Raw genomic sequence first — 112,605 nt, forward strand, 5'->3', positions numbered from 1 at the left:
CCGCATCCATCCTGCCGCTTCCCCATGACGGTCGCGCCATCGCCGACATCAGCCGCAAATCGAAATCCCCATAGATATCGACTGTCGCCCGCGGGTTCCTGCATGAGAGGCTTTCGTACGCCTGACGGCACCCGAAACCCTTCGCCATCTCCGTCGTTCGAAGCTGTCATGCCGCTTACCAAAAGCAGCCTTGGGCAGTCATGGAGATTACGCTCGCGGAATTACCGTGGCGCACCCGCCGGCATCCTGTCGCGCTTGAGCTTTACATATCAAAGCCATTCGAACAGATCACCATATGGTTTGACCACGGGCTTCCGCTGAAGCACCACCACCGGCGTGGGTGTTTTGAAGCAAGTTGACACTACCTCCGTCGCGGGCATTTTGTCGGCCTTCCTCAGGTTGCAGGGTTTGCACATCCAGCGAAGGTTTGCCGGCCTGTTGGAGCCGTTGCGGGAACGAGGTACATGGTGGTCAATCGTTCCCTGGTCGATGTCACAGGGTGCGTTACATTCGCTACACGCCCAGCCGGCACGATGACCGGTCCGAAGCCGCCTGTTGGTCGTCGAGCTCAGGCGACCAAAATTGGGCAAGGCCAGGTCCGCTGCCACCCCAGTGGAAACGAGGTGGCGGTACACATCCATCGCATTGTATTGGGCCGGTAGAGCGTCCTTCATGAGCCCATCATTGCGCTCTGCCCTTGTCGCGTCACGACGCTTTCATCGGAAACGTTAATTCGCTCCTTCGGCCATAGCAGCGGAGACGACACGACCCAGTTCCAGGGCAAACGCTGTCGCTATCGGTGTGAGTGATGACGCCACGCCATACCTCCAGCTGACCCAAGGCAGAATATCAGGCCGCGACCTTGTAGCGGAGCCGTCTTCTCATTCGTTCTCTGTATGCACGCAGCCATTACGCTTTCGTCCACCCACACTGGAGCCAAGCCATGACCACCATCACCGCCTTCGAAACGTCCCCCGATCGTGGCCGCGGGCTGGCGCGCGACATGCAGGTCCGCTGGGCGCTGGAGGAGGTCGGCCAGCCCTATGCGGTGCGGCTGGTGTCGTTCAAGGCGATGAAGGAGCCGGCGCATCGGGCAGTGCATCCATTCGCGCAGATTCCGACATACGAGGAAGGGGAACTCGCCCTCTTCGAATCTGGCGCGATCCTGCTCCATATAGCCGAACGCCACGGCGTGATCTTGCCGAAGGAGATCCATGCCCGGGCCCGTGCCATCATGTGGATGTTTGCGGCGGTCGATACGGTCAAGGCACCGATCATAGAGCGGGAAGCCGCCATCCTCATCGAGCGAGAGCAGAGCTGGTTCGCCGAGCGCCAGGTTATGCTCGACAGCAATGTGCGGCGGCGGCTGGGTGAGCTGTCGGCACGCCTGGGTGATAGGGAGTGGCTAGACGGCGAATTCAGCATCGGCGACATCATGATGATCGGCCTGTTGCGCCGGCTTGAAGGCACGGCGCTGCTGGAAGAGTATCCCAATCTTATCGCCTATGTCGCCCGCGGTGCGGAAAGGCCCGCCTTCAAGCGTGCCTTCGACGCGCAATTTGCAGTCTTCGCCGATCGGCAGGCGAGCGGCTGATTGTCCGCGGCATTGACCACATCGTTCATGAATCTACACCGATGTGAATGAGGTCCGTAGCCGGTTCCTTGTTACCCAGTCGCTTCGGGATCCTGAACCCGCCCTTTGTCTGAACTCAAGGGCAGGAGCCACGTCCGCTTACCGCATTATCCAACCAAAAGCTGACAGCCTGCATTCCACCCCCGTTCGAGCCGTTCGAGAGCGCGATCCCGGCTGTGGTCGGAGACCGGCAGGAGTCGACCTCCTTACCGACTCTACCGCAGGCAAAAAACCTACCTGAAAGCGGACCTCGATTGCTTAAGCTGGCGCATCACTCTATGCCCGCTGCATGGTTATCTGGCGCCCAGCACCATACATCCGTTTGAAGGCCGTAGGGCTTCACTGGCGCGACGGGAAGCTCCTCGCTGCCGAGGTCTTGGACGATGCCGGGCGCGTGAAGGGCGTCCGCCCGCTCGGCGGCACAGTTGAGTTCGGCGAGACGGCGGAGGCGGCCGTCATCCGCGAGTTCGAGGAAGAACTCGGGATCACGGTGAAGATCAGCGGTGCCCCTGTTTTCATGGAAAATATCTACACCCACGAAGGTCAGGTCGGACACGAGATACTGGCGGTCTTCAACGTGATCTTTCCCGCTGGTAGCTTCGTGAGGGAGGAGCGCATCGCGTTCACCGAAGACGACGGCAATACGTGGTTTGCGGAGTGGTTTTCGCTCGAAGCCCTGGATCTACCGGGCGGGCCTCAACTGTATCCCGAAGGGCTGAAGGCATTCCTCCTCAGATAGCTGGCCAACGTTATCGACGCCAATGTCGCCGTTCTGGGTGCTTCTGTCGCCGCCCGAAACCTGCCATTCGTTTGGCTCACCCTTGATCTGGAATCCTTTGGCTGTGCCCTCACGATACAGCCAAAGCGATCTCCGTTGTGACGGACCCAACCGGCATTATGCGGTCAGGAGCAGTTGCGTCAGACCTTCATCCCAAACAGTCTTTCTGCATTTCGGAACGCGATCTTTTCCTTGGCTTCGCGGGGCAGATCCACTGCCCGGAACCAATCGGTCTGTTGCTTCATGTCTGCAAACGGGTAGTCGGTTCCGAACATCACTCGATCGACACTGATGTACTTCAACAGAAGATGAAGAAGTTCATCCTGGGGGAACGCGCTGGTCGTGTACCAGAAATTGTCACTGAAATATTGCCCGATGGGCTTGTTCAGCGAGTCCTCAGTCGATTCGCTCATGTCTTCCACGATACGCTCGTAGAAGAACGGAAGGCCCTCTCCCATATGGCCGATAATCATCTGCAGATTGGGGAAGCGGTCGAACGCCCCGGTGATGATCAGTCGAAGACATTGAGTAATGACTTCCTGGTGCCACCCATACCCTGAACCGCTGAAAATGTAGTTCTGGAACTCCTGGTCATACCCGGGCCGCGTGGTGTTGTAGTAGATATTGAACACGTCTTCGGGTGGGAAACCCGGATGCAGGTAGATCGGCACGTCAAGCGCCTCGGCACGCGCCAGAAGCGGCTCGAAATCGGGATGATCGAGAAATCTATTGCCGATGAATCCATTGGTCATGGCCCCCACAAAGCCGTCTTCCCGAACGGCGCGTTCCAGTTCGTCCGCTGATGCTTCCGGGTCCTGCAGGGGCAAGGTAGCATAGGCCTGGTACCGCCCCGGATAGGTGGCCATCGGGCCATCGGCAATCATCCTGTTGAGCCGATACGCAAAATCGATGCCTTCCTGACCGGGGACATTCTGCACGCCCGGCGTATGTGCGGAGAGGATTTGAACATTGATCCCCGCCTCATCCATTGCACCGATGCGGCCAGGGCCGAGTTCGGCAAGACCGGTTCCCCTTAGATACTCTACGTGTTGATCGTTGATCGCGTTCAGCGCGATCAGTTCCTCGGTGGTGTAGGTCTCTTCCGTGGCGATAAATGGCAGGTCCTGGTCTCGCAACGCGATGGCCGAAGGCTCTGCCGCGGCTGCGCGGGTGACAATGGCAGGCGCGGCTAATCCGGCGCCAACACCAAGTGCAGCCGCGCCACTCAGAAAGCTGCGGCGTCCCATCGCCAGGCTGTTTTGAGGTTTTTCGATTTTTTTCATGTCGGTCTATACTCCGATGTTTGCCCTGCGCAGTGCCACGACATCACTGTACTGACGTCGATGCGGGCTCGAACGTTGTCTGCAGCACCTACCTTGAGGCCCAAGATTGCAGGAACGTTGTGCGTCTTTGCTGATCGATGACGGATCAGAGGGGCAACCGATCACCGTTGCGTTGTTTTCCCTGAGAAGTGCCCGTGGTTTCCGATCGGGATTTGGCACTGACGCATTTTTGCTGAGGCTATGGTGGAAAGCGCGGCTTGAGCTTTCGACAAGGTGCCAAAGGTCGGCGACTTAAGCCGCGTTGGGCAAGGCCCTCGCGATCGCATCGTCATGGCCGCCGACGCGTTCGTTAGTGACTTTCCATACCGAGGGATGGTCGACCAGCGAGGCTCTAAAGGTCTCCAACGCACGGTCCGGCAGCAGAGGACCGGCCTGCGTCACTCCAGATCGCAAATGGCACCCTATTTGGCGAGCAGAGGCAACGAGACCTCAAAAAGGGCCCCTCCACCAGACGCGTCGCCCACTGTGACGCGCCCATTGTGCCGCTCCACAATATCGCGGACGAGGGCAAGCCCCAGCCCCGCGCCCTGGTCGAGCGGCGTCACCCTTCCGAAGGGTTCAAAGATGACGTCGCGATACTCCTCGGGAATGCCCGGACCTGTATCGGCAACCCTCAACGTGGCGTCCGAGCTGACTGTGACGCTGATCATCGAGCTTTCTCCCCCATGAACTACAGCGTTCTGGATGAGGTTCAGCAGAGCCCGAGATAGCGAGGGCGGATCGCAGAGGACCGGAACGTTCTCGGTCTCGGCGTCGAAAACAATCGTGCAGCCCGCCGCAATGATCACGGGCGCCATGTCAGAAGCAACCTCTGTCGCCAGTTCGACGAGGTTTGTGCGTTGAAACTGCGGAACTTCGGCCTCGAGTCGTTCGAGATCGAGCAACTGATTGGCGAGATTGGCGAGCCGCGCAACATCGAGCATAAGTTTGCCCTGTTGCTCGCCACCATGCATCAGCTCCAACCGTGCTTGCAGGATGGCAATAGGCGTACGCAATTCATGGGCGGCGCCGGCAATAAACCGATGGCGGCGCTCGATCCCGTCGTCGAGGCGCTGCAGGCCCGCATTCACCGCGCGAACAAGAGAGTGCAGTTCGTCGGGCACCCGCTCCAGCGATAGCCTTGTGCCGCGCCGCTGAAAATCGATCTTGTTGGCATCGAGCGCGACCTGATCGATGCCCCGCAATTCCCCACGCACGATCTTCGGAATGATAAGAAACGAGGCAAGAGTCAGGAGACAGAGAAGGCCGACGAATACCGGGTTGCCGAATGCAGAACGTATGCCGATTTCGGGACCATTGCCAACGACGATCCAGATTCGCCCCATCGCCCCTTCGTGGCGCCTTAGCAGTGCGACCAAATCCTCATTCGGACCTAAGCCGGAAATATTGGCCGAGCGCACGGTCTTGAGTGCGTCAACCATGGTCAGTAATCGATCAGGGATTTCGCCCCACTGCAACGAATGGCCATTTGCATCGAGCGCGTAGAACCACAGATCGGGATAGTCGGTTGCGTCCTCTGCGAGGTCATCACCCATCACGAGTTGCCATCTGCCATCCTCGCCGACCACGATGGCGCTGGCAATGTCATCGATGATATCGGTCTCGTAACGCAGTTCCTCACTAAGGAAACGATAGATTGGCACTGCGGCAATGGCAGTGAAAGCGATCAGTACCAAGGCCTGCATCACCACGATCCGCCAGGTGAGGCGAATGCGTAGGGAGTTGGACCCCCAAAGGTTCATGGCGCTGCTTTCAAGAGATATCCGAGTCCACGTATGCCATGAATCTCAACCCCCGCCGGGGCTAGCTTCTGCCTTAGCCTCGAGATGTGAGAATCGAGTGTGTTGGAGGCGATCTCATCGTCGTAGCCATACACTGCCTCCTCAAGAGCTGAGCGAGCAACAGCCCGTCCTGCTCGCCGTACCAGGATTTCGAGTGCCAGCAATTCCCGCCGCGTAAGTTCGAGCGGCAAATTGTCGATGTAGGCCTGCCGCTCGGTCAGGTCGAAAGTCAGCCTTGCGACATTGGCCGAACTGGCTTCCAGCTGAGCGGGCCGTCGCATAACGGCGCGAAGCCTCGCCAGCAGTTCAGCTACGGAAAATGGCTTGGCGAGATAATCATCCGCCCCGCTATCAAGGCCAGCGACCCTCTGATCTGGGGTTCCGAGAGCGGACAGGACAATTACGGGCATCCCGGTGCGTTCTTTGCGCAGGAAGGGAATGAGAGCGATCCCATCGCCATCGGGCAGTCTACGATCCAGCAACACTGCGTCATGAATGCCGCTTCGACAGGCTTCCTTCGCAAGCTCGAGGGTTCGCACGTGGTCGACCAATATGTCCTGTCTGCCGAGCGCAACGGTCATCAGGTCTGCCATCTCCCGTTCGTCTTCGACCAACAAAATGCGCACGCAAGGCCCCTTCAGCTTCACGACATTTCTAGCAGGGAACATTGCCCCAGGATTGTAGGAAATGTAGGCCGCGCATGTCACGGAACTGAGTAAGGGCGTTTCCTGGTGCAGAAGCTGCAAACGATCACATTACCGTCGCTGGATCTCGACCTCCGATGGCGACTTTTGGGAGATCGTTCTGTGGAGTTGAAAGTCTGAAATAGTGACTGTTACCATCGAAGTACGGCGGCTAACTGAATGTCTCTCTCAGTTCGCGCTGACCAAAAGCGGTAAGGCCGGTTTCCACCCCGCAGCAGAGGTTCAATCTCCCACACCCATCTTGCCCCGCCACCTTCGCCCGTGCTTTCCTCACCCCGTTTTCGGGAGGTGACGCTTGTTCATGAATCGTCTGCGGGGGCTGGTTGCGCTCGGCGCGATGCTGGTGCTGCTGGCCGGGCCTTCCTTGGCGGAGCCTGCCGAGGGCCGCGCCGAAGCCGTGCTGCAGGGCTGGTATGGCCTGGTGCTGCAGCTCGTGCGCCACACGCCCACCTATTCGCCGCCCGTCGCCAGCCGTTCCTTCGCCTATCTGGGCATCGGCGCCTATGAGGCGCTGGCCTCCGGGCGCCCCGACATGGCCTCGCTTGCCGGGCAGGTGAACGGGCTGAGTCCGCTTCCCGACCGCATGGCCGGCGCTCATTATGACGACGCCGTCATCCTTCACGCCGTGCTGGCGCAGGGCGTGGGCGATTTTTTCGGCAATACCGGCCCGATGGGCCAGCGCGCCATGCAGGTGGCCCGCCAGCGCTTCGGCGACGCGGCGCTGTCGGGGGTGGAGGCGGCGGTGGCGGCGCGCAGCATTGCCTATGGCGAGGCCATCGCCGCCCACCTCCTCGACTGGTCGCAAACGGACGGCGCACTGCCCATCGTCAATATGGGCTTCCCCTTCGAGCATGCCTTCGGCAGGCAACCGGGCAGTTGGGTGCCCACCAGCCTCGTCCGGCAGCAGCAGTTTCCTCTCCTGCCGCACTGGGGTGAAACGCGCCCCTTCGCCATGGCCCATGGCCAGGCCTGCCCGCTGCCGCCGCCACCGGCCTATAGCGAGGTTCAGGGTTCCGATTTCCACCGCGAGGCGCTGGAAGTCTACGAGGTCACGAACGCGCTGACGGACGAGCAGCGCGCCGTCGCCCGTTTCTGGTCCGACGACCCCATGCTGTCGCCCACGCCGCCCGGACACTGGGTCGCCATCGCGCTGCAGCTGTTCGAGCGCGAGATGCCGGATGCCGCCTTCCAGGCCGAGACGCTGGCCCGCCTCGGCGTCGGCATGGCGGATTCCTTCATCGGCTGCTGGGCCAGCAAATACGAATATGATCTGCTGCGGCCGATCACCTATATCAACGCCCATATCGACGCGGACTGGCAACCGCTGCTCATCACGCCGCCTTTCCCCGAATATCCGAGCGGCCACAGCACCCTGTCGGGCACCGCCGCCACCGTACTGACGGCGGCCTTCGGCGAGGACGTGGCTTTCACCGACGCCACCCACGAGAGAGACGGCCTGCCGCCGCGCCGCTTCGCCAGCTTCCACGAAGCCGCGGCCGAGGCCGCCGTCTCGCGGCTTTATGGCGGCATTCATTTCCGCGCCGCCATCGAGCGGGGGCTGGAACAGGGCCGCTGCATCGGCGCCCATGCCGTCGCGCTCGCCATGTCGGCCGGGCGATGAGGAGCGCGCGTCTGCTTGCCGCCATGGCCGTTCTGGCGGCGTGGTATCCACATCAGGCCGTCGCGGGCGAGGGGCCGCTCGTGCCCGAATTCATAGACGAGACGCAAGCTTCCGGGATCGATTCCGTCTTCGAGGGCGAATGGGAATTCATGGTCGGCGGCGGCGTCGCCACCTTCGACTGTTCGGGAAACGGTTTTCCCGACATGGTCCTGGCCGGCGGCGAGGCGCCGGCAAAATTCTATCGCAATATCAGCGACCGGGGCGGCGAACTTCGCTTCGCGGCAGAGGAAAGCGGCCTGGAGATCGACCATGTCGCCGGCGCCTATCCGCTCGATGTCGATGGCGACGGCATCATGGATCTGGTGCTCCTGCGCGTCGGCGAGAATTTGGTGATGCGTGGTCTCGGCGACTGCCGTTTCGAGCCCGCCAACGAAGCCTGGGGGTTCGAGGGCGGCGATGCCTGGTCGTCGGCCTACGCCGCCACCTGGGAAGAGGGCCAGGACTGGCCCACCATCGCCATCGGCAACTACATCGATCGCAACGAGCCGATGGAGCCGTGGGGCTCGTGCACCGACAATTGGCTGCATCGCCCGGCCAGCGATGGCGCGGGTTTCGCGCCGCCGCTGCCGCTGACGCCCAGCTACTGCCCGCTCTCCATGCTGTTTACCGACTGGAACCGCTCGGGTCGTCCGGCCCTGCGCGTTTCCAACGACCGGGAATATTACCGCGGCGGGCAGGAGCAATTGTGGCACATGGAACCGGCGGAACCGCCGCGCCTCTACACGGAGGAGGAGGGCTGGGCACGCCTGCGCATCTGGGGCATGGGCATCGCCGCCTACGATCTGAACGGCGACGGCTTTCCGGCCTATTTCCTGACCAGCATGGCCGACAACAAGCTCCAGGTTCTGGCCGACGTTCCGGAGGAGGGCGCTCCCGCACCGCGCTATGACGATGTCGCCTTTGCGCGGGGCGTGACGGCCCACCGCCCCTATACGGGCGGCGAGATCATGCCCTCCACCGCCTGGCACGCCCAGTTCGAGGACGTCAACAATGACGGCTTCGTCGATCTCTTCGTGGCCAAGGGCAATGTCTGGGAAATGCCGGATTTCGCCATCCGCGACCCCAACAATCTGCTTCTCCAGAATCCCGACGGCACGTTCGAGGAGGCGGGCGACCGGGCTGGCGTGGCGAGCTTTTATACCGCGCGCGGGGCCGCGCTCGCCGATTTCAACCTCGACGGCCGCGTCGACCTCGTCGTCGTCAACCGGCATGCCCGCGCCGAGCTCTGGCGCAACGCCGGCGGGGAGCTGGGCAATTGGCTGCAACTGCGGCTGGAGCAACCGGCGCCCAATGTCGATGCCATCGGCGCCTGGATCGAGCTGCGCCTCGGCGATCGCACGATCCGCCGCGAGACCTTCTCTGGCGGTGGCCATGTGAGCGGGCAGGCCGGCTGGTGGCATTTCGGGCTGGGTGCGGCAGAGGGCGCCGCCATCCGCGTCATCTGGCCGGATGGCCAGGCATCCGATTGGAGCCCCGTCGAGGCCAACGCATTCTACCGCCTGCGCCGTGGCGAACCGCCCGCCGCCTGGCGGCCCGGCTAGCCCATGCCCGCCATCAGGGGTGGCTGGGAAGGCGCGCTTCCGCTCAGTTCGGCGGCAAAGGCCGGTATCGCATCGGCGGCCATCGGGCGCGAATAGAGGAACCCCTGCGCGATATGGCAGCCCCAGCTTCGCAGCAGCAGCGCCTGGGTCGGGGTCTCCACGCCCTCCGCCACGACATCCATGCCGAGATTGCGGCCCAGATTGATCATCGCCTTGACGATGGCGGCGTTGGAGCTGTCCATGGCCAGTGAGTGGATGAAGGAGCGGTCGATCTTGATCTCGTCGACCGGAAACCGCTGGAGATGGGTCAGCGAGGCATAGCCGGTGCCGAAATCGTCGAGCGAGATGCGGATGCCCTTGTCGCGCAGGCGCACCAGCGCCTGGGACGCGGCCTCGGCGAACTCGTCGAGCAGGACACGCTCGGTGATCTCGAGCTTCAATATTCCGGCGGGCAGGCCCGCTTTGTCCATCTGCCGAATCAGCCAGGCTGGAAAAGCCGCGTCGCGCAGGTTCTCGCCCGACAGGTTGATCGCGACATGGCCCAGTTCGATGCCGCATGCCCGCAGCCGGGCCAGATCGGCGATGACCTTGGATGTCAGTCTCTGCCCGATCTTGCCGCCAAGCCGTGGATGGTCGAGCGCGGCCATGATGCGCGAAGGCGGCAACAGTCCTTCTTCGGGATGGTCGACGCGGATCAGCGCCTCGAGCCCGATCATCCTGCCGTTCGTCAGCGCGATCTTCGGCTGGTAGTGAGGGAGGATCCAGCCCGCGTGATGGGCTTTCCGGGCGAGTTCGATCTCGTCGGCCCTGCGCTCGCTTTCCCGCCGGATTTCCGGGCTGAAGAGCCGGGCGCCGCCGCGCTGGCGCGATTTGGCCTGGTAGAGCGCGAGATCTGCCTTGCGCTGGAGTTCCTCGGCCGTGTCGCCCGCTTCGGAGAGCGCTGCGCCGGCGCTGGCGTTGCAATTGCGGGCCTTGACGCTCTTGCGCAGCTGCCGGTCGATGCCGCCGGTTATGGCGGAGGCGCGCTGCAGCAAGATCTCTTCGTCCTCGGCATCGGGCAGGATGACGGCGAACTCGTCGCCGCCAAGCCGTGCGGCGATCTCGCCGGGCCGCAGCAGCCCGCGCAGATGGTTGGCGAAGAGCCGGAGCACTGCGTCGCCCGACGCATGGCCGAAGCGGTCGTTGACCTGCTTGAAATCGTCGAGATCGAGCACGATCAGCCCGACCGTGCGGGTCTGGCGTCGCGCCAGCGCCTCGGCCAGATCCATCTCGAAGCGCCGGCGGTTGTTCAGTCTGGTCAGCTCGTCCTCGTAGGCGGCACGGCGCATCTTGTCCTGGGTCAGGCGATGCTGGTGAATGTCCTCCAGCGTGCCGTACCATCGCGACACCTGCCCCTCGTCGTCGAGCCGCGGATAGGCGCGCGCGCGCATCCAGCGATATTCGCCGTTCGCCATCCGCAGCCGGTATTCGATGTCGATATGGCCACCTTCCCGGATGCAGTTCCTCCAGGTGTCGAGGGTCGGCTTCACGTCGTCGGGATGAAGCGCGCTGAGCCAGCCATCATTCAGCGATTGGCCGGGGCTGAGACCCGTCGTGTTGCCCCATTTCGTGGAGACCGACAGGATGCGCCCCTTCCGATCGGCGATCCAGGGAATCTGCGGGTTCAGTTCCACCGTGTGGCGGTAATGTTCCTCGCTCTCGCGCAGGGCTTCCACCATCCGGGTCCGCTCGATCGACATCGTGGCGATGTGGGTGATGCCCTCCATGCGCGACATCTCTTCGTCGGTCGGCGCGCGCTCCTCGTCGAAATAGAAGCCGAAAGTCGCCAGCACGCGCCCATCGGCGCCGATGATCGGACGCGACCAGCAGGCCCTGACGCCGAACGGCATGACGAGCTCGCGAAGCCCGTCCCAGTAGGGATGCGTGGCGATGCTCGTGACGATGACGTCCTTCTTCAGCGCGGCAGCCGTCCCGCAGCTGCCCCTGCCGACGCCATAGACCCGTCCGCGCACCGTGTCGGTGAAGGCCGTCGGCAGGCTGTGCGAGACGCCGTGGAGGAAGGTGCCCGCCTTGTGGTCGACCAGAAGGATGGCGCAGCGCGCGCCCGGCAGGCGGAAATCGGCATAATCGCACAGCATGTCGAGCACGGTTTCGAGCCCGGCACCGTTGGCCACCGCCTCCAGCATGCGCAGCTGGAGATCGTCCTTGTGTTTGGCCTGGATCATGTCGTCGATGTCCACACCGCAGCCGATCCAGAAACTGTCGGCCGCCGGCGCGCGCCGCATAGCGATCTTCTGCCACCGGTAGACGCCCGTATGGTGCCGGCAACGCACCTTGACCTTGTAGGATCCGATGCCTTTTGCGTGGGCCTCTTTCCAGGCGGAGTCCAGCGTCGCGATGTCGTCGGGATGCACCGCCTTGATCCACCCAAAACCGCGCCATTCCTCTTCGGAAAGGCCGCAATACTCGGTCCAGGGCGGATTGGCGTAGATGATGCGGCCATCGTTGCTGCTGACCCATACGAAGCCTGGCACCGCGCTGGTCAGCACGTCGAAAAGGTCGCCGGCCGGCAGCCCCATCGAATTTGCCAGTTGAACATCTTCCATGTCGCGATCGCCCCAAGCCAGCCGAACCAAACAATTTGTCTGGTCACGGATAGCAGTCGCTGACTAATGCGTTGTTAAATCGGGCGCCGGGATTGCAGGCTTTGCTTCGCGTTCGGCTCAGCCGCTGGTGGAAACGACAAGTTCCATCGGGCGTTTCAGCACCCGCGACAGGTGGCCGAGCCGGCCAGCCGGACGCTCGCCCATCAGCGCACCCAGCCGCTTGGGGATCACCAGCTGCAGCTTGCCGTCTATGGTCTGGCGCCAGGACAGGGTGGGGATGACGCCCGGCATGGAGGCCGACAGGAGATAGACCACCCTCAGCAGCGCGCCCAGGATGCGCGCACGCTCCAGATAGCGCGGGCCCGCCAGCTTGCGCAGTTGCGGCGAGATTTCCTCTTCGAAGACGCCCTCGTGGCGAAACATGGTGGCCAGCGCCAGAAAGGCGCGGCCGGGATGGTCCACGCCGATGAAGGAGGCATGGGCGATGATGTTGAGCGACTGGGTGCCGCGATACTCCGGATGCGCGCGCCAGCCTATGTCGGCCAGCAGGCAGGCCGCATGACGGTAGCGCGCTTCGTCGGCCGTTTCCTCGAGCCCGAAGGCCCGGAACGCCTCGCCGCTCCACGCCGCCAGTTCGCGCGCATGGGTAACGGAGCGCGCCCTCAGCTTGGCCAGCTCCTCGGCCGCGCTGATGAGCGGGTCGCCGGCCCGTTCGGCCTCGTCCATGAGCGTGTAGAGATAGCCTTCGCGCACACCCGAGGCCGAAACGATGATCTTCGACGGCTGCATGGCACGGACGATCTCGCGCAGCACCATCGCGCCCTGCGGCAGCAGACCGCGGCGGCTCTTGGAGATGCGGTCGATCCCCGTCATCTTGGTGGATTTGCCGCCCGAGACCTGGTCCAGGAAGGCGATCGCCTCGTTCGGCTCCATCTCGTAATGGTGCATGACGTCGAGCGGATAGTCCGTCTCCATCATGTGCAGCCGGGCGAGGTTTCGCCAGGCGCCGCCGACGCAGTAGAAGGGCCGGCCGCGACCGGCTTTCAGGAGTTCGGCCCGTGCGATCTGCGCGCGCGTGATCTCGGTGGCGGCCTCCGTCGACCCCTTGGACATGTCGTGCAGCCTCAGGCTGCCGAGGGGCAGGGTGATGCCGTCGCCGATCTCCCGGCCTCGCACGTCGACCAGTTCGAGACTGCCGCCCCCGAGATCGCCGACAATGCCGTCGGCCGGCTCGAAGGAGGAGATGATGCCCTGGGCCGAAAAGGCGGCTTCCTCGCGCCCCGTCAGAACGCGGATCTTGGTGCCGAGGATCTCTTCGGCGCGGTGGATGAAGTTGGGACCATTGGTCGCCTCGCGCGCCGCCGCCGTCGCGATGACGTGGAGCGCGCGCGCGCCGGCCTGTTCCGACAGCGCGCGGAAGCGGCGGAATTCCTCGACCGCCCGGCGCACGCCATGCGGATCGAGCTTGCCGGTGGTGACGATGCCGCGGCCCAGCCCCGCCAGCATCTTCTCGTTGAAGAGCACGGTCGGCGAACGCGCGATACCCTCGTAGATCACGAGGCGGATGGAGTTCGATCCGATGTCGATGATGGAGACCGGATGCCGGTCCTGCAGGCGACCCTGCGAGTTGGCTTGCATGTGGAGGGGCGCCCCGCTCAGGCTTTCTTGCGCCGCTTGATCTGCGCGATGCGGCGAGGTGCATGGGACTTCAGCGCGTCGCCTCGGCCTGAAAGGCTGGGATTCGTCATGAAGTATTCCTGTGCGTTGAAGGGTTCTTCTCCCTCTTCCGGCTGCATGCGCCGTGAGGTCCCGTCAGGCATTACTTCGAAACTCTGCTGGTTGTCCATGATGTTGCCGACCATGATTTGGCCGAGCACCTGTTCGTGAACGGTCGGATTGGTGATCGGCACCAGCGTCTCCACGCGCCGGTCGAGGTTGCGCGGCATCAGGTCGGCCGAGGAAATGTAGACGATTGCCTCTTCGGAAGGCAGGCCGGAGCCGTTGCCGAAGCAGTATATGCGGCTGTGTTCCAGGAAGCGCCCGACGATCGACTTGACCCGGATATTGTCCGAAAGCCCGGCCACCTGCGGCCTCAGGCAGCAGATTCCGCGCACGACGAGGTCGATCTCGACGCCCGCTCCGCTGGCTTCGTAGAGCGCGTCGATGATCGCGGGGTCCACCAGCGCGTTCATCTTGAGCCAGATCTGCGCCGGCTTGCCCGCGCGCGCAAAGCCGATCTCTGCCTGGATGTGGTCGATGAGCCGGTTGCGCAGGCTGAAGGGCGAAATCGCCAGTCGCATGTCGCCGGTCGGATCGGCATAGCCGGTCAGGAAGTTGAACACATGTGCGACGTCGCGTGCGATGGCGGGATCGGAGGTGAAGTAGGACAGGTCGGTATAGATGCGCGCCGTCACCGGGTGGTAGTTGCCGGTCCCCATATGCACGTAGTTGCGCAGGCGGCCTTCCTCGCGGCGCACGACCAGCGACATCTTGGCATGGGTCTTGAGTTCGATGAAGCCGTAGACGACCTGCACCCCGGCGCGTTCCAGGTCGCGCGCCCAGCGTATGTTGGCTTCCTCGTCGAAACGCGCCTTGAGTTCGACCATCGCCGTCACGGACTTGCCGGCCTCGGAGGCTTCGATCAGCGCGCGCACGATGGGGCTGTCGTTGGATGTCCGGTAGAGCGTCTGCTTGATCGCCACCACCTCCGGGTCGAGCGAGGCCTGGCGCAGGAACTGCACCACCACGTCGAAGGACTCATAAGGGTGGTGGACAACGATATCCTTCTCGCGGATGGCCGCGAAACAGTCCCCGCCATGCTCGCGGATGCGCTCGGGGAAACGTGGATTGTAGGGCGCGAACTTCAGGTCGTCGCGCGGAACCGACACGATCTCGGCAATCTGGCTGATGGCCAGCGGCGCCCTGAGCACACTGACGCGATTGGACGATACGGCGAGCTCCGTCGACACGAACTCACGCAGTTCCGCCGGCATCTCGTCGTCGAACTCGATACGGATCACCTGGCCGCGCCGCCGCCGCTTCAGCGCGCTTTCGAACAGGCGCACCAGATCCTCGGCCTCTTCCTCCACCTCGATGTCGCTGTCCCGGATGATCCGGAAAGTTCCGGAACCCTTGATCTCGTAGCCCGGAAACAGCTGTCCGATGAACAGGCTGACCACGTCCTCCAGCGCGATGAAGCGATAGCGACGGCCTTTTTCCGGCAGTTCGATGAACCGCTTGAGCGTTACCGGCAGGCGCAGCAGCGCGTTCATGTCTTCCTTCTCGCGCAGGTGGCGAAGCTGGAAGGCCATGGAGAAGCCGAGATTGGGGATGAAGGGGAAGGGATGCGCCGGATCGATCGACAGCGGCGTCAGCACCGGAAAGATCGCGTCCATGAAGTGCTGCTCGAGCCACTTCCGGTCCTTCACATTCAGCCCTTCGGCGCGCAGGATCTCGATGCCTTCCGCGCGGATGCCTTCGACCAGCGCGGAGTAGTTCTTTTGCTGGTCCTCCTGCAGCCGTGCCACCTCGAGCAGGATCTGCTCGAGCTGTTCCTCCGGCGTGCGCCCGTCGGCGCTGCGCGTCGCGATTCCTTCGCGCACCTGACCGGCGAGGCCCGCCACGCGCACCATGAAGAACTCGTCGAGATTGGTGGCCGAGATCGACAGGAAGCGCACGCGTTCGAGCAGGGGATGGCTGGGATTGCGCGCCTGGGCCAGCACGCGCCTGTTGAACTGCAGCCATGAAAACTCGCGGTTGACGAAGCGGTCGGGGTCGTTCGCCCCGCTGTCCGTGGAGGGGGCTGGCCGGTTCGCGAATTCGCTGTCTGCGGGCTTCAATTCATTCATGGATGCGCGTCCGCGGCTCCCTGGTGTGTCGTGATCCGGCTCAGTCTAGCTTGTGTCATGGCTTTGCGACAGTTTCATAGCATCGGACTTGCAAAGGCATTCTTTATGCTCCAAACGCTTGGCCGAGCCCGGGACGGCGATAGCCGGACCTGCACCAGACCGCCGGGGAGCAAGAAATGGCCCACAGCACCATTCCGCATTTCCAGAACAGCGCCGGACATCGTTCCATCCGCATCGGTGCCAAGGAATTCATGTGTGTCGGTGCGGCACCTCCCCACGACCATCCGCATGTCTTCCTCGACATGGGCGATGATTCCGAGCGCGTCTGCCCCTATTGCTCCACCCTCTATGTCTACGATGCCTCGCTGGCCGCGGGCGAAACCGTTCCCGCGGGCTGCGTCTTCCGCGAGTTCGCGGCCTAGCGGCCACGCGCTCTTGTCCGGAGCCTCCTCCTCCGACATCCTGATCGCCGGTGCCGGCATTGCCGGCCTGACAGCCGCGCTGGCCTTTGCCGAGCGCGGTTTCTGCGTCCGCGTCTTCGAGCGCGCACCGCTGCTCGTCGAGGTTGGCGCGGGTCTGCAGCTGTCGCCCAACGCCACGCGGCTCCTCGACCGACTGGGACTGGGCGAGGCGCTGCGCGAAAGAGCCGTGCGGCCGCAAGCCGTGGTGCTGCGGCGGGCGGAGACAGGACGGCAGGTCGCGCGCGTTCCGCTGGGCGAGGCGGCGCTGAAGCGCTGGGGGGCGGACTACCTCGTCATGCACCGGGCCGATCTTCAGTCGGTGCTCGGCGCTGCCGCGCATGCCCACCCTGCCATCCGGCTGTATTTCGGCCATGACCTGTGCGGCGCACGCGAACGGCCCGGCGCCGTGATGGCGGATATGGAGGTCGATGGCCGGGCCGTCTCGGCCGAGGGCCGTCTCTTGGTCGGCGCGGACGGCGTCTGGTCGCGTCTTCGGGCCGGGATGGACGGCGCGCCCTGTCGGGCCGTGGGCCACACGGCCTGGCGCACCATCATCCCGGGCGACGCGCTGGCGGCCGGTGCCCTGGAGCCCGGCGTCGTCACCGCTTTCCTCGCCAAACGTTTTCACCTCGTCGCCTACCCGCTGCGCGGCGGGCGCGAATGGAACCTGGTCGCCATCACGCCGGACCGTGCCGTCGGCGCGGTGGAGGGGGAGTGGGCTTCGGCCGCCGACCCGACCAGGCTGCGCGAAACGCTCGCGGATGCGGGACCGCTGCTGCGCGGGCTGGCCGATGCGGCGAGGGAATGGACCGCCTGGCCGCTCGTCGAGGTCGTGGGCGACACGCCGTGGCACGTGGGCCGGCAGGTCCTGATCGGGGATGCCGCCCATGCCATGACGCCGCATGCGGCCCAGGGCGCGGGCATGGCCATCGAGGACGCCTGTGTCCTGGCCGCCCAGATGGCCGCGGGCGGCGAGGACGTCGAACGGGCACTCGCCCGCTACGAGACACGTCGGCGCCCCAGGGTGGAACGCGTGCGCCGCCGTGGTCGCTTCAACCGTTTCGTCTGGCATGCATGGGGACCGATCGCGCTCGGCCGCGATCTCGCCCTCGCGGCGCGCCCCCAGGGCGCGCTCGCCGCCGATTTCGACTGGCTGTACGGATGGCGCCCGGAGGAGACATGAACACCCCCGCCGCACCGCGCATCCTCGTTACCGGCTTCGGCCCCTTTCCGGGCGCGCCGGAGAACCCGACGGCCTGGCTCGTTGCGCAACTGTCAGCGGATCCGCCGCGCGGGGAGGGGATCGGCACCTTCCATGCCGAGGAGCTGGACGTGGAATATGCCAGCGTGGCGCCGCGGCTTTCGGCGCTGGGCACCCGGCACGCACCCGACATCGCGATCCATTTCGGGCTGGCGGCCGACGCGTCGGGATTCCGGCTCGAGCGCGTGGCGCGCAACAGCCATGCCGACGCCCGGCCCGACAATACCGGCCGTCTGCCGCCGTCGGCGCGCATCTGCGCCGGTCCGGGGACGCTGGCCGCCACCCTTCCGCTGGATGCCATCTCGGCGCGACTGGCAGCTGCCGGCCTGCCGGTCGGGTTTTCGGATGATGCGGGCGGCTATCTCTGCAACACCGTCTTCGTGCTGTCGCGCTTTCACGCCTGCGAAGGTTTGCGGCCGGCTATGTCGGGCTTCGTCCATGTGCCGCTTCTTGCCGGTCAGCCGGGCGCGCGGGCAGGGGCCATGACGCCGGACGATCTGCTGCGGGGCGCACGGCTCATCATCGCCGCCTCCGCCGCCGCCTGGTGCAGGCCCTAGGCCAAATCCGGCGCCAATCTGGCGGTCCGCGCGATTCTACTTGCCGAAATTTCTGCGCCGGAGAATAGATACGCTTCTTGTCCGTCGGGGCGAAATGGTGCCTGCATTCTTTATTCACACGGCCAAGTAGACAACACGAACGACAAGCAACCACAGATCATCTATAGGGGGAATACCGTGAAGAACTGCCTCGCCGCACTGGCCTGCGCCGCAAGCCTGACATTCGCACTGCCTGCTTTCGCTGATCCGTCCGGTCTCTATGACGTCTACGGTCAGAACCCGGACGGATCGGGCTATACGGCCACGGTTCTGCTCTCGCGCGTCGGCGAGACCTACGCGGTCACCTATACCATGCCCGATGGGAGCAGGATCCTGGGCACCGCGATCGGCGACGATGAATTCCTGTCGATCGGCTACGGCAGCGAGGGCGACGTGGGCGTGGTCCTCATGGGCCGCGCGGGTCGCAACTGGGAAGGCATCTGGACCTATCTCGGCGCCAGCGATCTCGGCCTTGAGGAGTGGAGCCCCCGCTAGCGCGGCGCGGCTGAAAAGGAGGAGCCCGACCGCCGGTCGGCCGGGCTCCGTCCGGTATCGCTAGTCGTTCGCCACCACTTCCAGGCCGATCTGGTCCGCCAGCGCCTGCGGGGAGGCCATGGCGCCGGCCATCAGCAGCGAAAAGGGCACCGGCTCGGCCGGACGCGCCGAAACCCGCAGCGACTGCGGATTGTCGAGATATTCCGACACCGCGCCCGAAATCATCGAGCCGAGCTGCGGCGCGCCGATCTGCGCCAGCAGGAAGGGCAGGATCGCCTTGGCCTGGTTGACCACGTCCTGCGGGCGCATCCCCTGGTCCTCCGCGAACAGTTCGAGCACGCGCCCGGTCAGCGCGTCGTCGCGGAAATAGATGTCGGCGCTCGCCAGGTTGAGCTGCTGCATCAGCCCCATCGCCGCCATGCCGCCGGCCGCGTCGCCCTCTCTGTCCTGCATCGTGCGCTGCACCTCCGAAAGCGCGCGCATGAATTCAGCCGTATAGCCGGTGATGTCCAGCGCGAAGCCGATCGTGCCGCCATCGTCGATCGTCAGGTCGTTGCGATCCAGCACCAGCCGTCCGTCTTCGGGCGTCCAGCTGCCCGTCGATTCCAGCCGGCCGGTGACCTGCTCGTAGCCGAGGCGTCTAAGCGTCTGGCGCGTCATCTCGTCCTCGATGCCGGTCAGATCGGCCTCGAAGTTCTCGGCCGTCGCCGAAAACGCCATCGGCTGATCGGCCACGAGCGGGCTGACGCTGACATTGAGGCCGTTCAGCACGAACACTTCCTCGCCCGCCATCGAGGCGCGCAATTCGGCGATATCGGCAGTCTCGTAATAGAAGAACCCGCCGAAACGGTCGTCCTCGGCAGCCTCCTCGCTGGGCAGGATGATGCCGGTCAGCACCGCGCCGTCGATCTCCAGCGAGAAATCCTCCTCGCCATGCACGTAGTTTTCCATCGACATCTCGTCGATACGGAAACCGTCCGCCGTCTCGCTCACGCCCGAGATGACGATGTCGCCGAGCGGGGTCTCGCCCTCCGGCCCGGCGGCCGTGACGCCGGTCAGCACCGCGCTGTCGCCGTCGATCGCGGCATCGTCCCAGTCGAGGTCGATCGCCTGCTCGGCCAGCAGTTCCTGCAGCCTGTCGAGCATCGCATCCATGTCCTGCGCCTGCGCGCTGGCCGACAGGGTGATCAGGCTCGCGCCGACAAGTGCGGAACCGAAAAGTCGCTTGAGCTGGGTCATGGGTCCTTGGGCCTCTTCCTGCTTTGTCTCTTCTTCATGTGTCCATGCCGACCGAATGGGAGGCGGTGACGTACCGGCAATTTGGACCGGATTGCCCCGCCGACGCAAATCTTTCCCCATGCCTTGCTTTCCAAGGCCTTGCTCAGAATCACCCCGTCGACTAACGGGAAAGCCATGAGCAAGGCCCTTGTTCCGCCGGGGGGCGGCGACGACGACAGAATCGAACCGGTCGACCTGAAGGCGGCGCTCGAGGAGCGCTACCTCGCTTATGCGTTGTCGACCATCATGCACCGTGCGCTGCCGGACGTGCGCGACGGGCTGAAGCCCGTGCACCGTCGCATCATGCACGCCATGCGGCTCCTGCGCCTGAACCCCGACCAGGGTTTTGCCAAATGCGCCCGCATCGTCGGCGAGGTGATGGGCAAGTTCCATCCGCATGGCGACCAGTCGATCTACGACGCCATGGTGCGGTTGGCGCAATGGTTCTCCGTGCGCTACCCGCTTGTCGACGGGCAGGGCAATTTCGGCAATATCGACGGCGATAACGCCGCCGCCATGCGCTACACCGAGGCGCGCATGACGGAGGTCGCGACCGAGCTGCTTTCCGGCATCACCGAGGACGCGGTCGATTTCCGCCTCACCTACAACGAGGAGGACGAGGAGCCCGTCGTCCTGCCCGGCGCCTTCCCCAATCTCCTGGCCAACGGTTCCTCCGGCATCGCCGTCGGCATGGCGACCTCGATCCCGCCCCACAATGCGGCCGAGCTCTGCAAGGCGGCCCTGCATCTGATCGACCACCCCGACGCCACCGTCGAGGATCTGCTCACCCAGCACCCGCACGCCGATGGCGACGAGAACATGGTGCGCGGGCCGGATTTCCCCACCGGCGGCATCGTCGTCGACGACTGGTCCTCGATCGTGGAGGCCTACAGGAGCGGTCGCGGCTCCTTCCGCCTGCGCGCGCGCTGGCACCAGGAGGATCAGGGCCGCGGCACCTGGGTGGTCGTGGTCACCGAAATCCCCTACGCGGTCCAGAAATCGCGCCTCATCGAGAAGACGGCCGAACTGCTCATCGCGCGCCGGCTGCCGCTGCTCGACGACATTAGAGACGAATCGGCCGAAGACATCCGCATCGTGCTGGTGCCCAAGAGCCGCACGGTCGATCCGGCGCTCCTGATGGAATCAATCTTCCGCCTGACCGATCTGGAAACCCGCTTCCCGCTCAACATGAACGTCTTGTCGCGGGGCAAGGTGCCGATGGTCATGTCCTTGAAGGACGTGCTGGCGGAATGGCTCGCCCATCGCCGCGAGGTGCTCTTGCGCCGCTCGCGGCATCGCCTGGCCGAGATCGAACGGCGCCTGGAAGTGCTCGGCGGCTATCTGATCGCCTATCTCAACATCGACGAGGTCATCCGCATCATCCGCGAGGAGGACGAGCCCAAGCCCGTCATGATGGCGCGCTGGGACCTCACCGACCTGCAGGCCGAATCCATCCTCAACATGCGCCTGCGCGCGCTGCGCAAGCTGGAGGAGTTCGAGATCCGCAAGGAATTCGACGCGCTGTCGGCCGAAAAGGCCGGCATCGAGGCGCTGCTTTCCTCCGAGGCCAAGCAGTGGAAGACCATCCGCTGGGAGGTGGAAAAGGTTCGCGACAAGTTCTCGACCGCCACCGAACTCGGCCGCCGCCGCACCGGCTTCGATGTGGCGCCCGAGCGCGATCTGGGCGAGATCCACCAGGCCATGATCGAGAAGGAGCCGGTCACCGTCGTCCTCTCCGAAAAGGGCTGGCTGCGCGCCATGAAGGGGCATCTGGCCGATTTTTCGACGCTCACCTTCAAGGAGGGCGACGCCCTCAAGCTCGCCTTCCACGCCCAGACCACCGACAAGATCCTGCTGTTGACCACCGGCGGCAAGTTCTACACGCTGGGCGCCGACAAGCTGCCGGGCGGGCGCGGCCATGGCGAACCGATCCGCATCATGGTCGACATGGAAAACGACCAGGCGATCGTCACGGCGTTTGCCCACGACCCCGCCCGAAAACTGCTTCTGGCCTCGCATGGCGGCAACGGCTTCGTGGTGCCGGAGGCGGAAGTCGTCGCCAACACCCGCAAGGGCCGGCAGGTGATGAACGTCAAGACACCCGACGAGGCCACCCATTGCGTGCCGGTCGCGGGCGACCACGTCGCCATCATCGGCGCCAACCGCAAGCTTCTCGTCTTCCCGCTCGCCGAAATCCCCGAAATGACCCGCGGCAAGGGCGTCCGCCTCCAACGCTACAAGGATGGCGGTGTTGCGGACATCAAGACGTTTGCGATGGAAGCAGGGCTGACGTGGCAGGACTCGTCCGGCCGCACGTTTGCACGCTCACGCGAGGAACTGGCGGAATGGCTCGGCAACCGCGCCGGGGCAGGGCGCCTGGCGCCAAAAGGGTTTCCGCGGACGGGGAAGTTTGGGTGAGGGGGCGAGTTCCGTCACAAAGAGCGTGAACGGCTGGTAGGCGACGACTTCGCGGTTTGCCGTGGTCCGGCCGTCGATCTTCTTGACCCGGCGGCCTATGCACGTTTGTGCTTCTCAGTCAGTTGTCGCTGGGCGCTTTCAATGGCACGTGCACATGCTTGGACCTGTTCTGCATCTTTTTCCTGCTGGTAGACCTCCATTGCCGTCTCGTATCGCCTGATTGCTTCGTTGAGGTCAGACTCAGGATCCAGAGCCGTATCAAGATGTGCGTGTCTCGCTATTAGAGAGCCGCTAAGCAACTGACATTCGGCCCAGCGCCAGGAATGCGTGTGAGCATAGATTGCACCGGCAATGTCGAACGATTGGACAGAGCGGAACATGTATAATTCTGTACGATAATCCGGTGCTATTAATGCAAAGTGGAACAAGGTGCTGCCGAGTTCGAAATGGGCACCAGCGAAGCGATCAGGAAACAACGTTTCAGGATAGGTTTCGATTGCCGCTTGATAGGCGGACACCGCCTGGACGAAGAGAAACGTGCGCTCGGATATATTTCGATCCTCTTGTTGCGCCAAAGCTGCCAGTAGCCGTCCCCGATTGAAATTGGCCGCGCCCCAAACATCCGGATTGTTGGATCTCTCAGAACTGACGATCGCCGCTTCAAATTCTTCAAGTGCTTCCCTGATCGCCGCTTCACTGTGGATGAAGTCATCGCCCTTAATTCTTGAATTCAGTGCCCCACCTAGGCTATTGTATATGTGACATAGTAGGCTCCCGGCGGTATCTTCTTCCAATGCAATAACTTTCGCCGATCGCAAAGTTGCAATCGCTTCGTCTAATTCATTAGAAGCCGGGTGCCTTTTACCTAAATCGAGAAGACAATTGGCAAGGCTCACCTTCGCAGAGACGATCGTGAAAGGATCGTCGTCCTCGGAGAGTTGATCTGCGGCTAGGCGCGCATGCTTCACCGCATGCTGAAGAGAATCCTCTTCGTCTCCATCTGAGCTATGAGCCGCAGCATTGCGGTAGAGCAGCCCTAGCCGGTAATGTGTCGATCTTCGCCGCACAATGTCGACCTCGACGATGTCAAGCCTAAGCAGCTCTTCCAAAAGCCGAACGCCGATCCAAAAACGGGGACGAAGCATTCTGATGCTTGATTCGTAAACACGGTGAGCATTTTCGTCGAGAACCCGAGCCATCTCGGATTCACTAAATGGCTGAAAGAAACGTGCTGCCTGAAAATAATGGCCAAAGGCGCCTTCCGCATCCCCCTTCATAAGGCAAGTATCACCCCGTGTGACCCGAATCTCCGACTGTTTGGCAACCTCCAGCAGCGTGTGACGCTCTTGATACAGCGCCTCAAGCGCTGCCAATGTCACATCCACCTCGTCAAGCTTGCCGTGGGCAAGTGCCTCGGTTGCACTCCGCTTTGCTTGTGCAATCGCGTCGCTAGTCTCGTCTATGGTATCTAGACGAGCCCGCAACTGTCGCCACTCGGTAGCCTTTTCCCGCAGAAACTCGTCGAGTTCAGCAAAGCTCGCGTCAGGATGTTCGTGCTCAAACTGATAAGCGAGCGCCTCAATGAGATTGCGCGCCTCACGATAAGCTCGGTCCAGGTCGGGGTCTATTCTGCCTCCTGTCCGTTTCGCACATTCCTCGACCTCCTCCGAAGAAATATGCAGGACAGAGATGATGGGATCGATCGTTTTGGGATGCGGGTTTGCGACCAGGCCGTTTTCAAGCTCACTAATGCGTCGGACCTTTGTTGGATCTGAATACGCATCTTCGGCAAGCTGCAACTGGGTAAGTCCCGTCGCTCGCCGCTTCTGGAGTATTAGTTCGCCCAGAGCCTTGCCGTAGCTGCTTGTCATCATCGATTCCGCATATGTTCCGCCGGCTTTCCGCAAGTCAAGCGCATAGATCGAATCACCTTTGGGTGGAAGATTCGATGGTCTTTCATTCAAATCAGACTGGGAGTTCTCATGCACCACATTCTCCAAATACTTCTGATATTCGCCTGCCTGCTGCGGCTAGTGGCAATCATCACGCTGATGAGTGGTGGTGATCCAGATTCATTTAACTGCTTTGCAGCCCTATTGGCGGCAGTGGTAAGGTTGCAGACCTTTGCAGTATTTTGCTCAGTTAGTACGCTGCATTGCCCCGCTACCCACCCCTCGCCATCTTCACCAACGCCCCCACCAGCCCCAGCAGGCAGGCGGCGACGGCGACATACTGGATCGTCGCCAGCATCGCGCTCGGCGCCTCGTCGGCCGAAAAAATCAGCCAGGCCATCACCACCAGCCCGATCGCGCTGATCGCGGCGGATTTTTGCGGACTCATCGTTGCGGCCTCCCTTGCCCCGATCCTTTGGGAATGGAGCGGGTTCGGCCGGGCGCTGTCAAGGGCAGGACAGCCGTTGCTCGAAGAGGCGCGTTTTCCCGCCGCTGGTCTTTTGCTGTCGTCCAGACATGGATCCCCGGGTCTGCTCCGCTTCGCTCCGCGCCCGAGGATGACGAAGCAGACAGGCGCTTCGCCGGCGTTGGAGATTGGCAGCACCCGCCCTCACCATCGTCATCCTAGGGCAAGCGAAGCAGAGCGCAGCGCGACCCTGGGATCCATGTCTGAATGGTGGCGGTGATGCGGGGCTTTGGGCGCTGGCGGCCCCCTCTCTTGCGATTTCTAACACTTGGTCTGCGCCTTCGGCTTGCCCAAGACGTTGAAATCGCTTTCTCCCCCACCAAGGGGGAGATGACGACGGCGCCGCTGGACTCGCCAATCTCCAACATCTGCGAATTGCGGAGCCAGCGATGCCGCGCGCCTATCTCTCCCCTTGTGGGAGAGAAAGCAAAATCAACATCTTAGCCAAAGGCTAAGTGTTAGATTTTGCAAGTGAGGGGCCCGCCATCCTCGACAATCGCTCCACCACCTTGTCACCAACTGTCAGCAGTCTTTCCCGCCAACTTATCCACACCCCCTGGCCGCTGCCGCACACTGCGCGCTCGACCAAGGGAGCCCGGCATGCGTTTCCACCAGACCATCGCATCGAACGGAAAGCGGCTGAACCGCCTCGCGGCGCTGCTTTGCGCGCTTGCCGGACTGGCGGAGCGGGCGGCCGGCAGTTCCAGTGCCGTCTGCCTGCTTGTGGTCTGGCTGATCCGCCCGAGCGAGGCGGTCGCCCGCGATCTTGTCGAAAGCCTTGCGCCGGGCGCCGCCCGGCTGCCGGAGCCGGTTTGGCCCCGCGACGGCAAAGCCGAGGCCCTGCGTCTCGCGCAGAATTTTCGGCTGCTTGCCGCCGTCCTCGCCGCGCTGGCGCAACATTATCTTGCGCCGCTTCCGGCAACACCCGCCAACCGCCAGCCTGCCGGATTTCTGGCCGCGGCCGTCATGCGCCCGGACCGCCGCCGAGCCGCGCGACAGTTCCCGGCGCGCAGCCCGCCAAGGCATGTCGCCCGAAACCGGGAGCCGGTGGCACGGACACCGCGCTTCCCGTCATGAAACGGAGACAGGGACAATAGCCAGACCGGCAACGGGGCGTGGCGATACTTTCGCGCACCCCTCAGCCAGTCGCCGTGCCTTTGGGATTGTCGCTTGCCAGCAGGCGGGCCATGGCGTCGGTGATGGCGCTGTCGTCATAGGGTTTTGGGAAAAAACTGCTGCCCCCCGGCAGGCTGCTCTCTTCGAGGATGTCGTTGCCCGACGCCACGATCAGTTTGACCGGGGGCCATCGGTCGCGGATGTAGTGGGCGAGCTTGATGCCGTCCATCGTCCCGGGCATCTGCACGTCGGTGAAGACGAGATCGATGTCGCTGCGCGATTCCAGGATGCGGATGGCCTCGTCGGCGTCGCGCGCCTCCAGCGCTTCGTAGCCGGCGGCAAGCACCAGGTCGACCGCGCCCATGCGAACGATGGTGTTGTCTTCGATAACGAGGACGACTGCCCTGCCATTATTCATCGGTTGCTCGGTGCATGAGGATCGGGTTTCCCCGTCGGCTCCGAGGGTACAGCGTTTCGGGCGTCATTAGGTTCCTAGACGGCTGTCGAAAGATCGGCATGGCGGACGGGCGGGCCCCGATGCGCGATCGTGACGGCGGTGCCGGGGTCCGCGTCGCTCATCCGGATTTCGCCCTGCAGGTTCTTGACCAGCGCTTCGACGATGCCGGAGCCGAGCCCGGCCTTGGGTGCATCGCTTCCCTCCGGCATGCCGATGCCATTGTCGCTGACCGAAAGGGTCCAGTCGCCACCGTCCGAGCGATAGTCGATCGCGATCGTGCCCGAGGGCTGGTCGGGAAAGGCGTGCTTGAGGGCATTGATCACCAGTTCCGTCACGATCAGCCCCAGGCTCACGGACACGTCCGCGTCCACGGCGCTGTCATCGACGGTCACCGCGATCGACAGCCGGTCCGGCTCGGCGATCATCGAGGCGCCGAGGCTCTGGCAAAGCTGGGTCAGATATGTCTTGAGCTCCACATTGCCGCCCTTGGAGGTGGACAATTGCCGCTGCAGGGCCGCGATCGACATGACCCGGTGATGGGCGTTGTGGAGGTGGCCGCGCACTTCCTCCGACTGAACCCGGCGCGCGCTCTGCATGAGCACGCTGGCGATGATCTGCAGGCTGTTTGCCACGCGATGCTGAACTTCCTGCATCAGCATCGCATTGTCGCGAACGAGATCGTTGTTCAGCCGCGTTTCGGCGCGCGCGTCGGTGACGTCGGTGACCGCCAGCAGAAGCCGGACATGATCCTTGTCGCCATCATCGAGCGTGCGCGCATGGACGACCAGTTGCCGCGTCTTCTGATCTGGCCGCTTCAGGTCGATTTCGTAGGCCGAGATCTGCGCCTTGCCCGAAGCGGTCGCCTTGAGCAGCGATGCAAGCGTCGGCATCGCCCATTCGCCATTGCCAAGCGCGTCGAGGCGTTTACCGGGAACCGTCGCCGGATCGATGTCGAATGCCCGGCAGAACGATGCGCTCGCCGCAATGACACGCTGGTCTTCGGACAGGAAAAGCAGCGGCTCGTTCGACGACACCACAACGGCCAGCGTGCTGGCCGCTTCGAAAAATTCAGTCGGTCTGTTTGTCATTGTCTGGCCCTCAAGGGCCGGAGACTCGCGAAGCAAGTCATTACTCGGCAGGAATGCCGTCAACTGGAACTCTGAAGCCAACACTCCACTGCACCATATCACATCCGGCGCATATCGGCACCATGCTAAATTTCGCAGGTGCAGCATCGCGGCCGCATGAGGGCAAGATGGAGACGAAAGTCCTGTGCCCCGCCGACCCTCCCCATCGAGGGGAGGGCAAGGGGTGGTCGACGCCTCCCTCAGCAATACACCGTCTGCACCGTCGTATATTCCTTGAGCCCTTCCTCGCCGAATTCCACCCCGATGCCGGACGACTTGACCCCGCCGAAGGGCGCGTTGGGCTGGATGGCGCCGTGCTTGTTAACCCAAGCCGAGCCGCATTCGAGCTGGAGCGCCAGGTCGCGCGCCTTCTGCACGTCAGCCGACCAGACCGAGCCGCCGAGCCCGTGCGGGTTGTCGTTGGCCTTGTCGATGATGGTGTCGAGGTCGTGGTAGCGGATGATCGGCAGGACCGGGCCGAACTGCTCCTCGTCGACGAGCCTGACCCCGTGGTCGACATCGGCCACAAAAGTGATCGGATAGAAATAGCCCGCTCCCGGACGCGGCGCGCCGCCGGTCAAGACGCGCCCGCCGCGCGCCTTTGCATCCTCGACCAGCTCGACCACGCGGTTGAACTGCATCTCGTTCTGGATCGGACCGAGCACGTTCTTCTCGTCTAGCCCGTCGCCCATCGGCACGTTTTCGGCCAGCGTCACCAGCTCGCGGCAGACCTCGTCATAGATCGAGTCATGCACATAGAGCCGCTTGAGCGCGGCGCAGGTCTGGCCGGTATTGATGAAGGCGCCCCAGAAGATGCCTTCGGCGATCTGCTTGGGGTCGGCGTCGGGCAAAACGATGCCGGCATCGTTGCCTCCGAGTTCCAGCGTGAGCCGCTTCAGCGTCTCGGCCGAGGAACCCATGATCTTCTTGCCGGTGGCGATCGAGCCGGTGAACACCATCTTGTCGATGCCGGGATGGGCCGACATGGCCGCCCCGATCTCGTCCGGCCCGGTCACCACGTTGACGACGCCGGCCGGCAGCACCTCGTTCATCAATTCGACCAGCCTTATGGTGGAAAGCGGCGTATAGGGCGACGGTTTGATGACCACCGTGTTGCCGGTGCGCACTGCCGGCAGGATGTGCCAAACCGCGATCAGCATCGGCCAGTTCCACGGCGTGATCGAGCCCACCACGCCGATCGGCTTGCGGTGCAGTTCGACCCGGCCCTCATTGTTGTCCTGGATCACTTCGGGGCTGAGTTCCAGATCGGCGGTGTAATGCGCCCACCCGGCGGAGCCCGCCGATTCGAAGCGGGAGCCGGGGCCGCTCAGCGGCTTGCCCTGTTCGGCCGTGATCAGCCGGGCGAGTTCCTCCGCATGCTCCTCGATCTTGGCCGCGATCGCATGGCAGGCTTGCTTGCGCTCGGCGTCGGGCGTGAGGCTCCAGCTCTGGAACGCCCGGCGCGCCGCCTCGACCGCATCGTCGAGATCGGCCGTCGAGCCCATCGGCATGCGGCCGACCTCTTCGCCGGTGGCGGGGTTCTTGACCGGCAGATAGTCGCGCGCCCAGCGCTGTTTGCCGTCGATGATCATCGCATATCCGTCGTTCATGCCCGTTCCTCCCGAAATCGCGTTCTTGGCACTGCCGGCCGTCGTCGCCTTTGCCGCGACGGGCTTCGGCGCATCGCCGCGCCAGGCGGTGTAGGCGACCGTGTGATCCTTCTCGCCGCCCATCTTCTCGCAGGCCTTGCGCCACCATTTGGCCGTCCGCTTGACCAGCGGCATGCCGCCGCCCGTCTCTTCGGCCAGGTCGGCTGCGATGCCCACATCCTTGGTCAGAAGCGAGAGCGCGAAGCCCGAGGCGAACTCGCCGGTCAGCACCTGGCTCTTGATCGTGCTTTCGGTGGAGAAATTGCGCCCCGTCGAGACGTTGATCACGTCGAGCGCGACGGCGGGATCGAGGCCGAAGCGCTCGCCCACGATCAGCGCTTCCGAGGCGGCGGCAAAGCCGGCTGCCGCGACATAGTTGTTCAGCGCCTTCAGCGCGTGGCCCGACCCGATCCCGCCGGTCTCGAACACCTTCTGCCCCATCGCCATCAGCACGGGCCGCGCGCGTTCCAGCGCGCTCTTGTCGTCGGTGCCCGCCATGATGGAGAGCGTGCCGGAGATCGCCCGCGGCACCGCGCCCGAGACCGGCGCGTCGATGAAGACGATACCCTTTTGGGCCAGCGCTGCGGCGATCTCGCGCGATCCCATCGGCTCCGAGGAGCTCATGTCGACCACGAGGCTTCCGCGCGCAAGCGACGCGGCCAGCCCGCCATCCTGCTCCAGCAGCACCTTCTTCACGATCGCGCCCGTCGGCAGCATGGTCACGACGAGGTCGCAGCCGCGGCCGAGCTCGGCCAGGCTGGTGGCGGCACTCGCCCCGATCGCGGCGGCATGGCGCTTGGCGAGTTCGCTGTCGGCGTCGTAGACGGTCAGCTTGAAGCCGGCCTTGGCCAGGTTCGCCGACATCGGCGCGCCCATATTGCCGAGCCCGACAAAGCCGATGCGGTCCTTCGTGGCTTCGAGCTTTTGTTCCGGCGCCAGCTGGTCGAGCACCTCCTCCGAGGCGCGCATGGCGTCGACCATCAGCGGGATGCCGCAATAGAGGAAGGCGTGCACCATCATCTCGCGGATTTCCTCGCGGGAAACCCCATTGGCCAGCGCACCCTTGGTGTGGATCTTGATCTCGTGCTGGCGACCCATCGCCGTCAGCATGGCCAGCGTCAGCAGGCTGCGGGTCTTCAGGTCGAGGACGGGGCGCTGCCACACCTCGCCGAAGCAGATGCGGGTGACGATGTCCTGCATCGGCGCCAGATAGGGCGACGCATTGTCGACCTGCATTTCCGCGCCTTCCGGCCCGAACATCTTGCGCCTGAGATCCAGACCCTTTTCGAAATTGCTCTTGGACATGCGTTTCCTCCCGGTTCTGCCAAGCCGTGGAGGGCCGCCGCGTTTTGCACGCGTCGGTTCTCCTCCCGTTTACCCAGACTGCGCCGCGCGCTTGCATCGATCAATGCCATGGGATTGATTGCTGCCATGAAGAATTTCGATGCAGGCGATCTCGACTTCCGTGCGCTCCGGACTTTGAAGCTGGTGCGTGATCTTGGCTCCTTCACGGCGGCCGCCGAGCGGCTGGGCCAGAACCAGTCGACAATCAGCTATGCGGTCGGCCGGCTGCGCGAAATATTCGACGATCCGCTCTTCGTGCGCGAGGGCAGGGGGATCGCCCCCACGCCACGCTGCGAGGAGATCGTGGCCGGGATCGAGCGGCTGTTCGACCAGCTGGCGGAGCTCGCCGAGCCGGCCCTATTCGATCCCTCGGCCGCTTCGAACGAGATCACCATCTCCTGCAATCATTATGAGCGCTCGGTCATCCTGCCTGCCGTCATCCGCCGGCTGCGCGCGGAGGCCCCCAATCTCAAGCTGCGGGTCATCCAGGCGCGGATGGAGGGCCACCGGCAGTTGCAGAAGGGCCAGTGCGACCTGCTTCTGTCGCCGGTCGCCGCCGAATTCGACGGCCTGTTCCGCCGCCGCCTGATCGAGGACCGCTATGTCTGCGTGCTCGACCCGTCCAATCCGCTGGCCTCCGGCCCGCTCGGCTTCGAGGCCTATGCCGCGGCCGCGCATGTGTTCATCTCCTATGAGGGCACATGGCGACCGAGCTACCGCGACCTTATAGAGGCACGCGGAATCGCGCCGCGCATGGTCATCGACCTGCCGAGTTCCGGCGAGATCGGCCGGCTGATTGCCGGCACCGATCTGGTGGCCACGGTGACCAAGCTGATCGCGGAGAGTTTTGACGACGAGTTGGTGATCCGGCCGGGTCCCTTCGACAGCCGCATCCTGATCCACCAGTTCTGGACCACACGCACCCATCACTCGCGCGTCCACGGCTGGCTGCGCGATCTCGTGGCCGAAGAGGCCGCGCGGCTCGAGCGCGCGGCCGCACGTCTTCAGCCGCGCGAGGCGAAGGCGGTCAGCGACTGACGCAAGGGTGCGATCGCTTCCATGATCGTGCCTCCCGACGACACGTTTGACAGGATGCCTTCCACCTTCGGCTGGATGAAGGCGTCGAGATCGTTCCAGTGGATCGGCCTGTCCTTGGCCGGCGCGCCCGAAGCGGCCTCGCGTGCCGCGACATAGAGCGCAGCCGTGCCGTCCGACAGCACCTCGCGTGCATCGTAGCTGTCGGCGATCAGCTTGGCCCTGAGCTCGACCGCCTGCACGCCGACCAGCAGCGCCATCGACAGATAGTGCTCCAGCACGTCCAGGCTCTCGCGTGCCAGATTGGCGGCGTTCATGGCCTGGCTGTTGATGTTCTGGTTGAACTGGTCGGCATGGGTGGGGAAACGGTCCACCACCGACTGACCGTAGAAGGAGATGAGCGGCATCATCTGGTTGCCGCCGATCTGCAGCGACTTGAAGCCGACATTGGTGCCGGCTTCCATGTTGCCGACCAGGGAGGGGCTGAGCCCGTAGCTGAACTCCGGGGTGAAGAGCAGCGAGATCTGCGCGTCGACATGCTTGGCCATCAGGCCGATCAGGAAGCGAACCGAATCCATCGCGACGCCGGTATATTGAGCGAGGAAATTGCCGGTGTGCAGCACCTCGCCCGTATCGGGATCGATCAGCGGGTTGTCGTTCGCGCAATTGGCCTCGACCTCGATCTGGCCGGCCGCCGTCGCCAGGCCGTCGACGATTGGGCCCATGAATTGCGGCATGCAGCGCAGCGAGTAGCGGTCCTGGACGAGCTTGCCGATGCGGTGGGCGCGCTCGCCGCCCGCCTCCGAGCGAATGACCTTGGAGCCCGTCAGAAGCGCGGCCATCTGCTCCGCCGTCCAGACCTGGCCAGGATGCGGCTTCATGGCGTGGATGAAGGGGGCGAAGCTCTGGTCGGTGGCGAGCATGGCCTGCGCGTAGAGCGCGTGGATGCCGATGGTCAGCGCGGTGAGGTCGAGCGCGCGCGCCATGGAATTGGCGGCGATGCCGGTACAGGCGCCGGTCCCGTTGTTGAGCGCCAGCCCTTCCTTCGGTCCGGGCTCGAGCGGCTTCAGGCCCATCCGGTCGAGCGCCGTGTGGGAATCGAGATCCTCGCCACCCATCTCGACCTTGAAGTCAGGCGCAAGCCCGAGCACCGCACCGGCGATATAGGAGAGCGGCACGAGGTCGCCGGACGCGCCGATCGAGCCGCGCTGGTGCACATGAGGATGGGCGTCCGCATTCAGGAAGGCGACAAAACGTTCGACGATCTCGAGCCGGATGCCCGAGGCCCCTTTCATCAGCGAATTGGCCCGAAGCAGCATCGCGGCCCGGACATCCTCGGCAGGCAGGCGCGGGCCGGTGGTGCTCTTGTGGTGCCACATGGCGATGCGCTGCACCTCGACCAGCTGTTCGTGGCTGACATACTGGTCGGCCATGCCGCCGAAGAGCGTCGTGACGCCGTAGACCTGCTCGCCCTTGTCCAGCGCGTCTTGGATGACGGCGCGCGAGCGATGCATGCGGTCGATGATGACGGGGTCGTCGGTGAGCGCGACCTTCGCGCCTTTAGCCACGGCCCTGATGTCGGTGATGCTGAGCCCGTCGCCGCTGATGATGATGGTCATGATGAAGCCTCCGCTGATGTCTGGCGACAGATTATGCATGGCGCGCGGTCATTTCATGGCTTTCGAAGCGCCCGGATCGGCGCTAATGATCATGATATGACCCAGAATGGCGACGACATGACATGAAGATGACCGACCTGGCTGCCGCGGACTTGCGGATATTGTCGGAACTGCAAAAGGACGGCAGCCTCTCCAACGTGGCGCTGGCCGAGCGGATCGGCATGTCACCGAGCCCGTGTCTGCGACGGGTCAAGCAGCTTGAGGGCGCCGGCTTCATCTGCCGATACGCCGCGCTTCTGGACGGACCCCGGCTCGGCCTTGGTCTCACCGCCTATGTCGAGGTCAAGGTGCCGCAGGTCACCGGCGACGACATCGTCGCGCGCTTCAAGCAAGCCGTCATGCGCGAGCCCGCGATCACCGGCTGCTTCGTGACGGCCGGCCAGTTCGACTTCCTGTTGCGCGTCGTGGTGGCCGATATCGATGCCTATTCCACCCTCGCGCAGAACGTGCTCCTGAAACTGCCCGGCGTGCAGGACATCCGCACCAGCTTCGTGCTCGAAGCGGTGAAGGACACCACCGAACTTCCCATTGCCCGCGCGCAAGCTGCACGCTAGACCGCAAGCATGACCGCTACCCGGACCTCATCGTTGCGCATCGCCGTTGCCCAGCTCAATCCCGTCGTCGGCGACATCGCCGGCAATCTCGCCAAAGCGCGCGCAGCCCGCAAAGAGGCGGCCGGGCAGGGGGCCGATCTTGTCCTCTTCACCGAACTCTTCATCGCCGGCTATCCGCCGGAGGATCTGATCCTGAAGCCGGCCTTCGTGAAGGCCTGCGAGGAAGCCGTCGACGCGCTGGTAGCCGACACGGCGGATGGCGGTCCGGCCATCGCCATCGGCACGCCGCTGAAGCGTTCGAGCGGCCTGCATAACGGCCTCGTTGTCGCCGATGCCGGCGAAAGGCTGGCCGAGCGGTTCAAGATCGACCTGCCCAATTACGGCGAGTTCGACGAGAAGCGCGTGTTCCAGGCCGGACCCGAGATCCAGGGTCCGGTCGGTGTACGGGGCGTGCGTATCGGTTTCCCGATCTGCGAGGACATTTGGGGCGATCTCGGCATCTGCGAGACGCTGGCCGAGAGCGGGGCGGAAATCCTGCTCGTGCCCAACGGCTCGCCCTATTACCGCGGCAAGGTCGACATCCGCCAGCAGGTCGTGGTGCGGCAGGTGGTCGAGAGCGGACTGCCGATCCTCTACGCCAACCAACTCGGCGGCCAGGACGAACTGGTCTTCGACGGCGCGTCCTTCGCGCTGCAGGCCGACCGCAGCCTGGCCTTCCAGGCGCCGCAATTCGAGGAAGGTCTCTTTCTTACCGTCTGGGAGAGGAACGGCGAGGAGTGGCGCTGCGTCGAAGCGCCCGTTGGCGCGATTCCGCAGGCTGAGGAGGCTGACTACAGCGCCTGCATGCTCGGCCTGCGCGACTATGTCGACAAGAACGGCTTCAGGGACGTGGTGCTCGGCCTGTCGGGCGGCATCGATTCAGCCATCTGCGCGGCACTTGCCGTCGACGCGCTCGGCGCCGATCGTGTGCGCACGCTCATGATGCCCTATCGCTATACGTCGAAGGACTCGCTGAGGGATGCCGAGGACTGCGCCCGTGCGCTGGGCATTCGCCACGACACCGTGGCGATCGCGGAACCCGTCGAGGGTTTCACAGAGGCATTGTCCCGGCTGTTTGCGGGCACGGAAACGGGCGTGACCGAAGAGAACCTTCAGAGCAGGGCACGCGGCACGATCCTGATGGCGGTGTCCAACAAGTTCGGCTCCATGGTGGTGACCACCGGCAACAAGTCGGAAATGTCGGTCGGCTATGCCACGCTTTATGGCGACATGAATGGCGGCTTCAACCCGATCAAGGACCTCTACAAGATGCAGGTCTACGCCCTGTCGCGCTGGCGCAACGCGCATCTGCCGAAGGGCGCGCTTGGTCCCCTCGGCGAGGTGATCCCCCGGAACATCATCGACAAGGCACCTTCGGCCGAGTTGCGCCCCGATCAGACAGACCAGGATTCGTTGCCACCCTATCCGGTGCTTGACGACATTCTCGAATGCCTTGTCGAAGGCGAGATGGGCGTCGACGAGATCGTTGCGCGCGGCCACGACCGCGAACTGGTCCATCGGATCGAACATCTGCTCTATATCGCCGAGTACAAGCGCCGCCAGGCCGCGCCAGGCGTGAAGATCACCCGCAAGAATTTCGGCCGCGACCGACGCTATCCGATCACCAATCGCTTCCGCGACCGTTCGTGACGTCGAAGGCCGCGCCGCGGGCGTTTCGCGTTTGGCAGAACCGGGATTTATTGAGGCTTTACGACAATTTAAGCGGTTTGATCTTACTGCTGGATCAGGCAGGGGGACAATGATGAACCGGCTTCTGGCAGGACTGACGTCTGGCGACTCCAACCCCGATCTTATCCGCGCGCAGCTCGACGCGTTTCTGCGTCAGCTACCCCTTCTGCACCTGACCCTGCTCGTCAGCATCATCTGCATCGCGGCAATCTTCTTCGGCCATGCACCCGACTACCTGACCCTCTATGTGCCGGCAGCCCTGATGGCCGTCTTCTTCTTGCGCGCGATGAGCTTGCGGCGCATCCGGACAGAAGCGGTGGACGATCGCACCGCGCAGCGGGTCCTGCGTGTCATCGCGGTACTGGCGGTCCTGCTCGCCGCAAGTTTTGCGGCATGGTCGCTTGCCCTGTTGCCCCACGGGGAAGAACAACAGAAGCTGCACGCGCTCTTCTTCATGTGCATCGCCGCGATCTGCACCATCTTCTGCCTTGCCCACGTGCGCGCTGCCGTCTTCACGATCATCGCGCTCATCATTGGGCCCATCGTTCTGTATTTCGGCAGTTCCGGCCATCCGATCTTCACGGCCATGGCCATCAACATGGCTTTCGTCGTGGCAGCGATGGTCTACGTGCTGCAGACAAACCACCGCACCCTCACCGCCATGGTGGGTTCGCAGAAGGAACTCTCCGCCACCCAGGCCCAGGCCTCCTGCCTGTCGGACGAAAATCTGCGGCTCGCGCATCTCGACAGCCTGACCGGCCTGCCCAACAGGCGACAGTTCTTCGCCCGGCTTGAAGAGAGGTTCGATCTCGCCAGCCAGGATCCATGCCACGGATTTGCGGTCGCCTTGATCGATCTGGACGGGTTCAAGCCCGTCAACGACCTCTACGGCCACGGCGTCGGCGACAAGGTGCTACTTGAGGTCGGAGAGCGCCTTCAGGCCTTTGCCAGCGACTCGATCTTCGTCGCACGGCTCGGCGGCGACGAGTTCGGCTTGATGATGGATGGCACCGCCCCGGATTCCGAGCTGACCGATCTGGGCCAGGCCGTGTGCACGGCACTCCAGCAGCCCTACGAGCTTCCCGAAGCCCTGGTGAAACTGTCGGCCAGCATCGGGCTGGCTGCCCACGGGACGGACCAGGAAAGCCCCCGGCAGCTCATGGAACTGGCCGACTATGCACTCTACGAGGCAAAGCAGCACCATCGCGGCAGCACCATCCTGTTTTCCGAAGGCCTGGATATTCAGCTTCGCGAGATGATGCAGCTCGACCTGGAACTGCGCGGGTCCGATCTGGAATCCGATTTCGGCCTTGAGTTCCAGCCCGTCGTGGACGCCGACAGTGGACGCGTGATCGCGTTCGAGGCGCTCGCGCGCTGGAGCAGCCCCTCGCGTGGACCGGTGTCTCCGGCGGTCTTTATTCCCATCGCCGAGCGCACGGACACCATCAACAAGATCACGCCGATCCTGTTCGGCCGGGCACTGGAGGCGGCTGCCCAATGGCCGCGGGACGTTTCGATCTCGTTCAACCTATCCGTCCGGGACATCATGTCGCCGTCGGCGCTGATGGAACTGATCGACCGGATCGACAGGAGCGGCATCGACCCGTCGCGCATCATTCTGGAGATCACAGAAACCGCGCTGATGCTTGACTTCGAGGTGGCCGTGGATGCGCTCGAGCTCCTGAAGCAGAGGGGCGTCCAGATCGCGCTCGACGATTTCGGGACGGGCTATTCCAGTCTCGGCTACGTGCACCGCCTGCCGCTCGACAAGATCAAGATCGACCGCAGCTTCCTGGCGGACATCGACAGCAATCCCGTGTCGCTCAGCATCGTCAAGACGATCATCGACCTGTCGCGCAACCTTGGCCTGGGCTGCGTTGCGGAGGGCATGGAGACGCGGGCCCAGGTCGAGATCCTGCGCACGCTCGGTTGCGAGGCCATGCAGGGCTACTTCTTCAGCCGGCCTGTCGCGCTCACCCAGACCGGACCGCTCGCGCTCTCGGGTTTTGCGATGCAGGTCAGCTGAATTGGACGGGTGAAATCTCGGCGCGGGACTGGTGGCGGTACGGCCGATCGTGTAGCCCCTTGCCTCGGCGGCAGGCGCCGGACATCGCGCCGGGAATGATCCGTCAGCGTCGAGTGTCCCAATGCGATTCCATACGTTTCTTTTCGAGAACGCGCGCTGGCTTGCCGGCGGGTTTCTGCTGACCTTTTTTTCGTCTTACGGGCAGACCTTCTTCATCGCGCTGTCGGCCGGCGACATCCGGCTGGAATACGGCCTTTCCCATGGCGGCTTCGGCGGTCTCTACATGGTCGCCACGATCGCGAGCGCGGCCACGCTGCCTTTTCTCGGGCAGATCGTCGACCGGCTCTCGCCGCGCGGCGTCACGCTGATCGTCGTGCCTATGCTGGCATTGGCCGCGCTGATGATGGCCGTTTCCCATCACATCGTCCTTCTGTTCATCGCCATCTATCTTCTGCGCCTGTTCGGGCAGGGCATGATGACCCAGAACGCGGCCACGGCGATCGCGCGCTGGTTCGTGGCCCAGCGCGGCCGGGCGATGTCGGTGACGGTAATCGGGGTCAATGCCGGCGAGGCGGTCTTTCCCTTGCTCTTCGTGCTGGTGGCGGGTCTGTGGGGCTGGCGCAATGCGTGGCTGCTCGGTGCTGCCTCGCTGCTCCTGGTCGCGCTGCCGGCCATCTCGGGCCTGGTGAAGGTCTCGCGTGCGCCGCGCGCTTCCGATCCGCCGGTCAAAAAAGTCCGCGCGCGCGACTGGACGCGTGGCGAGGTGATCCGCGATCCGCTCTTCTATCTGGTGCTGCTCGGCGTGCTGGCGCCCGGCTTCATCGGCACCACCATCTTCTTCCACCAGATCTATCTCGTCGATCTGCGCGGCTGGTCGCTGGAGATATTTGCCTCGTCCTTCACCTTCATGGCCGTCACGACCGTGACCTTCGCGCTGGTTGCCGGGCAGCTTGTCGATCGTTACTCGGCCATCGCGCTTCTGCCGAGCTTCCTTTTTCCGCTGGCCGCCGCCTGTCTCGCGCTGGGTGTGCTCCAGCCGCAATGGACTGCCTTTCTGTTCATGGGGCTGCTGGGCCTCTCATACGGCTTTCAGCACACGCTCTTCGGGGCGCTGTGGCCGGAGATCTACGGTCTGCGACATCTGGGCGCGATACGTGCGATGACGGTGGCCATGGGCGTGCTGGCGACGGCGGTGGGGCCGGGTCTGACCGGGATGCTGATCGATTCCGGCGTCTCCTATCCTGCCCAGATCGTTGTGATGGGGCTCTACTGCCTCATGGCGGGCGTGCTGATGATCTTCGTCTCGCGACGCCTGAAGGCGCGCGCCTTGTCTTCGCCCGAGCCTTCGGCTAGTCCCGCCCCATGACAGTCACCGTCCGTTTCGCACCATCGCCCACCGGCCGCATCCACATCGGCAATGCACGCACGGCGCTGTTCAACTGGCTTTACGCGCTCAGGCATGGCGGACGCTACATCCTGCGTTTCGACGATACCGACCGCGAGCGCTCCAGGCCGGAATATGCCGAGGCGATCGCAGCAGATCTGAAATGGCTCGGCGTGCAGCCGCACGATACCGCCTACCAGTCGCGGCGCTTTGCCCTGTATGACGCGGCGGTGGACAAGCTGAAGCAGGCCGGGCTGCTCTACGCCTGCTACGAGACGCCCGAGGAACTGGAGCGTCGCCGCAAGCTGCGCCTGTCGCGGCGGCTGCCGCCGGTCTATGGCCGAGAGGCGCTGCGGCTGAGCGATGCGGACAAGGCAGGTTTCGAGGCCGAGGGGCGCAAGCCCCACTGGCGTTTCCTGCTGCCCAATTTCGACGCTGATCCGCATCAGACCCGGCGCACCGAGATCCACTGGGAGGATGTGGTGCGCGGTCGCCAGACGGTCGACTTGGCCTCCATCTCCGATCCCGTGCTCGTGCGCGAAGACGGGACCTATCTCTACACGTTGCCTTCGGTGGTCGACGATATCGAGATGGGCGTCAGCCACGTGATCAGGGGCGACGACCACATCACCAATACGGGCGCGCAGATCGCCATCTTCGAGGCGCTCGGCGCCGAGGCACCTTGCTTCGGGCACCACAATCTCCTGACGGCGGCCGACGGCACGGGGTTGTCCAAGCGTTCGGGTGCGCTCTCGATCGGCGCCTTGCGCGACAGCGGACTGGAGCCCATGGCGATCGCCTCGCTGGCCGTGCTGACGGGCGGCTCGGAAAGCATCGAAGCGGTGACGAGCCTGGACGTGCTGGCGACACGCTTCGAACCGGCTCAGGCCTCCAAATCGGCGGCCAGGTTCGACCCGGCGGATCTGTGGGCGCTCAACCGCACGCTGATCCATGCCATGCCCTTCGACAGGGCGGCTCCGCGCTTGGCTGCGCTTGGCATCGAGGGGGAGCAGTCCGAAGCCTTCTGGCTGGCGGTCCGCGACAACCTCGACAAACTGGCCGATGCCGCGGATTGGTGGCGCATCGTCACACAGGCGCCAGACCGGGAGAGCGAGCTTTCCGAGGAAGATCGGGAGTTCGCCCGCGAGGCCTTCGCCCTGCTGCCGCCCGAACCGTGGGACGAGACGACCTGGAAGGCCTGGACGGAAGCCGTGAAGCAGGCGACCGGGCGCAAGGGCAGGGCAATGTTCATGCCGCTGCGGGTAGCGATCACCGGGCGCGATAAGGGTCCTGAGATCGCAAATCTATTGCCTCTTCTGGGGCGGGCAGGAACGTTGGCCCGACGACCCTGACCGGCCGGTCCGCGGGCGCGTCCTGGACAGGCCGCTGGGCAGCTGTCGTGGTCTCGTCGACCGGAGGCTCATCGTCGGGCAATGCCGCAGGTTCCGCCGAAGGGGCGGGGCCGGCTGCACGCTCTTCCTGGATGAGGAAGGAGCCCGACCGCAAGGTCGAAGCTGACGCCATATGCGCGTCTCTGGCTTCCGGGTCGGCCTCCGCCGCACCGAAAGTTGTCCACCCTTCGCCGCCGGCCAGCACCTCATACCCGCGCTCCGCCGCGCAACCGCAATTGGCCGGCCGCTCCCAGCTCGCCTGCCGATATCGAAACGCGTTTTCGCCCTCGCGGTAGGAAATGCCCGTGGGCACCGACACCATGTCGTCCGATTCCTGGCCCGGGAAGCGGTGGAAATGAAGCTGGACTTCCGTGCCCGGGCAGCGCGCCGCGCACAGCTTCTCGTCGCGTTCGAACAGCGAGCGCGGCGTGGAATGCGATATCGGGAAGAAGAAGCCGTCGCACATGCGCACGCACATCGTGCGGTAGCGCGCGCCGGTCTCGGCTGCCGCCGCCTGGCTCATATTGGCTCGGGAGGCCGGCTGGCCGCTGATGGTGACAGTAGACGCGGCCTGTGTCTCCGTGCGGGCGGCAGCGGCGCATCCCTCTGCACTCATCTGGGCCGACAGGCGGGTGCGTTCCGCCTGGAGGCCTGCCGAGGAGCCGAAGCGCTGGCGTGTATGCTGCAGGTCGGCAAGATTCTGGCGCATCCGCTGGACGGTGGCGTCCAGGCCGGCACAGACGGCACCGCGGGCGACGTCGCAGCCGGCGCGGCGGACCTGATCCTCGGCCTTGCGCAGTTCTCCCTGCTGGGCGGCGATCGCGGTGTCGTAGCGGGCGATTTGCTGGGGGTCGGTTCGGCTGCCGGCACCGAGCGCCGCGAACTGGGCTTCGAGCTGGCGGCAATAATCACCAGGCTGGGCGATGGCCATGCCCGGCAGGGCCATGCCGCCGAGCAAGGCGGCCGTCAGGCCGGTGCGGAGAAGGCGCAAGCCGCGCAAGAAGACGATTCGCTGCAACATGGCGAAACGTCTAGTCGATTCTGGTTAACCGCCCTTTACCCGGCAAGCGTCAGGCCAACAGCGCTGCGGCCTCGCCGGCCTGCTGGGCGGCCACCACGGCCAGCGCGGTCATGTTGACGATACCGCGGGAAGTGACCGATGGGGTCAGGATATGCGCCGGGCGCGCCGTGCCGAGCAGGATAGGCCCCACATGCAGCGCTTCCGTCATCGTCTTCACGGTCGTGAGCGTGATGTTGGCCGCGTCGAGCGACGGGAAAACCAGAAGGTTGGCTTCCCCCTTCAGCAGCGAGTTCGGGTAGACGCGGCTGCGCTGGATTTCGGAAATCGCAGCGTCGCCGTGCATTTCGCCATCCGTCATCAGGTCGGGGGCCATCTCGCGCAGCATCGCGGCTGCCTCGCGCATCTTGATGGCGCTTTTGGAATCGCGCGAACCGAAATTGGAGTGGGACAGGAGGGCGGCCTTCGGCGTGATGCCGAAACGGCCGATTTCCTCGGCAGCCAGAATCGTCATCTCGGCTATTTCGCGGGCGCCGGGCTCGACCGAGACATAGGTGTCGGTAAAGAACGTGGCGCCGCGCTGCGAGATCAGCATGGACAGGGCCGACAGGTCGCTGACGCCCTCGCGCTTGCCGATCAGCTGGTCGACCAGGCGCAGGTGCCGCTCGTAGCGGCCTTCGAGACCGCAGATCATGGCGTCGGCCTCGCCGCGCAGCATCGAGAGGGCGGCGATGACGGTCGTGTTCGTCCGCACCAGCGTGCGCGCGGCCTCCGGGGTGACACCCCGACGACCCGCCGTTCGGATCAGGAGGTCCACATAGTCGCGATAGCGCGGATCGTCTTCGGGATTGACGATGTCGAAATCCTTGCCAGGCCGGATCTTGAGGCCGTAGCGCTTCAGCCGGGTTTCCACCACATAGGGGCGGCCGATCAGGATCGGCTGGCCAAGGCCTTCCTCGAGCACAACCTGGGCTGCCCGCAGCACACGCTCGTCCTCGCCGTCGGCATAGATGACGCGCTTGTTCTCCGCCGCGCGCGCGGCCGAGAAGACCGGTTTCATGACGAGACCGGAACGGAACACGAAGCGGTTGAGCCTATCGATATAGGCGTCCATCTCGGCGATGGGCCGCGTGGCGACTCCCGAGGTCATGGCAGCTTCGGCAACGGCGGGCGCGATGCGCAGGATGAGACGGGGATCGAAGGGGGAGGGGATTAGATAATCCGGCCCGAAGATCGGCGTCTCTCCCGAATAGGCGCGTGCGGCCACATCCGAAGGCTCCTCCCGCGCGAGCCCGGCAATGGCATGCACGGCCGCCATCTTCATCTCTTCATTGATCGCGGTGGCGCCCACATCGAGCGCGCCGCGGAAAATGTAGGGGAAGCACAGCACGTTGTTGACCTGGTTGGGATAGTCCGAACGCCCGGTGCAGACCATGGCGTCCGGCCGGGCCGCGCGGGCCGCCTCCGGCATGATCTCGGGCACGGGATTGGCGAGCGCCAGCACGAGGGGTTTCTCGGCCATGTTCGCCAGCATCTCGGCCTTGAGTACGCCTGCCGCCGAAAGCCCCAGGAAGACGTCCGCCCCGCCGATCACCTCGGCAAGCGTCCGCGCCTGCGTGTCCTTCAGATACGGACCCTTCCAGCGGTCCATCTCTTCGACGCGCTCCCGGTAGACGACCCCGTGCCGGTCGGTCAGCCAGATATTGTCTGGACGTGCACCGAGGGTGACGAGCAGGTTGACGCAGGCAAGGGCGGCGGCGCCGGCACCCGAAGTCACGATCTTGACGTCCTCGATCTGCTTGCCGGCCAGTTCCAGCGCATTGAGCACGGCGGCCGCGACGATGATCGCCGTCCCGTGCTGGTCGTCGTGAAAGACGGGAATGCGCATGCGCGCCTTCAACTGCTCCTCCACCTCGAAGCATTCTGGCGCCTTGATGTCTTCAAGATTGATGCCGCCGAAGGTCGGTTCGAGCGCGGCAATGGCCGAAACCATCGCATCAATGCCTGGCGCGTCGATCTCGATGTCGAAGACGTCGATGCCGGCGAACTTCTTGAACAGCACCGCCTTGCCCTCCATCACGGGCTTGGAGGCGAGCGGGCCGATATTGCCGAGGCCGAGTACGGCGGAGCCGTTGGAGACCACGCCGACAAGGTTCTGGCGCGCCGTGTAGTCGGCTGCGCGGGCAGGGTCCTCGTGGATGGCGAGGCAGGGCGCCGCCACGCCCGGCGAATAGGCCAGCGCCAGGTCGCGCTGGTTGCCGAGCGGTTTGGTCGCCTGGATCTCAAGCTTACCGGGCCGCGGATTGGAGTGATAGAAAAGCGCGGCGTCATCCAGGACGGAGGCTTCCGGCTTCTGCTTTTCCTTGCTCATCGAATTCCCCGCCTGGCATTCCCTTGGGCCGTTAGGCCGCGACGACCTTTTGACGCTGTTCCCCGAGTCCTGCAATGCCGAGCCGCATCTCGTCACCGGCTTTGAGGAAACGCTGCGGCTTCATGCCCATGCCGACGCCGGGTGGCGTGCCCGTTGTGATGATGTCGCCCGGCTCGAGTGCCATGAATTGCGAGACATAGGACACGATGTGGGCGACCGGGAAGATCATCGTCCTGGTGTTGCCGGTCTGACAGCGCTCGCCATTCACGTCGAGGAACATGTCGAGGTCCTGCGGATCGGCGATCTCGTCGGCGGTCACCAGCCACGGACCCAACGGGCCGAAAGTCGGCGCGCTCTTGCCTTTGATCCACTGGCCGCCGCGCTCGGCCTGGAAGGCGCGCTCGGAGACGTCGTTGCAGAGCGCATAGCCCAACACCATGGAAAGAGCCTCATCCTCGTCGACCCCGTGGCAATGCTCGCCGATGATGATGGCGAGCTCGACTTCCCAGTCCGTCTTGGCGGATCCGCGCGGGATGATGACGTCGTCATTGGGACCGCTGAGCGAGCTTGGAGCCTTGGAGAAGATGATCGGCTCGGTCGGGATCGGCATGCCGGATTCCTCGGCGTGGTCGGCATAGTTCAGGCCGATCGCGAGGAAATGGCCGGTGCGCGCGATGGGCGGACCGAGGCGCGTCCCTGCCGGCACCTCCGGCAGGGATGACAAGTCGGCGCGCGTCAGCGTACCCAGCATCAAGGCGGAGAGGGTGTCGGGCGTGAAGTCGGAGACCAGCGAGGAGACGTCGCGGATCGTGCCGTCCGTGTCCAGAACCCCCGGCTTCTCGTGTCCCGTTTCGCCAAAACGCAAGAGTTTCAATTTCTTGCTCCTTTTTCCTGATTCCGCATTCTAGCTCAGAAGGCGCTCGGATAGAGGCCGCCATCGAGCACGATGTTCTGACCGGTAATGTAGCCGGCATGGGCCGAGCACAGGAACGCGCAGGTACTGCCGAACTCGTCCGGAGAACCCAGGCGCCGCGCCGGAATCTCGTTGGCGACCTTTTGCGCCTGCTCCTCCTCGCTCAGTCCCGACTTGCCGGCCGCGAAAGTGATGGTGGAGCGAATGCGGTCGGTGTCGAACTTGCCGGGCAGGATCTGATTGATCGTCACGTTCTTGTCGGCGACCGTGCGGGCCACGCCGGCCAGAAAGGCCGTGAGTCCGGCGCGCGCGCCGGAGGAAAGGTCGAGACCGGGGATCGGCTGGTAGACCGAAAGCGAGGTGATGTTGACGATGCGCCCGAAACCGCGCTCGCGCATCGGGTCGATCACCGCCTTTATCAGTTCGATCGGTGTGACCATGTTCTGCGTGACGCCTTCGAGTATCTGCTCGCGCGACAATTCGCGGAAATCGCGCAAGGGCGGTCCGCCATTGTTGTTGACGAGGATGTCGGGGTCGGGGCAGGCGGCCAGAAGCGCGCGCTGGCCGTCGGGCGACGAGACATCGGTGGCGACCGCGGTGACCCCGACCTTGTGAAGATCGCGGATTTCCTCGGCGGTCGCATTGAGAACCTTCTCGTCGCGGCCGTTGATCACCAGCTCGACACCGGCGGCGGCGAGCGCCATGGCGCAGCCTCGGCCAAGTCCCCGGCTGGAAGCGCAGACGATCGCGCGTTTGCCCCGAATTCCCAGATCCATGCGTCATCTCCCTCAAATTTGGCCCGCAACCTAGCCCGCAAACACCAAAACGCAACCGTCATCAAACCGTGACGTGAATCGCGCCATAGCAAACTGTCTCCAGCGCAACCAATCCGGATCCGCCTCATGACAGCCGTTACCCCCCGCCGCTGCCGCAGCATCTTTCTGTCCGACATCCATCTGGGCTCCAGGGCCGCCAAGGCCGAGTTCGTCGTCGATTTCCTGCGCCATCACGAGGCAGAGCACGTCTATCTCGTCGGCGACATTGTCGATGGCTGGCGGCTCAAGCGGTCGTGGCACTGGCCCCAGGCGCACAATGACGTCGTCCAGAAGCTGCTGCGCATGGGGCGCAAGGGGACCAGGATCACCTATGTCGCGGGCAACCACGACGAATTCCTGCGTGATTTCCAGGGCACGCATTTCGGCGGGATCGAGGTGGTGGACAGCGCGATTCACGATGGAGCCGACGGACGGCGCTATCTCGTCATTCACGGCGACCAGTTCGACTGCGTCGTCCACAATGCGCGCTGGATCGCCTATCTGGGCGATCTCGCCTACGACCTGGCGATCGCCATCAACCGCGCGATCGCCAAGGTGCGCAGCCTGTTCGGCTGGCCCTACTGGTCTTTTTCCTCATGGGCCAAGATCAAGGTGAAGAAGGCGGTCGCCTTTATCAGCGCCTTCCAGGAGGTGGTTGTGCACGAGGCCCGCAAGGCGGGCGCCGAAGGCGTTATCTGCGGCCACATTCACCATGCCGTCATCGAGGATATGGCCGGCATCCGCTACATCAATTCCGGCGACTGGGTGGAAAGCTGCACGGCCGTGGTGGAGGATTTCGACGGCACCTTCTCGATTGTCTCGTGGACTCACGTGAAGAAGCCGGCCGAACCGCCGCAGCTCAGGCTGGCCGACCAGCGCGAAGCTGCCTGACCTTCAGCCCCAGAGCTCGGGCTGGGGTGGTGAAACCATCGAACCCTCATAGGCAAGGGCGGGCTCGCGATCCTTCTCCAGCAACAGCGGGCCGTCGAGGTCGACGAATTCCGCATCCTGTGCCAGCCACAGTGCCGGTGCCATGGCAAGCGACGTGCCGACCATGCAGCCGACCATGATCCCGAAGCCCAGCTCTCGTGCGCGTCCATGCAGGCGGATCGCCTCGGTCAGCCCCCCCGTCTTGTCTAGCTTGATATTCACTGCATCGTAGAGGCCCAGAAGCATGTCCAGATCGTCCGTGCCATGCACGCTTTCGTCGGCGCAGACCGGGACGGGATGCGGGATTCCGGCCAGGATCGCGTCTTGGCCGGCCGGCAGAGGCTGCTCGACCAGCGCGATGCGGCAGCGGGCCGAGGTCAACAGGTGGTGGCGGATGTTGTCGGCCGTCCAACCCTCATTGGCATCGAGGATGATGCGGCTGTCCGGTGCGGCGGCGGCCACCGCCTCGATTCGCGACGTGTCGTCCGCCGTGCCGACCTTGACCTTGAGAAGAGGGCGGTGCGCGTTGCGCGCGGCTTGCGCCGCCATCGCCTCGGGCTCGCCCAGCGAGATTGTATAGGCCGTCTCCAGCGCCCTGGCGGGCGGGCCGCCCAGCGCCGACTGGATATCCAGCGTACCGATCTTGGCCTCCAGATCCCAGAGAGCGCAGTCGATCGCGTTGCGGGCCGCGCCGGCGGGCATGGCCGTCAGCAATTCGTCGCGCGAAAGACCGCCGGAAAGCCTATCGCTCATCGATTCGATCTGCTTCATGACGCTCTCGATCGTCTCGCCGTAGCGGCCGTAGGGCACGCACTCGCCCCACCCGGTCTTCCCGTCCTGGGTCAGGCGGCAGGTGACGACCTCGGCATGGGTCTTGGTGCCCCGCGATATGGCGAAGCCGCCTGCTATGGGAAAACGTTCCGTTTCGACAAAAAGGTCACGCCGCATCAACAATCTCCATTCGGCTGCAAAACCATAAAGTGACAGTCGAGCCTTAAGTCACTAATGAGAAACCATGTTGCTGAAGCGGCAGAAGGAAGCAAGCGACCGGGGCGGGCCACCGTCCGGCAGGCAGGCTCCGCGCATCGAGTTGCGCGAAGCCGATGGCACGCGCTTGTGCCGGTTTTTCGGCGACTGGGAGACGAGTTCAGTAGCCGTCGTCGATGGTGAGCTTCGCAAGCTCGAAAAGAATCTCGATGCGCGGCCGTTGACGATCGACCTGTCGCAGGTCGAGCGTTTCGACACGGCTGGGGCGTGGCTGATCGAACGGCTGGCCACCGCGCAGGCTGACAAGGGCGGGGAAACCACGATCGAGGGTGCCCATCCCGGTGCACAGACGCTGATCGAAGCGGTTCACCATGCGGTGGCAAACCGCGCGCTGGTCGCCCCCGAGGCACGGCCGATCCTGCCCCTGCGCATTCTTGAGGCCATCGGCCGCAGCGTCTACAGGATGCGCGACGATTTCTTCCTCGCCATGCACATTCTCGGTGCGACGATCCGCGGGGCGCAGCTCAAGATGGGCCGGGGCCATGCCGTCAATCCGGCCGCCATCTTCCACCAGATCGACCGCATGGGTGTGGGCGCGATCCCCGTCATCGTCCTGATGTCGTTCATCGTCGGAGCGATCGTGGCCCAGCAGGGCGCTTTCCAGCTGCGCTATTTCGGTGCCGAGATCCTGACCGTCGACCTGGTCTCCATCCTCGTCCTGCGTGAACTGGGCGTGCTGATGACCGCCATTATGGTCGCCGGACGGACCGGCAGCGCCATTACCGCCGAGATCGGATCGATGAAGATGCGCGAGGAGGTCGACGCGCTCACCGTCATCGGCCTCAATCCCGTCGGCGTGCTGGTTTTTCCCAGACTGGTCGCTCTCGTCATCGCCCTGCCTTGTTTGACCGTCATTGCCAATTTTGCGGCCATCGGCGGCGCGATGGTCGTTGCATGGAGCTATTCGGGAATTCCTCCGGAAACCTTTCTCGATCGCATGCGCGACGGCATCGGCCTCAACACTATCTTTGCTGGCCTGATCAAGGCGCCGTTCATGGCGCTCATTATCGGCATCATCGCGTCGGTGGAGGGCATGAAAGTCGGGGGCAGCGCCGAATCGCTCGGCCGTCAGGTCACCAGTGCGGTGGTGAAGGCCATCTTCATCGTGGTCATCCTCGACGGTCTGTTTGCCATGTTCTACGCCACGATCGACTTCTAGAGATGGAAATGAACGAGACGACGCGTGAACCAGAACGGCAGGATGCGGATCGAGCGGGCATGACGTCCGCGCGCACCCCGATTCTCTCGGCACGCGGCGTCACGGTCGCCTTCGGCAACAACGTCATTCTCGAGAGGCTGGATCTCGACGTGTATCCCGGCGAGATTCTCGGTTTCGTGGGCGCTTCGGGTGCCGGCAAGTCTGTACTCCTGCGCACGGTGCTGGGTCTGACGCCCAAGCGCGCGGGGCAGATCGAGCTTTTTGGCGTGGATCTCGACAAGGCCGACGAGACGGAACGCATGGAACTCGACATGAGGGTCGGCGTGCTGTTCCAGCACGGCGCCCTGTTCTCCGCCCTTACCGTGAAGGAGAACGTGCAGGTCCCGATGCGTGAATATCTCGATCTGCCGCAAAAGCTGATGGACGAGCTGGCCCTGCTCAAGATCGAACTGGTGGGATTGAAGGCGGAAGCCGCCGACAAGTTTCCCTCCGAATTGTCGGGCGGCATGATCAAGCGCGCGGCGCTCGCGCGCGCGCTGGCACTCGATCCCGACATTGTTTTTCTCGACGAGCCGACTTCCGGCCTCGACCCCATCGGCGCGGCGGATTTCGATGAACTCGTCGCCAAGCTGCGCGACACGCTGGGGCTCACCGTCTACATGGTCACGCACGACCTCGACAGCCTGTTCTCCGTCTGCGACCGCATCGCGGTGCTCGGCGGCAAGAAGGTCCTGGTCCAGGGCACGATTGCCGAGATGATGGAAGTCGATGAGCCCTGGGTAAAATCCTATTTCCGCGGCAAGCGGGCGCGTCAGCTTGATCTGACGACCAGACAGCAGGTTTGAGGCACGGCGCATGGAAACCAGAGCCAATTACGTCATTGTCGGCATATTCACGCTGGTTGCAGTGCTCGCGGCCTTCGGCTTCGTCTACTGGACGGCGTCGGCCGGCGATCGCGGCGACACGGCCGAACTTAGAATCCGGATTCCCGGCTCGGCCTCGGGGCTGAGCCGCGGCAGTGCGGTGCTGTTCAACGGCGTCCGCGTCGGCGACGTGCGCCGCGTCTACATCGACGTCAACGATCCCGACGCGGCCATCGTGGAGGCGCGGATCGACCGGCGCACGCCCATCACCGCCTCGACCCAGGTCGACGTGGGCCTCGCCAACCTGACCGGCCAGGCCAGCATCGAGATGCGGGGCTCGCGTGCCAGCGAGGCCAATCTGCTCGATATCGCGGAGGAACAGGGCCGGACCGCGGAAGTGACAGCCAATCCGTCGGCCGTCGCGGATCTGCTGGAGAGCGCCCAGTCGATCTTCCGCCGTGCCGACGTGATTCTCGACCAGTTCGAGGGTTTTGTCGGCGACGTGCGCAGCCCGCTGACCGAGACGGTGCGCAATGTGGAGGCGTTCTCTCAGGCGCTGGAGAACAATGCGGACGGAATCGACACCTTCCTGTCGAGTGTTTCCGAACTTTCGGGGACCTTCACCAGCGTCGCCGGCCGATTGGAGACGACACTCGCCGCCGGCGAGGAACTGATCCGTGCCGTCGATCCCGATCGCATCAACGCCGTGGTCAGCAATGTCGAGGGCTTCACCCGACAGCTGGACGAGGCCGGCGGCGGTTTGGCCGAGATCATGGCCAATGTCGACGAGGCGGTACAGCAGGTCGTGCGCTTCTCCGACGGCGCCAACCAGACCCTGGCGCGTGTCGACACGATCGTCGAAAGCGTCGATCCCGAACTTGTCGCCAACGTGGTCCGCAACTTCGAGACCGCGAGCGCGACGGTCAACGAGGCAGCCGAAAACGTTGCGCGTCTGGGCGAACTCATCAACGACCGCAGCGAAGACATCGACCAGATCATCGGTGATTCGCGGCAACTGGCCGAGCGGCTCAACCGCACCTCCGAGCGGGTGGAGAGCGTCGTCGCCCGCGTCGATGACATCGTGGGGTCGGATGACGTCGAGGGCATCGTCGCCGACACGCGCGAGACGGTCCAGGCCTACCGCGCGCTGGCCGAACGCCTGATGCGCTCTTCCGACCGCGTCGACGAGGTTCTCGTCAGCCTGGACGAACTATTGGGATCGGGCGAGGCCGAAGGCGTGATGTCTGAGGCCAGCCTGACGCTGCAGTCCTACCGGGAACTCGCCGAGCGCCTCACCGCTTCCACCGGCCGTCTCGATTCGGTGCTGGAGCGCGCCGATGATCTGCTCGGTTCCGATCAGATCGAACAGGTCGTGACCGAAGCGAACCAGGCCATGCAGGCGATCCGCCAGACCGCGGAAAACCTGAATGCGCGCGTGGGACCGATCACTACGGGTCTGGAACGGTTTTCGGGCCAGGGGCTCCGGGAGGCCGAGGCGCTCATTCGCGACAGCCGCCGTTCGATCAACCGGATCGAGGAGGCCATCAGCGCCTTCGAGCGTAACCCGCAGCGTATCATAACCGGTGGAGAGGGCGGGGTTCGCCAGTATGACGGGCGCCAGCGGCGTTGACATCCGGGGCCTCCACATCCATGAAAACCAGTCGATCGCGTGTGTCGAACTCGTATCCGGGCGGAAAGTCTCAGTGAAATTCCAGTCTCTAGCCTTTGTCGGTGTGTTCGCCCTTCTGGCCTTGCCGGGCTGTGCCGCGCTTCCGGGGCTCGGACCTGCGGCACTCGACACCTACGACCTCACGCCGCCGCCGGTGGCGGCTGCCGGTGGCGCGCGATCACGCACGCAATTGCTGATCGCCGAACCATCTGCCTTGCGATCGCTCGATGCCGAGAACATCGTCGTGCGGACCTCGCCCGGTTCGATCGAATTCCTCAGCGGGGCGCAATGGGCCGACCGTCTGCCACGAATCGTGCAGGCACGTCTGGCCGACGCGTTCCAGGCCACCGGCCGCCTCGGTGGCGTGGGCCGCCCGGGCGAAGGACTTGCGATCGACTATCAGCTTGTCTCCGACATCCGCGCCTTCGAGGTGCGGGTTTTCGGCCAGCGCCGCGCCACGGTCGAGATTTCAGTTCGCTTGCTCGACGACCGCAACGGCGTGGTGCGGGCGACCCGGGTGTTCCAGGCGGAGGTGCCGCTGACGGGCACGGGTAACGACGCTTATATTGCCGCCCTCGACCGCGCGCATCAGCAGATGGCCGCTGAACTGGTGCCCTGGGTGCTGGCGGCGATCTGACCGCCGGAGCGGTCATCAGCACGGCATGATTTAACGAAATGGAAGTGCGCGCGGCACCTCAAGCGCCGCGGTCTCAGAAATCGTCTTGTACGATCTTCTTGTCGTAAAGGCGCAGAAGCGGGTCTTCGCGCTTCCGGTTGGAGAAGCTGCGATTGAACGGATCATAGAGCTCGACCACCGGCCGCTCGTCGCTTGCATGCGACTCCGGTCTGTTCGTGTCCTGATCCATACATAATCCCCCTTGAGATGATGCGGCTCAGTAGCAGAGGCGAGGCAGCGATGCATCAACCGATTGGTAAAAAATCGTAACTGACGGTATTGGGCGCGAGAGCCCCGCTTGCAGAGGGCCCTGCGCCAGAGTTACCGATTGACGTGCGCCAGCACGATTGGGTGTTGCGCCCGGTCGCGGGCCGGTATTAGCAAGAAAGCGCAGTTTCGCCGGACAAGTGACTTTGTCCGGTCCCACCCCAGGCAGGATTAGCTTCAGTGGATACGATAAGGCTTATTTCACCCATCGACGGCTCACTCTTCGCCGAGCGTCCCGTGGCCTCCGACAGCGACATCAACGGCGCCTTGGATCGCGCGCGCGCCGCCCAGGCGGAATGGGCGCGTCGTCCTGTGGGCGAGCGCGCGCCTTTCCTGCTGGCATTTCTCGAGGCGCTCGTCTCCATGAATGACGAAATCGTGCCGGAGTTGGCATGGCAGATGGGCCGGCCGGTGCGCTATGGCGGCGAGAAGGGCGGCGTCGAGGAGCGTACCCGCTATATGGTGGACCTGGCCGCCACCGCGCTGGCCGACAGACCGGCGCTTGATCACAAGGACGGTTTCCGGCGCTATCTGCGCCGCGCGCCGCTCGGCATCGTGATGGTGATTGCGCCTTGGAACTACCCCTATCTGACGGCGATCAACACCATCGTGCCCGCGCTGATGGCGGGCAATGCAGTGATCCTCAAGCACGCCGCCCAGACCCTTCTGGTAGGTGAGCGCCTTCAGGCTGCCTTCGATACGGCCGGCCTGCCCAGGGGCCTGTTCCAGAACATCGTCCTCAACCACGCTCAGACGGAGACGCTGCTCGGCTCGGGCAGGATCGACCACATCAACTTCACCGGATCGGTCGCCGGCGGGCGCGCGATCGAGCGGGCGGCCGCTGGAACCTTTGCCACGCTGGGGCTGGAGCTCGGCGGCAAGGACCCGGCTTACGTGCTGCCCGACGCGAAGATGGAGCATGCGGTGGCCAATCTGGTCGACGGGGCCTTCTACAATTCGGGTCAGTGCTGCTGCGGCATCGAGCGCATCTACGTGCACGAAAAGGTCTATGACCAGTTCGTCGAGGGCTTCGTGGCCGAGACGAAGAACTATGTCGTCGGCAATCCGCTGGACGAGGCGACCACCATGGGACCGATGGCGCAGGCCCGTTTTGCCGATGCCGTGCGTGAACAGCGGGCCGAGGCGCTGCGCAAGGGCGCCGTCGCCCATATCGGCATGAAGGTCGAGAACGACCGCGAGGGCTCGCCCTATCTGGCGCCCGAAGTGCTGACCAATGTCGACCACCAGATGAGCGTCATGCGCGAGGAAAGTTTTGGGCCCATCGTCGGCATCATGAAAGTGCGCGACGACGAGGAGGCGATCCAGCTGATGAATGACAGCCAGTACGGCCTGACCGCCTCGGTCTGGACCTCCGACACCGACCGCGCCGCCGGAATCGGCGACCGGATCGAGACCGGGCTCGTCTATATGAACCGCTGCGATTACGTCGATCCAGGCCTCGTCTGGACCGGCGTCAAGGACACCGGCAAGGGTGGCGCGATGGGCACCACCGGCTATGACAATCTGACCCGGCCCAAGGGTTTCCACCTGCGCCAGGTCATCTGACCTTCAACCCCGTCCCGAGTACCCATTCATGACCAAGCTCGTTGCAAACTGGAGTTTTCCGACCGCCATCCGCTTCGGCGCCGGGCGCGTTGCGGAACTGCCCGAAGTCGTCGCCAAGGCTGGCATGTCAAAGCCGCTCTTCGTCACCGATCCGGGACTGGCGAAGCTGCCCGTGACGGCGTCGACGCTGCGGCTGCTTTCGGAGGCAGGCGTTGCGTACGGTGTCTTTTCCGACGTCAAGCCCAACCCCGTGGAATCCAACCTGGAGGCCGGCATCGCCATCTACAGGCAGGGCGGCCATGACGGCGTCATCGCGTTTGGCGGCGGCTCGGCCCTCGATCTCGGCAAGCTCATCGCCTTCCAGGCTGGCCAGACGCGGCCGATCTGGGATTTCGAGGACATAGGCGACTGGTGGACACGCGCCGACGCGGATGCCATCGCCCCCGTGATCGCCGTGCCGACGACTGCCGGAACAGGCTCGGAAGTCGGCCGGGCAGGGGTGCTGACCAACGAAGCGACTCACACCAAGAAGGTGATCTTCCACCCCAAGATGCTGCCGGTCACGGTCATCGCCGATCCGGAACTGACGGTCGGCATGCCGCCCTTCATCACGGCCGGCACCGGCATGGATGCACTGGCCCACTGTCTGGAGGCCTGGTGCGCGCCGGGCTATCATCCGATGGCCGAGGGCATCGCTGCCGAGGGCGTGCGCCTCGTGCTCGAAAACCTGCCGAAGGCCTATGCCGACGGTACCGACATCGAGGCGCGCGCGCACATGATGTCGGCCGCTGCCATGGGGGCGACTTCCTTCCAGCGCGGCCTCGGGGCGATCCATTCGCTGTCGCATCCGATCGGCGCGCTCTACGACACGCATCACGGCATGACCAATGCCGTCTTCATGCCGCACGTGCTGGAATTCAACCGCGCGGCGATCGAGACGCGCATGGAAAGGCTGGCCGCCTATTGCGGCATTTCCGGCGGGTTCGATGGCTTCCTCGCCCGCGTGAACGCGCTCTGCGCGGAACTGAAGGTGCCTGAGAGCCTGCCGGCCTTCATCGACGGGCTCGACATGGACGAGGAGCGCCGCCAGCTGATTGCCGAGATGGCGGTGGTCGATCCGACGGCCGGCGGGAACCCGGTCGAGCTGACCGTCGATGGGGCGCTCGACATTCTCGACCGCGCGATGAAGGGGCGGCGCTGAGCCGCGACTTGTCACCCCGCCCGTGCTAAGGGCCGGTTGTTGCGACCGGCCCGGGATGTTTGCCTCGACATGAACCTTCACCTTCCAGAGATCGACCCGGACCTGCCTGACGGGGAGGGCGCCTGCCACCCTCTCCTGGCCGGGGCGCCGTCCTCCGTGGAGTTCAAGAAGCTGCGCAAGCGGCTGTTGCGCCAGACGCGCGAAACGATCGAGGCCTATGGCATGGTGCGGCCCGGCCAGCGCTGGCTGGTGGCGCTTTCAGGTGGCAAGGATTCCTACGGCCTGCTCGCGGTGCTGCTGGATCTCCAGTGGCGCGGCCTGCTGCCGGTCGACCTGCTTGCCTGCAATCTCGACCAGGGCCAGCCCAACTTTCCCAAGCATATCCTGCCGGACTTCCTCGCGAGCTACGGCATCCCGCATCGGATCGAATACCGCGACACCTATTCGATCGTCACCGAAAAGATCCCGGAAAACCGGACCTACTGCTCGCTCTGCTCCCGCCTGCGCCGCGGGCATCTCTACCGCGTGGCGCGGGAGGAGGGGTGTTCGGCCTTGGTCCTGGGACATCACCGTGAGGATATTCTCGAGACCTTCTTCATGAACCTCTTCCACGGTGGGCGGCTCGCGGCCATGCCGCCGAAGCTTCTCAATGACGATGGCGATGTGGAGCTCCTGCGGCCGCTTGCCTTCTGCGCGGAGGCCGATCTCGCCCGCTTCGCGGCGGCGCTCGACTTTCCCATCATCCCCTGCGACCTGTGCGGCAGCCAGGAAGGCCTGCAACGCAACGCCATGAAGGCGATGCTCGACGACATCGAGAAACGCATGCCGGGCCGCAAGGAGACGATGATCCGCGCGCTTGCCAATGTTCGGCCCTCGCATCTGCTTGATCGTTCGCTGTTCGATTTCCCGGGCCTGGCGGCTGCGACCGGGTTGTTGCCCGGGCGGGACGGCTGAGACCCTCGAACGGGTCCGGCCGCCTGGTTCAGGCGGGACGCTCCTGCCCATGACGATCACGCAGCAGGATCGCCGTGATTGCCGGTAACGCCGCCGCGCCCAGAAACATCGGCGCGGCTCCAAAGGCATCGGATGCCAGCCCGGCCAGAGCGGGTCCCGAGACATTACCCACCGCGGCGGCCAGCAGCGCCGCCGTGAACCCGCGCGACGGAGACGACGGGAACAGGCGCTCCGACCAGAACGCCAGCACGGCGCTCGTCATCATGACATGCATGCCCTGCAAGCCCGCCGAAAGGCTCAGGCCCGGCAGGCTCCCTGGCGAGACGCTCAGCAGAACAAGCGACACAGCACCGGCCAGCATGAGAAGGCGCAGCAGCGTCGGCAGGCCGATCATGTCTCTGATACGTCCGGTCAGAAGCCCGACAAGACCGAAAAGCCCATAGCACATGTAGAGAAGTGCCGGCGTGGCTTCGATGGGCACATTCGGCACGCCCCCCGCCTCGACCACATGGTCGGCGGCAAAGGCGATGTAGATCGCCGAGGTGGTCCCGAACGCAAAGCCGATCGCCAGAAGGGGAACCGCCGAAACATCAATCAGCTGTCTCCACCCGATCTGCGAGACCGGGTGCGGCTCTTGTCCTTCGACGCGGCGCAGGACAGCCCAGTTGCCCAGGAGTGCGATGGCGCCGGCCGCCGCGAAAAGCCCCCAGGAAAGACGCCAGGAAAAGCCGGCGAGGACCATGGCCAGTGCCGCGAGCCCCGCAGCGATAATTCCGACCGCGGTGCCGGTGCTCACCGCCGAGAGCGCCGAGGGGCGCTTCTCATCGCGAACATTGCCGTGGATCGCATCGTTGAAGGGCGTCCAAGCGAGGCCTGCGCTCGATGCCGCCAGGAAGACGCCGAGGGCAAGGGCAGCAAGGTTCGTCGCCAGGGCAACCACCAGCATGCCGGCGGAGGCGGCGGCCAGGCCCGACAGCACGGGCAGGCGGGGGCCCCATCGCGCCAGCAAAGCCTGGGCGATCAGGAGGCCCACCAAAAAGCCGAGAAAGCCGAGACTGGAAACATATCCCACGGCAGCCGTCGACATCCCGAATTCGGATCTGAATTCGGGTACGAAAAGACCAAATCCCATGCGGGCGGGACCAAAGCTGATGGCCGTGGCCGCAAACCCCGCAGCAGACAGACTCCAGAATGGTGTGATGGTGCCGACCTCCGTTCGCCGGCCAAACCAGCCACCGCCGGTTCTGTTCCGCGCCCGCGAAGCAGACGTCTCGTGTCCATGTCACGCGGCTGAGCGCTTTCTGGACATGTCGGCCCGGCACGGTCGAACACCCCGTCGCCAGACGAGGCTGAATTGGCGACCAGCAAGGACTTCCGCGCGTCTGCCCTAGCGCTCCGGAGCGTTGACGGCATGAAACAGCCGTCCCCTCTCGCCGATCAGCACCAGCGCCAACGCGCCGAACCCTGACACGGCAAAGCCGATGGCCAGCGGGACCACAGTGCCGTCGAAGGCCAGGCCGATGAAGGCGCCGATCACACCGCCGCCCAGCGTCTGCAGGAAGCCGAGCACCGAGGAGGCGGTCCCGGCGACGTGGCCGAGCGGCTCCATGGCAAGGGCATTGAAGTTGGGGCCGATCCAGCCGAACATGAACATCGCCCCACCGAAGAGGCCGACAAAGGCCACCAGCGGCATCGGCTCGATCAGGGCCCAGATGATCCACACCGTGGTGGCCGCGATGAATCCGAACAAGGCGAAATGCGACAATCCGCGCATGCCGAAGCGTCCAACCAGGCGGGAATTCATGAACGACGAGATCGCCATCGTGCTGGCCAGCACGGCAAACATCAGCGGGAACCAGACGCCCAGATCATAGACATCGATGAATATCTGTTGGGCGGAATTGATGAAGCCGAAGAGGCCGCCGAAGATCAGCGCCGTCGCCAGCGCGTAGCAGAAGGCGAGCCTGTTGGTCACCACGAGGCGGAAACCCTCGATGATCGTGGTCGGGTTGAAGGCCCGGCGCTTCTCGGGGCTCAGCGTTTCGGGCATGCGCAGGTAGAACCACAGGCCGATGCCTGCTGCCACGACGCCCATGAAGATGAAGATCAGCTGCCAGTCGGCAACAAGAAGCAGCATCTGCCCGGCGCCCGGCGCGATCACGGGCACGATCATGAACACCATCATGACCAGCGACATGACTTCGGCCATTTGCCGCCCGCCGAAGGTGTCGCGCACCATGGACACCGCGATGACTCGCGTCGCCGCCGCACCTACGCCCTGGAGCGCACGCATGAGCAGAAGAATCCAGAAACTGGGCGCAAACGCAGCCAGGATGGCGGCGACAACATAGATGCCGAGGCCGAACAGCAGCGGACCGCGCCGACCGAACCGATCGGTGATCGGCCCGAAGATGAGCTGCGCCACGCCGAAGCCCACCACATAGGCGGTGATGACGAACTGGCGCTGGTTCTCGTCCTCGACGCCGAGTGCGGCGCCGATCTGCTGCATGGCCGGCAGCATGATGTCGATGGCCAGCGCGTTGATCGCCATCAGGGCAGCGGCCAGCGCGATGAACTCGACGCGCAATATGGGCAGCCGATAGGCCGTTTGCTCCGGCCTTTGGGTATCGTTCATGTGGGATTGTTCCCGGCGACGAACGGGCATCGGCCCGCCGCGCTGTGGTTGCTCGGTTATGCCTCCGACACTGCCGGAAACGCAGAGATCAGGCTGCGCCGCGCGCGCTCACGCCCTTCTCGCCGAAGAAGTCCTGCAACTCGCCGGCCTGGAACATCTCACGAATGATGTCGCAACCGCCCACGAATTCGCCCTTCACGTAGAGCTGGGGAATGGTCGGCCAGCTGGAGTAATCCTTGATCCCCTGGCGCAGATCGTCGGACGTCAGGACGTTGACGCCCTTGTAGTCCACGCCGAGATAGTCGAGGATCTGGACGACCTGGCCCGAGAAACCGCATTGCGGAAAGCCGGGCGTGCCCTTCATGAACAGGACAACGTCGTTGTTCTTGACTTCCGAAGCGATGAATTCGTTGATGGCAGTCATTTCTCTGTCCTTTCGTTTCCGGATTCAAGGTCCGGACCCGGGTTCGTTACACAATCTAGGAAGACGGGAGGGATTGCGCAACTTCCAACGCGGGGCATTGCCTCAGCTCTCGGGCACGCTTGTTTGCAGCGCCAGTGCGTGGAGCGTCCCACCCATGTTCCCCTTCAGCGCCTCGTAGACCATCTGGTGCTGCTGGACCCGCGACTTGCCGCGAAAGCTCTCCGCCACCACTTCGGCGGCATAGTGATCGCCGTCCCCCGCCAGATCGCGGATGGTCACCTGTGCATCCGGTATCGATTCCTTGATCATGCGCTCGATGTCGCGCGCGTCCATTGCCATGTCAGGCTCCTGCTTCAGCCATCCATGAATTGCGGGAACCACGATTCGTGGGCGGCTATGAGATCAGCGACCGGTATGGCATCTGCTCCGAACAGATTCAATCGGTCGCCGCCGGTCTCGCCGATCCAGGGTGCGTGGAATCCGAGTTCGCGGGCCTCCTCGCCGATGTCGCGCAGAAGGTTTTCGTCGAACGTGGAAATGGTGACGAGATAGCGGGCCTGGTCCTCGCCGAAATAGATCGGCAGGGGGTCCGTAAGCCAGGGGAGGTTGATCTTGCAGCCGATGCCGGACGCGATGGCCATTTCGGCCAGACCGACCGCCAGCCCGCCATCCGATAGGTCGTGGACAGCCGTGACGGCGCCGTGCTGGATCAGCGCGCGCACAAAGTCGCCAACGATACGTTCCTTCTTGAGGTCGACGGGCGGCGGCGGGCCGATGTCGAGGCCGTGCACCTCCCTCAGATAGGCGGAACGTCCGAGATGCGTGCCCCAGCCCTCAGGCGCGCCGATCAGCAGGATACGCTCGCCTTCCGCGGCAAAGCCGCCGCGCACCATCTTCGAGCGGTCCTCGAGCAGCCCCACGCCGGCGATGGCCGGCGTCGGTGGGATCGCCCGGCCGTTGGTCTCGTTGTAGAGCGACACATTGCCCGAGACGATCGGGAAGTCGAGTTCGCGGCAGGCTTCCCCGATGCCCTGAATCGCGCGCACCAGCTGGCCCATGATCTCGGGCCTTTCGGGATTGCCGAAATTGAGGTTGTCGGTCGCGGCAAGCGGCAGCGCGCCGACGGCGGTCAGGTTGCGCCAGCATTCGGCGACCGCCTGCTTGCCGCCCTCGAAGGGATCGGACTCGCAATAGCGGGGCGTCACGTCGCAGGAAAAGGCCAGCGCCTTGGTCGGGTGTCCGTCCACGCGAACCACTCCCGCATCGCCGCCTGGCCGCTGCAGCGAGTTGCCCTGGATCAGCGTGTCGTACTGCTCCCACACCCAGCGCCGCGAGGATAGGTTGGGGCTTGCCAGCAGTTTCAGCAGCGCCTCGTGGACCGGGGTCCGGGGCACGTCCTCGTAGGCCAGGGCCGCGGTGGCCTCGCCGGCTTCCCAGGGGCGGTCATATTCCGGCGCCTCGTCGCCCAGCTCCTTGATCGGCAGATTGGCGACTTCCGCGCCGAGATGCAGGATCCTGAAGCGCAGATCGTCGGTCGTCTTGCCGACGATGGCGAAATCCAGCCCCCATTTGGTGAAGATCGCTTCGGCTTCGGCTTCCTTCTCGGGGCGCAGCACCATGAGCATGCGCTCCTGGCTTTCAGACAGCATCATCTCGTAGGCGCTCATCGCCTCCTCGCGCACCGGGACGCGGTCGAGATCGAGCTCGATGCCAAGATCGCCCTTGGCGCCCATCTCGACGGCCGAGCAGGTCAGTCCCGCCGCACCCATGTCCTGGATGGCGATGACGGCGCCGGTCGCCATGAGTTCCAGGCAGGCCTCCAGCAGGCATTTCTCGGTGAAGGGATCGCCCACCTGGACGGTCGGCCGCTTCTCTTCGATCTGGTCGTCGAATTCGGCCGAGGCCATGGTTGCGCCGCCGACGCCGTCGCGGCCGGTCTTGGCGCCGAGATAGACGACGGGCAGGCCGACGCCCTCGGCCTTCGAGTAGAAGATCTTGTTGGTTTCCGCGAGACCGGCGGCAAACGCGTTGACCAGGCAGTTGCCGTTGTAGCGCGCGTCGAACTCGACCTCGCCGCCGACCGTCGGCACACCGAACGAATTGCCATAGCCGCCCACGCCGGCCACCACGCCGGAAACGAGGTGCTTCGTCTTGGGGTGATCCGGCTCGCCGAAACGCAGCGCGTTCATCGCCGCTATGGGCCGTGCGCCCATGGTGAAGACGTCGCGCAATATGCCGCCAACGCCGGTCGCGGCTCCCTGGTAGGGCTCGATATAGGAGGGGTGGTTGTGGCTCTCCATCTTGAAGACCACGGCCAGACCGTCGCCGATGTCGACGACACCGGCATTCTCGCCCGGCCCCTGGATGACGCGAGGGCCTGTGGTGGGCAGCGTGCGCAACCACTTCTTGGAGGATTTGTAGGAACAGTGCTCGTTCCACATCGCCGAGAAAATGCCGAGTTCGGTAAAACTCGGCTCGCGCCCGATCAGATCCAGGATGCGCTGATATTCGTCCGGTTTCAGCCCGTGGGCGGCGACCAGTTCATCGGTGATCGGAATGTTGGGAATGCTCATGGCCACCGTTCACTGCGTGAGGTCGTCGGGTTCTTGCCCGGAATAGGCCGGCGGGGCAAGCGGAAGAAATGCCGCAATCCTGCCTCAGGCCGCCTGTCCACAACCGGTGGCGCCCGTACGCCACCGCGCGATGTCCGCCTGGACACGGCTGCCCACGGGCTGGTCGAGCATCGGACCGAAGGCGGTGATGTTGCCCTGCGCGCCTTCCGCCTGGACGACGAGGAGGGGACGGCCACCGTAATCCGAGCGCGGCACGATCAGGAAGCGCGGCCGGCCCGAATGGGAATCGAGTTCGTTGGCGAAACTGTAGCCCTGGAACGCCGGGTCACCACTTGCGAACCAGCAGCGATGCGCCGCGATGGCAACAGGCTCCATGTTGCGCAGGGCCGCGCTCTTGCCCGACGCGGCGGTGGCAACGGCGGCTGGCGGCGCGGACTGGCAGCCTTGCGCCAGGAGAGCGAGCAGCGCCAGAAAACCTGCTGCGGCGCGCCTCAAGCGGCGATCTCCAGCACGCTTTCAAAAAGCGCCCGCCCGTCGCTGCCGCCATGCGCATCCTCGATGAGGTTTTCGGGATGCGGCATGATACCGAGCACGTTGCCCGCCTCGTTCACGATGCCGGCAATGTCGTTGATCGAGCCGTTGGGATTCGTGCCCTCCGCATAGCGGAAGACGACCTGCCGGTTGTCTTCAAGCCGCGCGAGCACCTCCGGATCGGCGAAATAGTTGCCGTCGTGATGGGCGACCGGGCAGCGGATGATCTGCCCCTCTGTGTACCGGTTCGTGAAGACCGTCTGGGCGTTCGCCACTTCGAGCTTCACTTCCCGGCAGACGAACTTGAGCGAGGCGTTGCGCATCAGCGCGCCGGGCAGCAGCCCGGCCTCGAGAAGAATCTGGAAGCCGTTGCAAACACCCAGCACGCGCACGCCGCGTGCCGCATGATACGCTACGGCACGCATCACCGGCATGCGTGCCGCGATGGCGCCACAGCGCAGGTAGTCGCCATAGGAAAAGCCGCCGGGCACGACGATCAGGTCGACCGGCGGGATCTCGGTATCGGTCTGCCAGACGGTGAGCGGCGGCTGGCCCGAGACCTTCTCGATCGCCGCGATCATGTCACGGTCGCGGTTGAGGCCGGGCAGGAGAACGACGGCTGTTTTCATGATCTCGGATCGAATGGAGGTTGAATTTCGGAGAACTCGCGTATTTCGAGACGACGTTCGATGCGGTCTAGACGGTCGTCGTGCCGAGCAAGGATTCCGTAGATGTTATGAATATCGGATTGTATCCCGATCATATGGCCGCGAACCACGTTCAGCTCTCTTTTGAGTTCCGAGACATCCTGACGAAGTTCGGAAACCTGCTGATGCACGCGTTGCAGGAGCTCATACATCAATTGGTTCGTCACTTCGGCCATCGGCACCTCCGGCACGGCCTCACATCATCTCGACAGAATAGTCCTCGATCACCGTATTCGCCAGAAGCTTCTCGCACATGGCCTCGATGTCGGCCTTGGCTTTCGCCTTGTCGGCGTCGTCCAGCTCGATGTCGAACACCTTGCCCTGGCGAACCGATCCGACGCCGGAAAAGCCGAGCGAACCCAGCGCTCCCTCGATCGCCTTGCCTTGCGGGTCGAGGACGCCGTTCTTCAGCGTGACGGTGACGCGTGCCTTGATCAAGGAACTGCTCCGGTTTTCCTGGATGTTCAGTGCGGCTTGCCGCCGCCATTGGGGGGCGTGGACGAAACGAGCACCGGCCCGCCCGAACGCGGCGGTTCGTTCTCGTTCATGATGCCCAGCCGGCGCGCGACCTCCTGGTAGGCTTCCACCATCCCGCCCAGGTCGCGGCGAAAGCGGTCCTTGTCGAGCTTGTCCTGGGTGTTGACGTCCCACAGGCGGCAGGAATCGGGGGAAATCTCGTCGGCGACGACGATGCGCGCCATGTCGTTCTCCCACAGGCGGCCACACTCGATCTTGAAGTCGACGAGCTGGATTCCGACGCCGAGGAAGAGGCCGGAGAGGAAGTCGTTGACGCGGATGGCGAGCGCCATGATGTCGTCGATTTCCTGCGGGCTCGCCCAGCCAAAGGCGGTGATGTGCTCTTCCGACACCATCGGGTCGTCGAGCGCGTCGGCCTTGTAGTAGAATTCGATGATCGAGCGGGGCAGCACCGTGCCTTCCTCGATGCCGAGCCGCTTGGAAAGCGAGCCGGCAGCCACGTTGCGTACCACCACCTCGAGCGGGATGATCTCGACTTCCTTGATCAGCTGCTCGCGCATGTTCAGGCGTCGGATAAAGTGAGTCGGGATGCCCATCCGGTTGAGATGGGTGAAGAGATGCTCGCTGATGCGGTTGTTGAGCACGCCCTTGCCGTCGACGATCTCGTGCTTCTTCTTGTTGAAGGCGGTGGCGTCGTCCTTGAAGAACTGGATCAGAGTGCCGGGCTCGGGTCCTTCGTAAAGGATCTTTGCCTTGCCTTCGTAGATGCGGCGGCGACGGGTCATGATGATCTCTGTGTTGGCCGCTGACACCGGTCTGCCCGCGGCGCGTAGGGCTCGGCCGCGTCCGGCCGGCGATGATTGTTCACGCGCTGGTCTCTAGCGCAACTGAGCCCGCTTCTCAATCGGCAATCTCTGGGGCGCACAGTCTTGAGCATTGACCGATGGCCATGCTTTTGGATTGTCGTCGGTCGTCCCATATGGGAAGAACCGATGACGATTCTCCGGAGGTAACTGGGCATGGCCAATATGAAGGACCGCGAAGAGGCTTTTGAGCGCAAGTTCGCGCATGACGAGGAGCTGAAGTTCAAGGCTGTCGCCAAGCGCAACAGGATGCTGGGCATGTGGGCAGCCGAAAAGCTCGGCAAGACCGACGACGAGGCAAAGGCCTACGCGCTGGAAGTCATCGAGGCGGATTTCGAGGAAGCGGGCCACGAGGACGTTTTCCGCAAGATCAGGTCGGATTTCGACAATGCCGGCGTTGACCAGTCCGACCATCAGATCCGCCGCACCATGGACGAATTCCTGCAGCAGGCCATCGAGGAAATCCGGACCGCCTGACGGTTCCGGGCCATCGAGGCTGACATTCATGGGGGGAACAGGATGACACGGCAGACCATCGCGTCCCGGCTGAATGCGGGCGACACCCTGTTCACCTCCTGGTCGTCCTTGCCCGATCCGCTTGTCTCCGAGGCGCTCGCCAGCTTTGACTTCGACGCTGTAACGCTCGACATGCAGCATGGCGGGCATCACGAGGACAGCGTCCTGCGCGGTGTCGGGCCGATCGTGGCGGCGGGGAAGGGGGCTATCGTCCGCATACCCGTCGGTCGCTTCGATTTCGCCAGCCGGGCGCTCGATTTCGGCGCCGATGCCGTCATCGCCCCGATGATCAATTCGGTCGAGGATGCGCGCCTTTTCGCCGCTTCCGTCAAATACCCACCGGTGGGACAGCGCTCCTGGGGACCGGCTTTCGCCATGCCCAGGCGCGGCCAGGCATCGTCAGCCGCCTGGCTCGCGGGAGCCAATCGCGACACGCTCTCCTTTGCAATGATCGAGACGCGCGCTGCGCTCGACGCGCTCGACGACATCATCGCGGTGGACGGTATCGACGGCGTCCTCGTCGGCCCGTCCGATTTCTCGATCGCCTGGACCGGGGGACGCGAGATGAACCCTGCGCTCGACGAGATGATGGAAGCGATCGCATCGATCGCCGGCCGTGCGCGTGCCGCCGGCAAGCATGCCGCAATCTATGTCGTCGATCCTGGCCTGACCGGAAGATATGTGGAAATGGGCTTCCGGCTGTTCGCACTGGGCAGCGACATGAAATATCTCGCGCTGGGCGCGGAAAGCCAGCTCGCCGCCGCGCGCAAATCCATCAGCTGACCGCCAAATCCATTCGGCGCTTATGCCGCACCAGCTTCCGCAGCCGGCAAAAATTGACTTTTACGTAAGTGCCATGGCATCCTGCCGCTTGAAAAGTGCAGGCAGGATAAGCAATGCGGGACTTCTACACGATTACGGAGCTGACCCGCGAGTTCGGCATCTCGACCCGCACCATCCGGTTCTACGAGGATGAGGGACTGGTCCAGCCTGTCCGGCGTGGGCGCACGCGGCTGTTCAAGCCCGCCGATCGACACCTGATCAAGCAGGTCATCCGCGGTCGCCGGCTCGGCTTTTCGATCGCCGAAATCCGCCAGATCATCCAGATGTACAAGGAGCCGCCCGGCGAGGTCGGCCAGTTGCAGATGATGATCGATCGTATCCAGGAAAAGCGCGAACAGTTGCGCCAGAAGCGCCGGGATCTCGAAGAGACCCTGGCCGAACTGGATCAGGCGGAGGAATCCTGCGTGGAGCGTCTGGCCGAGCTCGGCGTCAGCACCTGAGGCGACCCCTTCAGATCCAGCGGCGCACCCGCTTGGCATAGTCGCGATAGCGACGGCCGAAGCGCAGATCGAGATGCTGTTCCTCCGGCCGGATGGCCAGGTAGGTCGTTATGATCGCGGCGGCAAATCCCATGACGATGAACCAGGGGCTGCGCGTGATCAGCGCAATGGCGACCATGATCATCGTTTCGCCGAGATAGATGGGATTGCGCGAAATGCCGAAGGGCCCGCTCGTGACCAGTTGCGAGGCGGCCTGGGTGGGGTTGACGGTCGTGCCGCCGCGCCGCAGGGCGCGGATGGCCAGGAGGATCAGGGCCAGGCCGCCCGCCAATGTCAGCCAGCCTACGGCAAACAGGAACTCCGCAAGCGTGCCGCCCAGCCACGGCAGGGGCACTGTCACCGTCAGGATGATCGCGAGCGCGACGCAGCAAATATAGACGACAGGTGGCCAGGGAAAGACGCTGGGCCGGCTGTGAAGATCGCTCATGGCTGGTTCTCCGATCCTGTTGGCATTTCCGATTCGACCGAGCATTCGAAAGCCAGGCGTTCGATCGTCTGGGTGACGGCGTTGTCGCGATCCGCCTCCCACATGGCCTCGCTCAGGCCTTCGCGTTCGACCGCTTCGAGCATGCAGCCGCAATAGGCCCGGCAGAAAGCCTCGTCGCGCACGGCGACGCACTCGGCCTGGCAGGCCCGCGAAAAGTCTTCGGGCGTCGTGCGAGGCTGCGGCGGCACGATGAGCGCAAACAGCCAGATGGTGCCGATCAGCACCGGCTGGTGCAGCAGGTAGACCGCCAGGCTGTGTCGTCCGGCGAAGCTTGGAACCCTGGACCAGGGGCCGGGGTGCCAGCCGGCGAGCCGGTCGAAGAGACCGGCGCCCCAGCCGAGCTTCGCGGCGGCGATTCCGAGCAGGACAGCCCCGAACCAGGGAAAGAGCGGCACGTAGTCATTGGCCCGGGGATTGATGGTGGAAAGGCCGACCCACCACAGCGCGGGATGGTCGAAAAAGCCGTGCCGCAGATAGGCGGGGGCGGCAATCACCAGTACCGCGACCACGAAGGTCAGCAGCGCGGGCGCCCGCAGGAACAGGAGCCCAAGCACGCTTGCCACGGCGATCTGGTGCAGGATGCCGAAGAAGATGAAGCCTTGCGGCGTGGCGATATAGGTCGCCGCCGTGATGGCGAGCGCGGCGGCTCCCACCATGGCAAGACGCTTGAGAAACGAACGGATGCGCACGCCGTCCTTGTGGGCAAGGAAGAGACTGACGCCCACCAGGAACAGGAAGCTCGACGCGATGCCTCTTGCGAACAGCAGCCATCCCGTCTCCCGCGTCATGCCGGGTGGGGCGTAGCCGAAAAACTCCAGGTCCCAGGCGAAATGAAAGACGATCATCGCCGCCAGCGCCGCGCCGCGGGCGAGATCGATTGCCTCGATGCGGGATTTGTTCTTCGTGGCGCTGGGCATTAAGTCTTCCCTGAATGATCGGTGCGGCCTGGTCGGAGCGGCCGCAGCGTTAGCACAGATTGCGCATGCTCCGCCAAATGGAAAGGTTCTGCCACACATGCTTCACGTCAACGCCAATGGCGCATCGATTCCCGCGATCGGACTGGGCAGCTTCACGCTCAAGGGGGAGGAGGGCGTGACCTTGGTCCGCGAGGCGGTGGCGCGGGGCTATCGCCATATCGATACGGCACGCATGTATGGCAACGAAGCCGAGGTGGGCGAGGGACTTCGGCAGTCTGGGCTGCCGCGCGACGAGATCTTCGTGACCACGAAGGTCTGGTGGACGGATCTTGCGCCCGACGATCTGCGCCGCTCTGCCGAGGCCAGCCTGCGGGAGCTGGGGCTTGATGCGGTCGATCTGCTGCTCGTGCACTGGCCGAACCCCGCAATTCCGCTCGCCGACACGATGGCCGCGCTGGCCCGCGTCAGGCGGGACGGTCTTGCGCGGAACATCGGCGTGTCGAATTTCACGACACGTCTTCTCGACGAGGCGCTGGCGACCTGTCCCGAGCCGCTCGTGGCCAACCAGGTGGAGTACCACCCCTATCTCGATCAGTCGAAGATCCATGCCGCCTGTCGCAAGGCCGGCATGGCGATGGTGTCCTATTGCCCGCTGCACCGGGATGGGGGGCTGCTTGGCAGGGAGGAAGTGCAGGCCCCGGCGCGCAACCACGGCAAGAGCCCCGGTCAGATCGTGCTCCGCTGGCACGTCCAGCAGGAGGGCGTGATAGCCATCCCGCGCACCAGCAGGCCCGAACGGCTGAGCGAGAACATCGACATTTTCGATTTCGAGCTGTCCGAGGCGGAGATGGCCGCGATTACCGGCCTGGCCCGGAAGGACGGGCGCATCTGCGACTATGATTTCTCGCCTGAATGGGACGACTGATCAGACCAGTACCGGTTTGCGCACGCGGTTCTCCTCGCCGAAAAGCTCGACATAATGCTGGATCGCGGCCGGATCGCCGGTCGCCTTCTCGACATTGTCCGAAAGCTTGACCGCCGGGCGGCCGTTGGCGCTCGATACCTTGCAGACCAGGGAAATGGCCTTGAGGGCCTCGTTGCGGGCGGGGGCGCTGTCGGTGAAGTCGTTGGTCAAATTGGTGCCCCAGCCAAAGGCCATGCGCACCCGGCCTTTGAAATGCAGGAAGGTCTTCTCGATCGTGTCGACATCGAGACCGTCCGAAAAGATCAGCAGCTTTTCGGCGGGATCCTGTCCGTGGCTCTCCCACCATTCGATGATGCGTTCGCCGCCTTCGATCGGCGGCGCGCTATCGGGGCGGAATCCCGTCCAGTCGGCGATCCAGGCCGGCGCCTGGCGCAGGAAGGACGCCGTGCCGAACGTGTCCGGCAACACGATCAGGAGGTTGCCGCCGTAGTATTTCTGCCAGTCCTCGAGCACGCGATAGGGCGCCTGGATCTTGTCCGCATCGCGGTCGGCGAGCGCGGTCAGAACCATCGGCAGCTCGTGCGCGTTCGTGCCGAGAGCTTCGAGATCGGTGTCCATGGCCAGAAGTACGTTGGACGTGCCGGTAAAGGACTCGCCGATTCCCTCTTTCAGCGCCTCCACGCACCAGCGCTGCCAAAGATGCGAGTGCCGCCGCCGCGTGCCGAAATCCGAAATGCGGATCTCGGGGTGCCGCTTCAGTCTTTCCACCTTTTCCCACATGCGTGCCTTTGCCCGCGCATAGGTCACGTCGAGCGCGAAACGCCCCATCGAGCGCAAGGCAGCGCGCGAACGCAGTTCGTTGATGATGGCGAGCGCGGGGATCTCCCACATGGTGGTGTCGTGCCAGCGTCCGTGGAAATTGAGGACGAACTGGCCGTCGTGGCGGGTAAGCTCGTATTCCGGCAGACGGAAATCGGCGAGCCAGGCCAGAAAGTCCGGCTGGAATATCTGCTTGCGGCCATAGAAGCTGTTGCCGGCGAGCCAGATCATCTCCTTCTTCGTGAAGCGCAGCGTGCGCGCATGGTCGAGCTGCTCGCGCAGCTCCCGCTCGTCGATCTCCTCCGCGAGCTTGACGGAGGTCGTCCGGTTGATGAGCGTGAAGGTCGCGTCGACGTCGCGATAAAGCCCCCAGATCATCTGCAGCATTAGAAGCTTGTAGAAATCCGTGTCGAGCAGGCTGCGAATGATCGGATCGAGCTTCCAGGTGTGGTTGTAGACCCGGCGGGCGATATCCGTCTTGATCATGGTTCGACGCTCCCGGACCGCAAAGCGGTCGGCCTCCTCTTGCGCGCGCAAGCCAGCACGCCGCCGTTACAAATGCAACCCACCGCTGCGGCTTCGTTCAAGTGAGCGCGACACAGGCCACAAGCAGCACGATGACCTCGCCGCCCTGCTGAAGCGCACCGACGACATCGCCAGTCTGTCCCCCGATCTGGCGCTCCGCAATGATCCTGATGGCCAGCAGCCAGAGTGCCAGCAGGATTGCGGCCAGCACCGCCGGCAGGAAGCCCAGCAAGAGCAGCCCCGCGAATCCGAGGACGAGAGCGATGAGGCTCGCCGTTGCGCCGACCTGACCGACGCCCGCGGAGAGGCCGTCGTCGCGCGCGCGCGGCACGAGATGCATGAAGCCCGGCATCAGCGCGCGCGATGCCATATGCGCCGCGATCAGGGCGGCGAGGGCGGCCGGGAAGGTCAGGAAGACGGAGAGTGCCGCCCATTTCAGGAGGAGCGCGATCGCCAGTGCCAGCACGCCGTAGCTGCCGATCCGGCTGTCGCGCATGATGGTCAGCTTGTCGCCCGCCGTCCTGCCGCCGCCGAAACCATCCGCGACATCGGCCAGCCCGTCTTCGTGCAGGCAGCCGGTGGCCAGCAGGGCCGCTGCGATGGCCATGCCCGCGGCAATCGTCGATGGCAGTCCGAAACGAAGCGCCAGCCCGAAGATGAAGGCAGCCAGGACGCCGATCAGCAGACCCACGAGCGGGGCGGCCCACAGGCTATCTGCAAAACGCCGGTCCGGATCCGGCGCCCAGGGCGTGGCAAAACGCGTCAGGAAGCCGATGCAGGCGCCCAGATCGCCGAATGCCCTGCGGATCTGCAGATTGTCCATGGCTCAGCCTCTCGCGATCGCGTGGAAGAAGGTGCCGGTGACGAGACCCCGCCGGCCGCCCGAGGGTCCGATGGACGTGCCGGTGCCATCGGCGATCTCGGCCAGCGCGTCGTCGGTGCCGGGATCGATCACCCGCGCATAGTGGAACTCGTGCCCGCGGATGGTCTCGCCCGCCCGGCCGATCGGGCAGTCACCCAGGAGTCGGGCCTGGCGGTAGCCGAGATTCATCTTGCGGCGGGCGAAGGAGGTCGTGTGGCCGAGAAGGCCGAGCATGGGATGCAGCGCGCCATCGGCGTCTTCCAGGGCCCCGCCCAGCACCATGTATCCGCCGCACTCGCCATGGACAGGCCGCGTGTGCGAGAACGCGACGATGCGCGCCTGGAAGGTCTCGGCCGCGGCAAGCCGTGCCGCGTGCAGTTCCGGATAGCCGCCGGGCAGCCAGCAGGAATCGCAGTCTTCGGCAGGCCCCTCGTCGGCCAGCGGTGAGAAGGGAACGATTTCGGCGCCTGCCTCCCGCCAGTGGCGGGCGACATGGGGGTAGACGAAGGAGAAGGCGGCATCTTGCGCCAGCGCGATGCGCTGGCCGGGCGGTGGGATCATCGCCGCAAGATCGCCCGGGCCGGGCAATTGCGGCCGTTGCGCCATCGCTGCGATGCGTTCGAGATCGAGCGCGCTCTCCATCACGTCGGCCAGCCTGTCGATGAACGCCTCGATGGCGCCGTGCTCGCTGGCCTGAACCAGCCCCAGATGGCGCTCGGGCAGGGCCATGTCGGGATTGCGCGGCACGGCGCCGACAACGGGAAGGCCGATCGCCTCGATCGCCTCGCTACACAGACGGATGTGGCGGTCGCTGCCGGCGCGGTTGAGCACCACCCCGGCGATGCGGACATCCGGGTTGTAGGTAGCAAATCCCTTGGCTACTGCGGCCGCGGTCGTCGACTGGCCCGACACGTCCAGCACCAGGAGCGCCGGCAGGCCATAGCGGGCGGCGAGGTCGGAGCCCGCGCCCGTGCGGCCCTGGCCGGCCTGTATGCCGTCGAAGAGCCCCATCGCACTCTCCGCGATCACGACCTCCGCGCCCTCGAATGTCTGCGCCACAAGCGCGTCGAGCAGGGCAGGCGTCATGGCCCAGCTGTCCAGGTTCACGCCCGGCAGCCCCGTCGCGGCTTCGTGAAAGCCGGGATCGATGTAATCGGGACCGGACTTCGCGCCACGCACGGCCAATCCCTGGCGCCGGAGCGCGCGCAGGAGGCCGATGGTCACGCTGGTCTTGCCCGAGCCAGAGCGCGGTGCGCCGATGATGAGACCGCGCGCCGTCATCCTGCGCGCATCATCCTGTGCAGCGCCGTCAGTTCCGCCCGCATGGATACGATTCCGCCGACGACGATCAGGGCGGGTGCTTCCAGCCCCGCCGTCCTGGCAAGGCCCGATATCGTTTCCAGCGTGCCGGTGACGACGCGCTCCTTGTCGGTCGCAGCGGAGGTCACGATCGCCGCCGGGGTGGAGAACGCCAGGCCACCCTTGGCAAGCGCCGCAACGATGATCTCGAGGTTCTTCAACCCCATATAGACGACCAGCGGTTGGCCGGTGGCCGCCAGCGCTGCCCAGTCGAGGTCGTCATCCGTACCTGCGGCATGGCCGGTGGCCAGGATGATCGCCTTGTTGATGCCGCGCATCGTCGCGGGAATATGCGCGCCGGCCAGCCCGGCAAGGCCCGCAGTGAGCCCCGGCAGGATGCGGAAGGGTATGCCGTTCTGGACCAGCGCAAAGGCTTCCTCGCCGCCGCGTCCGAACACGAACGGATCGCCGCCCTTGAGCCGCAGCACGCGTTTTCCTTCGCGGGCAAGCCGGATGATGAGCGCCGTGATGTCGTCCTGCTGGATCGAGGCCTTGCCGCCGCGCTTGCCCGCGAAATGGAGCTCCGCACTCTCGGCGGCCTCGAGGATGGAGGCGTCGACGAGCGCGTCGTAGACGATGGCGTCGGCCTGGGCGAGGGCGGACGCCACGTCGAGCGTGATCTGGCCGGCATCGCCTGGACCCGCACCTGCCAGCCAGACATGTCCGGGTTCGAGCGCGGACAGCCTTGGCGCCAGCTTGCAGATGACTCGTTCGAGCTTCATGCGTCTGTCACATCCGTCATGGGAGCATGGAATACATGGGCGGGGCCGGCAACGGAAGCCGGCGCATGATCGGCGGGGCCGATCATGCGCCCCGTCCCCGGAAGCGGCGCTGATAGGTGGCATCATAAAGCGCGCTCTCGCGAAACCCGTCCGAGCCGAGCCCTTGCCCCACGAAGATGATGGCGGTGCGTTCGATGGGGTCTGCCGCGACCATGGCCTCGATCGTCGCCAGCGTGCCGCGCAGGATGCGCTCGTTTGGCCAGCTGGCATGGACGACGATCGCGACCGGGCAGTCCGCGCCATAGAGCGGCGAAAGTTCCGCCACCACCCGCTCCAGCGCATGGATGGCCAGATGGATGGCGAGCGTCGCGCCGGTGGCGCCGAAGGCAGGCAGCGTCTCGCGCTCGGGCATTTTGGAAGCGCGACCGGACACGCGCGTCAGCACCAGGGACTGGGCGACTTCCGGAATGGTCAGTTCGCGACCCAGTGCGGCGGCCGCGGCGGAGAAGGCCGGCACGCCCGGCGTCAGCGTGTAGTCGATACCGAGCCTGTCCAGCCGGCGCATCTGTTCGGCCACCGCGCTCCACACCGACAAATCGCCGGAATGGAGACGGGCGACATCCTGTCCCGCCGCATGGGCCGCTTCATATTCGGCTTCTATCTCGTCGAGCGACAGGGGGGCGGTGTCGACCAGGCGCGCCCCCTTCGGGCACCAGTCGAGCATCTCGCGCGGCACGATGGAGCCGGCATAGAGGCAGACCGGGCAGCGGGCGAGCAGATCGCGCCCGCGCACGGTGATGAGGTCGGCAGCTCCCGGACCGGCGCCGATGAAATGAACCGTCATGGCATGTCTCCCGATACGGCGAGAGCGCAGGTGACCGAACCCAGCGCGATGCGGGGGCCGAGAAGTCGCGACTGCGGGCCCGCCGCGGCAAGCGCGGCGGCTTCGGCGGCCGAAGGCGTTCCGGTTGCGGCGAACGAATGGGCCGATTCGGTCATGCAGCGTGCGGCGGCTTCGGCCAAGGCGGCCGCGTCGGCCACGACGAGAGTGACGTCGAGCCGATGCGCAGCGTCGACGATGGCCGCCTCACCGGCCTTCTCCGGCACCGTGGCGAGCGCGGCCAGGGCTGCGGGCACCATGCCGGCTGCCGCCAGCGCGGCTTCGATGGCCTCCACCACGCTCTCTGTGTCGACATTGGCCCGGCAACCGATACCGGCGACGATCATGGCGCGTCTCCCCGGGGTTTGGTCCACGCCCATTGCATGACCGGCATGGCAGGACGCCAGCCCGTCATGGAGCCTACCGCCTCTGCACGCTGGATCGAGAGCCGGATCAGCTCTCCGCCAAGCCGGGCGTGATGGGCCAAGAGCACCGTCTCCATCTCGAGCGTCACCGCATTGGCGACCAGCCGCCCGCCGGGCTTCAACGCATCGAGCGCTGCCTCCATGACGCCCGGCCGGCTGCCGCCGCCACCGACGAAGATGGCGTCCGGCGCGGGCAGGCCGCTCAGGGCGTCGGGCGCTTTGCCCTCGACGATGCGAAGGCCCGGCACGCCGAGCTTTTCGGCGTTGCCGCTGATCCGCGCGGCGCGTTCGCCATGCGACTCGATGGCGATGGCCGACAGGCTCGGATGTTGCAGCATCCATTCGATAGCGACGGAACCGGAGCCCGCCCCGATGTCCCACAGGAGTTCGCCGCGCCGGGGAGCGAGCGCGGAGAGGGTCGTGGCCCTCATCTCGCGCTTGGTGATCTGGCCGTCATGGTCGAACAGATCGTCTGGAAGGCCAGGGGCGAGGGCAAGCACCGGTTGGTCCGCGTCCGCCTCGGCTTCGATCGCCACTAGATTGAGCGGATTGACCTGCGCAAGGTCGAAACCCGCCGCCCGCGCCTGCCGGACGCGTTCGTCCGGGCCGCCCAAAGCCTCCAGAAGCGTAAGAAGTGACTTACCAAAGCCGTTTTTGCGCAGCATTGCCGCGATCTCGGCCGGTCCGGCAGCATCGGACGTCAACGCCAGTATGCGGCGTCCGGGATGAAGCAATGGGCGGAGCAGGCCAACCGGCCGGCCATGCAGCGAGACCGTGTCGATTTCGGCCAGCGGCCAGCCAAGCCTGGCGGCGGCCAGCGAAAAGGCCGATGGCGCGGGCACGACGTCCATCTCGTCGGCGGCCACATCTCGGGCCAGCGTGGCGCCCACCCCGTGCAGGAAGGGATCGCCTGAAGCCAGCACGCAGACGCGGCGACCGCGCAGGTCCTGCACCGCCTGGATGCCGTCGCTGAAGGGCGACGGCCAGGCCCACGCTTCGCCGCGGATCAGGCTTTCGGCAAGCGCCAGATGCCGTTTGCCGCCGAACACGATCTCGGCGTCGCATATCAGCCGGCGCGCGGTCTCGCCGAGACCGCTGACCCCGTCCTCGCCGATGCCGACGATGGACAGCCATTTGGCGCTTGTGGCGGCCCGCCTCTGCTCACTAGAAGACATGATGGCCTACAAAATACTGATCCTGGGCGGCACGACCGAGGCGCGCGAACTGGCAGCAAGGCTTGCCGGCGAGCCGCGATACGAGACCAAGCTTTCGCTTGCCGGGCGCACCGCCCGACCGGCCGGACAACCGGTACCGGTTCGCGTCGGTGGGTTCGGCGGCGCGGAAGGCCTGGCCGCGCATCTGGCGGGGAAGGGCATCGACCTGCTGGTGGATGCCACGCATCCCTTCGCCGCGCGCATTTCCGCCAATGCGGCCGAGGCCGCACGGGTAACGAAGGTGCCGTTGCTGGCGCTCCGCCGACCCGGCTGGGAACGCGGGAAGCTTGATCGCTGGACGGAGGCCGACACGGTCGCGGCGGCCGTCGTCGCGCTTGGAGAGCGCACACGCCGCGTGCTGGTCACGCTCGGCCGGCAGGAATTGGCGCCGCTTCGCGCGCATCCACATCATTTCTATCTGATCCGCTCGGTCGATCCGGTCGATCCGCCGCTGGACCTGCCCGACGCGCAATACCTTCTGGCACGCGGGCCCTTCGGCGAGGACGACGAGCGGCGGCTTCTTATCGACCACCGCATCGACGCGATCCTGTCGAAGAACAGCGGCGGTGCGGCCACCTATGGGAAGATCGCGGCAGCCCGCGGCCTCGGCATCGAAGTTGTGATGGTCCGCCGGCCGCCAAAGCCCGTCGTGCCGACAGTCGGCACCGTGGATGAGGCTGTTGCCGAAATCGCTCATCGCGCCGCCTCGGGGAAAAACCGGGGCGTATAGACAAGCGGCGTCCGGCCCGGCCGTTCGACGATCCGCGTTTCCGGCGAACCGATGATGACACAGGTCGCCATGTCGGCCATCCCGGCCTCGGCCTTGTCGAGCCGCACCGTCTCGATGCGCTCGTCGGACCGGCCTGCGGCACGGCCGAAGATCACCGGCGTGGAAGCCGGCAGGATGGTGGCAATGAGCTCGAAGGCACGCCCCAGCTGCCAGGGACGCGCCCGGCTGATCGGGTTGTAGAGCGCGATGACGAAACCGGCGCTCGCCGCCGCTGCAAGCCTGCGCTCGACCACCTCCCAGGGCTTCAGATTGTCCGACAGCGAGATGGCGCAGAAATCATGGCCGAGTGGCGCGCCCGCCCGGGCTGCCACGGCCAGCATCGCGGTCACGCCGGGAACCGTCTCGATGTCGATCTCGCGCCATTGGGTCGGACCGTGTTCGACCGCTTCGCAGATCGCCGCGGCCATGGCGAAGACGCCCGGATCGCCGCCCGAGACCATGGCAATGTTCTGGCCGGCAGCGGCGCGGGTCAGCGCGGATTCGGCGCGCGACAGTTCCTCGCGATTGTCGGAGGGGTTCTTGCGCTCGGCTGGAATGTCGAGGCGATCGAGATAGGGGCCGTAGCCGAACACCGCCTCGGCATTCTCGACCGCGGCCCGCGCCTCGGGCGTCACCTGCTCGGGGCTGCCGGGGCCGATGCCCACGATGGCGAGGCGGCCGGTCATTCCGCGGCCATTCCGGCGCGGGCCTGCGCCACGACGCTTTCGAGCCCCGCCCAGCCCGGCACCAGCACGATCGAGAAATAGGGCGCGGCATCGTCAGGCTTGTCGACGAGCCGCACCACATGGCCGTTCGCCATCGTGCCGCGTTCGACATAGACCGCCCGGTCGAGCTTGCCTGCTGTTTCCAGCGCGCGCCGGATCCGGGGCAGGTTGCGGCCGACCTTCATGATGATCGCCGCCTCGCTGTTCGATAGCCGTTCCGCCAGTTCGGCCTCGGCAAGCGTGCCGGGGAGGATGGTCATGATGTCGTCGCCCTGGACGATCGGCACGCCCGCCTGCGACCAGCAGCCCGACATCGCCGTGATGCCGGGGATCACCTCGGTCGGATAGCGATGGGCCAGCCGCACATGCAGATGCATGTAGGAACCGTAGAACAGGGGATCGCCCTCGCTCAGCACGGCAACCGTCCTTCCCGCCTCCAGATGGGCCGCCACCGCCTCGGCCGATTCGGCATAGAAACGGCCGATCTGGTCGCGGTAGTCTTCATGGTCGCGCGCGATTTCGGTGGTGACGGGGTAGAGCAGCTGAAGCTCCACCACGCCGGGGCGCAGATGCGCTTCGACGATGCGGCGCGCATTGCTGGAATTGCCGCGCTTGGCGAAATGCGCCACCACGTCGGCGGCCTCCAGCGCCTTCACGGCCTTGACCGTCAGCAGCTCCGGATCGCCCGGCCCGGTGCCGACACCGATGAGTTTGCCCTGGCCGCTCAAAGTCCCGCCCTCGCGATGGCGTTGACGGCGGCGGCCGTCATGGCACTGCCCCCCATCCGGCCGCGCACGATGGCAAAGGGCACGCCATGCGCGCCCTCGGCCAGCGCTTCCTTGGATTCCACCGCCCCCACGAAGCCGACCGGCATGCCGATGATGGCGGCGGGTCGCGGCGCGCCTTCCGCCAGCATGTCGAGCAGATGAAAGAGCGCGGTCGGCGCATTGCCGATGGCCACGACAGAACCTTCCAGCCTATCGCGCCACAATTCGAGCGCGGCTGCAGAGCGCGTGTTGCCCATCTCCCTGGCCAGTTCCGGCGTGCGCGGATCGCGCAGTGTGCAGATGACGTCGTTCCTGGCCGGCAGGCGGGCATGGGTGACGCCATGGGCCACCATCTGCGCATCGCACAATATCGGCGCGCCGGCCTTCAATGCAGCGCGCGCAGCCGGCACGAAACCGGGCGAGAATACGAAATGCCGTGCCGCCTCCACCTGACCGCAGGCATGGATCATGCGGATCGCGACGCCGGCTTCCTCGTCGGAGAACCGCGAAAGATCCGCCTCCGCGCGGATGATGGCGAAGGACTTTTCGTAGATGGCGTCGCCGTCGCGGATGTAGTCGGTGGTGATCATCATGTTCCGGTTCAAATCTCGGCCGGCTGCGGGTTCCGCGCAGCCGGTTCTTCATGGGCCAGTTCCGTATCGGCCAATCGCCTCACAGCGGCAAGCGCCTCTTCGGGTGCGACGGGGTTCGTGGGCCGCGCCGTGCGTCCGTCGCCCGGCAGGACGAGGCAACCGCCATCGGCGCCCAGGATCGTGAGGTCGGGGGCAGGGGGTTCCGCGCAGCGTTTCGCGCAGCCCGAAATGTGGAGCGTGCGGCCGGCAAGCAGTTCCGGCGCGGCGCGGGCGATTTCCGCCCCCAGAGCGCGGGTGGCGAAATGGGCCGACGCGCAGAACGGCGCTCCCGCGCAAGCCGCGATCACAAGGCGTGGGTCATCGGAATCGGTGATGAAACCGAGTGCGGCGGCCTTCGATTCCAGTGCCGAGCAGGCTGCCATGTCGAGGCCGGGCACGATCAGGCCTCGCCCCGGCGCAAGGCGGATTTCCGCCGCGCCGGACTCCGCCACGGCCGCGCAGAAGGCGGCGAGCGTGTCGGCATCCACTTGGCCGAAGGGCAGGGCGAAGGAAGTGGCGAGCCTGGCGTCATTGAGGGGGAAACGGCCGACGGGCGTGCTGGCCCGGGCAGTGGCAACGAACGGGGTCTTCGGTACGAAACCGACCAGATCGGCATCCCTCAGATCGCGCCCCCTGGCGTATTTTCCATTTGCCGCGATCGCTTCGAGGAGGGCGAGGACAGTCGAAACGGCGTCCGCTTCGGCGACGGACTCCAGCGGCCGGGCCGTGCGCGCGGTGCCGCCCACCGCGACATGCCAGTCGCCACGCCGCTCAGAGTCTGCGGTCAGCCGCACATCGGCGATGATGTCGTCCATGGACAACGCGCCGCCGCCATCGATGACGATCGATGTCTTCGGTGCAAGTCGCGCGAACAGTCCTGCCGCCTCGACCGCCTGCTTGAGGTCGCGGGCCAGGGGCAGCGGATCGGCGATCTCGTCGGCGTCGATCCCGGCGAGCGGCCCGGTATCGATGGCAAGGCCGGTGCGAAGTGGGATGGAAGCCGCCTCGACATCGACGGCAAGTTCCGCCGCGCTGTCTGAAGTCAGCCCCCGGATCTGCAGATTGCCGCGGCTGGTCACCTCCAGCATGCCGCTGCCGAAACGTGCGGCCGCTTCTGCCAGCACCGAAAGTTCCGCCGGCCGCCAGCCGGTGCCGGCCGGCGAAAGCCGCACCAGCAGACCGTCGCCGGTCAGCATCGGTTCGTGGAGGGTAGGGCAGGCGCCGCGCGGCGTGCTCATGCCGCCTCCAGCGCCTGGGCTTCCTCGATGAGGGCCATCAGATCGGCATCGATGGAATTGCGCAGCGGATGCCAAAGCCCGCGCCGGCGCGCCGACAGGAACCGCTCGGCGATCGAGCGTGCGGCTGCCGGGTTCTGGTCGAGGATGAAGTCGCGAACCCGCTCGTCGCCCAGGTATGCGTCGTGCACAGCCTCCAGAAGTTCGCCCGGGATGGCCTGCGTGGTCTCGGCAAAGCCGACCAGCCTGTCGACCGTCTCGGCAAATTCCGCCGCACCGCGGGGCCCGTGCCGAAGCTGTCCCTCGATGAAGCGCGGGTTGATCGCGCGGGCACGTACGGTGCGGGTCACGGCCTCGCCGACCGAGCGCGCGCGCGGCTTTTGCGGGTCCGTGGTGTCGAGCGCCACCAGATCGGCCTTGCCGCCGAGTGCAGCAACTGCGGCCGCGAAACCGCCGATGAAGGCGACATCGGCCGAGCCTTCGAGAATGTCGCGGCCGGGATCGTCGCCCGTATGAACCAGCAGATCGGCGCCGCCGACCCGCTCGGCGAAGGCGCCATGGGCCGCGCGCGAATCGCCGTCCGCCCCGCCATAGGAATGCGACGTGGCCGCCAGATAGGCATGACCCAATTCCTCGCGCCCCTCCCAGCTTCCCGAGGCGAGCTTTTCCTCGATGCCGGCGCCATAGGTGCCAGGCCGCGAGCCGAAGATGCGGGCAGGGGCCTTGCCCTCCTCGCGCATGGAAGCGGCCAGCGGGTTTTCCGACCTGTCCTCGTTCCGCGCGGCGACGGCCGCGACAGCCGCATCCATCAGCGCGATCTGGGTCGGAAACATGTCGCGGAAGAGTCCCGAGATGCGCCAGGTGACATCGATGCGCGGGCGCCCGAGAACCGCCGGCGGCAGCACCTCGATGCCGGTCACGCGGCCCGTCGCGTGGTCCCATTGCGGGCGGCAGCCCATCAGCGCCAGCCCCTGGGCGATCTCCTCGCCGCCTGTGCGCAGCGACTGGCTGCCCCACAGATCGAAGACCAGCGATGTCGGCCAGTCGCCATGCTCCTGCAGATAGCTGCGCAGCACCTCCTCGGCGCCCGCCTTGCCGAGTTCGAAGGCCGTCGGCGTCGGCATCGTGCGCGGGTCGGCGGCAAAGAGGTTGCGGCCGGTGGGCAGCACGTCGGTGCGGCCACGCGCCGGTGCACCGGCAGGGCCGGGCGGAATATGGCGGCCATCGAGCGCGGCGAGCAGGGCGGAGCGTTCGCGTTCGGCACTCTCGAGCCGGATGGGCTCGGCATCTTCCTCGGCCCGGCCATAGATGTGCAGCCCGTCCTTGATCGCGAAATCCTTGAGATCGCAGAGCCAGGCATCGATGCGCATCAGCGCTTCGCCCGGCGCGTCTGCCTCCCCGATGCCTGCTTCCGTCGCCAAGCCGGTTTTCCGCGCCGTCTCGACAATCAGTTGCCCAAGCCGGTCGCGCCGCCGCCGGTCGAGCCCATCGGCCTGGGCATATTCGTCGACCAGCCGTTCCAGCCTCTGCTGGTAGTCGGAGAGCCCTGCACCCGTCAGTGGCGGCGGCAGATGGCCGATGGTGATCGCCGCGATGCGGCGCTTGGCCTGCGCGGCTTCGCCCGGATTGGAGACGATGAACGGATAGATAACCGGAAGGCCGCCGGTCACGATCTCCGGAAAGCAGTCTTGCGACAGCGCCACCGTCTTGCCCGGCAGCCATTCCAGCGTGCCGTGCGCACCGACATGGATCAGCGCATGGCAGCCGAGGGTCTGGCGCAGCCAGATGCCGAAGTCGATCAGCTCGTGACGCGGCGCGAGGGTGGGGTCGTGATAATCGGAGCGTCGATCCTCCGAGCGCCCGCGATCGGGGGCCAGTGCGACCGTGATGTTGCCGAAGCGGGCGGCGCGGAAGCGCAGCCTACCCCCTCCCTCGTGAGGTCGGGCGCCCCACGTCTCGACCACCTTCCGCTGCGCTTCCGCCGGCAGGTCTTCGAAACCCTGCACATAATCCTCGACCGCGATCCCTTCATCGGACCGGTCGATCAGCCGCAACAGGTCGCGCGCGTTTTCCGGAATGGCGTCAACATGATAGCCGGCATTCTTGAGATCGTGCAGCATTTCCAGAACGCTCTGCGGCACGTCGAGACCCACGGCATAACCGGTGCGGCCCGTCGCGGCCGGATAGTCGGGGATGAGGATCGTGACCTTGCGCTCGGCAGGCGGAGTCCACTGCAGCCGGACGAGCTTGGCCACGCGCTCGGCGACGGCGGCGACCCGATCCGGTTCCGGCCGGTTGACCTGACCGCGAAAGTCCAGCCCGTCGCCGATCTCGGTCACATCCTTGAAGGAGATCGCGCCGGCAAGAATGCGTCCGTCGAGTTCGGGCAGCACGACATGCATGGCGAGGTCGGCCGGCGCCAGCCCGCGCTCGCCGCTCTCCCAGGCTTCGCGGCGCGTCGTGGCGACGACGGCCTGGAAGACCGGCACGCCGATGCGGTCAAACAGAGTCTCGGCACCGGCCTCCGCGCCGCTGGCAAAGGCCGTGGTGGAGATCATCAACGAAGGCGCCAGGCGCGCGCAGCCATCCTCGATGAAGCGGGCGACCGCTCCATCCTTCAGGCTGGATACGAAGAGCGGCGCCGCGAAGATGCCCCGCGCGCCGAGTTGCGCGCATAGCGCCTCGATCGGCGCGATGTCGGCCGCCAGCAGCATGGAGCGGTAGAAGAGGATCGGCACGCAAGGGGCACCCACTGGCCGTGCCGCCAGCACCGCATCGAGGTCGCACATGCCGCGGTCAGGCAGCCAGAAACCGGCCTTGGGCACCTGTCTTGCCTGCGGCGCCTCGATTGCCTTTCCGGCAAGCCTGGCCATGCGGGCAAGCAGCACTTCCATGTTGTCCGGCCCGCCCTCGCGGAAACATTCAAGCAGGTGGGAAAGCTCGTCCTGCGCCAGCGTCGAAAGCGCGGACAGCCGCTCGTCATGCTCGCGGCATTCGCCGGGCAGGAGCGCCAGATGGATGCCCTTCTTGCGCGCCAGTTCCGACAGCCGGTCGCAGCCGTATCGCCACCATTCATAGCCGCCGAGAACCCGCACCAGCACGATCCTGGCCTGCGCCGCCACCGTGTCGAGCCACAGATCGACCGACATGGGATGGCGCAGGTCGCGCAGAGCGGCAAGGCGCAGCGTCGGCATGTCATCCGCTTTCGCCCGCCATGCGGCAGCCACCGCCGACAGGTCGCTGTCGGAAAAGGACAGCACCACCATCTCGGCCGGTTGCTGGGCCAGATCGATGGGCTCGATCAGGTCGTCCAGCGTGGCCGTGGAGGTGGCGAGCAAGTGCATCGTATCAGGCCGCCAGCGCCTTCTCGATCGCTGCGCGGTCGAGGCCCTTCAATCCGATAACCACCAGCCGCGTGCCGCGCTGCTCGCCGGCCTCCCAGGCGCGGTCGTAATAATGCGCCACGCGCGGGCCGACCGCCTGGACGAGGAGGCGCATCGGCTTGCCCACGACCTCGGCAAAACCCTTCACACGCAGGGCGTTTTCGGCTTCGGCCGCAGCCGACACCTTGCGCGCCAGTTCTTCCGGATCGGCGACCGCCGGCAGTTCGATGACGAAGGTGTCGAAATCGTCGTGTTCGTGGTCGAAGGCGCCGTCATGGCCGGTCTTGCGGTTCTCGATGTCGTCTTCGACCGCCAGACCCATGCCGAGCAGCACCGAGGCATCGACCTGGCCGTTGGCCGCCGGCACGATCTTGACGGCGCGGGCGAGATGGCCGGCGACACGCGCCTCGGCCCTTTTGCGCGCATCTTCATCGATCAGATCCGTCTTCGACAGCACGATCAGGTCGGCGCAGGCGATCTGGTCGTCGAACACCTCCTCCACGGGATCGTCGTGGTCGAGCGAATCGTCGGCTTCGCGCTGGGCGGCAAGTGCCTCCATGTCATGGGCGACGCGACCCTCGGCAAGCGCGACGCCATCGACCACGGCAACAACCCCGTCCACGGTCACCCGGCTCTTGATGTTCGGCCAGTTGAAGGCCTGGATCAGCGGCTTGGGCAATGCCAGGCCCGAGGTCTCGATCAGGATGTGGTCGACCTTCGGCTCGCGCGACAGGATGAGGTCGAGCGCCGGCGCGAAATCATCGGCCACGGTACAGCAGATGCAGCCATTGGCGAGTTCCACCACATTCTCTTCCGGGCAGGCCTCGATGCCGCAGCCCTTGAGGATATCGCCGTCCACGCCGACATCGCCGAACTCGTTGACGATCAGCGCCAGGCGCTTGCCATTTGCGTTTTCGAGCACGTGGCGGATCAGCGTCGTCTTGCCCGAGCCGAGAAAGCCGGTGACGACGGTGCAGGGCACGCGGGAAAGCGAAGCGGTCATTTCTGCTCCTTGAGCATGGAAAGAGGGGGAATGCGCGAAATGAGGCCGCGCTTGAGGCAGTCGGGCCGGCCGCGCCAGGGAATGAGGCCATTGTCGGATGTCTGGAAGAGGCGCGCGCCCTCGATGAGGTCGCCGGCATTCTCGAGCGTCAGGTCACCGAAGACGTAGGACCAGCCGCCATCCTTCACCAGCGCGGCCGAAAGCCGGCGCTTGCAATTGCCGAGGCATTCCACGCTCTCGACGCGGATGGAGCGATCATCATTGGCGGCGCGCACGGCCTCGCCCAGCCTTTCGCCGGGCCGCGGGCGGGTGTCGGAGCCATCTTCCGCGCGGCATGACGAGCACACCATGACAGTGACGATGTCAGCCGGCGCAGGCACCGGCGTCTCGTCGGGCACGGCCGAATCGGCCGGGTCGGTATTGAAGGTCAATTCGCGTTCTCCTTGCCCGGGTCACCCGCCAGGCGTTTCAGGATTGCACTCGTGACGGCAGGTCTCCTGGCTCGCGGGTCTCAGCTTTCGGGCCGCCTTCCCGGGTGAAAACCCAGTGGCTGTCGGCCGAAAGCTCGCCGCTCACAGTTGCGGGGACAGCTACGGAATTGGGCAAGCCCGCACCGTATTCCCTCTTAGCCCCGACCTTTGGAGGACGGGGACCGTCATCACCGCATTTAGGCCGCGCCTGCCGACCGTGTCAACGCGACGCAAGACGGGTTCCCGAGCGCGCCGAATTGCTTTACCCTCCCGCTCGTGTCGGTTCCCGAAAGGGACCAGAGGGAACGCGGTGAGGATTTCTGATCCAATGCCGCGGCTGCCCCCGCAACTGTAAGCGGCGAGCTTGCCCCAGATGCCACTGGAATTTCGATTCCGGGAAGGCGGGGCGGAAGCGCTGAACCGCGAGCCAGGAGACCTGCCGGCACGAAGACTGGGGACAAACGGCCCTCGGGTGGAGGGCGAAAGGATATTCACATGAACACCGCTTCCAGAACGCTATCGGCATCTGCTTCATCGCAGTCGCGCATTTTGCAGCTCGCCTTCGCTGGCATGCTCGGCATCTTCATCGTCGGTTTTTCGGGCTTTGCTCACATCGACGCTGTGCACAACGCCGCGCACGACTACCGCCATTCCATGGGCTTTCCCTGCCACTGACGCGCGCGAGCGGAGCTTTCCAATGACCATCTTTCGAAACGTCGTGTTCGTCGCGGCGCTGGCCGGGCTTGTGGCCGGACTTGCCATGAGCGCTATGCAGTTTTTCGCCACCACGCCGCTGATCGTCGCGGCCGAGGAATTTGAGGGAATGGAGGTCGCGCCAGCGCCGGCCGCCGCGCCTTCTGTCCAAGACCACGATCATGGTCACGCCCACGCCTCCGACGACGCCCACGCCCATGAGGATGACCACGGCCACAGCCATTCGGGCTGGGTGCCGGAAGACGGCTTCGAGCGCGAAAGCCTGACCGTTCTGGCCAATGTCGTCACCGCGGTCGGGTTCGGCCTGATGCTGGTGGTTGCCGCCGAACTGGCCGGCGGCATCCAGTCCTGGCGACAGGGTATCTATTGGGGCTTTGCCGGTTTTGCCGTGTTCACCCTTGCGCCGGGTCTTGGACTGCCGCCCGAACTGCCGGGCATGCCGGCGGCCGATCTCTTGCCCCGACAGATCTGGTGGGTGGCGACGGTTGCGGCCACGGCAGGCGGTCTGGCGCTGATCGCATTCGGACGCAATGCGGTTCTGGCGATCTTGGGCGTGGCGCTGATCGTCGCGCCCCATGTCGTCGGCGCCCCGCAGCCCGTAAGCCACGAATCGTCCGTGCCGGTTGAATTGCACAGCCAGTTCGTGACGGCTGCCACGCTGACGAGCCTTGTGTTCTGGGTGGTCCTGGGCGCCATGGTGGGCGTCTTGCGGGGTCGCTTCGCCGACCCCGTTGCAGGTGCGGAGCAGGGCAGCCTTGCCTGAGACCTCGCGCCTGACGCTGGTTCTGGGCGGCGCCCGCTCCGGCAAGAGCAGTCACGCGGAAGGGCTGGTGACGGCCCTTCCTGCGCCTTGGCTCTATCTCGCCACCGCCGAGGCCTGGGACGAGGAGATGCGCGCGCGCATCGCGGCCCATCAGGCGCGCCGCGGGGAGGGCTGGAGGACGATCAACGCGCCCTTGCAATTGGCCGATGCGCTCGACCAGATCGATCCGGGCGTCCCGGTCCTGATCGACTGCCTGACGCTCTGGCTGTCCAACCACATGCTGGCGGAAAACGATGTCGAGGCCGAAAGCGCGCGGCTGGTGGACCTGTTGGCGCGACCGCGCGGGCCTTGGTTCGTGGTCTCCAACGAGGTGGGGCAGGGCATCGTGCCCGACAATGCACTCGGGCGCCGTTTCAGGGACGCTCAGGGGCGTCTCAATCAGATGGTCGCGGCCCGAGCCCACGACGTGCTGCTGATGGTCGCTGGCATTCCCATGAAGGTGAAGTGATGACCGAAATCGACGAGACGCAAGCCGCGCGCCACCGCGCCAAGATGGCCAAGCGCAAGGCGGTCCAGGATGCGGAAGTTGCGGAAAAGAAGATCGAGAAGGGCCTTTTGATCGTCAACACCGGTCCGGGCAAGGGCAAGTCGACCGCCGCCTTCGGCCTGGCGCTCCGGATGCTCGGCCATGGGCGGCGGGTCGGTGTCGTGCAGTTCGTGAAGGGCGCCTGGCACACCGGCGAGAAGGATGCGCTGGAGCATTTCGGCGATCTGGTCACCTGGCACACCATGGGCGAGGGCTTCACCTGGGAGACGCAGGATCTGGCCCGCGACATCGCGGCCGCCGAAGCCGCCTGGGCCAAGGTGCGTGACCTGATGGCCGACGAGACGATCGCGCTGATCATCCTAGACGAACTCAACATCGCGCTGCGCTACGAATACCTGCCGCTGGCGGAGGTCGTGGCCCAGTTGCAGGCGCGTCGGCCCGATCTCCACGTCGTCGTCACCGGACGCAACGCCAAGCCGGAACTCATGGAGGCCGCCGATCTGGTCACCGAGATGGGTGCGACCAAGCATCATTTCAAAGCCGGCGTGAAGGCGCAGCAGGGGATCGAGTTCTGATGGCTCGCAATGGTCGGAGCGCCGCCCTATCTCTGGCCTCTGAATATCAAGCTTGTTGGAACCTCTTTGATGAAATCAACCCCCGTTGCCTATCTCTTGCTGTTGCTCGGGCTCGTCGGCTTCTGCGGACTGCACCGCTTCTACACGGGCCGCTTCAAGACCGGCCTCCTGTGGCTGCTGACGCTCGGCCTGCTCGGCATCGGGCAGATTATCGACATCTTCCTGGTGCCCTCCATGGTCCGCGAGGCCAATCTGGAACATCGCGTCGACAATCTGGAATCGCGCCGCGGCTGATTGATCCCGCGGCCGGGGCCTGCCCATGAGCCGCGCCATCATGTTCCAGGGCACCGGCTCCGATGTCGGCAAGTCCCTGGTGGTGGCAGGCCTGGCCCGCGCGCTCGCCAATCGCGGCATGAGTGTCGCGCCCTTCAAGCCCCAGAACATGTCGAACAACGCCGCCGTCACGGAAGATGGCGGCGAGATCGGCCGCGCCCAGGCGCTTCAGGCACGGGCGGCGAAGGTCCCGCTCACCGTCCACATGAATCCGGTATTGCTCAAGCCGCAGAGCGAGGTCGGCGCGCAGATCGTCGTGCAGGGCAGGGTCTGGGCAACGGCGAAGGCGGCCGAGTACCAGGGCATCAAGCCGCAACTGATGCCAGCCGTGATGGACAGTTTCGCGCGCATGAAGGCATCCGCCGATATCGTTCTCGTCGAAGGCGCGGGCAGCGCGTCGGAAACCAATCTGCGGGTCAATGACATCGCGAATATGGGATTCGCCGAGGCCGCCGACATTCCCGTCGTGCTGATCGGCGACATCGACCGGGGCGGGGTGATCGCCAGCCTCGTCGGCACCAAACAGGTGGTTTCACAAGCCGACGCCGCGCGCATCGTGGGCTTCATCGTCAACCGGTTCCGCGGCGACCCGGCTCTGTTTGCCGATGGCATGACGGAAATCGCGCGGCAGACCGGCTGGCACGCCTTCGGCCTGCTGCCTTTCTTCACGGACGCCGCAAAGCTGCCGGCGGAAGACGCGCTGGCGCTGAGTTATGGCAATGGCGCGGGACGGAAAGGGGCGAGGGTGAAGATCGTCGTGCCGATCCTGCCCCACATCTCCAATTTCGACGATCTCGACCCGCTCGAAGCGGAACCGGAGGTCGAACTGGTCAAGGTCCGGCCGGGCGGGGCGCTGCCGGGCGACGCCGATCTCGTGCTCCTTGTCGGCTCCAAGGCCACGATCGCCGATCTGGAAGCCTTTCGGGCCGCCGGCTTCGATATCGATCTGGCCGCCCACATCCGGCGCGGCGGGCAGGTGCTGGGCCTGTGCGGCGGTTACCAGATGCTCGGCCGGTCGATTGCCGATCCTCAAGGCGTGGAGGGGCCGGCAGGCACGGTCGCGGGGCTCGGCCATCTCGACGTCGAGACGGTGCTGACGGGCGAAAAGAGCCTCGTCTCGGTCAAGGGGACAAGCACCGACGGCGCCCCCTTTGCCGGCTACGAAATGCATATGGGTCGCACGACGGGCGAAGATTGCGGGCGTCCCTTCGCGCATCTGTCTGACGGCAGGCCGGACGGCGCCGTCTCATTGTCGGGACGCGTCACGGGGACCTATGTCCACGGCCTTCTCGCCGATGACGCACAGCGCAATGCGTGGCTGAAGCGGCTTGGCGCGCCATCATCCGATCTGGCCTATGAGGCGGGCGTGGAGGCCGCGCTGGACGGGCTTGCGACCCATGTCGAGGCGCATCTCGACGTCGACGGGATTATCGCCAATGCGAGATGACGTAGAGCGCCAGGCCACCGATCAGCGCGATCAGCAGCCAGTCGGCGATCCGGAACAGCCGCAGCGCGCGCCGGATGTCGGCCGCCGTCGCCTCACGCCTGCCGCCTTCGCCCATCAGCGCGTCGTCCACCACGTCACCGCCATAGACGCGCGGACCGGCCAGTGCCAGCCCGAGCGCGCCGGCCATGGCGGCCTCCGGCCAGCCGGCATTGGGCGAGCGGTGGCGGTGCGCGTCGCGCCAGATGGCGGCCCACCCAGCTGCCGGATTGGCGCCCGGCATCAGGATCGCCGCCACGACCAGCAGGAGCCCGGTCAGCCGGGAAGCCGGCAGATTGACCAGGTCGTCGAGACGTGCGGCCGCAAAGCCGAAACGGGCGTGGCGCGGCGTCCTGTGCCCGATCATGCTGTCGGCCGTGTTGATCGCCTTGTAGGCGGCGGCCCCTGGAAGGCCGGCCGCGACCATCCAGAAGGCGGGCGCCACCACGCCGTCGGAGAAGTTCTCCGCCAGGCTTTCGATCGCCGCGCGCGACACGCCGGCCTCGTCCAGCGTCTCGGGATCGCGGCCGACGATCATCGACACCGCCTTGCGCCCGCCGTCGAGCCCGTCGGTTTCCAGCGCAGCGGCCACCGCGGCCACATGGGCCTCCAGGCTTTTTTGCGCGATCAGGCTGGAAGCCAGCACCGCCAGCAGGAGCAGGCCGATCAGGTGCCAGCCGAGCGCCCAGTGAAGTATGAGGGCCGGCACGACGGCGGCCAGCACGATGACCAGAAGCGCCTCGAACCCGCGCCGGCGTCGCAGGTCGGGCGGATCGGTCTCCTTGTTCCACTCCCGGTCGAGACGCGCTATCAGCGCGCCGATCCACATGACCGGATGACCGATCGCGTCCACCAGACGCTGCGGATAGCCGACGAAACGCTCGAAGATCAGGGCGCAGAAGGTGAGAAGAACGGACATGGCTGAAGCCGGGGCGTGGAGGGCGGCGGTTGAAGACCATGGCGGCAGCATCGAGAGGGCGCGGCTGCGCTTTCCCGGCGCACCCGAACCCCTCCTCGACCTGTCGACCGGGATCAACCCGCATGCCTACAGGTTTTCGCTCCTGCCCGCCACCGCCTGGACGCGGTTGCCCGAGCAGGGGCGCCAGCGCCAGCTGGAGGAAACCGCGGCCGCGGCTTACGGCGCGCCATCGGCCGACCATGTCGTGGCGGCACCGGGCACGCAGATCCTCCTGCCCTTGGTGGCCGGTCTCGTCGCGCCCGGCCACGCCCGGGTGCTGGGACCTACCTATGCCGAGCATGCCCGTGCCGCAGCCCTTGCCGGGCATGCGGTCGAGGAGGTATCCACCTTCGACTCCCTGTTCGGTGCCGATCTCGCCATCGTCGTGAACCCCAACAATCCCGACGGGCGTCTTTCCTCTCGCGACAGGCTCCTGCAGTTGGCTGCCGAAATGAGGGCGAGGGGCGGGCTGCTTGTGGTCGACGAGGCCTTCATGGATGTCGGGACTGTTTCCGAAAGCCTGTGTGGCGATGTCGGCCAGGAAAACATCGTCGTCCTGCGCTCGTTCGGGAAGTTCTTCGGTCTCGCCGGCCTGCGGCTCGGTTTTGCCGTATTGAATCCCGAAATTGCTTCACGGCTCGCGGGCCTGTTCGGTCCGTGGTCGGTCTCGGGCCCGGCGCTGGAGATCGGCATCGCCGCGCTGGGCGATACCGCCTGGCGCGACGCGATGGTGGCGCTGCTTGAAGCCCATGCCGCCCGACTCGACGCCTTGCTGGCGCATGCCGACATTAAGGTTCAGGGCGGCACGAGCCTCTACCGGTATGTGGAATTCGACGACGCGCCGCATTTCTTCGATCATTGCGGCCATCGTGGCATAGCGCTGCGCGACTTTGCCGGCAGGCCGCGTGCCCTACGTATCGGTCTGCCGGGCGCCGAACCCGACTGGAGCCGTCTCGCGAGAGCACTCGATGAGTGGAAGGAGGCCACGCCATGATCCATGTTTCCCCGCGCTCCCGCCTGGAGGACACACTTGCCGCCTGTCGGGCGGAAAGGCTGATCACGCTTTTGCGCGAAGGCAGCGACTTCGTCCGCCCCGAGATCATCGAGGCGCCGAACTTCCTGCTGCTTTCCATGCACGACATCGTGGAGGAACGCGACGGTATGACTGCCCCGGCTTCCCATCACGTCGAGGCGCTGCTGGCTTTTGCCGAGGCATGGGACCGTAAGCGTCCGCTTGCCATCAACTGCTATGCGGGCATCTCGCGGTCGACGGCGGCCGCCTACATCATCGCCTGCGCCCTTGGGCCCTCGCGCGACGAGGAGGAACTCGCCGCCACCCTGCGCGGCCTGTCGCCCTCGGCCACGCCCAACATCCGGCTGGTCTCTCTGGCCGACGATATTCTCGGTCGTCGCGGCCGCATGACCGCGGCCATTCGCGGCATCGGCAGGGGAGCGGAGGCATTCGAAGGCGAGCCGTTCGTACTGAATCTCGCGGCGTCGCCGGAGAATGGATTTTCTGACGCGTGATAAGTTATTGAATATCAAGAGGAATATTATTCCTCTTTGATCGCCCGGCCCTTGGTCCTGGTGCGGTCCATCCGCCCCTTCGCGATGGCTGAGCGCAGGGCAACTGGCCCGACAGACAGCCCTGTCGACATTGCCTGCCGGCATGGCTTTCGCTAAGAGGGCCGCAGCTTCATTTCACGCAAGGGAAACGACCGACATGACCGCAATCGTCGACATCATCGGCCGCGAGGTTCTGGACAGCCGCGGCAATCCCACAGTCGAAGTCGACGTGGTTTTGGAGGATGGCTCGATGGGCCGCGCCATGGTGCCTTCCGGGGCCTCCACGGGCGCCCATGAGGCGGTCGAACTGCGCGACGGCGGTGAGCGATACCTGGGCAAGGGCGTCGAACAGGCCGTCGATGCCGTCAATGGCGAGATCTTCGAGGCCATCGGCGGCATGGAAGCCGAGGACCAGATTCACATCGACCGCACCATGATCGAGCTGGACGGGACGCCCAACAAGAGCCGGCTGGGCGCCAACGCGATTCTCGGCGTGTCGCTCGCGATCGCCAAGGCCGCCGCCGAAGCGGCCGACCTGCCGCTCTACCGCTATGTGGGCGGCGCAAGTGCGCATGTGCTGCCGGTGCCGATGATGAACATCCTCAATGGCGGCGCCCATGCGGACAACCCGATCGACTTCCAGGAATTCATGATCATGCCGATCGGCGCCGAGAGTTTTCGCGAGGGCCTGCGCTGGGGAGCCGAAATCTTCCACACGCTCAAGAAGGGCCTCAAGGACGCCGGCCACAATACGAATGTCGGCGACGAGGGTGGTTTCGCCCCCAACATCAAGAGCGCGGAGGCCGCGCTGGATTTTGTCATGAGCTCCATCGAGAAGGCCGGCTACAAGCCGGGCGAGGAGATCGCCATCGCACTGGACTGTGCGGCGACTGAGTTCTTCAAGGGCGGCAATTACGTCTACGAAGGCGAGAACAAGACCCGCAATCCCAGGGAGCAGGCCGAATATCTCGCCAGGCTGGCGGCCGACTACCCCATCATCTCCATTGAGGACGGCATGTCCGAGGATGACTGGGACGGCTGGAAGGAACTCACCGAACTCGCCGGCGACAAGGTCCAACTCGTCGGGGACGACCTGTTCGTCACCAATTCGGCGCGCCTGCGCGACGGCATCCGCATGGGCGTCGCCAATTCCATCCTCGTCAAGGTGAACCAGATCGGCACGCTGACCGAGACGCTGGATGCGGTCGAGACGGCGCATCGCGCCGCCTACACGGCGGTGATGTCGCATCGCTCTGGCGAGACCGAGGACTCCACCATTGCCGACCTCGCCGTCGCCACCAATTGCGGGCAGATCAAGACCGGCTCGCTCGCGCGCTCCGACCGGCTGGCCAAGTACAATCAGCTGCTTCGCATCGAGGAGGAATTGGGTCGCCAGGCAGCCTATGCTGGTCGATCGATCCTCAGGGATCGATCGGTCCGGTAACGCGCCATTAAGCATGGCGTGGCAGAAAGGCGGGAGTAACGCGTATCCGGATTCCCCGCCCATGTGGACCCGCCATCACAAGAACAGAAGGACCGGCGCTCTCATCGTGCCGGTCTTGGCCGTGTGCTTCCTCACCTATTTCGGTTTTCACGCCTATCACGGCGACTACGGCATCTATTCCAAGTACCGGCTCGAGGATCGCATCGTGCATCTGAAGCGCGACCTCGCCTCGGTCGAGAAGCGGCGGGTGGAACTGGAACGCCGCGTGCGGCTGCTGCATGACGGAACGATGGAGCGCGACATGCTGGACGAGCATGTCCGTCGCGCCCTCAACATGGGCCATCCCGACGACGTCATCATCATGCGCAACCAGCTCAACTGATTAACTGAAATCCAGTTAATCACTCTTTTCCTCAACCGATTTAGTGGCTTAGCTGCATGGAAGCCATGCGCTTTTGCGCATGGCTAAGCGCTCGGCTCCATGCTAGCTTTTCTTCCAACGGGCGCGGCCTCGGCCACGCGCATGTCCGCGAAGAGACATCACAGGGAGAAACACCGCATGGCGACAGCCGCGAAGAAGGGCACCGGTCGGGCAAAGCCGCAGGGCAAGGCCGACAGCCAGGTCAAGACACCGGCGCCGGTCGAATTTTCCAAGGAAGACGAACTCCAGGCCTATCGCGACATGTTGCTGATCCGCCGCTTCGAGGAGAAGGCCGGCCAGCTCTATGGCATGGGGTTCATCGGCGGCTTCTGCCACCTCTATATCGGCCAGGAAGCGGTTGTCGTAGGCATGCAGATGTCGCTGAAGGAAGGCGACCAGGTCATCACCGCCTATCGCGATCACGGTCACATGCTGGCAACCGGCATGAGCCCGCGCGGCGTCATGGCTGAGCTCACGGGGCGCCGCAGCGGCTACTCCAGGGGCAAGGGCGGCTCGATGCACATGTTCTCCAAGGAGAAGAATTTTTACGGCGGCCACGGCATCGTCGGCGCCCAGGTGCCGCTCGGCACGGGGCTCGCCTTTGCCAACCGCTACCGCGACAACGACAATGTCTCGCTCACCTATTTCGGCGACGGCGCGGCCAATCAGGGCCAGGTCTACGAGAGCTTCAACATGGCAGCCTTGTGGAAGCTGCCGGTCGTCTACATCATCGAGAACAACCGCTACGCGATGGGCACCTCCGTTCAGCGTTCCTCGGCCGAGACCGATTTTTCGCATCGCGGCGCCTCCTTCAAGATTCCCGGCATCCAGGTGGACGGCATGGACGTGCGCGCGGTGAAGGCTGCCGGCGACATGGCGGTCGAATGGTGCCGTTCGGGCAAGGGGCCGATCATCCTCGAGATGCAGACCTACCGCTATCGCGGCCATTCCATGTCGGACCCCGCGAAATACCGCACCAAGGAAGAAGTCCAGAAGATGCGCTCCGAGCAGGACCCCATCGAGCAGGTCAAGGCGCGCCTTCTGGAGGCCAAATGGGCCAGCGAGGACGAATTGAAGGCAATCGACAAGGAGGTGCGCGAGATCGTCGCCGATTCGGCCGATTTCGCCCAGGCCGATCCCGAGCCCGATCCGTCGGAGCTCTACACCGACATTCTGCTTTAAGGGGGAGGGCGCTTCATGCCGATCGAAATTCTCATGCCCGCGCTCTCGCCGACCATGGAAGAGGGCAATCTGGCCAAATGGCTGAAAAAGGAAGGTGACGCCGTCGCCCCCGGCGACGTGATTGCCGAGATCGAGACCGACAAGGCCACGATGGAAGTCGAAGCCGTCGACGAGGGAACCATCGGCAAGATACTCGTTGCCGAGGGCACCGAGGCGGTCAAGGTCAACACGCCCATCGCGCTGCTCCTGCAGGAGGGCGAGAGCGAGGCCGACATGGACAAGCAGTCGGCATCAGGCAAGTCCGAGGCCGGCCAGCCATCGTCGGATGAGCCCGAGCAGGCCAAGGACGCCGCCGGCGGCAAGGCGCGCCAGGCCGAGGACGAGCCCAGCGCCGACAAGGATGCAGCCAGGGCGCCGGCCGTGCCCAAGGCGGACGTGGCCTCCGATCCCGATATCCCGGAAGGCACCGAGATGGTGCCCACCACCGTGCGCGAGGCACTTCGCGATGCCATGGCCGAGGAGATGCGCCGCGATGGCGACGTCTTCGTCATGGGCGAGGAGGTGGCCGAATATCAGGGCGCCTACAAGATCACGCAGGGACTGCTGCAGGAATTCGGCGCCAAGCGGGTCGTCGACACGCCGATCACCGAGCACGGCTTCACCGGCGTCGGCGTCGGCGCCGCTTTTGCCGGCCTGAAGCCGATCGTCGAATTCATGACCTTCAACTTCGCCATGCAGGCAATCGACCAGATCGTGAATTCCGCCGCCAAGACGCTCTACATGGCCGGCGGCCAGATGGGCGCGCCGATCGTCTTCCGCGGACCGAACGGTGCCGCGGCTCGCGTCGGTGCCCAGCACTCGCAATGTTATGCCGCCTGGTACGGCCATATTCCGGGCCTGAAAGTCGTCATGCCCTACACGGCCGCCGATGCGAAGGGCCTGCTCAAGGCAGCCATCCGCGACCCCAACCCGGTCATCTTCCTGGAAAACGAGATCCTCTACGGCCAGACCTTCGACGTGCCGAAGATGGACGATTTCTTGCTCCCGATCGGCAAGGCGCGCATTCACAAGACGGGCAAGGATGCCACCATCGTCTCCTTCGGCATCGGCATGACCTATGCGGTCAAGGCCGAGGAGAAGCTGCGCGAAATGGGCCTCGACGTCGAGATCGTCGATCTCAGGACCATCCGTCCGATGGACCTGGATACCGTCATCGAGTCGGTGAAGAAGACCAACCGGTTGGTCACTGTCGAGGAAGGCTTCCCGCAATCCTCGGTCGGCGCGCATATCGCCAGCCAGGTCATGCAGCGCGCCTTCGACCATCTCGACGCGCCGGTCATCACGATCACCGGCAAGGACGTGCCGATGCCCTACGCGGCCAATCTCGAAAAGCTGGCCCTGCCGAACGTGGACGAGGTCGTCGAGGCGGTGAAAGCCGTCACTTACAGGGATTGAGGGAGGGCTGAGCCATGCCGATCAACATCACCATGCCCGCCCTGTCGCCCACCATGGAGGAGGGCAACCTCGCCAAATGGCTGGTCAAGGAGGGGGATTCGGTCGCGCCGGGCGACGTGATCGCCGAGATCGAGACCGACAAGGCGACCATGGAGGTCGAGGCCGTCGACGAGGGCACGGTGGCCAAGCTGCTCGTACCGGCAGGCACCGAGGGCGTGAAGGTCAATGCCGTGATTGCGGTGCTGGCCGAAGAGGGCGAGGACGTGAAGGCTGCCGCCAGTGCGGGCGGAAAAGCCGAGGCCAAGCCGGAGAAGACCGAGATGCCATCCTCCCCCCCTGCGGGGGAGGTGTCGACGAAGTCGACGGAGGGGGATGGTGCCACTTCGCTGCCCGGCAGCAAGGAGCAAGCTGAACCCGCCAAGTCCAATGGCGCCGCCGCCAGTCCTTCTGAAAAGCCGGTTGCCAGGGACGAGGGCGCGCGCATTTTCGCCTCGCCGCTCGCCCGCCGCATCGCCAAGGACGCCGGCATCGACGTGTCGGCCATCTCGGGTTCGGGACCGCGCGGTCGCGTGGTCAAGGCCGATGTCGAGGCGGCCGCCAAGGGCGGAGCTCCGAAGGCCGCTCCGGCCGCAGAGAAGGCGGCAGCTGCGCCAGCACCCGCCCCGCGCGCCATGTCGGACGATGCGGTGCTGAAGCTGTTCGAGGAAGGCTCCTACGAGCTCGTGCCGCATGACAGCATGCGCAAGACCATCGCCCGCCGGCTGGTCGAGGCCAAGTCGACCATCCCGCATTTCTATCTCACGCTCGACTGTGAGCTCGATGCGCTTCTCGCGCTTCGCAAGCAGATCAACGACGCGGCACCCTCCCGCAAGACGGAGAAGGGCGAGGAGCCTGCCTACAAGGTGTCGGTCAACGACATGGTCATCAAGGCGATGGCCCTGGCGCTGCGCGACGTGCCCGACGCCAACGCCTCCTGGACCGAAGGCGGCATGCTCAAGCACAGGCATTCCGATGTCGGCGTCGCCGTCTCCATTCCCGGCGGCCTGATCACGCCGATCGTGCGCCGCGCCGAGGAAAAGACGCTGTCGGCGATCGCCAACGAGATGAAGGATCTTGCGGGACGTGCCCGCAACAAGCGCCTGAAGCCCGAGGAATATCAGGGCGGCACGACGGCGGTCTCCAATCTGGGCATGTTCGGCATCAAGGATTTTGCCGCCGTCATCAACCCGCCGCATGCCACCATCCTGGCCGTCGGCGCGGGCGAACAGCGCGCGGTGGTGAAGAACGGCGCCGTTGCGATAGCGACCGTCATGTCGGTAACGCTGTCGACCGACCACCGTGCCGTCGACGGCGCGCTGGGCGCCGAGCTGCTCTCCGCCTTCAAGCGCTACATCGAAAACCCGATGGGGATGCTGGTCTAAGCCGCTTCCCAACCCTCCCCTTGCGGGGAGGGTGGTCGCGCCCTCGAGGACTCCAGATGAAAACCATCCTCTGCTATGGCGATTCCCTGACCTGGGGTTACGACCCGGAGGGACCGGGGCGCCATGCGCTGGCCGACCGCTGGCCATCGGTGTTGCAGGCGACCCTCGGCGAGCGGGCGATCGTCGTGGCGGAAGGCCTCAATGGCCGCACCACCACTTTCGACGATCACGCAGGCCCCGCCGAACGCAATGGCGCGCGTACCCTGCCGACGCTGCTGGCCAGCCACGCGCCGCTTCACCTCGTCATCATCATGCTCGGCTCCAATGACATGAAGCCGTGGATTGCGGGCAGGGCGGTCGTGGCCGCCAAGGGCATGCGCCGGCTGATCGAGATCGTGCGGACCCACCCATGGTCGCTCGGCGCCGAAACGCCGGAAATTCTCGTCGTCGCGCCCCCGCCCATGGTCGAGACGGGTGATCCCGATTTTGCAGCCGCTTTCGAGGGCGGTGTCGAGCAGTCGCACATGCTGGGCAGCCTCTATGCCGATCTCGCCGACGAATTGGGCTGCGGCTTCTTCGATGCCGGCTCGGTGGCGAAGGCCTCGCCGGTCGACGGGGTGCATCTCGACGCGAAGAACACCCGTGCCATCGGGAAGGGTCTGGAACCGGTCGTGCGCATGATGCTGGGATTGTGAGCGTGGCGTTGATGCCGATCAAGGAGGTGTGATGGCGGCGGGCTAAGCGTGGAGACGGCAACGAGAGGAGTCGTTTTTCCATGTCCCACACCCCGCATGAACTGGCCGAGGAATTTCCCGAACATGTCGACAGGATCCGTGATCTCAAGTCGTCCGACGGGCATTTCGCCAGGCTGTTCGACGAATATCACGAGGTGAACCGTGCGGTTCATCGCGCCGAGACCAAGGTTGAGCCGACCGACGACATGCATCTTGAAGAGATGCGCAAGAGCCGGATGCGGCTGAAGGACGAGATATACGGAATGCTGACCGCGTAATCTGGCTGCGGCTGCATTCCGTCTCCGAGGGCAAAGGCCCGCATGGAAAAGGGAGCAAGCCGTGGCAGACAAGAGCTACGACATCATCATCATCGGCGGCGGACCGGGTGGCTATGTCGCCGCCATCCGGGCGGCGCAACTCGGTATGAAGACCGCGGTCGTGGAGCGCGAGCATCTTGGTGGCATCTGCTCCAACTGGGGCTGCATCCCCACCAAGGCGCTCCTGCGCTCCGCCGAAGTGATGCATTTCGCCGAGAATGCCAGTGATTACGGCCTGAAGCTCGACGGCACGATCTCGCCCGACGTCAAGGCCGTGGTCGACCGCGCGCGCAGCATTGCCCAGCGCATGAATGGCGGCGTCGGCATGCTGATGAAGAAGAACAAGGTCGACGTGATCTGGGGCGAGGCGAAATTCGTCAAGGCCAACGAGATCAAGGTGTCGAAGCCGTCCAAGAAGCCGATGGAGCCGGCCGCGCCGGCGCCGAAGAACACGCTGGGCGAGGGCACCTATTCCGCCAAACACATCATCGTGGCGACGGGCGCCCGCCCGCGCGTGCTGCCCGGCATCGAGCCGGACGGAAAGCTGATCTGGACCTATTTCGAGGCCATGGTCCCGGCCGAAATGCCCAAATCGCTGATCGTGATGGGGTCAGGGGCCATCGGCATCGAATTCGCCTCCTTCTACCGCACCATGGGAGCGGAGGTGACGGTCATCGAGATGATGCCCAACATCATGCCGGTCGAGGATGCCGAGATCTCCAAATTCGCCCAGAAGCGGCTGGAGAAGCAGGGCATGAAATTTATGCTCGAAGCCAAGGTCGCGAAGGTCGAGAAGGGCTCGAACTCCGTCACCGCCCATGTCGAGACCAAGGACGGCAAGGTCCAGCAGATCACCGCCGACCGGCTGATCTCGGCCGTCGGCGTGCAGGGCAATGTCGAAAACCTCGGCCTGGAAGAGATCGGCGTGAAGCTCGAACGCGGCACGATCGCCATCGACGAATGGTGCCGCACCAGCGTCGAGGGCGTCTATGCGATCGGCGACGTCGCCGGCCCGCCGATGCTGGCCCACAAGGCCGAGCATGAGGGCGTGATCTGCGTCGAGAAGATCGCCGGCGAGAAGGGTGTCCATCCGCTCGACAAGGCACTCGTGCCCGGCTGCACCTATTGCCACCCGCAGGTGGCCTCCGTCGGCCTGACCGAGGCGAAGGCCAAGGAAAAGGGCCACGACATCCGCGTCGGCCGTTTCCCCTTCGTCGCCAACGGCAAGGCGGTCGCACTTGGCGAGGACCAGGGCCTGGTCAAGACCATCTTCGACAAGAAGACGGGCGAGTTGCTGGGCGCCCACATGGTCGGCGCGGAAGTGACCGAACTCATCCAGGGCTTCGTCGTCGCCATGAACCTGGAGACGACAGAGGAAGAGCTGATGCACACGATCTTCCCGCATCCGACCCTGTCGGAGATGATGAAGGAAAGCGTGCTGGATGCGTATGGGAAGGCGCTGAATATGTGAGAGTTCACCGCCGGTCCGGGTGGTTACATCCGGACCCGACAGAGCCTATATGGCTCGAAAGAGAAAACGGCACCGAAACATGGTCACTGTCCTCGACAACACGACACACAAGCCGCGCCCCCGGCATCCGGAAAAGGCGCATCGGCCCGACACCGAGATCCAGCGTAAGCCGGACTGGATCCGCGTGCGCGCTCCGGTCTCCAAGGGCTATCTGGAAACCCGCGAGATCGTGAAGTCGCACGGGCTGGTCACTGTCTGCGAGGAGGCCGGCTGCCCCAATATCGGCGAGTGCTGGGACAAGAAGCACGCCACCTTCATGATCATGGGCGAGATCTGCACTCGCGCCTGCGCCTTCTGCAATGTGGCGACCGGCATTCCCGCGCCGCTCGATCGCAGCGAGCCCGAGCAGGTGGCCCGCGCCGTGGCCAAGATGGGTCTCAACCACGTCGTCATCACCTCGGTCGATCGTGACGATCTCGACGATGGTGGCGCGCAGCATTTCGTCGAGGTGATTGAGGCGATCCGCAAGGCAGCCCCCGGCACGACGATCGAGATTCTCACACCCGACTTCCTGCGCAAGCCCGGTGCTCTCGAAAGGGTGGTCGAGGCTCGCCCCGACGTCTTCAACCACAATCTGGAAACCGTGCCATCCAGGTATCTGAAGGTCCGGCCCGGCGCGCGCTATTTCCACTCGATCCGGCTCCTGCAGCGGGTCAAGGAACTCGACCCCACCATGTTCACCAAATCCGGAATCATGGTCGGGCTTGGCGAGGAGCGAAACGAGGTCCTGCAATTGATGGATGATCTGCGCACCGCCGATGTCGACTTCATCACCATCGGCCAGTACCTGCAGCCGAGCCGCAAGCACCACCCGGTGATGAAGTTCGTCACACCGGAAGAGTTCAAGGGCTACGAGACCACCGCCTATTCCAAGGGCTTCCTGATGGTCGCCTCGAGCCCGCTGACCCGCTCGTCGCATCACGCGGGCGAGGATTTCGACCGCCTGCGCGCCGCGCGCCAGGCCAAGCTCGCGCTCTCGGCCTGACGACATGCCCCAATACGAAACCACCCGCCGGGTCGCCCATTCGCCCGAGCACATGTTCGCGCTGGTGGCGGATGTCGAGCAATACCCGCAATTCCTGCCCATGTGCGAGGCGCTGTCGGTGCGCTCGCGTCGGGAACGGGAGGGCATCACCCTGCTCGTCGCCGACATGACCGTCGGCTACAAGGCCATCCGCGAGACTTTCACCAGCCAGGTGGTGCTCAGGCCGGACAAGAACCTGATCGACGTGCGTTATGTCGATGGCCCGTTCCGGCATCTGGAAAACCGCTGGACCTTCGAGCCGAAGGAGGGCGGCGGCTGCCTGGTCCATTTCCACATCGACTACGAGTTCAAGAGCCGCATCCTCGGCGCGCTGATGGGTGCCATGTTCGACCGCGCCTTCCGCAAATTCGCCGAAGCCTTCGAAAAGCGCGCCGACGAGGTCTACGGCCGTCAGGCGGCGACGAGTTAGGGGCGGCGACCTGCCGCTTGCGACAAGAGATCCAGCGCGAAACGTGTGGCGGCTGCCCTGATGGCGGCGCGGCCTTCGTCCGGGAAGAGCATGCGATGCGCCTGCGCATCCTCGCCCCGCACTGCCACCGCGAACCAGACCAGCCCGACAGGCTTTTCGTCCGAGCCCCCGCCAGGACCGGCAATCCCGGTGATCGAAACCGCGATGTCGCCATGCGAACGGGCGAGCGCGCCTTGGGCCATTTCGCGGGCCGTCTCCGCCGACACCGCTCCATGGGCCGCGAGTGTCTCCTCGCCGACACCAAGCAGTTCCTGCTTGGCTTCGTTGGAATAGGTCACGAAGCCCCGCTCGAACACGTCGGAGGAGCCGGCGATGTCGGTCAGCGCGGCCGCCACCATGCCGCCGGTGCAGGACTCGGCCGCGACGATCTTCATGCCCTTGGCGCGGCAGGCATCGAGGACGGTTCGGGCCACGACCTCTGTCGGGCTCATTCCGGCAGGCTCCCGGGATAGGCGACGGAGGCGGTGGCGATGGCGGCGATTCCTTCCTGGCGGCCCAGGAAGCCCAGGCCCTCATTCGTGGTCGCCTTCACCGAAACGCGGTCCGGCGCGATGCCCAGCATGGCGGCCATGGCGGCGACCATCTTTTCCCGGTGCGGCCCGATCTTGGGCGCCTCGCAGATCAGGGTCACGTCGGCATTGGCGATGCGCCCGCCCTTCTGCCGCACGATCCGCGCCGCCGCTTCCACGAAGATGTGCGAGGCAGCACCCTTCCACTGCGGATCCGAGGGCGGGAAATGCGTGCCGATGTCGCCCGCCCCGCAGGTAGCCAGCAGAGCGTCGGTGAGCGCATGGAGTCCCACATCGGCATCCGAGTGGCCATCGAGCCGCCGGTCATGCGGGATGGCGACGCCGCACAGCGTGACATGGTCGCCCGGCGCGAAGCGATGGACGTCGTAGCCATTGCCTGTCCGGATGTCCGGAAAGGCCGGCGCGGCACCGTTCAGCCTTGTGTCGGCCATGTCGATATCCCTTGCCCAGGTCAGTTTCACATTGTCGGCGGAACCCGCCACGAGGCGAACCGGAAGGCCGGCCCATTCGGCGATCGCGGCGTCGTCGGTGAAATCCTCGCGCCCCTCGGCATGGGCACGCTCATGGGCGGCCAGGATGGGTGCGAAGGGAAAACCCTGCGGGGTCTGGGCCGCGAAGAGGCCGCTGCGGTCGACGGTACGCGCCACCAGCCCGTTCTCGCCCGTCTTGAGCGTGTCCGACACGGGCAGGCAGGGCAGGGCGCCGGACTGCGGCCCGATCGCCTCCACGACCCGGTCGATCAGCGCCGCATCCACGAATGGCCGTACCCCGTCATGGATGAGCACGGCATCGAGGCCGCGATCGGCGAGCTCCAGCATGGCGAGTCGGGTCGAGGCCTGGCGGGAAGCGCCGCCGGGCACCGCGACCACGTCATCGCCGAAGTCGGCAGCCGCCGTCGCGAAGTGCTCGCCGTCGTCGGGATGGATGGCGACGGCCACGGCCGAGATGGCCGGATGGGCGAGAAACGCCTGAAGCGTATGGCGCAGGACGGGCTGGCCGCCGATGCGCCGGTATTGCTTCGGCCCTTCCGTGGTGGCGCCGGCGCGTTCGCCGCGTCCCGCCGCCACGATCACCACTCCGATCCTCGCCGCCATGGTTTCCTTGCGCCTTGCACCTTGTCTCCGGGGAGGGTTAGAACCCGACACGTCCAATTGCCAGAGAAATTCACCATCCTGCTCGCGCAACCGTGATTGGCGGTTGCGCGCTCCGGCGAACGTGGCTACATGTTGGGCACGACCGCCTTATGCTTGGTTTTTGTGCATGACCTCAGCCGAACTCCTGACCAGACCGCTCGCGCTGGGCGATGCGATCCTCTTGAACAGGGTGTTCCTCGCACCGCTGTCGGGTATCACCGATCTGCCGTTTCGCAGCCTGGCGACCGCGCATGGGGCCGGGCTCGTGGTTTCGGAAATGGTGGCGAGCGGCGAACTTGCCAAAGGCAGGCGCCAGTCGGCGCTGCGCATCCGCCGGCCCGACGTTCCCGTGCACATGGTGCAGCTTGCCGGCCGCGATCCCGAATGGATGGCCGAGGGCGCGCGCATCGCGGAAGGCGAGGGCGCCGATATCATCGACATCAATATGGGCTGCCCTGCCAAGAAGGTGACCGGCGGCTATTGCGGCTCCGCGCTGATGCGCGAGCCCGACCGCGCACTGTCGCTGATCGAGGCGGTGGCGGAAGCTGTTCGCGTCCCCGTCACGGTCAAGATGCGGCTCGGCTGGGACGAGACCGCGCTCAACGCACCCGAAATCGCCAGGCGCGCCGAAGCGGCGGGCGTCCGGATGATCACCGTCCATGGCCGCACGCGCTGCCAGTTCTACAAGGGCAGGGCGGACTGGCGGGCCATCGCCCGGGTCAAGCAGGCGGTTTCGGTGCCTGTGGTCGCCAATGGCGACGTCACCTGCCTCTCGGATGCATTGGCCATGCTGGAGCAGTCCGGCGCCGATGCGGTCATGGTCGGCCGCGCCCATTACGGCGCGCCGTGGCTTGCCGGTCAGATCGCGGCCGAGGCCAGGGGCACCGTCGCTGCCGGCATCCCGAAGACGCGCGAAGCGCTGGCCCACTATGTCGAGGCGCACTACCGCGCGATGCTGTCCTTCTACGGTGCGCAGAGCGGGCTGCGGCAGGCGCGCAAGCATCTTGGCTGGTATCTCGACCGCCACGCCCCTGGCACGGGACCCGACACGCGCCGCGCCATTCTGACGGGCACAGAGCCCGATATGGTCGTGACGGCGCTGCGCGCGGCGCTCTGCGACGACACCTCCTTTCCAGCATTAGCGAGCGCGGCATGAGCCAGACGGCGGTCAAGGGCCTCAATCCGGCGGCGATCGTGCTCGATACGATCCGCCATCCCGTCATCATGGTGGACGGCGAAGGCTACATCACCTTCGCCAATACCGAAGCCGAGGACTTCTTCCGCACCAGCGCCGCCTCGCTGTCGAAAAACACGCTGGACTACTACATTCCGTTCGGCTCGCCCCTGATCGCATTGGTCGAGCAGGTCCGCGAACGGCGCTCGCCCTACAACGAGTACCGGGTCGACATCTCCTCGCCGCGGCTGGGCCCCGAGCGCGTTGTCGATCTCTACGTGGCTCCGGTTCCCGAACTGCCGGGATCGGTAGTCGTCATGTTCCAGGAACGCTCGATGGCCGACAAGATCGAGCGCCAGATGACCCATCGCGGCGCGGCGCGCTCGGTGACCGGCCTGGCGGCCATGCTGGCCCATGAGATCAAGAACCCGCTCTCGGGCATTCGCGGCGCAGCGCAGCTGCTGGAATCGGTCGTCTCGGACGCCGATCGCGCGCTGACCCAGCTCATTACCGAAGAGACCGACAGGATCGTGTCGCTGGTCGACCGGATGGAGGTCTTCTCCGACGAGCGGCCGATCGACCGCACGCCGGTCAACATCCATGTCGTGCTCGACCATGTGAAGGCCATCGCCACGAACGGCTTTGCGCGAAATATCCGCATCCTGGAGGATTACGACCCGTCCCTGCCGCCCGTCTATGCCAATCGGGACCAGCTCATCCAGGTGTTCCTCAACCTCGTGAAGAACGCGGCGGAAGCGATCGGCAACGACCAGAAAGGCGAAATTGTCCTGTCGACCGCCTTCCGGCCCGGCATTCGGCTCTCGGTGCCGGGAACCCAGAACCGGGTCTCGCTGCCGCTCGAATTCTGCGTGCGCGACAACGGTTCGGGCGTACCGCCGGACATCCTTCCGATTCTCTTCGACCCCTTCATCACGACCAAGCAGAACGGCTCGGGGCTCGGGCTGGCGCTGGTCGCCAAGATCATCGGCGAGCATGGGGGAGTGATCGAATGCGATTCCTCCTCGCGCGGCACGACTTTCCGTATCCTCATGCCCACCTGGCAGCAGGACGGCGGTGGCGGCGACCAAGCGGAGACATCATGACCAAACTAGGCAACATCCTGGTCGCCGACGACGATGCGGCCATCCGCACGGTCCTGAGCCAGGCCTTCTCCCGCGTCGGCCACGATGTGCGGGTCACCTCCAATGCCTCCACCCTCTGGCGCTGGATATCGGCCGGGGAGGGCGATCTGGTCATCACCGACGTCGTGATGCCCGACGAGAACGCCTTCGACATGCTGCCGCGCATCAAGAAGGCCCGTCCCGACCTGCCGGTCATCGTGATGAGCGCGCAGAACACCTTCATGACGGCGATCCGCGCCTCGGAGACGGGCGCCTACGAATATCTGCCGAAACCTTTCGACCTCTCCGAGCTGATGACCATCGTCAGCCGTGCGCTGTCGGAGCCGAAACGCCCCAAGCCTGACCTGCGACCGGAAGAACATGCCGAATCCATGCCGCTGGTGGGCCGCTCGCCCGCCATGCAGGACATCTACCGCATGCTGGCCCGGATGATGCAGACGGATCTCACCGTGATGATCTCCGGCGAATCCGGCACCGGCAAGGAGCTGGTGGCGCGTGCGCTGCATGATTTCGGGCGGCGCCGCAACGGTCCCTTCGTGGCGATCAACATGGCCGCCATCCCCCGTGATCTGATCGAGTCCGAGCTTTTCGGCCACGAGAAAGGCGCCTTCACCGGCGCGCAGAGCCGCTCCACCGGTCGCTTCGAACAGGCCGAGGGCGGAACGCTGTTCCTCGACGAGATCGGCGACATGCCCATGGAGGCCCAGACGCGGCTTCTGCGCGTGCTCCAGCAGGGCGAATACACGACGGTTGGCGGTCGCACGCCCATCCGCACCGACGTTCGCATCGTGGCGGCCACCAACAAGGATCTTCGCACGCTCATCAATCAGGGCCTGTTCCGCGAGGACCTCTTCTACCGCCTCAACGTCGTGCCGCTGCGCCTGCCGCCCCTGCGGGAGCGCAGCGAGGACATCGCCGACCTCGTGCGCCACTTCTTCGCGCAGGTCGAGAAGGAAGGTCTTACGGGCAAACGAATCTCCAGTGCCGGTCTCGAGCAGATGCGGCGTTATGCCTGGCCGGGCAATGTGCGCGAGCTGGAAAACCTGGTGCGCCGGCTTGCCGCGCTTTACCCCCAGGACGAGATCACCCCGGAGATCATCGACCAGGAACTGCGCACGGGCGAGTTCGCCATCGGCTCCGACGAGCCGGCCAATCTTCCCGAGAATCTCTCGATCGGTCAGGCGGTGGAGCAATATCTGCAGCGCTATTTCGCGAGTTTCGGCTCGGAACTGCCGCCGGCGGGCCTCTACCAGCGTATTTTGGCCGAGGTGGAATATCCGCTTGTCATGGCGGCCATGACGGCCACGCGCGGCAACCAGATCAAGGCCGCCGATCTTCTGGGCGTGAACCGCAACACCTTGCGCAAGAAAATCCGCGAACTGGGCGTGAATGTTTACAGGGGATCGCGCCCGGCCTGAGCCGTTTGGGAATTTGCAGCCGGCAGGCGATTGTTGCACAATCGCCACAATGCATTGCATAGATGCTGCCGATTGATCCCGGGCTTGCGCATGACGATCCAGACACCAGCCTTGCCGATTGCGGCGGCACCGACGGCCGACCCGCGCGATACGCGCCGGCTTCTGGCTATGCCGGGCATATTGACGATCCTCGGCGCGCTGCTGACGGCGGCGATCTCGTTTGCGATCCTGCTCGGCCTCACCCCCATATCGCCCGACACGTCGGTGACGCTGAGCCTCATCGCCATCAACACGATCTTCGTCGGCATCCTCATCGCGCTGATCGGGCGCGAGGTGCACCGTCTTCTGCAGGCGCGCCGGCGCGGCAAGGCGGCCTCCAGGCTGCACGTGCGCATCGTCACCATGTTTTCCCTGGTGGCGGCCATCCCGGCGATCCTGGTGGCGATCATAGCCTCCATCACGCTCGACATCGGTCTCGACCGGTGGTTCGAGATCAGGACGCGGGTGATCATCAACTCCTCGCTGTCGATCGCCGAAGCCTATGTGAACGAGAATGCCCGCAATTTGCAGGGCACGACGCTTTCCATGGCCTACGACCTCGATCAGGCGCGATCGCTCTACCAGCTGGACCGGACCGGTTTCAGGTCATTGCTCGGCCAGCATGCGACGGCACGCGCTCTCGACCATGCCGCGCTGATCCGCGAGGATGGCTCGCTCATCATGCAGGCCGACACCAATGCGGACTTCGTCCTGCCCGATCCGCCCATCGAGGCGGTCCAGACCGCGTCTGACGGGCTTCCCGTCCTCATCGAACCGCGCGTGCGCAACATCGTCGGCGCCATCGTGCGGCTGCGCGACATCGAGGACGCCTATCTCTACACGATCCGCACGCTCGATGCGGAGGTCATCAGGGCGCGCCAGATCGTCCGCGCCAACACCGACGAATACCGGACGCTGGAAGGCAACCGCCTGTCGACCCAGCTCGCCTTCGCCATCATCTATCTCGGCATAACCCTGATCGTCGTCCTGTCGGCGATCTGGACGGGCATCGCCGTGGCCGACCGCCTCGTGCGCCCGATCCGCCAGCTGATCGGTGCCGCCGACGAAGTGGCGACCGGCAATCTCGACGTCTCGGTACCCGTGCGTCCGTCCGACGGCGACGTGGCGGCCCTGGGTGACACCTTCAACAAGATGCTCCTCCAGCTGAAGAGCCAGCGCAACGCGCTCATCAAGGCGAAGGACGTCATCGACGAACGGCGCCGTTTCTCGGAGGCGGTGCTGGAAGGCGTGACGGCAGGCGTGATCGGCGTGGACCAGCGCGGCCGGATCGCCATCCTCAACCGCTCCGCCGAGGGAATGCTCGGGCTCCCCGCCAAGGCCGCCATCGGGCGCAGCCTGCTGGAACTCCTGCCGCAGGTCGGAACGGTCTTCGAGGCCGGCAGGCAGTCGGGCCGGCCGATGCACCGCGAGCAGGTCACCTTCCTGCGCGGCGGCGCCGAACGCACCTTCAACGTCCAGGTGACCATCGAACGCGGCCAGGCAAGCGCCTCGGGCCGCTCCTTCGTCGTTACCGTCGACGACATCACCGATCTCGTCACCGCGCAGCGCTCCTCCGCCTGGGCGGATGTCGCGCGCCGCATCGCCCACGAGATCAAGAACCCGCTGACCCCCATCCAGCTCTCGGCCGAACGGATCCGCCGGCGTTTCGGCAAGGTCATCACCGAGGACCGCGAGATCTTCGACCAGTGCACCGAGACGATCATCCGCCAGGTGGGCGATATCGGGCGCATGGTCGACGAGTTCTCCTCCTTCGCGCGCATGCCGAAGCCGGAGATGAAGACCCTCGACCTGCGCGAGGCGCTGCGCGAAGCCTCCTTCCTGGTCGAGGTCTCGCGCGCCGAGATAGCCTTCACCCGCGATTTCGGCGCCGAGCCGCTGACCGGCACCTTCGACCAGCGTCTTCTCAGCCAGGCTTTCGGGAACCTCATCAAGAACGCGGCCGAATCGATCGAGGCCGCCGGCCGCGCGAGCGAGGACAAGGCCGGCGAAATTCTGGTGCGGGCCCGCAACGAAGGCGACGCCATCCGCGTCGAGATCCTCGACAACGGCAAGGGTCTGCCGCGGGAGAACCGCCAGCGGCTGCTGGAGCCCTACATGACGACCCGCGAAAAAGGCACCGGCCTTGGTCTCGCCATTGTCCGCAAGATTGTGGAGGACCATGGCGGCCGACTCGAACTGCATGATGCCCCCTCCGATTTCCACGGCGGCGTGGGCGCCATGATTCGCATCATCCTTCCCGCTGCCCCGGCGGACAGGAGCAGGGACGACGCGGCAAAAGCGAGCAACGAAAAGGTAGAAGATGGCGTCTGACATATTGATCGTCGATGACGAGGAGGACATCCGCGAACTGGTCTCGGGCATTCTCGACGACGAGGGCCATGAAACGCGCACCGCCTTCGACAGCGACAGCGCGCTCGCGGCAATCGCCGACCGGGTGCCCCGCCTGATCTTTCTGGACATCTGGCTGCAGGGCTCGAAGCTCGACGGACTGGCGCTGCTCGACGATATCCGCAAGCTCCACCCGGAACTGCCGATCATCATGATCTCCGGCCACGGCACCATCGAGACCGCCGTTTCCGCCATCAAGCGCGGCGCCTACGACTTCATCGAGAAGCCGTTCAAGGCCGACCGCCTGATCCTCATCGCCGAACGCGCGCTCGAGACCTTCAAGCTCAAGCGCGAGGTCAGCGATCTCAAGCGCCGCACCGGCGAAACCTTCGACCTGATCGGCAAGTCGGCGGCCATGAACCAGCTGCGTCACACGATCGAGCGCGTCGCGCCGACCAACAGCCGCGTCATGATCATCGGGCCATCGGGCAGCGGCAAGGAACTGGTGGCGCGCGCCATCCATGCCCTGTCGCCGCGCGCACAGGGGCCCTTCGTGACGCTGAACGCCGCCACCATCACGCCGGAACGCATGGAGATCGAGCTTTTCGGCACCGAGGCCAATGGCGGCGAGCGCAAGGTCGGGGCGCTGGAGGAGGCCCATGGCGGCATCCTCTATATCGACGAGATCGCCGACATGCCGCGCGAGACGCAGAACAGGATCCTGCGCGTGCTGGTCGACCAGCAATTCGAGCGGGTAGGGGGCACCAAGCGCGTGAAGGTCGACGTGCGCATCATCTCCTCATCCGCCCGCAACATCGAGCAGATGATCGCGGAGGGCCGCTTCCGGGAGGATCTCTACCATCGCCTGGCCGTGGTGCCGGTGGTCGTCCCGGCACTCTCCGAACGGCGCGAGGACATTGCCGACCTCGTCGATCACTTCCAGCTGCAGATGGGCGCCCAGGCCGGCATCCGACCCCGCCGGCTCGGCGACGACGCACTTGCCGTCCTGCAGGCGCACAACTGGCCGGGCAACGTGCGTCAGCTGCGCAACAACATCGAGCGCCTCATGATCCTGGCGCGCGGCGACGACGACGGCGCGCCGATCACCGCCGATCTGCTGCCGGCCGAGATCGGCGACGTGATGCCGCGCGCGCCGAACCAGTCCGACCAGCACATCATGGCGCTGCCGCTCCGCGAAGCGCGCGAACTCTTCGAGCGCGAATATCTCCTGGCCCAGATCAACCGTTTCGGCGGCAATATCTCGCGCACCGCCGAATTCATCGGCATGGAACGCTCCGCGCTCCATCGCAAACTGAAATCGCTTGGCGTATAAGCGCGGACGAAACCTCCGCCGGGCTGCCCGGCCGGAGCATCGCGAAGGACGGATACGGGCGGCATGCGCGTCATAATCTGCGGGGCGGGACAGGTCGGCTACGGCATCGCCGAAAAGCTGGCCTCTGAGGGCAACGACGTCTCGGTCATCGACACCTCGACGGAACTCATCCGCGGCATCCGCGACACGCTTGACGTGCGCGGTTATGTCGGCCACGGCTCGCACCCCGACATGCTCGAGCAGGCAGGGGCACAGCAGGCCGACATGCTGATCGCGGTCACGCTCTACGACGAAGTCAACATGACGGCCTGCCAGGTCGCCCATTCGCTGTTCAACGTGCCCACCAAGATCGCGCGCATCCGATCGCAATCCTATCTGCGGTCCCACTACATGGATCTGTTCTCGCGCGAGAACCTGCCCATCGACGTCATCATCTCGCCGGAACTCGAGGTGGGCGAGATGGTGCTGCGGCGCATCGCGCTGCCGGGCGCGACGGATGTCGTGCGTTTCGCCGAGAACAAGATCGTGATGGTGGCCATCGAGTGTCTCGAGGACTGCCCCGTCGTCAACACCCCGCTCGCGCAGCTGACCGAACTCTTCCCCGATCTGCCCTCGACGGTGGTCGGTGTCGTGCGCGAGGGAAAGCTCTTCATCCCGCATTCCACCGACCAGCTGATAACCGGGGATCTTGCCTATGTCGCGACCACGAAGGAGCAGGTGCGACGCACGCTTGGCCTGTTCGGCCATGACGAGGAGGCGGCGACCCGCATCGTGATCGCGGGTGGCGGCAATATCGGCCTCTACGTCGCGCGCACCATTGAAAGCCGCCAGCACCGCACCCGAATCAAGATCATCGAGAATTCGCGCGATCGCGCGGTGGCGATCGCCGACGAGCTGCGCCGCACCGTGGTCCTGCACGGTTCCGCGCTCGATCAGAAGCTGCTCATGGAGGCCGATATCCAGGAGGCCGACCTGATGGTCGCATTGACCAATGACGATCAGGTCAACATCCTGTCGAGCGTCATGGCCAAGCAGCTGGGCTGCAAGTCCAACCTGACGCTTCTGAACAACCCCGCCTATCACGACTTCGCTGGCATATTGGGCATTGATGCGCAGGTGAACCCCCGCTCCGTCACCATCTCGCGCGTGCTCCAGCACGTGCGGCGCGGGCGTATCCGGGCCGTCCACAGCGTGCAGAAGGGCGCTGCCGAGATCATCGAGGCCGAAGCGCTGGAGACGTCGCCATTGGTCGGCCCGCCGCTGCGCGATCTGGACCTGCCCGAAGGCATGCGCCTCGGCGCGATCTACCGCGACGGCCAGGTGCTGAAGCCGAGCGGCGACCTGAAGATCAAGCCCAAGGACCGCGTCGTCATCTTCGCCATGGCAGGCGCGGTCAAACAGGTCGAACAGATGTTCCGCGTCAGCCTGGAATTCTTCTGATATCCGAGAGAAGTGAGAGGTCGCATGTCCCGCATCGCCTATGTCAACGGCCGCTATGTCCCGCATGGTTCGGCCAGCGTCCATATCGAGGACCGGGGCTACCAGTTCGCCGACGGCGTCTATGAGGTGTGCGAGATCGCGCGCGGCTACATCGTGGACATGCCGCGCCATCTCGATCGGCTCGAACGCTCGCTGCGCGAACTGCGCATCGCCTGGCCGATGGGACGCAAGGCGCTGGAGACGGTGATCCGCGAGGTGGTACGCCGCAACAAGGTCACCAACGGTCTGGTCTATATGCAGGTCACCCGCGGCGTTGCCCGGCGCGACCACTATTTCCCCGCCGCCGACACGCCGCCGGCCATCGTCGTGACCGCCAAGCGGACCGATCCACGCGCCGCCGCGGCAAAGGCCGAAAAGGGCGTGCGGGTCATCACCGTGCCCGAAAACCGCTGGGAACGCGTGGACATCAAGTCGGTGGGCCTGCTGCCCAACGTTCTCGCCCGCCAGAAGGCAAAGGAAGCCGGCGCGGTCGAAGCCTGGTTCGTGGATCCGGACGGCACGGTCAAGGAGGGCGCTTCCACCAATGCGTGGATTGTGACGGGCGAGGGGACACTGGTCACCCGTCCGGCCGAATCGGGCATACTCAAGGGAATCACCCGCGCAACCGTGATGGACATTGCCAAAAAGCACGACCTCAGGGTCGAAGAGCGGGCCTTCACCGTGGAGGAGGCGCTCGCCGCGAAGGAAGCCTTCATCACCGCGGCGACCACCGTGGTGATGCCGGTTGTGGCCATCGACGGCCAGCCCGTCGCCAACGGACACCCCGGATCGGTCACGCTCGCATTGCGGGAAGCCTTTTTTGACGTTGCGGAAAAAACCCTCGCCTGATATCCGCAGTGTCCGCGTGCAGAACACGGCGGTAGATTTCGTTTCCCCGGGGGCGACGATGGTAACGATGCGTGCTTGACAGCCGGTCGCCTTTCGGGCGCTACTAGAGGGACACCGCAGGGGGCTAAGAAGAAAAAATGGCGGAACGTACCCAGAATTTGCAGGACCTTTTCCTCAACACCGTTCGCAAGAGCAAGAACCCGCTGACGATCTTTCTGATCAACGGCGTCAA

The 112,605-nt window shown here is 65.1% G+C and carries 104 protein-coding genes, 1 pseudogene and 2 riboswitches (1 of these 107 only partly in view); of the genes and pseudogenes, 55 read left to right on the top strand and 50 right to left on the bottom strand.

Annotated features, from left to right (window positions below):
• Positions 1-269 precede the first annotated feature (269 nt).
• Positions 270-674, bottom strand: coding sequence for an HNH endonuclease signature motif containing protein (locus tag GRZ55_RS23735; RefSeq protein ID WP_169285600.1), 405 nt, complete (start codon positions 672-674; stop codon positions 270-272).
• A gap of 269 nt (positions 675-943) precedes the next feature.
• Between GRZ55_RS23735 and GRZ55_RS03905 the strand changes: the two genes are divergently transcribed.
• Both GRZ55_RS03905 and GRZ55_RS03910 read left to right on the top strand, forming a co-directional pair.
• Entirely contained in the window at positions 944-1,594 is a 651-nt protein-coding gene (locus tag GRZ55_RS03905; protein ID WP_169285601.1) for a glutathione S-transferase family protein, read from the top strand.
• Between the two features lie 361 nt (positions 1,595-1,955).
• On the top strand, positions 1,956-2,372 hold the full coding sequence (locus GRZ55_RS03910; RefSeq protein WP_306785592.1) for an NUDIX hydrolase: 417 nt from the start codon (positions 1,956-1,958) through the stop codon (positions 2,370-2,372).
• Positions 2,373-2,551: 179 nt separating this feature from the next.
• On the opposite strand, the gene GRZ55_RS03915 is transcribed toward GRZ55_RS03910, so the two are convergent.
• From GRZ55_RS03915 to GRZ55_RS03925, 3 genes are all read right to left on the bottom strand, one after another.
• Complete coding sequence (locus tag GRZ55_RS03915; RefSeq protein ID WP_169285603.1) at positions 2,552-3,694, bottom strand: amidohydrolase family protein; 1,143 nt, start codon at positions 3,692-3,694, stop codon at positions 2,552-2,554.
• Positions 3,695-4,155: 461 nt separating this feature from the next.
• Positions 4,156-5,496 (bottom strand): HAMP domain-containing sensor histidine kinase, encoded by a 1,341-nt coding sequence (locus GRZ55_RS03920; RefSeq protein WP_210257219.1) that lies wholly within the window; start codon positions 5,494-5,496, stop codon positions 4,156-4,158.
• Positions 5,493-6,161 carry a response regulator transcription factor gene (locus GRZ55_RS03925; protein WP_169285605.1) on the bottom strand — a complete coding sequence of 223 codons (669 nt, stop codon included), beginning with the start codon at positions 6,159-6,161 and terminating at the stop codon, positions 5,493-5,495. The genes GRZ55_RS03920 and GRZ55_RS03925 overlap by 4 nt, the downstream gene beginning before the upstream one ends.
• A gap of 379 nt (positions 6,162-6,540) precedes the next feature.
• Between GRZ55_RS03925 and GRZ55_RS03930 the strand changes: the two genes are divergently transcribed.
• Together GRZ55_RS03930 and GRZ55_RS03935 are read left to right on the top strand one after the other, a co-directional pair.
• On the top strand, positions 6,541-7,860 hold the full coding sequence (locus GRZ55_RS03930) for a vanadium-dependent haloperoxidase (protein WP_169285998.1): 1,320 nt from the start codon (positions 6,541-6,543) through the stop codon (positions 7,858-7,860).
• Entirely contained in the window at positions 7,857-9,461 is a 1,605-nt protein-coding gene (locus GRZ55_RS03935; protein ID WP_169285606.1) for a CRTAC1 family protein, read from the top strand. Before GRZ55_RS03930 ends, GRZ55_RS03935 begins: the two co-directional genes overlap by 4 nt.
• On the opposite strand, the gene GRZ55_RS03940 is transcribed toward GRZ55_RS03935, so the two are convergent.
• The 3 genes from GRZ55_RS03940 to GRZ55_RS03950 form a co-directional block, all read right to left on the bottom strand.
• Positions 9,458-12,067 (bottom strand): GGDEF domain-containing phosphodiesterase, encoded by a 2,610-nt coding sequence (locus GRZ55_RS03940; RefSeq protein ID WP_169285607.1) that lies wholly within the window; start codon positions 12,065-12,067, stop codon positions 9,458-9,460. The two genes, GRZ55_RS03935 and GRZ55_RS03940, sit on opposite strands and share 4 nt — an antisense overlap.
• Before the next feature lie 117 nt (positions 12,068-12,184).
• Complete coding sequence (gene ppx / locus GRZ55_RS03945; protein ID WP_169285608.1) at positions 12,185-13,705, bottom strand: exopolyphosphatase; 1,521 nt, start codon at positions 13,703-13,705, stop codon at positions 12,185-12,187.
• Between the two features lie 17 nt (positions 13,706-13,722).
• Positions 13,723-15,915, bottom strand: a complete 2,193-nt coding sequence (locus GRZ55_RS03950) for an RNA degradosome polyphosphate kinase (protein WP_169285609.1) — start codon at positions 15,913-15,915, stop codon at positions 13,723-13,725.
• A gap of 176 nt (positions 15,916-16,091) precedes the next feature.
• Between GRZ55_RS03950 and GRZ55_RS03955 the strand changes: the two genes are divergently transcribed.
• The 4 genes from GRZ55_RS03955 to GRZ55_RS03970 all read left to right on the top strand — a co-directional run bounded on the left by GRZ55_RS03955 (position 16,092) and on the right by GRZ55_RS03970 (position 18,728).
• On the top strand, positions 16,092-16,337 hold the full coding sequence (locus GRZ55_RS03955; protein ID WP_169285610.1) for a zinc-finger domain-containing protein: 246 nt from the start codon (positions 16,092-16,094) through the stop codon (positions 16,335-16,337).
• A gap of 13 nt (positions 16,338-16,350) precedes the next feature.
• Entirely contained in the window at positions 16,351-17,559 is a 1,209-nt protein-coding gene (locus GRZ55_RS03960) for an FAD-dependent monooxygenase (protein WP_246734512.1), read from the top strand.
• Positions 17,556-18,194, top strand: a complete 639-nt coding sequence (locus tag GRZ55_RS03965) for a pyroglutamyl-peptidase I (protein ID WP_169285612.1) — start codon at positions 17,556-17,558, stop codon at positions 18,192-18,194. The genes GRZ55_RS03960 and GRZ55_RS03965 overlap by 4 nt, the downstream gene beginning before the upstream one ends.
• A 177-nt stretch (positions 18,195-18,371) precedes the next feature.
• Entirely contained in the window at positions 18,372-18,728 is a 357-nt protein-coding gene (locus tag GRZ55_RS03970; RefSeq protein ID WP_169285613.1) for a hypothetical protein, read from the top strand.
• A gap of 60 nt (positions 18,729-18,788) precedes the next feature.
• Here the strand turns inward: GRZ55_RS03970 and GRZ55_RS03975 are convergent, their stop codons facing one another.
• Positions 18,789-19,967: a hypothetical protein gene (locus tag GRZ55_RS03975; RefSeq protein WP_169285614.1), complete on the bottom strand. Its 1,179-nt coding sequence runs from the start codon at positions 19,965-19,967 to the stop codon at positions 18,789-18,791.
• 174 nt (positions 19,968-20,141) lie between these two features.
• Here GRZ55_RS03975 and parC point away from each other — a divergent pair, with 174 nt between their 5' ends.
• A complete protein-coding gene (gene parC, locus GRZ55_RS03980) occupies positions 20,142-22,424 on the top strand; it encodes a DNA topoisomerase IV subunit A (protein ID WP_169285615.1) in 2,283 nt (760 codons plus the stop codon).
• A gap of 95 nt (positions 22,425-22,519) precedes the next feature.
• On the opposite strand, the gene GRZ55_RS03985 is transcribed toward parC, so the two are convergent.
• Together GRZ55_RS03985 and GRZ55_RS03990 are read right to left on the bottom strand one after the other, a co-directional pair.
• Positions 22,520-24,412, bottom strand: a complete 1,893-nt coding sequence (locus GRZ55_RS03985; RefSeq protein ID WP_169285616.1) for a helix-turn-helix transcriptional regulator — start codon at positions 24,410-24,412, stop codon at positions 22,520-22,522.
• Positions 24,413-24,587: 175 nt separating this feature from the next.
• Complete coding sequence (locus GRZ55_RS03990; RefSeq protein ID WP_169285617.1) at positions 24,588-24,764, bottom strand: hypothetical protein; 177 nt, start codon at positions 24,762-24,764, stop codon at positions 24,588-24,590.
• 678 nt (positions 24,765-25,442) lie between these two features.
• Here GRZ55_RS03990 and GRZ55_RS03995 point away from each other — a divergent pair.
• Positions 25,443-25,919 carry a hypothetical protein gene (locus GRZ55_RS03995; protein ID WP_169285618.1) on the top strand — a complete coding sequence of 159 codons (477 nt, stop codon included), beginning with the start codon at positions 25,443-25,445 and terminating at the stop codon, positions 25,917-25,919.
• 61 nt (positions 25,920-25,980) lie between these two features.
• Here GRZ55_RS03995 and GRZ55_RS04000 read toward each other — a convergent pair whose 3' ends face one another.
• From GRZ55_RS04000 to GRZ55_RS23360, 4 genes and pseudogenes are all read right to left on the bottom strand, one after another.
• A complete protein-coding gene (locus tag GRZ55_RS04000) occupies positions 25,981-26,376 on the bottom strand; it encodes a response regulator (RefSeq protein WP_169285619.1) in 396 nt (131 codons plus the stop codon).
• A 74-nt stretch (positions 26,377-26,450) separates the two neighbouring features.
• Positions 26,451-27,503, bottom strand: coding sequence for a sensor histidine kinase (locus GRZ55_RS04005; protein ID WP_169285620.1), 1,053 nt, complete (start codon positions 27,501-27,503; stop codon positions 26,451-26,453).
• A gap of 239 nt (positions 27,504-27,742) precedes the next feature.
• The gene (locus tag GRZ55_RS23355; RefSeq protein ID WP_169285999.1) at positions 27,743-29,134 is read right to left on the bottom strand and encodes an aldehyde dehydrogenase family protein; all 1,392 of its coding nucleotides are present in this window, start codon (positions 29,132-29,134) and stop codon (positions 27,743-27,745) included.
• A 117-nt stretch (positions 29,135-29,251) separates the two neighbouring features.
• Positions 29,252-30,496, bottom strand: a pseudogene (locus GRZ55_RS23360) (NAD(P)-binding domain-containing protein); the annotation flags it as partial.
• Between the two features lie 126 nt (positions 30,497-30,622).
• Here GRZ55_RS23360 and GRZ55_RS04020 point away from each other — a divergent pair.
• Entirely contained in the window at positions 30,623-31,573 is a 951-nt protein-coding gene (locus tag GRZ55_RS04020; protein WP_169285621.1) for a LysR family transcriptional regulator, read from the top strand.
• Here GRZ55_RS04020 and hutH read toward each other — a convergent pair.
• Entirely contained in the window at positions 31,540-33,189 is a 1,650-nt protein-coding gene (gene hutH, locus GRZ55_RS04025) for a histidine ammonia-lyase (RefSeq protein WP_169285622.1), read from the bottom strand. The genes GRZ55_RS04020 and hutH overlap by 34 nt on opposite strands.
• 122 nt (positions 33,190-33,311) lie before the next feature.
• Between hutH and GRZ55_RS04030 the strand changes: the two genes are divergently transcribed.
• From GRZ55_RS04030 to gltX, 5 genes are all read left to right on the top strand, one after another.
• Positions 33,312-33,803 carry an Lrp/AsnC family transcriptional regulator gene (locus GRZ55_RS04030; protein ID WP_169285623.1) on the top strand — a complete coding sequence of 164 codons (492 nt, stop codon included), beginning with the start codon at positions 33,312-33,314 and terminating at the stop codon, positions 33,801-33,803.
• 9 nt (positions 33,804-33,812) lie between these two features.
• Entirely contained in the window at positions 33,813-35,492 is a 1,680-nt protein-coding gene (locus tag GRZ55_RS04035) for an NAD+ synthase (RefSeq protein WP_169285624.1), read from the top strand.
• Between the two features lie 109 nt (positions 35,493-35,601).
• Positions 35,602-37,557: a bifunctional diguanylate cyclase/phosphodiesterase gene (locus tag GRZ55_RS04040; protein ID WP_210257221.1), complete on the top strand. Its 1,956-nt coding sequence runs from the start codon at positions 35,602-35,604 to the stop codon at positions 37,555-37,557.
• Positions 37,558-37,678: 121 nt separating this feature from the next.
• Positions 37,679-38,923 (top strand): MFS transporter, encoded by a 1,245-nt coding sequence (locus GRZ55_RS04045; protein ID WP_169285626.1) that lies wholly within the window; start codon positions 37,679-37,681, stop codon positions 38,921-38,923.
• Positions 38,920-40,293, top strand: coding sequence for a glutamate--tRNA ligase (gene gltX, locus GRZ55_RS04050; RefSeq protein WP_169285627.1), 1,374 nt, complete (start codon positions 38,920-38,922; stop codon positions 40,291-40,293). Before GRZ55_RS04045 ends, gltX begins: the two co-directional genes overlap by 4 nt.
• Here gltX and GRZ55_RS04055 read toward each other — a convergent pair.
• From GRZ55_RS04055 to GRZ55_RS04070, 4 genes are read right to left on the bottom strand one after another with little or no spacing between them, the layout of a single operon-like run.
• Positions 40,211-41,353: a DUF2865 domain-containing protein gene (locus GRZ55_RS04055; protein WP_169285628.1), complete on the bottom strand. Its 1,143-nt coding sequence runs from the start codon at positions 41,351-41,353 to the stop codon at positions 40,211-40,213. The genes gltX and GRZ55_RS04055 overlap by 83 nt on opposite strands.
• A gap of 49 nt (positions 41,354-41,402) precedes the next feature.
• Complete coding sequence (locus tag GRZ55_RS04060; RefSeq protein WP_169285629.1) at positions 41,403-43,721, bottom strand: NADP-dependent malic enzyme; 2,319 nt, start codon at positions 43,719-43,721, stop codon at positions 41,403-41,405.
• Between the two features lie 31 nt (positions 43,722-43,752).
• Positions 43,753-44,595: a fumarylacetoacetate hydrolase family protein gene (locus tag GRZ55_RS04065; RefSeq protein ID WP_169285630.1), complete on the bottom strand. Its 843-nt coding sequence runs from the start codon at positions 44,593-44,595 to the stop codon at positions 43,753-43,755.
• Between the two features lie 35 nt (positions 44,596-44,630).
• The gene (locus tag GRZ55_RS04070) at positions 44,631-45,410 is read right to left on the bottom strand and encodes an SDR family oxidoreductase (RefSeq protein WP_169285631.1); all 780 of its coding nucleotides are present in this window, start codon (positions 45,408-45,410) and stop codon (positions 44,631-44,633) included.
• A 126-nt stretch (positions 45,411-45,536) separates the two neighbouring features.
• Between GRZ55_RS04070 and GRZ55_RS04075 the strand changes: the two genes are divergently transcribed.
• A complete protein-coding gene (locus GRZ55_RS04075; protein WP_210257222.1) occupies positions 45,537-46,340 on the top strand; it encodes a UDP-2,3-diacylglucosamine diphosphatase in 804 nt (267 codons plus the stop codon).
• A gap of 3 nt (positions 46,341-46,343) precedes the next feature.
• Here the strand turns inward: GRZ55_RS04075 and dgcA are convergent, their stop codons facing one another.
• A complete protein-coding gene (gene dgcA / locus GRZ55_RS04080) occupies positions 46,344-47,327 on the bottom strand; it encodes an N-acetyl-D-Glu racemase DgcA (RefSeq protein WP_169285632.1) in 984 nt (327 codons plus the stop codon).
• A gap of 67 nt (positions 47,328-47,394) precedes the next feature.
• Here dgcA and GRZ55_RS04085 point away from each other — a divergent pair, with 67 nt between their 5' ends.
• The 4 genes from GRZ55_RS04085 to GRZ55_RS04100 are packed head-to-tail and all read left to right on the top strand — an operon-like array spanning position 47,395 to position 51,754.
• A complete protein-coding gene (locus tag GRZ55_RS04085; protein ID WP_169285633.1) occupies positions 47,395-48,585 on the top strand; it encodes an ABC transporter permease in 1,191 nt (396 codons plus the stop codon).
• 59 nt (positions 48,586-48,644) lie between these two features.
• On the top strand, positions 48,645-49,430 hold the full coding sequence (locus GRZ55_RS04090; protein WP_246734538.1) for an ABC transporter ATP-binding protein: 786 nt from the start codon (positions 48,645-48,647) through the stop codon (positions 49,428-49,430).
• Between the two features lie 10 nt (positions 49,431-49,440).
• Positions 49,441-51,078: an MlaD family protein gene (locus tag GRZ55_RS04095; RefSeq protein ID WP_169285635.1), complete on the top strand. Its 1,638-nt coding sequence runs from the start codon at positions 49,441-49,443 to the stop codon at positions 51,076-51,078.
• Positions 51,056-51,754 carry an ABC-type transport auxiliary lipoprotein family protein gene (locus GRZ55_RS04100; RefSeq protein WP_169285636.1) on the top strand — a complete coding sequence of 233 codons (699 nt, stop codon included), beginning with the start codon at positions 51,056-51,058 and terminating at the stop codon, positions 51,752-51,754. The genes GRZ55_RS04095 and GRZ55_RS04100 overlap by 23 nt, the downstream gene beginning before the upstream one ends.
• A 73-nt stretch (positions 51,755-51,827) precedes the next feature.
• On the opposite strand, the gene GRZ55_RS04105 is transcribed toward GRZ55_RS04100, so the two are convergent.
• Positions 51,828-51,983, bottom strand: coding sequence for a hypothetical protein (locus GRZ55_RS04105; RefSeq protein WP_169285637.1), 156 nt, complete (start codon positions 51,981-51,983; stop codon positions 51,828-51,830).
• A gap of 257 nt (positions 51,984-52,240) precedes the next feature.
• On the opposite strand from GRZ55_RS04105, the gene GRZ55_RS04110 reads away from it, so the two are divergent.
• From GRZ55_RS04110 to ttcA, 3 genes are all read left to right on the top strand, one after another.
• Complete coding sequence (locus tag GRZ55_RS04110; protein ID WP_169285638.1) at positions 52,241-53,626, top strand: aldehyde dehydrogenase family protein; 1,386 nt, start codon at positions 52,241-52,243, stop codon at positions 53,624-53,626.
• A gap of 28 nt (positions 53,627-53,654) precedes the next feature.
• Entirely contained in the window at positions 53,655-54,827 is a 1,173-nt protein-coding gene (locus GRZ55_RS04115) for an iron-containing alcohol dehydrogenase (protein WP_169285639.1), read from the top strand.
• 69 nt (positions 54,828-54,896) lie between these two features.
• Positions 54,897-55,781, top strand: a complete 885-nt coding sequence (ttcA, locus tag GRZ55_RS04120) for a tRNA 2-thiocytidine(32) synthetase TtcA (protein WP_169285640.1) — start codon at positions 54,897-54,899, stop codon at positions 55,779-55,781.
• Positions 55,782-55,809: 28 nt separating this feature from the next.
• Here ttcA and GRZ55_RS04125 read toward each other — a convergent pair whose 3' ends face one another.
• The 10 genes from GRZ55_RS04125 to purC all read right to left on the bottom strand — a co-directional run bounded on the left by GRZ55_RS04125 (position 55,810) and on the right by purC (position 63,913).
• Positions 55,810-56,982 carry an MFS transporter gene (locus tag GRZ55_RS04125; RefSeq protein WP_169286001.1) on the bottom strand — a complete coding sequence of 391 codons (1,173 nt, stop codon included), beginning with the start codon at positions 56,980-56,982 and terminating at the stop codon, positions 55,810-55,812.
• A gap of 186 nt (positions 56,983-57,168) precedes the next feature.
• Positions 57,169-58,416, bottom strand: a complete 1,248-nt coding sequence (locus tag GRZ55_RS04130; protein ID WP_169285641.1) for a multidrug effflux MFS transporter — start codon at positions 58,414-58,416, stop codon at positions 57,169-57,171.
• An 88-nt stretch (positions 58,417-58,504) separates the two neighbouring features.
• Positions 58,505-58,840, bottom strand: coding sequence for a Grx4 family monothiol glutaredoxin (grxD, locus tag GRZ55_RS04135; protein WP_169285642.1), 336 nt, complete (start codon positions 58,838-58,840; stop codon positions 58,505-58,507).
• Between the two features lie 102 nt (positions 58,841-58,942).
• Complete coding sequence (locus GRZ55_RS04140) at positions 58,943-59,179, bottom strand: BolA family protein (RefSeq protein WP_169285643.1); 237 nt, start codon at positions 59,177-59,179, stop codon at positions 58,943-58,945.
• Between the two features lie 14 nt (positions 59,180-59,193).
• Positions 59,194-61,413, bottom strand: coding sequence for a phosphoribosylformylglycinamidine synthase subunit PurL (purL, locus tag GRZ55_RS04145; protein ID WP_169285644.1), 2,220 nt, complete (start codon positions 61,411-61,413; stop codon positions 59,194-59,196).
• Between the two features lie 84 nt (positions 61,414-61,497).
• Positions 61,498-61,866, bottom strand: a complete 369-nt coding sequence (locus GRZ55_RS04150) for a hypothetical protein (protein WP_246734540.1) — start codon at positions 61,864-61,866, stop codon at positions 61,498-61,500.
• Between the two features lie 38 nt (positions 61,867-61,904).
• On the bottom strand, positions 61,905-62,573 hold the full coding sequence (gene purQ / locus GRZ55_RS04155) for a phosphoribosylformylglycinamidine synthase subunit PurQ (protein WP_169285646.1): 669 nt from the start codon (positions 62,571-62,573) through the stop codon (positions 61,905-61,907).
• A complete protein-coding gene (locus tag GRZ55_RS04160) occupies positions 62,570-62,827 on the bottom strand; it encodes a hypothetical protein (protein ID WP_169285647.1) in 258 nt (85 codons plus the stop codon). Before GRZ55_RS04160 ends, purQ begins: the two co-directional genes overlap by 4 nt.
• A gap of 19 nt (positions 62,828-62,846) precedes the next feature.
• Positions 62,847-63,089 carry a phosphoribosylformylglycinamidine synthase subunit PurS gene (gene purS / locus GRZ55_RS04165; RefSeq protein ID WP_169285648.1) on the bottom strand — a complete coding sequence of 81 codons (243 nt, stop codon included), beginning with the start codon at positions 63,087-63,089 and terminating at the stop codon, positions 62,847-62,849.
• A 26-nt stretch (positions 63,090-63,115) separates the two neighbouring features.
• Complete coding sequence (purC, locus tag GRZ55_RS04170) at positions 63,116-63,913, bottom strand: phosphoribosylaminoimidazolesuccinocarboxamide synthase (RefSeq protein WP_169285649.1); 798 nt, start codon at positions 63,911-63,913, stop codon at positions 63,116-63,118.
• 234 nt (positions 63,914-64,147) lie between these two features.
• Between purC and GRZ55_RS04175 the strand changes: the two genes are divergently transcribed.
• From GRZ55_RS04175 to GRZ55_RS04185, 3 genes are all read left to right on the top strand, one after another.
• The gene (locus tag GRZ55_RS04175) at positions 64,148-64,468 is read left to right on the top strand and encodes a DUF1476 domain-containing protein (RefSeq protein ID WP_169285650.1); all 321 of its coding nucleotides are present in this window, start codon (positions 64,148-64,150) and stop codon (positions 64,466-64,468) included.
• A 42-nt stretch (positions 64,469-64,510) separates the two neighbouring features.
• Positions 64,511-65,290, top strand: coding sequence for an HpcH/HpaI aldolase/citrate lyase family protein (locus tag GRZ55_RS04180; RefSeq protein ID WP_169285651.1), 780 nt, complete (start codon positions 64,511-64,513; stop codon positions 65,288-65,290).
• Positions 65,291-65,403: 113 nt separating this feature from the next.
• Positions 65,404-65,790 carry a MerR family DNA-binding transcriptional regulator gene (locus GRZ55_RS04185; protein WP_169285652.1) on the top strand — a complete coding sequence of 129 codons (387 nt, stop codon included), beginning with the start codon at positions 65,404-65,406 and terminating at the stop codon, positions 65,788-65,790.
• A 10-nt stretch (positions 65,791-65,800) separates the two neighbouring features.
• On the opposite strand, the gene GRZ55_RS04190 is transcribed toward GRZ55_RS04185, so the two are convergent.
• Positions 65,801-66,277 (bottom strand): isoprenylcysteine carboxylmethyltransferase family protein, encoded by a 477-nt coding sequence (locus GRZ55_RS04190; protein WP_169285653.1) that lies wholly within the window; start codon positions 66,275-66,277, stop codon positions 65,801-65,803.
• Positions 66,274-67,254 carry a DUF1624 domain-containing protein gene (locus GRZ55_RS04195; RefSeq protein WP_169285654.1) on the bottom strand — a complete coding sequence of 327 codons (981 nt, stop codon included), beginning with the start codon at positions 67,252-67,254 and terminating at the stop codon, positions 66,274-66,276. Before GRZ55_RS04195 ends, GRZ55_RS04190 begins: the two co-directional genes overlap by 4 nt.
• Positions 67,255-67,351: 97 nt before the next feature.
• On the opposite strand from GRZ55_RS04195, the gene GRZ55_RS04200 reads away from it, so the two are divergent.
• The gene (locus tag GRZ55_RS04200; RefSeq protein WP_169285655.1) at positions 67,352-68,179 is read left to right on the top strand and encodes an aldo/keto reductase; all 828 of its coding nucleotides are present in this window, start codon (positions 67,352-67,354) and stop codon (positions 68,177-68,179) included.
• Here GRZ55_RS04200 and pncB read toward each other — a convergent pair whose 3' ends face one another.
• The 7 genes from pncB to cbiE form a co-directional block, all read right to left on the bottom strand.
• The gene (gene pncB / locus GRZ55_RS04205) at positions 68,180-69,484 is read right to left on the bottom strand and encodes a nicotinate phosphoribosyltransferase (RefSeq protein ID WP_169285656.1); all 1,305 of its coding nucleotides are present in this window, start codon (positions 69,482-69,484) and stop codon (positions 68,180-68,182) included. It lies immediately after the preceding gene.
• A 97-nt stretch (positions 69,485-69,581) separates the two neighbouring features.
• Positions 69,582-70,346 carry an adenosylcobinamide-GDP ribazoletransferase gene (gene cobS / locus GRZ55_RS04210; RefSeq protein WP_169285657.1) on the bottom strand — a complete coding sequence of 255 codons (765 nt, stop codon included), beginning with the start codon at positions 70,344-70,346 and terminating at the stop codon, positions 69,582-69,584.
• A 3-nt stretch (positions 70,347-70,349) separates the two neighbouring features.
• Positions 70,350-71,666: a cobyrinate a,c-diamide synthase gene (locus GRZ55_RS04215; protein WP_169285658.1), complete on the bottom strand. Its 1,317-nt coding sequence runs from the start codon at positions 71,664-71,666 to the stop codon at positions 70,350-70,352.
• The gene (gene cobA / locus GRZ55_RS04220) at positions 71,663-72,466 is read right to left on the bottom strand and encodes a uroporphyrinogen-III C-methyltransferase (RefSeq protein WP_169285659.1); all 804 of its coding nucleotides are present in this window, start codon (positions 72,464-72,466) and stop codon (positions 71,663-71,665) included. Before cobA ends, GRZ55_RS04215 begins: the two co-directional genes overlap by 4 nt.
• Before the next feature lie 82 nt (positions 72,467-72,548).
• Entirely contained in the window at positions 72,549-73,310 is a 762-nt protein-coding gene (gene cobM / locus GRZ55_RS04225; protein WP_169285660.1) for a precorrin-4 C(11)-methyltransferase, read from the bottom strand.
• Entirely contained in the window at positions 73,307-73,693 is a 387-nt protein-coding gene (locus GRZ55_RS04230) for a cobalamin biosynthesis protein (protein ID WP_169285661.1), read from the bottom strand. Before GRZ55_RS04230 ends, cobM begins: the two co-directional genes overlap by 4 nt.
• Complete coding sequence (cbiE, locus tag GRZ55_RS04235; RefSeq protein WP_169285662.1) at positions 73,690-74,946, bottom strand: precorrin-6y C5,15-methyltransferase (decarboxylating) subunit CbiE; 1,257 nt, start codon at positions 74,944-74,946, stop codon at positions 73,690-73,692. Before cbiE ends, GRZ55_RS04230 begins: the two co-directional genes overlap by 4 nt.
• Between cbiE and GRZ55_RS04240 the strand changes: the two genes are divergently transcribed.
• Complete coding sequence (locus GRZ55_RS04240; protein WP_246734513.1) at positions 74,945-75,715, top strand: cobalt-precorrin-6A reductase; 771 nt, start codon at positions 74,945-74,947, stop codon at positions 75,713-75,715. The genes cbiE and GRZ55_RS04240 overlap by 2 nt on opposite strands.
• Here GRZ55_RS04240 and GRZ55_RS04245 read toward each other — a convergent pair.
• The 7 genes from GRZ55_RS04245 to GRZ55_RS04275 are packed head-to-tail and all read right to left on the bottom strand — an operon-like array spanning position 75,679 to position 83,849.
• Entirely contained in the window at positions 75,679-76,440 is a 762-nt protein-coding gene (locus tag GRZ55_RS04245; RefSeq protein WP_169285664.1) for a precorrin-3B C(17)-methyltransferase, read from the bottom strand. The genes GRZ55_RS04240 and GRZ55_RS04245 overlap by 37 nt on opposite strands.
• A complete protein-coding gene (locus GRZ55_RS04250; protein ID WP_169285665.1) occupies positions 76,437-77,207 on the bottom strand; it encodes a precorrin-2 C(20)-methyltransferase in 771 nt (256 codons plus the stop codon). Before GRZ55_RS04250 ends, GRZ55_RS04245 begins: the two co-directional genes overlap by 4 nt.
• On the bottom strand, positions 77,204-77,836 hold the full coding sequence (locus GRZ55_RS04255; RefSeq protein ID WP_169286002.1) for a precorrin-8X methylmutase: 633 nt from the start codon (positions 77,834-77,836) through the stop codon (positions 77,204-77,206). The genes GRZ55_RS04250 and GRZ55_RS04255 overlap by 4 nt, the downstream gene beginning before the upstream one ends.
• Positions 77,837-77,847: 11 nt before the next feature.
• Entirely contained in the window at positions 77,848-79,116 is a 1,269-nt protein-coding gene (gene cobG / locus GRZ55_RS04260) for a precorrin-3B synthase (RefSeq protein ID WP_169285666.1), read from the bottom strand.
• Positions 79,113-82,457 (bottom strand): cobaltochelatase subunit CobN, encoded by a 3,345-nt coding sequence (cobN, locus tag GRZ55_RS04265; RefSeq protein ID WP_169285667.1) that lies wholly within the window; start codon positions 82,455-82,457, stop codon positions 79,113-79,115. The genes cobG and cobN overlap by 4 nt, the downstream gene beginning before the upstream one ends.
• A 4-nt stretch (positions 82,458-82,461) precedes the next feature.
• Positions 82,462-83,499 carry a cobalamin biosynthesis protein CobW gene (gene cobW, locus GRZ55_RS04270; RefSeq protein ID WP_169285668.1) on the bottom strand — a complete coding sequence of 346 codons (1,038 nt, stop codon included), beginning with the start codon at positions 83,497-83,499 and terminating at the stop codon, positions 82,462-82,464.
• Positions 83,496-83,849, bottom strand: coding sequence for a DUF1636 family protein (locus GRZ55_RS04275; RefSeq protein ID WP_169286003.1), 354 nt, complete (start codon positions 83,847-83,849; stop codon positions 83,496-83,498). The genes cobW and GRZ55_RS04275 overlap by 4 nt, the downstream gene beginning before the upstream one ends.
• Positions 83,850-83,968: 119 nt before the next feature.
• A riboswitch (cobalamin riboswitch) is annotated at positions 83,969-84,171 on the bottom strand.
• 61 nt (positions 84,172-84,232) lie between these two features.
• Positions 84,233-84,428, top strand: a riboswitch (cobalamin riboswitch).
• A gap of 36 nt (positions 84,429-84,464) precedes the next feature.
• On the opposite strand from GRZ55_RS04275, the gene GRZ55_RS04280 reads away from it, so the two are divergent.
• From GRZ55_RS04280 to GRZ55_RS04305, 6 genes are all read left to right on the top strand, one after another.
• Positions 84,465-84,644, top strand: a complete 180-nt coding sequence (locus tag GRZ55_RS04280) for a CbtB domain-containing protein (protein WP_169285669.1) — start codon at positions 84,465-84,467, stop codon at positions 84,642-84,644.
• A gap of 22 nt (positions 84,645-84,666) precedes the next feature.
• Positions 84,667-85,446 (top strand): CbtA family protein, encoded by a 780-nt coding sequence (locus tag GRZ55_RS04285; RefSeq protein WP_169285670.1) that lies wholly within the window; start codon positions 84,667-84,669, stop codon positions 85,444-85,446.
• Entirely contained in the window at positions 85,439-85,954 is a 516-nt protein-coding gene (cobU, locus tag GRZ55_RS04290; protein ID WP_169285671.1) for a bifunctional adenosylcobinamide kinase/adenosylcobinamide-phosphate guanylyltransferase, read from the top strand. The genes GRZ55_RS04285 and cobU overlap by 8 nt, the downstream gene beginning before the upstream one ends.
• Positions 85,954-86,568 (top strand): cob(I)yrinic acid a,c-diamide adenosyltransferase, encoded by a 615-nt coding sequence (gene cobO, locus GRZ55_RS04295; protein WP_169285672.1) that lies wholly within the window; start codon positions 85,954-85,956, stop codon positions 86,566-86,568. Before cobU ends, cobO begins: the two co-directional genes overlap by 1 nt.
• 69 nt (positions 86,569-86,637) lie before the next feature.
• Positions 86,638-86,862, top strand: coding sequence for an NINE protein (locus GRZ55_RS04300; RefSeq protein WP_169285673.1), 225 nt, complete (start codon positions 86,638-86,640; stop codon positions 86,860-86,862).
• A gap of 25 nt (positions 86,863-86,887) precedes the next feature.
• Positions 86,888-88,348 carry a cobyric acid synthase gene (locus GRZ55_RS04305; RefSeq protein WP_246734514.1) on the top strand — a complete coding sequence of 487 codons (1,461 nt, stop codon included), beginning with the start codon at positions 86,888-86,890 and terminating at the stop codon, positions 88,346-88,348.
• Here the strand turns inward: GRZ55_RS04305 and cbiB are convergent.
• Positions 88,329-89,303, bottom strand: a complete 975-nt coding sequence (gene cbiB / locus GRZ55_RS04310; protein ID WP_169285674.1) for an adenosylcobinamide-phosphate synthase CbiB — start codon at positions 89,301-89,303, stop codon at positions 88,329-88,331. The genes GRZ55_RS04305 and cbiB overlap by 20 nt on opposite strands.
• Between cbiB and cobD the strand changes: the two genes are divergently transcribed.
• The 12 genes from cobD to GRZ55_RS04370 all read left to right on the top strand — a co-directional run bounded on the left by cobD (position 89,302) and on the right by GRZ55_RS04370 (position 100,867).
• Positions 89,302-90,336, top strand: coding sequence for a threonine-phosphate decarboxylase CobD (cobD, locus tag GRZ55_RS04315; protein WP_169285675.1), 1,035 nt, complete (start codon positions 89,302-89,304; stop codon positions 90,334-90,336). The two genes, cbiB and cobD, sit on opposite strands and share 2 nt — an antisense overlap.
• Positions 90,333-90,869 carry a tyrosine phosphatase family protein gene (locus tag GRZ55_RS04320; RefSeq protein WP_169285676.1) on the top strand — a complete coding sequence of 179 codons (537 nt, stop codon included), beginning with the start codon at positions 90,333-90,335 and terminating at the stop codon, positions 90,867-90,869. Before cobD ends, GRZ55_RS04320 begins: the two co-directional genes overlap by 4 nt.
• A 196-nt stretch (positions 90,870-91,065) precedes the next feature.
• A complete protein-coding gene (eno, locus tag GRZ55_RS04325; RefSeq protein ID WP_169285677.1) occupies positions 91,066-92,352 on the top strand; it encodes a phosphopyruvate hydratase in 1,287 nt (428 codons plus the stop codon).
• Positions 92,353-92,413: 61 nt separating this feature from the next.
• Positions 92,414-92,734 (top strand): septum formation initiator family protein, encoded by a 321-nt coding sequence (locus GRZ55_RS04330; protein WP_169285678.1) that lies wholly within the window; start codon positions 92,414-92,416, stop codon positions 92,732-92,734.
• A 177-nt stretch (positions 92,735-92,911) separates the two neighbouring features.
• The gene (pdhA, locus tag GRZ55_RS04335; protein WP_169285679.1) at positions 92,912-93,955 is read left to right on the top strand and encodes a pyruvate dehydrogenase (acetyl-transferring) E1 component subunit alpha; all 1,044 of its coding nucleotides are present in this window, start codon (positions 92,912-92,914) and stop codon (positions 93,953-93,955) included.
• Between the two features lie 15 nt (positions 93,956-93,970).
• Complete coding sequence (locus GRZ55_RS04340; RefSeq protein WP_169285680.1) at positions 93,971-95,410, top strand: pyruvate dehydrogenase complex E1 component subunit beta; 1,440 nt, start codon at positions 93,971-93,973, stop codon at positions 95,408-95,410.
• Between the two features lie 14 nt (positions 95,411-95,424).
• Positions 95,425-96,831, top strand: a complete 1,407-nt coding sequence (locus GRZ55_RS04345; RefSeq protein ID WP_169285681.1) for a pyruvate dehydrogenase complex dihydrolipoamide acetyltransferase — start codon at positions 95,425-95,427, stop codon at positions 96,829-96,831.
• A gap of 56 nt (positions 96,832-96,887) precedes the next feature.
• Complete coding sequence (locus GRZ55_RS04350) at positions 96,888-97,526, top strand: SGNH/GDSL hydrolase family protein (RefSeq protein ID WP_169285682.1); 639 nt, start codon at positions 96,888-96,890, stop codon at positions 97,524-97,526.
• 80 nt (positions 97,527-97,606) lie between these two features.
• Positions 97,607-97,843 carry a YdcH family protein gene (locus GRZ55_RS04355; RefSeq protein ID WP_169285683.1) on the top strand — a complete coding sequence of 79 codons (237 nt, stop codon included), beginning with the start codon at positions 97,607-97,609 and terminating at the stop codon, positions 97,841-97,843.
• 61 nt (positions 97,844-97,904) lie between these two features.
• On the top strand, positions 97,905-99,353 hold the full coding sequence (gene lpdA, locus GRZ55_RS04360; RefSeq protein WP_169285684.1) for a dihydrolipoyl dehydrogenase: 1,449 nt from the start codon (positions 97,905-97,907) through the stop codon (positions 99,351-99,353).
• Positions 99,354-99,432: 79 nt separating this feature from the next.
• Positions 99,433-100,398 carry a lipoyl synthase gene (gene lipA, locus GRZ55_RS04365; RefSeq protein WP_169285685.1) on the top strand — a complete coding sequence of 322 codons (966 nt, stop codon included), beginning with the start codon at positions 99,433-99,435 and terminating at the stop codon, positions 100,396-100,398.
• A gap of 4 nt (positions 100,399-100,402) precedes the next feature.
• Entirely contained in the window at positions 100,403-100,867 is a 465-nt protein-coding gene (locus GRZ55_RS04370; RefSeq protein ID WP_169285686.1) for a type II toxin-antitoxin system RatA family toxin, read from the top strand.
• Here the strand turns inward: GRZ55_RS04370 and GRZ55_RS04375 are convergent.
• Both GRZ55_RS04375 and GRZ55_RS04380 read right to left on the bottom strand, forming a co-directional pair.
• Positions 100,864-101,358 (bottom strand): CinA family protein, encoded by a 495-nt coding sequence (locus GRZ55_RS04375; RefSeq protein ID WP_169285687.1) that lies wholly within the window; start codon positions 101,356-101,358, stop codon positions 100,864-100,866. The two genes, GRZ55_RS04370 and GRZ55_RS04375, sit on opposite strands and share 4 nt — an antisense overlap.
• On the bottom strand, positions 101,355-102,551 hold the full coding sequence (locus tag GRZ55_RS04380; RefSeq protein WP_169285688.1) for a bifunctional 2-C-methyl-D-erythritol 4-phosphate cytidylyltransferase/2-C-methyl-D-erythritol 2,4-cyclodiphosphate synthase: 1,197 nt from the start codon (positions 102,549-102,551) through the stop codon (positions 101,355-101,357). Before GRZ55_RS04380 ends, GRZ55_RS04375 begins: the two co-directional genes overlap by 4 nt.
• Before the next feature lie 166 nt (positions 102,552-102,717).
• On the opposite strand from GRZ55_RS04380, the gene dusB reads away from it, so the two are divergent.
• From dusB to hfq, 8 genes are all read left to right on the top strand, one after another.
• Entirely contained in the window at positions 102,718-103,746 is a 1,029-nt protein-coding gene (dusB, locus tag GRZ55_RS04385) for a tRNA dihydrouridine synthase DusB (protein ID WP_169285689.1), read from the top strand.
• Complete coding sequence (locus GRZ55_RS04390) at positions 103,743-104,867, top strand: nitrogen regulation protein NR(II) (RefSeq protein WP_169285690.1); 1,125 nt, start codon at positions 103,743-103,745, stop codon at positions 104,865-104,867. The genes dusB and GRZ55_RS04390 overlap by 4 nt, the downstream gene beginning before the upstream one ends.
• The gene (gene ntrC / locus GRZ55_RS04395) at positions 104,864-106,324 is read left to right on the top strand and encodes a nitrogen regulation protein NR(I) (RefSeq protein ID WP_169285691.1); all 1,461 of its coding nucleotides are present in this window, start codon (positions 104,864-104,866) and stop codon (positions 106,322-106,324) included. The genes GRZ55_RS04390 and ntrC overlap by 4 nt, the downstream gene beginning before the upstream one ends.
• A 90-nt stretch (positions 106,325-106,414) precedes the next feature.
• The gene (locus tag GRZ55_RS04400) at positions 106,415-108,694 is read left to right on the top strand and encodes a PAS domain-containing sensor histidine kinase (RefSeq protein WP_169285692.1); all 2,280 of its coding nucleotides are present in this window, start codon (positions 106,415-106,417) and stop codon (positions 108,692-108,694) included.
• Complete coding sequence (locus tag GRZ55_RS04405; protein WP_169285693.1) at positions 108,684-110,045, top strand: sigma-54 dependent transcriptional regulator; 1,362 nt, start codon at positions 108,684-108,686, stop codon at positions 110,043-110,045. Before GRZ55_RS04400 ends, GRZ55_RS04405 begins: the two co-directional genes overlap by 11 nt.
• A gap of 63 nt (positions 110,046-110,108) precedes the next feature.
• On the top strand, positions 110,109-111,485 hold the full coding sequence (gene trkA, locus GRZ55_RS04410; RefSeq protein WP_169285694.1) for a Trk system potassium transporter TrkA: 1,377 nt from the start codon (positions 110,109-110,111) through the stop codon (positions 111,483-111,485).
• 24 nt (positions 111,486-111,509) lie between these two features.
• On the top strand, positions 111,510-112,373 hold the full coding sequence (locus tag GRZ55_RS04415) for a D-amino-acid transaminase (RefSeq protein WP_169285695.1): 864 nt from the start codon (positions 111,510-111,512) through the stop codon (positions 112,371-112,373).
• Positions 112,374-112,510: 137 nt separating this feature from the next.
• A protein-coding gene (gene hfq, locus GRZ55_RS04420; RefSeq protein WP_169285696.1) for an RNA chaperone Hfq crosses the window boundary here: on the top strand, positions 112,511-112,605 show its 5' portion. Its footprint extends 151 nt past the window's final position; only the first 95 of its 246 coding nucleotides appear in the window; it begins with the start codon at positions 112,511-112,513; its stop codon lies beyond the right edge, outside the window.

The sequence above is a fragment of the Chelativorans sp. ZYF759 genome, assembly GCF_012911015.1.
GTDB lineage: Bacteria > Pseudomonadota > Alphaproteobacteria > Rhizobiales > Rhizobiaceae > ZYF759.

Excerpts from the sequence above, each read along its gene's own strand:
- GRZ55_RS23735 (WP_169285600.1), bottom strand. The coding sequence starts at position 674 with ATGAAGGACGCTCTACCGGCCCAATACAATGCGATGGATGTGTACCGC.
- GRZ55_RS03905 (WP_169285601.1), top strand. The coding sequence starts at position 944 with ATGACCACCATCACCGCCTTCGAAACGTCCCCCGATCGTGGCCGCGGG.
- GRZ55_RS03915 (WP_169285603.1), bottom strand. The coding sequence starts at position 3,694 with ATGAAAAAAATCGAAAAACCTCAAAACAGCCTGGCGATGGGACGCCGC.
- GRZ55_RS03920 (WP_210257219.1), bottom strand. The coding sequence starts at position 5,496 with ATGAACCTTTGGGGGTCCAACTCCCTACGCATTCGCCTCACCTGGCGG.
- GRZ55_RS03930 (WP_169285998.1), top strand. The coding sequence starts at position 6,541 with ATGAATCGTCTGCGGGGGCTGGTTGCGCTCGGCGCGATGCTGGTGCTG.
- GRZ55_RS03935 (WP_169285606.1), top strand. The coding sequence starts at position 7,857 with ATGAGGAGCGCGCGTCTGCTTGCCGCCATGGCCGTTCTGGCGGCGTGG.
- GRZ55_RS03940 (WP_169285607.1), bottom strand. The coding sequence starts at position 12,067 with ATGGAAGATGTTCAACTGGCAAATTCGATGGGGCTGCCGGCCGGCGAC.
- ppx (WP_169285608.1), bottom strand. The coding sequence starts at position 13,705 with ATGCAAGCCAACTCGCAGGGTCGCCTGCAGGACCGGCATCCGGTCTCC.
- GRZ55_RS03950 (WP_169285609.1), bottom strand. The coding sequence starts at position 15,915 with ATGAATGAATTGAAGCCCGCAGACAGCGAATTCGCGAACCGGCCAGCC.
- GRZ55_RS03955 (WP_169285610.1), top strand. The coding sequence starts at position 16,092 with ATGGCCCACAGCACCATTCCGCATTTCCAGAACAGCGCCGGACATCGT.
- GRZ55_RS03965 (WP_169285612.1), top strand. The coding sequence starts at position 17,556 with ATGAACACCCCCGCCGCACCGCGCATCCTCGTTACCGGCTTCGGCCCC.
- GRZ55_RS03975 (WP_169285614.1), bottom strand. The coding sequence starts at position 19,967 with ATGACCCAGCTCAAGCGACTTTTCGGTTCCGCACTTGTCGGCGCGAGC.
- parC (WP_169285615.1), top strand. The coding sequence starts at position 20,142 with ATGAGCAAGGCCCTTGTTCCGCCGGGGGGCGGCGACGACGACAGAATC.
- GRZ55_RS03990 (WP_169285617.1), bottom strand. The coding sequence starts at position 24,764 with ATGAGTCCGCAAAAATCCGCCGCGATCAGCGCGATCGGGCTGGTGGTG.
- GRZ55_RS03995 (WP_169285618.1), top strand. The coding sequence starts at position 25,443 with ATGCGTTTCCACCAGACCATCGCATCGAACGGAAAGCGGCTGAACCGC.
- GRZ55_RS04000 (WP_169285619.1), bottom strand. The coding sequence starts at position 26,376 with ATGAATAATGGCAGGGCAGTCGTCCTCGTTATCGAAGACAACACCATC.
- GRZ55_RS04005 (WP_169285620.1), bottom strand. The coding sequence starts at position 27,503 with ATGACAAACAGACCGACTGAATTTTTCGAAGCGGCCAGCACGCTGGCC.
- GRZ55_RS23355 (WP_169285999.1), bottom strand. The coding sequence starts at position 29,134 with ATGATCATCGACGGCAAACAGCGCTGGGCGCGCGACTATCTGCCGGTC.
- GRZ55_RS04020 (WP_169285621.1), top strand. The coding sequence starts at position 30,623 with ATGAAGAATTTCGATGCAGGCGATCTCGACTTCCGTGCGCTCCGGACT.
- hutH (WP_169285622.1), bottom strand. The coding sequence starts at position 33,189 with ATGACCATCATCATCAGCGGCGACGGGCTCAGCATCACCGACATCAGG.
- GRZ55_RS04030 (WP_169285623.1), top strand. The coding sequence starts at position 33,312 with ATGAAGATGACCGACCTGGCTGCCGCGGACTTGCGGATATTGTCGGAA.
- GRZ55_RS04035 (WP_169285624.1), top strand. The coding sequence starts at position 33,813 with ATGACCGCTACCCGGACCTCATCGTTGCGCATCGCCGTTGCCCAGCTC.
- GRZ55_RS04040 (WP_210257221.1), top strand. The coding sequence starts at position 35,602 with ATGATGAACCGGCTTCTGGCAGGACTGACGTCTGGCGACTCCAACCCC.
- GRZ55_RS04045 (WP_169285626.1), top strand. The coding sequence starts at position 37,679 with ATGCGATTCCATACGTTTCTTTTCGAGAACGCGCGCTGGCTTGCCGGC.
- gltX (WP_169285627.1), top strand. The coding sequence starts at position 38,920 with ATGACAGTCACCGTCCGTTTCGCACCATCGCCCACCGGCCGCATCCAC.
- GRZ55_RS04055 (WP_169285628.1), bottom strand. The coding sequence starts at position 41,353 with ATGTTGCAGCGAATCGTCTTCTTGCGCGGCTTGCGCCTTCTCCGCACC.
- GRZ55_RS04060 (WP_169285629.1), bottom strand. The coding sequence starts at position 43,721 with ATGAGCAAGGAAAAGCAGAAGCCGGAAGCCTCCGTCCTGGATGACGCC.
- GRZ55_RS04070 (WP_169285631.1), bottom strand. The coding sequence starts at position 45,410 with ATGGATCTGGGAATTCGGGGCAAACGCGCGATCGTCTGCGCTTCCAGC.
- GRZ55_RS04075 (WP_210257222.1), top strand. The coding sequence starts at position 45,537 with ATGACAGCCGTTACCCCCCGCCGCTGCCGCAGCATCTTTCTGTCCGAC.
- dgcA (WP_169285632.1), bottom strand. The coding sequence starts at position 47,327 with ATGCGGCGTGACCTTTTTGTCGAAACGGAACGTTTTCCCATAGCAGGC.
- GRZ55_RS04085 (WP_169285633.1), top strand. The coding sequence starts at position 47,395 with ATGTTGCTGAAGCGGCAGAAGGAAGCAAGCGACCGGGGCGGGCCACCG.
- GRZ55_RS04090 (WP_246734538.1), top strand. The coding sequence starts at position 48,645 with ATGACGTCCGCGCGCACCCCGATTCTCTCGGCACGCGGCGTCACGGTC.
- GRZ55_RS04095 (WP_169285635.1), top strand. The coding sequence starts at position 49,441 with ATGGAAACCAGAGCCAATTACGTCATTGTCGGCATATTCACGCTGGTT.
- GRZ55_RS04100 (WP_169285636.1), top strand. The coding sequence starts at position 51,056 with ATGACGGGCGCCAGCGGCGTTGACATCCGGGGCCTCCACATCCATGAA.
- GRZ55_RS04105 (WP_169285637.1), bottom strand. The coding sequence starts at position 51,983 with ATGGATCAGGACACGAACAGACCGGAGTCGCATGCAAGCGACGAGCGG.
- GRZ55_RS04115 (WP_169285639.1), top strand. The coding sequence starts at position 53,655 with ATGACCAAGCTCGTTGCAAACTGGAGTTTTCCGACCGCCATCCGCTTC.
- ttcA (WP_169285640.1), top strand. The coding sequence starts at position 54,897 with ATGAACCTTCACCTTCCAGAGATCGACCCGGACCTGCCTGACGGGGAG.
- GRZ55_RS04130 (WP_169285641.1), bottom strand. The coding sequence starts at position 58,416 with ATGAACGATACCCAAAGGCCGGAGCAAACGGCCTATCGGCTGCCCATA.
- grxD (WP_169285642.1), bottom strand. The coding sequence starts at position 58,840 with ATGACTGCCATCAACGAATTCATCGCTTCGGAAGTCAAGAACAACGAC.
- GRZ55_RS04140 (WP_169285643.1), bottom strand. The coding sequence starts at position 59,179 with ATGGCAATGGACGCGCGCGACATCGAGCGCATGATCAAGGAATCGATA.
- purL (WP_169285644.1), bottom strand. The coding sequence starts at position 61,413 with ATGAGCATTCCCAACATTCCGATCACCGATGAACTGGTCGCCGCCCAC.
- purQ (WP_169285646.1), bottom strand. The coding sequence starts at position 62,573 with ATGAAAACAGCCGTCGTTCTCCTGCCCGGCCTCAACCGCGACCGTGAC.
- GRZ55_RS04160 (WP_169285647.1), bottom strand. The coding sequence starts at position 62,827 with ATGGCCGAAGTGACGAACCAATTGATGTATGAGCTCCTGCAACGCGTG.
- purC (WP_169285649.1), bottom strand. The coding sequence starts at position 63,913 with ATGACCCGTCGCCGCCGCATCTACGAAGGCAAGGCAAAGATCCTTTAC.
- GRZ55_RS04175 (WP_169285650.1), top strand. The coding sequence starts at position 64,148 with ATGGCCAATATGAAGGACCGCGAAGAGGCTTTTGAGCGCAAGTTCGCG.
- GRZ55_RS04180 (WP_169285651.1), top strand. The coding sequence starts at position 64,511 with ATGACACGGCAGACCATCGCGTCCCGGCTGAATGCGGGCGACACCCTG.
- GRZ55_RS04185 (WP_169285652.1), top strand. The coding sequence starts at position 65,404 with ATGCGGGACTTCTACACGATTACGGAGCTGACCCGCGAGTTCGGCATC.
- GRZ55_RS04190 (WP_169285653.1), bottom strand. The coding sequence starts at position 66,277 with ATGAGCGATCTTCACAGCCGGCCCAGCGTCTTTCCCTGGCCACCTGTC.
- GRZ55_RS04195 (WP_169285654.1), bottom strand. The coding sequence starts at position 67,254 with ATGCCCAGCGCCACGAAGAACAAATCCCGCATCGAGGCAATCGATCTC.
- GRZ55_RS04200 (WP_169285655.1), top strand. The coding sequence starts at position 67,352 with ATGCTTCACGTCAACGCCAATGGCGCATCGATTCCCGCGATCGGACTG.
- pncB (WP_169285656.1), bottom strand. The coding sequence starts at position 69,484 with ATGATCAAGACGGATATCGCCCGCCGGGTCTACAACCACACCTGGAAG.
- cobS (WP_169285657.1), bottom strand. The coding sequence starts at position 70,346 with ATGGACAATCTGCAGATCCGCAGGGCATTCGGCGATCTGGGCGCCTGC.
- GRZ55_RS04215 (WP_169285658.1), bottom strand. The coding sequence starts at position 71,666 with ATGACGGCGCGCGGTCTCATCATCGGCGCACCGCGCTCTGGCTCGGGC.
- cobA (WP_169285659.1), bottom strand. The coding sequence starts at position 72,466 with ATGAAGCTCGAACGAGTCATCTGCAAGCTGGCGCCAAGGCTGTCCGCG.
- cobM (WP_169285660.1), bottom strand. The coding sequence starts at position 73,310 with ATGACGGTTCATTTCATCGGCGCCGGTCCGGGAGCTGCCGACCTCATC.
- GRZ55_RS04230 (WP_169285661.1), bottom strand. The coding sequence starts at position 73,693 with ATGATCGTCGCCGGTATCGGTTGCCGGGCCAATGTCGACACAGAGAGC.
- GRZ55_RS04240 (WP_246734513.1), top strand. The coding sequence starts at position 74,945 with ATGATGGCCTACAAAATACTGATCCTGGGCGGCACGACCGAGGCGCGC.
- cbiE (WP_169285662.1), bottom strand. The coding sequence starts at position 74,946 with ATGTCTTCTAGTGAGCAGAGGCGGGCCGCCACAAGCGCCAAATGGCTG.
- GRZ55_RS04245 (WP_169285664.1), bottom strand. The coding sequence starts at position 76,440 with ATGACCGGCCGCCTCGCCATCGTGGGCATCGGCCCCGGCAGCCCCGAG.
- GRZ55_RS04255 (WP_169286002.1), bottom strand. The coding sequence starts at position 77,836 with ATGATCACCACCGACTACATCCGCGACGGCGACGCCATCTACGAAAAG.
- cobG (WP_169285666.1), bottom strand. The coding sequence starts at position 79,116 with ATGAGCACGCCGCGCGGCGCCTGCCCTACCCTCCACGAACCGATGCTG.
- cobN (WP_169285667.1), bottom strand. The coding sequence starts at position 82,457 with ATGCACTTGCTCGCCACCTCCACGGCCACGCTGGACGACCTGATCGAG.
- cobW (WP_169285668.1), bottom strand. The coding sequence starts at position 83,499 with ATGACCGCTTCGCTTTCCCGCGTGCCCTGCACCGTCGTCACCGGCTTT.
- GRZ55_RS04275 (WP_169286003.1), bottom strand. The coding sequence starts at position 83,849 with ATGGTGTGCTCGTCATGCCGCGCGGAAGATGGCTCCGACACCCGCCCG.
- GRZ55_RS04280 (WP_169285669.1), top strand. The coding sequence starts at position 84,465 with ATGAACACCGCTTCCAGAACGCTATCGGCATCTGCTTCATCGCAGTCG.
- GRZ55_RS04285 (WP_169285670.1), top strand. The coding sequence starts at position 84,667 with ATGACCATCTTTCGAAACGTCGTGTTCGTCGCGGCGCTGGCCGGGCTT.
- cobO (WP_169285672.1), top strand. The coding sequence starts at position 85,954 with ATGACCGAAATCGACGAGACGCAAGCCGCGCGCCACCGCGCCAAGATG.
- GRZ55_RS04300 (WP_169285673.1), top strand. The coding sequence starts at position 86,638 with ATGAAATCAACCCCCGTTGCCTATCTCTTGCTGTTGCTCGGGCTCGTC.
- GRZ55_RS04305 (WP_246734514.1), top strand. The coding sequence starts at position 86,888 with ATGAGCCGCGCCATCATGTTCCAGGGCACCGGCTCCGATGTCGGCAAG.
- cobD (WP_169285675.1), top strand. The coding sequence starts at position 89,302 with ATGGCTGAAGCCGGGGCGTGGAGGGCGGCGGTTGAAGACCATGGCGGC.
- cbiB (WP_169285674.1), bottom strand. The coding sequence starts at position 89,303 with ATGTCCGTTCTTCTCACCTTCTGCGCCCTGATCTTCGAGCGTTTCGTC.
- GRZ55_RS04320 (WP_169285676.1), top strand. The coding sequence starts at position 90,333 with ATGATCCATGTTTCCCCGCGCTCCCGCCTGGAGGACACACTTGCCGCC.
- eno (WP_169285677.1), top strand. The coding sequence starts at position 91,066 with ATGACCGCAATCGTCGACATCATCGGCCGCGAGGTTCTGGACAGCCGC.
- GRZ55_RS04330 (WP_169285678.1), top strand. The coding sequence starts at position 92,414 with ATGTGGACCCGCCATCACAAGAACAGAAGGACCGGCGCTCTCATCGTG.
- pdhA (WP_169285679.1), top strand. The coding sequence starts at position 92,912 with ATGGCGACAGCCGCGAAGAAGGGCACCGGTCGGGCAAAGCCGCAGGGC.
- GRZ55_RS04340 (WP_169285680.1), top strand. The coding sequence starts at position 93,971 with ATGCCGATCGAAATTCTCATGCCCGCGCTCTCGCCGACCATGGAAGAG.
- GRZ55_RS04345 (WP_169285681.1), top strand. The coding sequence starts at position 95,425 with ATGCCGATCAACATCACCATGCCCGCCCTGTCGCCCACCATGGAGGAG.
- GRZ55_RS04350 (WP_169285682.1), top strand. The coding sequence starts at position 96,888 with ATGAAAACCATCCTCTGCTATGGCGATTCCCTGACCTGGGGTTACGAC.
- GRZ55_RS04355 (WP_169285683.1), top strand. The coding sequence starts at position 97,607 with ATGTCCCACACCCCGCATGAACTGGCCGAGGAATTTCCCGAACATGTC.
- lipA (WP_169285685.1), top strand. The coding sequence starts at position 99,433 with ATGGTCACTGTCCTCGACAACACGACACACAAGCCGCGCCCCCGGCAT.
- GRZ55_RS04370 (WP_169285686.1), top strand. The coding sequence starts at position 100,403 with ATGCCCCAATACGAAACCACCCGCCGGGTCGCCCATTCGCCCGAGCAC.
- GRZ55_RS04375 (WP_169285687.1), bottom strand. The coding sequence starts at position 101,358 with ATGAGCCCGACAGAGGTCGTGGCCCGAACCGTCCTCGATGCCTGCCGC.
- GRZ55_RS04380 (WP_169285688.1), bottom strand. The coding sequence starts at position 102,551 with ATGGCGGCGAGGATCGGAGTGGTGATCGTGGCGGCGGGACGCGGCGAA.
- dusB (WP_169285689.1), top strand. The coding sequence starts at position 102,718 with ATGACCTCAGCCGAACTCCTGACCAGACCGCTCGCGCTGGGCGATGCG.
- GRZ55_RS04390 (WP_169285690.1), top strand. The coding sequence starts at position 103,743 with ATGAGCCAGACGGCGGTCAAGGGCCTCAATCCGGCGGCGATCGTGCTC.
- ntrC (WP_169285691.1), top strand. The coding sequence starts at position 104,864 with ATGACCAAACTAGGCAACATCCTGGTCGCCGACGACGATGCGGCCATC.
- GRZ55_RS04400 (WP_169285692.1), top strand. The coding sequence starts at position 106,415 with ATGACGATCCAGACACCAGCCTTGCCGATTGCGGCGGCACCGACGGCC.
- GRZ55_RS04405 (WP_169285693.1), top strand. The coding sequence starts at position 108,684 with ATGGCGTCTGACATATTGATCGTCGATGACGAGGAGGACATCCGCGAA.
- trkA (WP_169285694.1), top strand. The coding sequence starts at position 110,109 with ATGCGCGTCATAATCTGCGGGGCGGGACAGGTCGGCTACGGCATCGCC.
- GRZ55_RS04415 (WP_169285695.1), top strand. The coding sequence starts at position 111,510 with ATGTCCCGCATCGCCTATGTCAACGGCCGCTATGTCCCGCATGGTTCG.